Annotated in this window: 92 protein-coding genes, 4 tRNA genes and 3 rRNA genes; 25 read left to right on the top strand and 74 right to left on the bottom strand. The window is 41.6% G+C overall.

Features of this window, described 5'->3' with window-relative positions:
- Positions 1-215: 215 nt before the first annotated feature.
- The 11 genes from bamB to H0262_RS10680 form a co-directional block, all read right to left on the bottom strand.
- Positions 216-1,424 (bottom strand): outer membrane protein assembly factor BamB, encoded by a 1,209-nt coding sequence (gene bamB / locus H0262_RS10730; RefSeq protein ID WP_181210754.1) that lies wholly within the window; start codon positions 1,422-1,424, stop codon positions 216-218.
- A gap of 226 nt (positions 1,425-1,650) precedes the next feature.
- Positions 1,651-2,445, bottom strand: a complete 795-nt coding sequence (locus H0262_RS10725; protein WP_181210753.1) for a tetratricopeptide repeat protein — start codon at positions 2,443-2,445, stop codon at positions 1,651-1,653.
- 50 nt (positions 2,446-2,495) lie between these two features.
- Positions 2,496-3,800 carry a histidine--tRNA ligase gene (gene hisS, locus H0262_RS10720; RefSeq protein ID WP_181210752.1) on the bottom strand — a complete coding sequence of 435 codons (1,305 nt, stop codon included), beginning with the start codon at positions 3,798-3,800 and terminating at the stop codon, positions 2,496-2,498.
- A gap of 64 nt (positions 3,801-3,864) precedes the next feature.
- The gene (gene ispG / locus H0262_RS10715; protein ID WP_011279968.1) at positions 3,865-4,980 is read right to left on the bottom strand and encodes a flavodoxin-dependent (E)-4-hydroxy-3-methylbut-2-enyl-diphosphate synthase; all 1,116 of its coding nucleotides are present in this window, start codon (positions 4,978-4,980) and stop codon (positions 3,865-3,867) included.
- A gap of 91 nt (positions 4,981-5,071) precedes the next feature.
- Positions 5,072-5,887, bottom strand: a complete 816-nt coding sequence (locus tag H0262_RS10710; RefSeq protein ID WP_181210751.1) for a helix-turn-helix domain-containing protein — start codon at positions 5,885-5,887, stop codon at positions 5,072-5,074.
- Positions 5,884-6,837 carry a type IV pilus biogenesis/stability protein PilW gene (gene pilW, locus H0262_RS10705; RefSeq protein ID WP_181210750.1) on the bottom strand — a complete coding sequence of 318 codons (954 nt, stop codon included), beginning with the start codon at positions 6,835-6,837 and terminating at the stop codon, positions 5,884-5,886. The genes H0262_RS10710 and pilW overlap by 4 nt, the downstream gene beginning before the upstream one ends.
- 102 nt (positions 6,838-6,939) lie before the next feature.
- Entirely contained in the window at positions 6,940-8,247 is a 1,308-nt protein-coding gene (locus H0262_RS10700; protein WP_181210749.1) for an RNA-guided endonuclease TnpB family protein, read from the bottom strand.
- A 322-nt stretch (positions 8,248-8,569) separates the two neighbouring features.
- Entirely contained in the window at positions 8,570-9,811 is a 1,242-nt protein-coding gene (rlmN, locus tag H0262_RS10695) for a 23S rRNA (adenine(2503)-C(2))-methyltransferase RlmN (protein ID WP_181210748.1), read from the bottom strand.
- Between the two features lie 406 nt (positions 9,812-10,217).
- Positions 10,218-10,649, bottom strand: coding sequence for a nucleoside-diphosphate kinase (ndk, locus tag H0262_RS10690; protein WP_055124481.1), 432 nt, complete (start codon positions 10,647-10,649; stop codon positions 10,218-10,220).
- 307 nt (positions 10,650-10,956) lie between these two features.
- Positions 10,957-12,246, bottom strand: a complete 1,290-nt coding sequence (locus H0262_RS10685) for an adenylosuccinate synthase (protein WP_011512996.1) — start codon at positions 12,244-12,246, stop codon at positions 10,957-10,959.
- Between the two features lie 184 nt (positions 12,247-12,430).
- The gene (locus H0262_RS10680) at positions 12,431-13,735 is read right to left on the bottom strand and encodes an ATP phosphoribosyltransferase regulatory subunit (RefSeq protein ID WP_181210747.1); all 1,305 of its coding nucleotides are present in this window, start codon (positions 13,733-13,735) and stop codon (positions 12,431-12,433) included.
- A 493-nt stretch (positions 13,736-14,228) separates the two neighbouring features.
- Here H0262_RS10680 and H0262_RS10675 point away from each other — a divergent pair, with 493 nt between their 5' ends.
- Positions 14,229-14,618, top strand: a complete 390-nt coding sequence (locus tag H0262_RS10675) for a DUF2237 family protein (RefSeq protein WP_149492997.1) — start codon at positions 14,229-14,231, stop codon at positions 14,616-14,618.
- A 61-nt stretch (positions 14,619-14,679) separates the two neighbouring features.
- Complete coding sequence (gene corA / locus H0262_RS10670; protein ID WP_181210746.1) at positions 14,680-15,894, top strand: magnesium/cobalt transporter CorA; 1,215 nt, start codon at positions 14,680-14,682, stop codon at positions 15,892-15,894.
- Between the two features lie 130 nt (positions 15,895-16,024).
- Here corA and H0262_RS10665 read toward each other — a convergent pair whose 3' ends face one another.
- From H0262_RS10665 to H0262_RS10550, 24 genes are all read right to left on the bottom strand, one after another.
- Positions 16,025-16,522 carry a phosphate-starvation-inducible PsiE family protein gene (locus H0262_RS10665; protein WP_011512992.1) on the bottom strand — a complete coding sequence of 166 codons (498 nt, stop codon included), beginning with the start codon at positions 16,520-16,522 and terminating at the stop codon, positions 16,025-16,027.
- Positions 16,523-16,634: 112 nt separating this feature from the next.
- On the bottom strand, positions 16,635-17,531 hold the full coding sequence (folD, locus tag H0262_RS10660) for a bifunctional methylenetetrahydrofolate dehydrogenase/methenyltetrahydrofolate cyclohydrolase FolD (protein ID WP_181210745.1): 897 nt from the start codon (positions 17,529-17,531) through the stop codon (positions 16,635-16,637).
- 394 nt (positions 17,532-17,925) lie between these two features.
- Positions 17,926-19,380, bottom strand: coding sequence for a capsule assembly Wzi family protein (locus H0262_RS10655; protein ID WP_181210744.1), 1,455 nt, complete (start codon positions 19,378-19,380; stop codon positions 17,926-17,928).
- Positions 19,381-19,418: 38 nt separating this feature from the next.
- Complete coding sequence (locus H0262_RS10650; RefSeq protein ID WP_181210743.1) at positions 19,419-20,942, bottom strand: hybrid nucleoside-diphosphate sugar epimerase/sugar transferase; 1,524 nt, start codon at positions 20,940-20,942, stop codon at positions 19,419-19,421.
- A gap of 48 nt (positions 20,943-20,990) precedes the next feature.
- Complete coding sequence (locus tag H0262_RS10645) at positions 20,991-22,172, bottom strand: glycosyltransferase family 4 protein (RefSeq protein WP_181210742.1); 1,182 nt, start codon at positions 22,170-22,172, stop codon at positions 20,991-20,993.
- Between the two features lie 8 nt (positions 22,173-22,180).
- A complete protein-coding gene (gene wecB / locus H0262_RS10640; protein ID WP_181210741.1) occupies positions 22,181-23,311 on the bottom strand; it encodes a non-hydrolyzing UDP-N-acetylglucosamine 2-epimerase in 1,131 nt (376 codons plus the stop codon).
- Between the two features lie 10 nt (positions 23,312-23,321).
- Complete coding sequence (gene wbjC, locus H0262_RS10635) at positions 23,322-24,434, bottom strand: UDP-2-acetamido-2,6-beta-L-arabino-hexul-4-ose reductase (RefSeq protein WP_181210740.1); 1,113 nt, start codon at positions 24,432-24,434, stop codon at positions 23,322-23,324.
- A 2-nt stretch (positions 24,435-24,436) separates the two neighbouring features.
- The gene (locus H0262_RS10630; protein WP_181210739.1) at positions 24,437-25,474 is read right to left on the bottom strand and encodes a polysaccharide biosynthesis protein; all 1,038 of its coding nucleotides are present in this window, start codon (positions 25,472-25,474) and stop codon (positions 24,437-24,439) included.
- A 3-nt stretch (positions 25,475-25,477) separates the two neighbouring features.
- Entirely contained in the window at positions 25,478-26,494 is a 1,017-nt protein-coding gene (locus H0262_RS10625) for a glycosyltransferase (RefSeq protein ID WP_181210738.1), read from the bottom strand.
- A complete protein-coding gene (locus H0262_RS10620) occupies positions 26,491-27,597 on the bottom strand; it encodes a glycosyltransferase (protein WP_181210737.1) in 1,107 nt (368 codons plus the stop codon). Before H0262_RS10620 ends, H0262_RS10625 begins: the two co-directional genes overlap by 4 nt.
- 11 nt (positions 27,598-27,608) lie before the next feature.
- Complete coding sequence (locus H0262_RS10615) at positions 27,609-28,631, bottom strand: hypothetical protein (RefSeq protein WP_181210736.1); 1,023 nt, start codon at positions 28,629-28,631, stop codon at positions 27,609-27,611.
- A 236-nt stretch (positions 28,632-28,867) separates the two neighbouring features.
- Entirely contained in the window at positions 28,868-29,779 is a 912-nt protein-coding gene (locus tag H0262_RS10610) for a glycosyltransferase family A protein (protein ID WP_181210735.1), read from the bottom strand.
- Positions 29,766-31,037: an O-antigen translocase gene (locus tag H0262_RS10605; RefSeq protein ID WP_181210734.1), complete on the bottom strand. Its 1,272-nt coding sequence runs from the start codon at positions 31,035-31,037 to the stop codon at positions 29,766-29,768. Before H0262_RS10605 ends, H0262_RS10610 begins: the two co-directional genes overlap by 14 nt.
- Positions 31,038-32,138: a DegT/DnrJ/EryC1/StrS aminotransferase family protein gene (locus H0262_RS10600; RefSeq protein WP_181210733.1), complete on the bottom strand. Its 1,101-nt coding sequence runs from the start codon at positions 32,136-32,138 to the stop codon at positions 31,038-31,040.
- Positions 32,135-33,073, bottom strand: coding sequence for a GNAT family N-acetyltransferase (locus H0262_RS10595; protein WP_181210732.1), 939 nt, complete (start codon positions 33,071-33,073; stop codon positions 32,135-32,137). The genes H0262_RS10600 and H0262_RS10595 overlap by 4 nt, the downstream gene beginning before the upstream one ends.
- Positions 33,070-33,546 (bottom strand): DapH/DapD/GlmU-related protein, encoded by a 477-nt coding sequence (locus tag H0262_RS10590; protein ID WP_181210731.1) that lies wholly within the window; start codon positions 33,544-33,546, stop codon positions 33,070-33,072. Before H0262_RS10590 ends, H0262_RS10595 begins: the two co-directional genes overlap by 4 nt.
- Positions 33,543-34,475, bottom strand: coding sequence for a DegT/DnrJ/EryC1/StrS family aminotransferase (locus H0262_RS10585; protein WP_181210730.1), 933 nt, complete (start codon positions 34,473-34,475; stop codon positions 33,543-33,545). Before H0262_RS10585 ends, H0262_RS10590 begins: the two co-directional genes overlap by 4 nt.
- The gene (locus tag H0262_RS10580) at positions 34,459-34,872 is read right to left on the bottom strand and encodes an FdtA/QdtA family cupin domain-containing protein (protein WP_181210729.1); all 414 of its coding nucleotides are present in this window, start codon (positions 34,870-34,872) and stop codon (positions 34,459-34,461) included. The genes H0262_RS10585 and H0262_RS10580 overlap by 17 nt, the downstream gene beginning before the upstream one ends.
- Positions 34,873-34,874: 2 nt before the next feature.
- Positions 34,875-35,747: a glucose-1-phosphate thymidylyltransferase RfbA gene (rfbA, locus tag H0262_RS10575; protein WP_181210728.1), complete on the bottom strand. Its 873-nt coding sequence runs from the start codon at positions 35,745-35,747 to the stop codon at positions 34,875-34,877.
- Positions 35,747-36,805, bottom strand: a complete 1,059-nt coding sequence (gene rfbB / locus H0262_RS10570) for a dTDP-glucose 4,6-dehydratase (protein WP_181210727.1) — start codon at positions 36,803-36,805, stop codon at positions 35,747-35,749. The genes rfbA and rfbB overlap by 1 nt, the downstream gene beginning before the upstream one ends.
- Positions 36,806-36,906: 101 nt before the next feature.
- A complete protein-coding gene (locus H0262_RS10565; RefSeq protein ID WP_310502990.1) occupies positions 36,907-38,820 on the bottom strand; it encodes a nucleoside-diphosphate sugar epimerase/dehydratase in 1,914 nt (637 codons plus the stop codon).
- 100 nt (positions 38,821-38,920) lie between these two features.
- Entirely contained in the window at positions 38,921-41,182 is a 2,262-nt protein-coding gene (locus tag H0262_RS10560) for a GNVR domain-containing protein (protein WP_181210725.1), read from the bottom strand.
- A gap of 74 nt (positions 41,183-41,256) precedes the next feature.
- A complete protein-coding gene (locus tag H0262_RS10555) occupies positions 41,257-41,688 on the bottom strand; it encodes a low molecular weight protein-tyrosine-phosphatase (protein WP_181210724.1) in 432 nt (143 codons plus the stop codon).
- Positions 41,689-41,707: 19 nt separating this feature from the next.
- Entirely contained in the window at positions 41,708-42,808 is a 1,101-nt protein-coding gene (locus H0262_RS10550) for a polysaccharide biosynthesis/export family protein (protein ID WP_181210723.1), read from the bottom strand.
- A 429-nt stretch (positions 42,809-43,237) separates the two neighbouring features.
- On the opposite strand from H0262_RS10550, the gene rluB reads away from it, so the two are divergent.
- Positions 43,238-44,185: a 23S rRNA pseudouridine(2605) synthase RluB gene (gene rluB, locus H0262_RS10545; protein ID WP_181210722.1), complete on the top strand. Its 948-nt coding sequence runs from the start codon at positions 43,238-43,240 to the stop codon at positions 44,183-44,185.
- 105 nt (positions 44,186-44,290) lie between these two features.
- On the opposite strand, the gene H0262_RS10540 is transcribed toward rluB, so the two are convergent.
- The 3 genes from H0262_RS10540 to H0262_RS10530 all read right to left on the bottom strand — a co-directional run bounded on the left by H0262_RS10540 (position 44,291) and on the right by H0262_RS10530 (position 46,622).
- Complete coding sequence (locus H0262_RS10540) at positions 44,291-44,848, bottom strand: hypothetical protein (protein WP_181210721.1); 558 nt, start codon at positions 44,846-44,848, stop codon at positions 44,291-44,293.
- Between the two features lie 87 nt (positions 44,849-44,935).
- Entirely contained in the window at positions 44,936-45,547 is a 612-nt protein-coding gene (locus H0262_RS10535; RefSeq protein WP_181210720.1) for a hypothetical protein, read from the bottom strand.
- 316 nt (positions 45,548-45,863) lie between these two features.
- Complete coding sequence (locus H0262_RS10530) at positions 45,864-46,622, bottom strand: hypothetical protein (protein WP_181210781.1); 759 nt, start codon at positions 46,620-46,622, stop codon at positions 45,864-45,866.
- A gap of 144 nt (positions 46,623-46,766) precedes the next feature.
- On the opposite strand from H0262_RS10530, the gene H0262_RS10525 reads away from it, so the two are divergent.
- A complete protein-coding gene (locus H0262_RS10525) occupies positions 46,767-47,363 on the top strand; it encodes a LysE/ArgO family amino acid transporter (protein ID WP_181210780.1) in 597 nt (198 codons plus the stop codon).
- A gap of 134 nt (positions 47,364-47,497) precedes the next feature.
- Here H0262_RS10525 and H0262_RS10520 read toward each other — a convergent pair whose 3' ends face one another.
- The 4 genes from H0262_RS10520 to H0262_RS10505 form a co-directional block, all read right to left on the bottom strand.
- A complete protein-coding gene (locus H0262_RS10520; protein ID WP_083759462.1) occupies positions 47,498-48,139 on the bottom strand; it encodes a MarC family protein in 642 nt (213 codons plus the stop codon).
- Between the two features lie 395 nt (positions 48,140-48,534).
- Entirely contained in the window at positions 48,535-49,395 is an 861-nt protein-coding gene (nadC, locus tag H0262_RS10515; RefSeq protein WP_181210719.1) for a carboxylating nicotinate-nucleotide diphosphorylase, read from the bottom strand.
- A gap of 163 nt (positions 49,396-49,558) precedes the next feature.
- A complete protein-coding gene (locus tag H0262_RS10510) occupies positions 49,559-50,650 on the bottom strand; it encodes an NrtR DNA-binding winged helix domain-containing protein (protein ID WP_181210718.1) in 1,092 nt (363 codons plus the stop codon).
- A gap of 132 nt (positions 50,651-50,782) precedes the next feature.
- Positions 50,783-52,087, bottom strand: coding sequence for an RNA-guided endonuclease TnpB family protein (locus tag H0262_RS10505; protein ID WP_181210717.1), 1,305 nt, complete (start codon positions 52,085-52,087; stop codon positions 50,783-50,785).
- Between the two features lie 74 nt (positions 52,088-52,161).
- Between H0262_RS10505 and tnpA the strand changes: the two genes are divergently transcribed.
- The 4 genes from tnpA to H0262_RS10485 all read left to right on the top strand — a co-directional run bounded on the left by tnpA (position 52,162) and on the right by H0262_RS10485 (position 56,974).
- Positions 52,162-52,560, top strand: a complete 399-nt coding sequence (gene tnpA / locus H0262_RS10500; RefSeq protein ID WP_181210716.1) for an IS200/IS605 family transposase — start codon at positions 52,162-52,164, stop codon at positions 52,558-52,560.
- A gap of 258 nt (positions 52,561-52,818) precedes the next feature.
- Positions 52,819-53,958 carry a quinolinate synthase NadA gene (nadA, locus tag H0262_RS10495; protein ID WP_181210715.1) on the top strand — a complete coding sequence of 380 codons (1,140 nt, stop codon included), beginning with the start codon at positions 52,819-52,821 and terminating at the stop codon, positions 53,956-53,958.
- A 1-nt stretch (position 53,959) separates the two neighbouring features.
- Complete coding sequence (gene nadB / locus H0262_RS10490) at positions 53,960-55,855, top strand: L-aspartate oxidase (RefSeq protein ID WP_181210714.1); 1,896 nt, start codon at positions 53,960-53,962, stop codon at positions 55,853-55,855.
- Positions 55,856-56,062: 207 nt separating this feature from the next.
- Positions 56,063-56,974, top strand: coding sequence for a lysine exporter LysO family protein (locus tag H0262_RS10485; protein WP_181210713.1), 912 nt, complete (start codon positions 56,063-56,065; stop codon positions 56,972-56,974).
- A gap of 29 nt (positions 56,975-57,003) precedes the next feature.
- On the opposite strand, the gene H0262_RS10480 is transcribed toward H0262_RS10485, so the two are convergent.
- From H0262_RS10480 to H0262_RS10465, 4 genes are all read right to left on the bottom strand, one after another.
- Positions 57,004-57,651 (bottom strand): OmpA family protein, encoded by a 648-nt coding sequence (locus H0262_RS10480; RefSeq protein ID WP_181210712.1) that lies wholly within the window; start codon positions 57,649-57,651, stop codon positions 57,004-57,006.
- Between the two features lie 74 nt (positions 57,652-57,725).
- Entirely contained in the window at positions 57,726-58,310 is a 585-nt protein-coding gene (locus tag H0262_RS10475) for an OmpA family protein (RefSeq protein ID WP_181210711.1), read from the bottom strand.
- Between the two features lie 27 nt (positions 58,311-58,337).
- The gene (locus tag H0262_RS10470) at positions 58,338-59,615 is read right to left on the bottom strand and encodes an FAD-dependent monooxygenase (protein WP_181210710.1); all 1,278 of its coding nucleotides are present in this window, start codon (positions 59,613-59,615) and stop codon (positions 58,338-58,340) included.
- A 95-nt stretch (positions 59,616-59,710) separates the two neighbouring features.
- Positions 59,711-61,012 carry an FAD-dependent monooxygenase gene (locus tag H0262_RS10465; protein ID WP_259275456.1) on the bottom strand — a complete coding sequence of 434 codons (1,302 nt, stop codon included), beginning with the start codon at positions 61,010-61,012 and terminating at the stop codon, positions 59,711-59,713.
- Positions 61,013-61,692: 680 nt separating this feature from the next.
- On the opposite strand from H0262_RS10465, the gene H0262_RS10460 reads away from it, so the two are divergent.
- Both H0262_RS10460 and ybeY read left to right on the top strand, forming a co-directional pair.
- Complete coding sequence (locus H0262_RS10460) at positions 61,693-62,778, top strand: PhoH family protein (protein WP_181210779.1); 1,086 nt, start codon at positions 61,693-61,695, stop codon at positions 62,776-62,778.
- A 96-nt stretch (positions 62,779-62,874) separates the two neighbouring features.
- On the top strand, positions 62,875-63,483 hold the full coding sequence (gene ybeY / locus H0262_RS10455) for an rRNA maturation RNase YbeY (protein ID WP_181210708.1): 609 nt from the start codon (positions 62,875-62,877) through the stop codon (positions 63,481-63,483).
- Here ybeY and H0262_RS10450 read toward each other — a convergent pair.
- Together H0262_RS10450 and H0262_RS10445 are read right to left on the bottom strand one after the other, a co-directional pair.
- Positions 63,480-64,355, bottom strand: coding sequence for a mechanosensitive ion channel family protein (locus tag H0262_RS10450; RefSeq protein ID WP_181210707.1), 876 nt, complete (start codon positions 64,353-64,355; stop codon positions 63,480-63,482). The genes ybeY and H0262_RS10450 overlap by 4 nt on opposite strands.
- A gap of 84 nt (positions 64,356-64,439) precedes the next feature.
- Complete coding sequence (locus H0262_RS10445; protein ID WP_181210706.1) at positions 64,440-65,411, bottom strand: energy transducer TonB; 972 nt, start codon at positions 65,409-65,411, stop codon at positions 64,440-64,442.
- 227 nt (positions 65,412-65,638) lie between these two features.
- Here H0262_RS10445 and H0262_RS10440 point away from each other — a divergent pair, with 227 nt between their 5' ends.
- Complete coding sequence (locus H0262_RS10440) at positions 65,639-66,448, top strand: hypothetical protein (RefSeq protein WP_181210705.1); 810 nt, start codon at positions 65,639-65,641, stop codon at positions 66,446-66,448.
- 150 nt (positions 66,449-66,598) lie between these two features.
- Here the strand turns inward: H0262_RS10440 and H0262_RS10435 are convergent, their stop codons facing one another.
- The 14 genes from H0262_RS10435 to ndhC form a co-directional block, all read right to left on the bottom strand.
- Positions 66,599-67,429 carry a ferredoxin--NADP reductase gene (locus H0262_RS10435; protein WP_020442877.1) on the bottom strand — a complete coding sequence of 277 codons (831 nt, stop codon included), beginning with the start codon at positions 67,427-67,429 and terminating at the stop codon, positions 66,599-66,601.
- 164 nt (positions 67,430-67,593) lie between these two features.
- Positions 67,594-69,072, bottom strand: coding sequence for an NADH-quinone oxidoreductase subunit N (locus tag H0262_RS10430; protein ID WP_181210704.1), 1,479 nt, complete (start codon positions 69,070-69,072; stop codon positions 67,594-67,596).
- A 3-nt stretch (positions 69,073-69,075) separates the two neighbouring features.
- Entirely contained in the window at positions 69,076-70,701 is a 1,626-nt protein-coding gene (gene nuoM, locus H0262_RS10425; RefSeq protein ID WP_181210703.1) for an NADH-quinone oxidoreductase subunit M, read from the bottom strand.
- A gap of 1 nt (position 70,702) precedes the next feature.
- Positions 70,703-72,577 carry an NADH-quinone oxidoreductase subunit L gene (nuoL, locus tag H0262_RS10420; RefSeq protein ID WP_181210702.1) on the bottom strand — a complete coding sequence of 625 codons (1,875 nt, stop codon included), beginning with the start codon at positions 72,575-72,577 and terminating at the stop codon, positions 70,703-70,705.
- A 4-nt stretch (positions 72,578-72,581) separates the two neighbouring features.
- Positions 72,582-72,890, bottom strand: coding sequence for an NADH-quinone oxidoreductase subunit NuoK (nuoK, locus tag H0262_RS10415; protein WP_041753378.1), 309 nt, complete (start codon positions 72,888-72,890; stop codon positions 72,582-72,584).
- Between the two features lie 98 nt (positions 72,891-72,988).
- A complete protein-coding gene (nuoJ, locus tag H0262_RS10410) occupies positions 72,989-73,732 on the bottom strand; it encodes an NADH-quinone oxidoreductase subunit J (RefSeq protein WP_181210701.1) in 744 nt (247 codons plus the stop codon).
- Positions 73,729-74,277, bottom strand: a complete 549-nt coding sequence (gene nuoI, locus H0262_RS10405; RefSeq protein ID WP_011512931.1) for an NADH-quinone oxidoreductase subunit NuoI — start codon at positions 74,275-74,277, stop codon at positions 73,729-73,731. Before nuoI ends, nuoJ begins: the two co-directional genes overlap by 4 nt.
- Positions 74,278-74,345: 68 nt before the next feature.
- On the bottom strand, positions 74,346-75,341 hold the full coding sequence (gene nuoH / locus H0262_RS10400) for an NADH-quinone oxidoreductase subunit NuoH (protein ID WP_041753375.1): 996 nt from the start codon (positions 75,339-75,341) through the stop codon (positions 74,346-74,348).
- A 49-nt stretch (positions 75,342-75,390) separates the two neighbouring features.
- Complete coding sequence (nuoG, locus tag H0262_RS10395; protein WP_181210700.1) at positions 75,391-78,519, bottom strand: NADH-quinone oxidoreductase subunit NuoG; 3,129 nt, start codon at positions 78,517-78,519, stop codon at positions 75,391-75,393.
- A gap of 10 nt (positions 78,520-78,529) precedes the next feature.
- A complete protein-coding gene (nuoF, locus tag H0262_RS10390; RefSeq protein WP_181210699.1) occupies positions 78,530-79,954 on the bottom strand; it encodes an NADH-quinone oxidoreductase subunit NuoF in 1,425 nt (474 codons plus the stop codon).
- Positions 79,951-80,460 carry an NADH-quinone oxidoreductase subunit NuoE gene (gene nuoE / locus H0262_RS10385; protein ID WP_149493047.1) on the bottom strand — a complete coding sequence of 170 codons (510 nt, stop codon included), beginning with the start codon at positions 80,458-80,460 and terminating at the stop codon, positions 79,951-79,953. The genes nuoF and nuoE overlap by 4 nt, the downstream gene beginning before the upstream one ends.
- 153 nt (positions 80,461-80,613) lie before the next feature.
- Positions 80,614-82,389: an NADH-quinone oxidoreductase subunit C/D gene (gene nuoC, locus H0262_RS10380; protein WP_011512926.1), complete on the bottom strand. Its 1,776-nt coding sequence runs from the start codon at positions 82,387-82,389 to the stop codon at positions 80,614-80,616.
- Positions 82,390-82,519: 130 nt separating this feature from the next.
- Entirely contained in the window at positions 82,520-83,188 is a 669-nt protein-coding gene (locus tag H0262_RS10375) for an NADH-quinone oxidoreductase subunit B family protein (RefSeq protein ID WP_181210698.1), read from the bottom strand.
- A gap of 112 nt (positions 83,189-83,300) precedes the next feature.
- Positions 83,301-83,924 carry an NADH-quinone oxidoreductase subunit A gene (gene ndhC / locus H0262_RS10370; RefSeq protein ID WP_149409784.1) on the bottom strand — a complete coding sequence of 208 codons (624 nt, stop codon included), beginning with the start codon at positions 83,922-83,924 and terminating at the stop codon, positions 83,301-83,303.
- A gap of 995 nt (positions 83,925-84,919) precedes the next feature.
- Between ndhC and H0262_RS10365 the strand changes: the two genes are divergently transcribed.
- The 6 genes from H0262_RS10365 to H0262_RS10340 all read left to right on the top strand — a co-directional run bounded on the left by H0262_RS10365 (position 84,920) and on the right by H0262_RS10340 (position 92,256).
- Positions 84,920-86,953 (top strand): UvrD-helicase domain-containing protein, encoded by a 2,034-nt coding sequence (locus H0262_RS10365; RefSeq protein ID WP_011512923.1) that lies wholly within the window; start codon positions 84,920-84,922, stop codon positions 86,951-86,953.
- Positions 86,954-87,047: 94 nt separating this feature from the next.
- Positions 87,048-88,451, top strand: coding sequence for a magnesium transporter (gene mgtE, locus H0262_RS10360; protein ID WP_181210697.1), 1,404 nt, complete (start codon positions 87,048-87,050; stop codon positions 88,449-88,451).
- Between the two features lie 150 nt (positions 88,452-88,601).
- Positions 88,602-89,066 carry a dUTP diphosphatase gene (gene dut, locus H0262_RS10355; protein ID WP_020442863.1) on the top strand — a complete coding sequence of 155 codons (465 nt, stop codon included), beginning with the start codon at positions 88,602-88,604 and terminating at the stop codon, positions 89,064-89,066.
- 114 nt (positions 89,067-89,180) lie between these two features.
- Positions 89,181-90,995: a phosphomannomutase gene (locus H0262_RS10350; RefSeq protein WP_181210696.1), complete on the top strand. Its 1,815-nt coding sequence runs from the start codon at positions 89,181-89,183 to the stop codon at positions 90,993-90,995.
- Between the two features lie 100 nt (positions 90,996-91,095).
- Positions 91,096-91,995, top strand: a complete 900-nt coding sequence (argB, locus tag H0262_RS10345; RefSeq protein ID WP_181210695.1) for an acetylglutamate kinase — start codon at positions 91,096-91,098, stop codon at positions 91,993-91,995.
- A 27-nt stretch (positions 91,996-92,022) separates the two neighbouring features.
- Complete coding sequence (locus H0262_RS10340; protein WP_181210694.1) at positions 92,023-92,256, top strand: hypothetical protein; 234 nt, start codon at positions 92,023-92,025, stop codon at positions 92,254-92,256.
- Positions 92,257-92,287: 31 nt separating this feature from the next.
- Here H0262_RS10340 and H0262_RS10335 read toward each other — a convergent pair whose 3' ends face one another.
- Positions 92,288-92,659: an arsenate reductase gene (locus H0262_RS10335; RefSeq protein WP_181210693.1), complete on the bottom strand. Its 372-nt coding sequence runs from the start codon at positions 92,657-92,659 to the stop codon at positions 92,288-92,290.
- A gap of 226 nt (positions 92,660-92,885) precedes the next feature.
- On the opposite strand from H0262_RS10335, the gene leuS reads away from it, so the two are divergent.
- The 7 genes from leuS (at position 92,886) to H0262_RS10300 (ending at position 101,877) form a co-directional block, all read left to right on the top strand.
- Positions 92,886-95,594 (top strand): leucine--tRNA ligase, encoded by a 2,709-nt coding sequence (gene leuS / locus H0262_RS10330; RefSeq protein ID WP_181210692.1) that lies wholly within the window; start codon positions 92,886-92,888, stop codon positions 95,592-95,594.
- A 115-nt stretch (positions 95,595-95,709) separates the two neighbouring features.
- Entirely contained in the window at positions 95,710-96,369 is a 660-nt protein-coding gene (lptE, locus tag H0262_RS10325) for an LPS assembly lipoprotein LptE (protein ID WP_181210691.1), read from the top strand.
- Between the two features lie 84 nt (positions 96,370-96,453).
- Complete coding sequence (gene holA / locus H0262_RS10320; protein WP_181210690.1) at positions 96,454-97,530, top strand: DNA polymerase III subunit delta; 1,077 nt, start codon at positions 96,454-96,456, stop codon at positions 97,528-97,530.
- A gap of 235 nt (positions 97,531-97,765) precedes the next feature.
- Positions 97,766-99,142 (top strand): efflux RND transporter periplasmic adaptor subunit, encoded by a 1,377-nt coding sequence (locus H0262_RS10315; protein WP_181210689.1) that lies wholly within the window; start codon positions 97,766-97,768, stop codon positions 99,140-99,142.
- Between the two features lie 93 nt (positions 99,143-99,235).
- Positions 99,236-101,233 carry a MacB family efflux pump subunit gene (locus H0262_RS10310; protein WP_181210688.1) on the top strand — a complete coding sequence of 666 codons (1,998 nt, stop codon included), beginning with the start codon at positions 99,236-99,238 and terminating at the stop codon, positions 101,231-101,233.
- A 336-nt stretch (positions 101,234-101,569) separates the two neighbouring features.
- Positions 101,570-101,645: transfer RNA gene (locus tag H0262_RS10305), tRNA-Lys, on the top strand.
- Positions 101,646-101,801: 156 nt separating this feature from the next.
- Positions 101,802-101,877: transfer RNA gene (locus H0262_RS10300), tRNA-Lys, on the top strand.
- Between the two features lie 55 nt (positions 101,878-101,932).
- Here the strand turns inward: H0262_RS10300 and H0262_RS10295 are convergent.
- Positions 101,933-102,715: an MBL fold metallo-hydrolase gene (locus H0262_RS10295; protein ID WP_181210687.1), complete on the bottom strand. Its 783-nt coding sequence runs from the start codon at positions 102,713-102,715 to the stop codon at positions 101,933-101,935.
- A 423-nt stretch (positions 102,716-103,138) separates the two neighbouring features.
- The gene (locus tag H0262_RS10290) at positions 103,139-105,226 is read right to left on the bottom strand and encodes a catalase (protein WP_181210686.1); all 2,088 of its coding nucleotides are present in this window, start codon (positions 105,224-105,226) and stop codon (positions 103,139-103,141) included.
- 445 nt (positions 105,227-105,671) lie between these two features.
- Between H0262_RS10290 and H0262_RS10285 the strand changes: the two genes are divergently transcribed.
- Positions 105,672-106,469 carry a dienelactone hydrolase family protein gene (locus H0262_RS10285; protein WP_181210685.1) on the top strand — a complete coding sequence of 266 codons (798 nt, stop codon included), beginning with the start codon at positions 105,672-105,674 and terminating at the stop codon, positions 106,467-106,469.
- A gap of 240 nt (positions 106,470-106,709) precedes the next feature.
- Here the strand turns inward: H0262_RS10285 and H0262_RS10280 are convergent, their stop codons facing one another.
- The 9 genes from H0262_RS10280 to H0262_RS10240 form a co-directional block, all read right to left on the bottom strand.
- Positions 106,710-107,363, bottom strand: a complete 654-nt coding sequence (locus H0262_RS10280) for a DUF938 domain-containing protein (RefSeq protein WP_409033827.1) — start codon at positions 107,361-107,363, stop codon at positions 106,710-106,712.
- 74 nt (positions 107,364-107,437) lie between these two features.
- Positions 107,438-107,902: a flavodoxin family protein gene (locus H0262_RS10275; protein WP_181210684.1), complete on the bottom strand. Its 465-nt coding sequence runs from the start codon at positions 107,900-107,902 to the stop codon at positions 107,438-107,440.
- Positions 107,903-107,954: 52 nt separating this feature from the next.
- On the bottom strand, positions 107,955-108,365 hold the full coding sequence (locus H0262_RS10270) for an OsmC family protein (RefSeq protein ID WP_181210683.1): 411 nt from the start codon (positions 108,363-108,365) through the stop codon (positions 107,955-107,957).
- 76 nt (positions 108,366-108,441) lie between these two features.
- A complete protein-coding gene (locus H0262_RS10265; RefSeq protein ID WP_181210682.1) occupies positions 108,442-109,617 on the bottom strand; it encodes a Shedu immune nuclease family protein in 1,176 nt (391 codons plus the stop codon).
- Positions 109,618-109,792: 175 nt separating this feature from the next.
- Positions 109,793-109,906 (bottom strand): 5S ribosomal RNA (gene rrf, locus H0262_RS10260).
- Between the two features lie 182 nt (positions 109,907-110,088).
- Positions 110,089-112,950, bottom strand: a 23S ribosomal RNA gene (locus tag H0262_RS10255).
- Positions 112,951-113,330: 380 nt separating this feature from the next.
- Positions 113,331-113,406: transfer RNA gene (locus H0262_RS10250), tRNA-Ala, on the bottom strand.
- A 6-nt stretch (positions 113,407-113,412) separates the two neighbouring features.
- Positions 113,413-113,489, bottom strand: a tRNA-Ile gene (locus H0262_RS10245).
- A gap of 85 nt (positions 113,490-113,574) precedes the next feature.
- Positions 113,575-115,113, bottom strand: a 16S ribosomal RNA gene (locus H0262_RS10240).
- The 16S, 23S and 5S rRNA genes sit together here with 2 tRNA genes alongside, the layout of an rRNA operon.
- Positions 115,114-115,343: the final 230 nt, after the last annotated feature.

The raw sequence follows: 115,343 nt of genomic DNA, 5'->3' as shown, positions 1-115,343 counted from the left end.
ATCATATATGGATATTATCTGTCGCTATTATATATAGATAACGTCGATAATGCACCGGTCGCATAGCGTACGCGAAAGCCGATATGTAAACAAGCAGTTTTACAAGGCATTAAACACTGACTATGCAGCGTTTTCTATTCATTTTACTATTAGGTGACCTATTTAATGAGCAGTATAGAAAAATGCTCATTAAATAGGACTGCAAGTGACTAAGATTAGCGTGCCAACTGCCAAATCGCTACTTGACCTGAGGTGCTTTGGGTCATTAAGCGGCTGCCTTGCACTTGCAAATTGGTCAATGCGCCTTTGGTCTGTACACGGCTGACAATCTTACCCGTGGCTGGGTCAAATAAATGTACCACTCCATCAAAATCGCCCACTGCGATATAGTTACCAATCATCACAGGATTGGTCAAATGGCGATAGGCCAATTCTTCACTTTCCCATAGAACAGCACCATTACTGCGGTTGTAAGCAACCACTTTACCGTCTAAGCTTGTCGCAACCACTTGCTGATTGTTGACTGCAAGCGCTTTTAAACTGGCAAGCTCATTAACAAACATCACTTGGCGCGATGCCAAATCAATACCGAGTAACTGACCACTATAACTAATGGCAAATAACTGATTGTTATCTACAATTGGCATACCATCAACATCGCTCATGCGTTCAACTTCGCTGCTGCCTATACCCACACCAACGCGTCTTGACCATAGCGGCAAACCATTATCTACCGTGACAGCATGCAAGCGTCCATCGGCAGTCGCTAACAACGCCGTCTTAGCATCTAATAACGTTGGTGCAGCGCTACCGCGTACACTAATCGCTGGAACTTGAGTAGCAAACTGCCAAACTGACTGACCAGTCTGCAGCGATAAGCCATGTAGAAAACCATCATTGGCTGACAAGATAACGCGGTTATTGCTAATGAGCGCTGGCGTTAATACTGAACCAGTAAGCTGTTGCTGCCAGCGTTTTGCACCTGTTACGCTATCAAATGCCATAACCAGACCGCCACGAGTACTAATAATAGCAGTTTGGCTTAGCTCATCTATCGCAACACCACCTGTAATCTGGTCGCCAACATTTACCGACCATAAACGCTGACCAGCTTTGTCAAAACCAACCAGATCACCACCGCGCGAGGCAGTAACGATTTGCGAATTGGCATAGCCGACTTGTAAAGTAAGCGGATCTTTTTTACTGACGTTTTTATTACCAAGGTCGGTACTAAAAACCGGCTGCAATACGCTAACAGGTTGCACGATTTGTACCAATTTTACAGGGTCGTTGACGACTGGCTTGATACCTCGATTACACCCAATGACCGCAGTTGCCATCACTGCAATTACGGCTACATGCATGGCCGTTGAGCGCATGGTCTTGGCTTTGATGGTTTTGTTAAAGCGAATAGCTTGAGTCATTATAGGTCTCACTACAAATAAATTAATCATTAATAAATTAGCATTTAATCAGTGATAAAAAACGATAATAACTTAGTACAAATAAGTATTAGTTACCACCATATTACTTCCGACTGATTAGGCTACTTCCTTTGTAGAACGTTTTGAGGTCTTACCATGTCTATCGAAATTAGTACTCAATTTTTTAATACTAAGTCTTTATTGCCGAATATTTAGTACTACTATTTTATGCACCAGCACCAGTACTGGCTGCTACTGAATCTTCGCTCGCTGGTGCTTGCGATGTGGCCGTAGACTCTTGAATAAGGCCAGTTTGTTCAGCGATAGGCTCAGGGACGATACCCAAACTTTCCATTTTCAATGCCAATACTGCGCGAGTTTCTTGACGCTCACGTAATAAGCTCCAAGCATTATTATAGGATTTAATCGCTGAATCTGAATTGTCTTGTGCCAAATAAATATCACCCAGTAATTCTTGCTGACTGGCTTCAAATGAGCTTGGCATATCACGACTGGCTTCTGTCAATGCTGCTTTTGCATCGCCTGCTGCCAAAAGCGTGGTCGCATAGCGCAAACGGGTAATTGCCTCTAGACCTGCATCACCCAAATCAATCGCCAATGCTTTTTTAAAGGTATCGCCTGCTGCCTTAAAATCATCATTGTCAACTTGCTGACGCGCTTTAATCATTAAAGCCTGCCAAGCATAGACCGATTCTCCATGAGTGCCAACTAAAGTATCGATATTCTTATCTAGCTGAGTACGACTCTTCTCTAACGATGCTTTTGCTTCCGCTTCTAGATCAGGATTTTGCGATGCCAAGCTAACTTCTTCATTAAGACGTTGAATATCCGCATATTGATCGGCTGCAACGGTATCGACACGTGCATGATTATCCTGCCAATAATTCCAGCCAAAATAAGCGGCTAACGCCAATAAAATCGCGGTGACAATATAGCTGCCATACTGCTTTAACGCTTGCATTGAGTTGTCTGCATTCGGCGAATTAGGGGTCAGAGCCATATACTTTTACCTGATCAATTTATGTTAAAGTGCTAATGCTACGCTCACTACTATTTATGGCGAGAAAAGTTATCTTTATCCGACAGCCAATCTTGCGCTGCTGTTTTTTGTTCGCCAGTTTGCATATCTTTGATGCTAATGGTTTTATCATCCAGCTCTTGCTGGGCGATAATAACGGTCAATGCAGCACCTGACTTATCCGCCTTTTTCATTTGTGCTTTTAAGCTGGTGGCACTTGCCATTTTGACGCGCAAATCTGGGCGGCTATAACGCAGGTTTTGCGCATAACTAATACCGGCACTATAAACCTCAGGATGGGCGACCACAAAGACATCACAAGCAGGCATGTCAGCAATAGGCGCGACAACTTCCATAAGAAGTAATAAACGCTCAAGCCCCATGGCAAAACCAACTGCAGGTTCAGATTTAACCGGTTTATTATCGCCTTTACCATCACGGTTATCAGCAGATTTTAGCTGTCCAACCAAGCCATCATAACGACCGCCGGCACAGACAGTTGCTTGACTGCCAAGCTTATCAGTAACCCACTCAAAAACGGTTTTATTATAGTAATCAAGACCACGCACCAGATGCGGGTTGATTTCAAAGTTGATACCAAGCTCTGTTAAATAGGCTTGTACTTGCTCAAAATGCGCCACGCTTTCTTCACCTAAAAAGTCAGCAAGCTTAGGCGCGTCTACTAATAGGGCTTGGGTGCTGGCTTCTTTGCTGTCTAAAATACGTAGCGGATTGGTCGTCAGGCGGCGCTTACTATCCTCATCTAACTGCTCTTGCTTATCGGTCAGATAGGTGACCAACGCTTCACGATAAGCATGACGCTCATCAATTTCGCCCAGACTGTTTAGCTCTAAACGCATCTCATCTTTTAGACCCAGCTCTTGCCACATCAAATGAGTCATCGCAATCAGCTCGGCATCAGCATCTGGTAAGGCACTACCAAAGCTTTCAACACCTATTTGATGAAATTGACGATAGCGACCCTTTTGTGGGCGTTCATAGCGGAACATTGGACCAATATACCAAAGCTTAGGCGTATCACCGCGTAGTAGATTGTGCTCATTTACTGCTCGTACTGCCCCTGCCGTTCCTTCAGGACGCAAGGTAAGCGGCGTTGGTGGATCAGATTTATCGGTAAAACTATACATCTCTTTTTCAACGATATCCGTAGCACCGCCAATCGCGCGAGCAAACAAATCGGTTTGCTCAACGATAGGCAAGCGAATATGCTCATAACCGTATCTGCCTAGCACATTAGCCAATATAGACTCTAGATACAGCCATTTTGCAGACTGTGCAGGCAAAATATCATTAAACCCTTTAATCGCTTTAATCATGGTACGGTTATGTCCTTTAATTTTTAATAAACAGCTCTATAATTTTTATTAATGAAACGCTTTATTATCTAACACGTATAATCTCGTTTTCGCGTTTTTTTGCCAATTCTTCTGCATGGGCGCGTACCATACCTTCTATCTCATCAACCAGATTATCTGTATCAATCAGATGACTTTTTTCGCCCATACGATAAACCAATGATTTTGGTGCGGCGCCAACAATACCGATATCAGCTTCCTTCGCTTCACCTGGACCATTTACCTTACAGCCAATCACTGATAAGTTCATTGGTTCACGAATATCCTCTAAACGCGACTCTAACGCGGTCATCACTCTAATCACGTCGAACTCTTGACGTGAGCAGCTTGGACAAGCAATGAAATTGACACCATTAGAGCGAATATTGAGCGATTTTAAGATATCAAAGCCAATCTTAATTTCTTCTTCTGGCTCTGCAGCTAAGGAGATACGAATCGTATCACCAATACCGTCCAATAATAAACCACCCAGCGCGATAGCAGATTTGACCGAACCAGTACGGTAAACACCAGCTTCAGTCACACCTAAATGCAGAGGATTATCAATTTGTGCTGAAATCAGACGATAGGCATCCATGGTCAAAAATACGTTACTGGCTTTAACCGATACTTTATATTGATCAAAATTAAGACGTTCTAATATATCAATATGACGCATTGCCGATTCGAGCATCGCTGCGCCATTTGGCTCTTTATACTTACGCTGAATGTCTTTTTCTAAAGAGCCAGCATTGACGCCGATACGAATAGGGATATTGTAGTGCTTGGCACAGGCAACTACTTCGCGTACTTTAGCGTCACTACCGATATTGCCCGGGTTAATACGTAAACAATCTGCGCCCGCTGCCGCAACGGCTAAAGCAATTTTGTGGTCAAAATGCACATCTGCTATCAAGGGTACGCTGACCAACTTGCGAATTTCACCAAACGCTTTAACGGTATCCATCGTCGGAGTAGAAACTCTCATCAAATCAGCGCCTGCTTCAACACAGCGCTCAATTTGGGCAACAGTCGCTGCCACATCACAGGTATCGGTATTGGTCATACTTTGCACACTAATCGGCGCATCACCACCAATCGCGACATCACCGACATATATTTTCTTCGTAAGACGACGGTTAATAGGTGCTGACGTTGACATAGACAAACCCTTTCATGAAAGCAGTAAAAACGAGAATAACAATAAAAACAAGGTAATAATATTTACTTTAAAAACTGAACCAATTGATAAATTAAGGTGCCAATTCAAAACTGGCTTGGCTACCATTTGCATAGCTGTTTAAAGCGACAGATTGCTGATTAAGCATCAGGCGCACGTTATTGATATCGTCGATCTGTACGTTAAACGGTGGCATACCTGATAACTGATAATCACCTGCATTCTGAGAGCCCGTGATCAAGCTGCTACCAGTAGCATCCGTAATAGTGACGACAGCAGCATCCGTCAGCTTAACATCCAAAGTGGCAGGAGCAACGTCGCCACCGCCTAAGTTTAGTGCTGAACCTGAAGCGCTAACACCTGTAACATCGGTATTAATAGCTGCGCCTTGTGCTTGTTCTACTGCTGAGATATCTTCAGAGTTAGATATAGGCTGCTCGGTATTTTCCTTGCTGGCATTACTAACCATACGGAATAGGAAAATCGCTAAAATAATGACACCGATCACTGCGATAATTAGTAGCGGATTAAAGCGAATACGATTGTGTGTATCGCGCTGTAGCGTACCCATAGGCTGCAGTGGCGACTGAGTATTATTAGCCGAACGCGATTTTAGCTCATTTGGGTAAGCGGCATCAAAGCTACTGGCTATTCTGACTGGGTCGAGACCCAAATATTTGGCATAGTTGATCGCAAAACCGCGCGCGAACGCCACTTGCGGTAAATCTGCGAAATCTTCATTTTCTAACGCTTGCAGGTGACGTTTTAAAATAAACAATTCATTTGCCGCGTCGTCCAAGCTTACTTGCTTAGCTTTGCGAGCTTGCTGCAACATGGCACCAAATGATCCCTGAGCGTTAAAGTTTGTGTTTGATGATGGGGTGGTCATTTCCATGGTGCCTCTGGATTGTTAAGCCAAGTCTTTAGTTGTTTTGCTTCATCACTTAATGGATAAGCAGATAAAAGTTGCTGTGCCAATTGTTGGCGTGTCTTGATGTTTTTTTGCGCTGCCGCCAATTTGATGCCTTGTAGGAGCAAGCGTGGACTCACACCCTGCCCTTGTACCAATATCAAGGTCTCATCATAGAGCCTTTGTGCCTGCTCAATACGCTGCTGCTCAAGTAATAAATCAACCAGTTCAATATGCGCAATAACACTATTTCGATTGCCATCTAGAGCCCGTAAAAAAGCCTTTGCTGCGGCAGGATGATCATTGAGCTGAAGGTAGGTACGACCTAAGTTCTCTAACGCCCCAATACGACCTTCGTAACCAAGGGCAGCACCAGCGATTTCAAACTGCTCAGCTGCCTCTTTATAACGCTTCATCTGCGATAAATACACGCCATAATTATTGTGAGCTTGGTCAAAATCTTTATCAAGCGCAATGGCTTTTTTGAAATATTGATCCGCTTTTTCAAGATTAAGGCGGCTGCCTTCTTGCTGCAACAAAACACCCATCATATCATAGGCGGGCGCATGACGGCTATCGGCAGCAAAGGCTTTTTCGAGCTGTCTTTGGGCAGCATCAAGCTCGTTTTTGCGGATATATTGTGCAGCAAGTGTCGTTCGAACGCGAGCAATTTCTTGCTGATCCAATTTACGGTTGTCATTGGGTTGCGTTGAGGTTTGATAAGGCGTGCCCGTTATTAGATCGTTGGTTGGCGTACTTTGACAGCCAACCAAGAATCCAGACAACAACATACTAAAGATGCCTACAACGTAAGCACGCTTTTTATTAGCATGAAAGACTGTAGAGCCTAATCGTTTTATCACAGGATAAAAGGGTCTTTTATAGTTGAACTGATAAGAGTTTTTAGAAGTCATCATGGCTACCATCATAAAACTATCATTCAATGCGTTCGATCATCGAGGCATCAGTTTATTGACATACTCACCCCACTTTCGCATTGCTCAAGTGGAGGATTCTAAGAGCAAAAGCTCTTAGGCGACTTCCTCACGGCTGTCACAATTTTTCTGTATCATCGGGCGACCTTTACCGCATCCTCCCTCCGCAGACAAAACGGCATGTCCTGCCGATAATATGTTACATGCCGCATTGAAGTCGGCATTTGCAACATACATGCATTTAACACACTCAAATTTTGCCTGAGTCCGTCTATTTTCTTTGGCAACATGTTTGCAGTTAAAACAGGTTTGACTGGTGTAGTTTGGATTAACCTTAATCACTAATCCACCGCGCCAATGTTGCTTATATCCAAGCATATCAATCATCATGCCCCAACCTTGATCTAGGATTGATTTATTTAATCCTGATTTAGCTCTGACATTACGACCTTTATTCTCCATCGTACCGCTTGCCGACCTTGACATATTGGCTATTTTTAAGTCCTCAACGACAATCATGGCGTGGTTTTTGCTGATCGTGGTGGTTACTTTATGTAAGTAGTCATGGCGAATATTGGCAATATGGCTGTGGAGCTTTTGGATTTTGTGGTTGTGCTTTTTCCAGTTTTGACTAAATAGAACTTTTCTACTTAATTGACGCTGTAATTTTGCCAATTTGACTTGATTGGCCTTAAAGCTGTTTTTGGGCTTGATGGTTTTATTTTCTGAGGTGGTAATAAGTTTAGTAATGCCTAAATCAACGCCTAGTGAGCTTTTAGAGGGGTGAATTGGGTTTTGTAGTAATTCTCGCTCAGTACCAAATGACACATACCATTGCCCTGATTTCTTGCTGATGGTAACGTTTTTAATGATACCGACAATCTCTTGGGATTTTCTAAATTTCACAAACCCAACCCCGTTAGGCAGCTTTACTCGATTGCCCTCAACACGGCAGTATTTATCAAATTGCACCAAGCGCATTGAGTCGCAGCGATCTGCTTTACGCTTAAACTGCGGCATTAAAGGTCGGTGCTGAATTTCTGTTCCATCAAGCAATTTAACAAACTTAGGCTTTCTAGGCTTCTTTTTACTTTCTTTAAATCTGGCATGTACTTTGGGGTCAAAGAATCGTGACCAAGCTGACGCGAGATCACGAACTTTTTGTTGTAGAGATACGGCGTTAGATCGGGATTTCAAAAAGGCAAACTCAGGATTGTTCTTCAGTCCAACAATCTTGTTAACCAAATTGATGGCATTAATAAATTCGTTTTTAGCAAACATCTCAAGCGAAAGTGCCAACATTTCATTCCAAACAAAACGCGCAGAGTCAACAAGACTGGTTAATATGACCACTTGTTCTGCATTAGGGCTAAGCCTAAATTTGTACGCCTTGTTGATTTTCATCAAATACTCTTTACCAATAAACGAATATTCTAATGTTTAACACTATACAGATACGTCATTTATTTTGGTATACTTTTAATGAGTGAGCTGTGTGAAAAAGACTAAAAACTATGTGAAATTTACCTACGACCTAGCTCGGGTGGAGCCCTCTTTAGTGCTTAGATAGACTGATAGTAACACGACACGCTACCACAATAAATTATTGATTAGTACTGCCTGCATAGTAGAGGCTACAAAAAATACTATAGTAGGATTCTCTTTAATACATCAATTCGTCTATAGCTACGTTAGATAGCTATAGCAGTCATTTTTATTAACCTAATTAACTATTCTCGCGATCTTTAATGCTTTGCTGCCATGCGGCTGAACGACGCGTTCTATCAGCAACTTGCCCAACCAATTGACCACATGCCGCATCAATATCATCACCACGAGTTTGACGTATGGTACAAACAAAACCGGCTTCACTTAATATATTACTAAAGGCATGAATACGATTATTACTCGACTTGTCATAGTTTGCATGTGGGAACGGGTTAAACGGTATCAAGTTAATCTTACTTGGTAAATCGCCCAATAATGCGACCAATTGCTCAGCATGCACATTACTATCATTGACGCCATCTAACATCACATATTCGATAGTCACGTGTTTCTTGTGGCGCGGGTTCACGTCAAAAACGTAATTTCTCGCTGCCGCCATTAACTGCTCTAATGGATATTTTTTATTAATCGGCACTAATTCATTACGTAGCTCGTCATTTGGCGCATGTAATGAAATCGCTAAAGCCACGTCAAGCTCCTGTGCCAACTCATACATTTTTGGCACCACACCTGAAGTCGACAAAGTAACACGGCGCTTTGATAAACCATAAGCATGGTCACTGAGCATCAATTCCATCGAGCTGACAACAGGACGATAGTTTAATAACGGCTCACCCATGCCCATCATCACCACGTTGGTGACGTTGTTTTCCCATAAACTATGGTCAACATTTTCTAAACTATCATTTTCATCGGTCATATAAGAAGCATTTGCCACCCATAATTGTCCAAGAATCTCAGACGCCGTCAAATCGCGCTCAAAGCCCTGCTTACCCGTACTACAAAAGCTACAGTCGAGCGCACAGCCCACTTGCGAAGAGACACACAAAGTTTTACGACCGTTTAATTTACTATCATCTGCGGGAATCAGTACCGTCTCAACCAACGAGCCACCCGTGACTTCAAAGACCCATTTACGCGTGCCATCATCACTATATTGACGATGAATCACTTTTGGCGGAATGACGCAGGCATTGGCTGATAATTTATCACGCAAAGATTTACTTAGATTGGTCATTTGCTCAAAATCAGTGACACCCTGCTGATATATCCACTTGATGACTTGCGTCGAGCGAAACGGCTTTTCGCCAATACTCTTAAAGTATTCCGCCAGCTGCGCTTGTGTCATACCTAGTAGATTGGTTTTCGCCTGCGCCTCGTCTACTAATTTTATACTCTTAGTAGTCTTAGCAGGTACGTGTTGGACGTCAGTTTGAATAGGAGTTTGAGCAGTTGACATAATAAATAACCTTTTTGCATCTACTGGTATGAGCGATGCAATTGTTGAGATGGGTGTTGCTAAACGTACTCAATATATGAGTGCATGAGCAATCCGTTATGAGCGCATTTTTTACCAAAAACTGAAAGTAATATGCTGATAAAGGATTGATAACGCTATATAAAAATAATAATGAGGGAGAAAAGTTAAAATTTCAATGCATAGCCAGACTATTATAATAGCTAAAACGGCTTATACCAAAAGATATAAGCCGTCTTGCCACACTAATAATTTATAGTCAATTTTATAAGCTATTAGTGCATAGTGAATCAAATATAGAGCTGGTACAAGGAAGACAAGCGCCAATTGTACATTGAGTACATTAAGCGAGTCTGACACCGTAACAGACTATATTTGGTTTACTATATTAACGCGTACGTGCACAAACTTCTTCTTCATTGAAGAAGTAGCTGATTTCACGTGCTGCTGATTCAGCTGAATCTGAACCATGAACCGCGTTTTCGTCGATGCTGCTAGCGAAGTCAGCACGAATAGTGCCTTCAGCGGCGTCTTTTGGGTTAGTAGCGCCCATGATGTCGCGATGCTTAGCGATCGCATTTTCGCCTTCTAATACAGATACCAATACTGGACCTGAAGTCATAAATGACACTAGATCGTTGTAGAATGGACGCTCAGCGTGCTCAGCGTAAAAACCGCCCGCTTTTTTATCATCAAGTTGCATCATTTTAGCGGCAACAATTTTTAGACCTGATTTTTCAAAACGATCGTAGATAGCGCCGATGTTGTTGCCAGCGACTGCGTCAGGTTTGATGATAGATAAAGTACGTTCGTTAGCCATGAAAAGCTCCTAATAAATAAGTGAGAAGTTAAATAATTTACGTTGTCTGTGATCACTGCGCTGAGCGAATTCATTTATGCATGTCCAATGCGGATACGCAATACGAAAATACAGTGCTCAGCGAATGATTGCTGCCTATTATAATGATTAAGACTGTAAATGATAGGATTAATTTACGGTTGTAACTTGCACAAAAGTAAATTGGATAAGCTTTTACTGCTCATCAATCTTTGATTTATCAAAAACAAAACCCCAATGTTTGGCATCAGGGTTTTGTGAATTAAACATACAATAGCGTTATAACCAATTAAGCGTCATACGGATCGCGTAATACGATAGTCTCTTCACGATCAGGACCGGTTGAGATGATATCAACTGGGCAACCAATCAATGCTTCGATACGTTTGATGTATATTTTGGCGTTTTCAGGCAGCTCATCGTAGTTAGTGATACCGACCGTTGATTCGCTCCAGCCTTGTAGCGTTTCATACTTTGGCGTTACCGCTTCGTAGAACTCTGCATCGTGCGCGCCTGCACACTCAGTCTCAGGTAAGTTATAACCCACACCGATTAGTAATTCTTCTAGACCATCTAATACGTCAAGCTTGGTTAGGCAGATACCTGACATAGAATTCAGTACAACAGCACGGCGTAATGCTTCAGCATCAAACCAACCACAGCGACGCGCGCGACCAGTCGTGGCGCCAAACTCATGACCGACTTTGGCTAAATGTGCACCAACATCATCAAATAATTCAGTTGGGAATGGACCGCTACCAACACGGGTGGTATAGGCTTTCGTGATACCAAGGACATAATCCAAATATAATGGACCGATACCCGTACCTGTAGATACACCACCAGCAGTCACGCTTGAGCTGGTTACAAACGGATAAGTACCGTGGTCGATATCAAGTAATGTGCCTTGTGCACCTTCAAACATTAGGTTCTTGCCAGCAAGGCGCAATTGGTTCAAATCTTCAGTGACATCAGTTACCATGCCTCTGATTTCTTCTTTCCACTCTTTACAAAGCTTAAGCGTCTCATCAAAATCAATCGCTTCAACTTTATAATACTGAGTCAGTTGGAAGTTATGATATTCGATTAAGTTACGTAGTTTTTCTTCTAAGTCATCACGGAACAAATCAGCAAGCTTGATGGCACGGCGCGCAACTTTATCTTCATAAGCTGGTCCAATACCACGACCAGTCGTACCGATTTTACCACTACCGCGCTTGGCTTCACGCGCTTGATCAAGGGCAACATGATATGGCATGATTAATGGGCAGTTAGGAGAAATACGTAGACGCTCACGAACTGGAACGCCATTCTCTTCTAAACCTTTCATCTCTTTAAGTAGTGCATCAGGTGCTAATACCACACCATTACCGATGAAGCAGGTAACGCCTTCACGCAAAATACCAGATGGGATTAGGTGTAAGACGGTGGTTTTACCATCTACAACTAACGTATGTCCAGCGTTATGTCCGCCTTGGAAGCGTGCAACTGCTGAGGCTTTTTCGGTTAGTAAATCGACGATTTTACCTTTACCTTCATCGCCCCATTGGCTACCTAAAACTACGACATTCTTACCCATGATAAATCCTTACCTTAATATATTGAGGTGTGTGCAATAAGTGTTTAAAACTACCTATCAAAACGAAAGTAATGCTAAAAACGATACTTTAAGCAAAGTATGTTTTTAACGACTTAATCACTAAATATCTTTTTATAGCAAACGCTTTTTTTATAGCATTTATAAATGTTAAATATTTTCAAATTTAAACTGCGTGTAGCTGCCATTGGTTATCGACAAGGCTTAAACGATGAGTCATACCCACTGGCATATCTTTTGCCGTTAATGGCATGGTCACGCGATAGTCTTGCTGACGTAAGCTTGCCACTTGCTGTAATAATAGCTGCAGCTGCTCATTTTCTAAATCCTTGAAAGCGTCATAATCAACCAGCACAATAACAGGTGCATCAAGCTGAGTATGCGCGAGCAAACGGCTGACATCCATACTAAAGCCGGTCGCTTGACGTGGCTGATTCGTGGCTAATTGATTACTTTTCATACCATCAAAGCGCCCGCCACGTACCAGCGGCTGAGTTTCACTATTGATATAACCATTGAACACAATGCCCGTATGATAATGATAGCCTGATAGCTCGGTCACATCGATACTGACCGCACACTGCCACTGTACTTGCAAGTGCGCTTTTAGACGTTGCAGCTCATCAATAGCTGTGACAATTTGAGTGTCTTGTTGCGCATTCTCTGACAATCTGCCAAGCAGATTTGCAATGTCATGACCAAAGCGCGCCAAGGTATAAAAATCGCTACCCAGCGGTAGCGCTTGGCAAACCTGCTTCAGCTCTGGCAAGTTCTTATTGGCATAAAGCTGCATCAATTGCTCAGTATCACTTTCTGATAATACTGCCAATTCCGCCAAGCGCTTAAATATCGCTACATGACCCAAATCAATGTGTAATGCTGCGCTCATCTCTAGGCTATTGAGCATGCTAAATAAAACATCAATCAGCTCAATATCTGCTGCAATGGACTCACAACCAAATATCTCAGCGCCGAGCTGTAGTGGTGTACGAGAGCCAAAAAGGCCCGATGGCAAGGTATGAATGACATCGCCTGCATAGCAATAACGCGCGATTCCATCACCGCCATGATGTGCATCAATACGCAAAATCTGCGGCGTAATATCCGCGCGTATACCCATCAATCGACCTGTTAGCTGATCGATAATCTTAAAGGTTTGACGCTTTAGATCTTCTGAGGCACCGCTCAGTAGCGATTCGGTAAACTCAATCATTGGCGGATTGACCAACTGATAGCCATGGCTGATAAGTTGCTGGATCAATTGATGTCTAAGCACTTCTTGCTTATGGGCGTCTTCAAACAACACATCAACCACCCCATCAGGCAGCAACCAGCTATTAGCAACATCGCTGGCAAGATTGCTTAAATAAGGTAAACGATTAGGTGCGGCGGTATTATCAGCGGGCTGAGTAGCCGCTTGCTTGAGGGTATTTTGCAGGGCATGTTTTGCAGAATCAGAACTGGCAGACACAATAAATCCTTGTTTGGCGTATCGCTTACCAAAAGCGCGGTAGAGATGCGGTACTTAAAGGTTATATTTCCAATTGCATAGATATCAGGCGTTTTTTATTTTTCACGCGCAACATCACTGACCCAATTATTGATAAGCAAACTAGGTAACCGCAAAAGGGTGAGTAATAGTATAAGTTGGAATGATAAGACGAGTATCTTTATGCGCTAAAAAATTATGATAAATAATCAAGGCACTTTATGCTTTAGTTTAGCATAGCAGCCACGCTTCGCCTAGTGACAATTAACGGCAATCGCCATCTAATTTATTCTAATAACCTTAAAAACCGTCTTTTTTATGACAGATTTATCATCATTAATACCGTATTTTTATAGAGAAAATATAGCGTTAACGGCGCAATATTTTGTCTAACTATCTGCTGCATCTATCGTTGAATAACGTCTTAGATCTATACTCATGTTACACTAGCCTATACTTTTACTTTGGAAGCCTTATGTCATCTGATTATCATCCAAATCCTGCTACTAACCAAGCAAATGTGCTTGGCACTGCCCTAGCCAGCTGTTGTTTTGATCCGCTTACCGGTTATTATCGCAATGGTTTTTGTCATACGGGCAACCATGATGTTGGTCAACATACTGTTTGCGCCAAAATGACCAGCGAGTTTTTAAACTTTTCAGCCAGTCGCGGTAACGATTTGATTACGCCATTGCCCGAGTATGGTTTCGCCGGTCTGCAACCAGGTGACTACTGGTGTATTTGTGCGTTACGTTGGGTTGAAGCACTCGATTTAGGCATGGCACCACAAATCAAGCTTGAAGCATGTCATGAAAGCTTATTAAACTTGGTCGATATTGATACGTTAAAACGCTTTGCCTTGTAATCCGCATCAGTTGCAGAAGTTATTTTATATTTATTTTTATACTTAGACAGAAGGAGTAGGTATGAACCAAGATGATGACCTGCTTGTCAAAACGGCAACGCGTATCACACCTGAGTCTAATGTCAGTCTTATTGACGCCACTATCATAGACGAGCACTCCTATTTAGACAATTATGACAGCTATATCTATGGCGATTCTGATGCGACGGTCGAGGACACTATTGAGACCATGACCGTCTATGATCCAGACTCTGAGCGCTATGAGGATATTGAGCCACTCAGTGCTAATGAAGTGGTCAATTGTTATGCTTATTCCCGTAAAACCGGTGAGCAGCTGAACAAAATAGCGCTCAGGGATGTCAGTCGAGCCTTGAGCAATAGCGGCCAGTTTATCTGGTTAGGTCTTTATGAGCCTAGCTTGCAGACAATATCCGAGGTAAAAGAAGCTTTTGATCTACATGAGCTTTCAATCGAAGATGCTTTTGCCGATCATCAGCGCGCCAAAGTTGAAAGTTATGATAATGATACGATATTTGTGGTATTACGTACCGCTAAGCTTGAAGGTAATGTCATCCGCTACGGTACTACCGCGATATTTATGGGTAAGAACTATCTGATTACGATTCGTAATGGTCCGTCTAACTCCTATGCGCCAGTACGTGAGCACTGCAATCGCCGCCCTGAAAAACTGCGTATGGGACCTATATTTGTCTTGCACGCTGTTATTGATTTTATCGTCGATAACTATATGCCAGTGACCGACCGCTTAGGCAGCTATTTACGTGAGCAAGAGCGTAATATTTTTACTTATGAATTTAATAAAGAAACGCTTAGAAATCTATATGAATTAAAATCACAATTGGTGCATATGCGTGCAGTTATTTTACCAGTGCAAGATATCTGTAGCTTTTTTATAAACCATCAAAAAAGCGATTTAGTCTCACCATTTTCGCATGCTGCAAAACCCTACTTTCGAGATGTGAATGACCATTTACTGCATTCTTTAGATGCCATCAATGGTTTAAATGAGATGCTAAGTGTGGTGATGAACACCTATCTTGCGATGGTAAATATGGGACAGAATGAGGTGGTTCGCAAGCTTGCGGCTTGGGCAGGTATTTTGGCAGTACCGACAGCGATTGCGGGTATCTATGGGATGAACTTCGACTTTATGCCTGAGCTACACTGGCAATATTCTTACTTTATCATTATGGCAGTTATCATTTCACTATGTAGCTTTTTATACCTTAACTTTAAGCGCTTGGGCTGGTTATAAACCCGCTTTTTAGATAAAAAAAAGGGCTTCCATATATATGGAAGCCTTTTTTTTATTAACAGATATTAACTATCGTTAGTAACTCATCGACACCTATCATCCCTTTATTCATGATATTTATCGAAAATAATTATTTAAGAGACTGTTCATTATCAACACAAGGCAAGTGATGCTCAGTACTGGTCACTTGATGGTCTTTCAAATAATCTTCTGGTCGCCCAAACATCTTAGCTGTCCAAGTTAATATAACAATTGACGCACTCAGCACCATAATGGCAAAGGAAATCGTTGCTAGCAGCCATAAGTGAAAGTTATCTGATACCGCCTGTACATCGACGACTAAATGTCGCGATAACGCCGTAATCGCAATAAATATCAAGAACTGCACTGGCAAACGATGAGTCTTAAAATAGATCCCAATCATCGCTAACAGCTCTAGATAAATAAAGAGTAATAAGATGTCTTTCAAATCTGCTGAACCTTTTTGAAAGATCACAAAGAATTCTTTGCCCGCTGTCCAAACTACTACTACACTGATTAAAAATAAGATTATGTAATGAGAGACATCGACGAACTCTCTACCAATACCTTGTAATCGCTCATGAATACCCACGTTATTTTTAGCCATGTTAGATCCTATCAACGGTAAAGGGGTTGATTTAGCCTGAGTCTTTGTGCTGTCTACTGTGAAGTCTCAGGCTCCTTATCTATCGGCAATCCGTGCTCTTATGATTAACTCATTAACTATTGTCTAAACCGGCAGCTTTTTCAGCAGCATCAACGGTCTGGCGAATAAGCGTATTAATCGTCATAGGACCAACGCCACCTGGTACTGGCGTATAAGCACTGGCAATATTTTCTACACCTTGCAGCTCGATATCACCGACACCGCCATTATCAGTTGGATGGAAACCTGCATCGATAACCACAGCCCCTGCTTTAATCCACTCTGCTTTAATCAATTCAGGCACGCCCACTGCCCCAACCACGATATCAGCACGCTTAATATGAGACTCTAAATCTTGCGTTCTTGAATGGCAGATTGTTACTGTACAGTTGGCATTTAATAGCATCATAGCCATTGGTTTACCTAAAATTGCACTACGACCTACAACTACGGCCTCCAAACCAGCCAGCTCAATATTATGATGCTCTAGTAAATGCATGATACCTTGCGGGGTACATGAGCCATAAGCGGACTGTTGCATTGCCATACGACCAAAGCCCAGACAGGTCACACCATCGACATCTTTTGCCAAGTCAATCTCCTCAAAGCAAGCTCGCTCATCGATATGAGCCGGTACTGGATGCTGCAGCAAAATACCATGAACGTCTGGATTGCTATTCAGCTCGTCTATTTTTGCCATCAGCTCTTCAGTCGTCGTTACACTTGGCATTTCAACCCGAATAGAATCCATACCGACACGCTTACAAGCATTGCCCTTCATACGCACATAAGTCGCAGACGCAGGATCGTCACCAACCAATATCGTCGCTAGGCTTGGTGTACGTCCTGTCTTAGCTTTAATAGCGTCTACACGCGTACTCAGTTGCTGTTCTATTTGTTTGGCAAGTGCTTTACCGTCCAAAACGGTAGCAGATCCTTGGGCAGTTGACGTAATAGACGCAATTGACATAGTAACTCCAATAGAGGGTGCGATAAAAAAAGTAAAGACAGCGCCGCAATTGCTTGCATGCCTGTCTTATCCTTGATCAAGGTATGATTGATACTCATATTGTACCTGCCTGAGCCAAAAAATCCTAGCACCCTATATTCGATTCAATTTAAAAAGAACACCGTACTGCTGGGATAAATTTTACGAAGCCTCTGGAGTGCGAAGCGCACAGCAAGCGAGAGAAATTTATCCCAGCATAATGCTATTCTAAGCATAAATCCTTTATATTGAACTCACTATATTAAAAAGCCATAAGTAAAAAACAATAACGTGACCATAAAAAAGTCGATCTATTAAATATTAATAGACCGACTTTTTGTTTTCAAGTACTGTCGTGCATTGATTAAGCAAGCATTTAATAAGTCTGCAGCTCAATACCTACACCTACGCCGACATCAGTCGACTGGATATCTGAATCTACGGCCCAAATTCGGCTAGAAATAAGCGTTTGAGGGTTGTATTGATGCTCCCAAGCCACATCGATACCAGTCAACTTATCAGTCGTTGGGAATGCTTGATTAATGGCCTCATTCGCTTGATTGACTTCTGCATGCTGTAGTTTTGCATTAATAAAATTACGATTGTCTAGCCATAAGCGACCACCAAGTGCGATACTTTCTGCATCGCCACCTAATGCATAGCCTAATGGGAAGCCTTGCTGATAATAGCCATCCGTATAAACAAAGTGGTCATAGGAAATACCTCGAACTTCACCACTAGAGCGAGTATCTGTATACTCCGCATAAAGCTGGTAAGGTTTGCCATAAGCGGCAGATGCATAATCAACACCAGCTAAATACATACTTTTAGCTGGTAAACCGCCTGCTTCATCTTCACCGACATACTGTGCATAAACGCTAGCAGGCATATTCACCAATGGTGCCAATTTTAAGCGAGCATCGAAACCACCAAGCTGATTGGCTGGATCATTGGCTGCCTCAATACTATTAGTTGCTTCGTTATCTTTGGTTCCTAAGAGAGCATCAGTAAAGGAACTAAAACTCTGTGGACGACCTTCACCGCCCCACATAAAGGTACGAGAAGCACCGACTTCTAACCATTCCCGTGGACTAGCAGTCAGCCTCGCACCAAATAGCTTAGCATCAGGAATGGCTTCATAATCCTCTAGCTGACCGGCAAATAGCTGATACTGCCAAGGCCCGACCCACGATAAATATGGGAATGTCGGAGCAGTTTGCTGATCGCGCTGCATGGTAAAACCTGCGACCGGCAAGCTTGCATCGCCTCGAATAAGGCTACCATCATGACCAGGTCCCCACCACGTTGGAATTTTACCCGCGATTAACCACTGATTGGCAGCAGTACCAGCAAGGTATGAGCCCTCAAAGCTAACATCTGAGCTGTCATCGATAAGTTTGTCATTTTTTAAATTGGCTTGTAAATTAAATTCCCACTCCGCTTCGCTAAGCGACACGCCAACGCTTGCTTGTTGACCGGCAACTTGATCATCAGCAAACTTTTGTGGTAGCTGATCTCTGTCGGTTTGTATATGCAGTGCTGCCGACCCTTTTACCACTGAGTTGCGGTTCTGATTCAATCGTGCTTGTACCGAATGCAGGATCTGCTGCTGCGCTGGCGTCTGGGCATTGGCCGTATACAAAGCGCGCTTGATCTCATTGGCAGTCAGCGGCCAAGTACTGGTGCTAATCTGCACGACCCCTTGAGTATTCAGCCAGTCAAGATCTGCCTTAAGCTTTAAATCGTTCATATACAGGTTTTGTGCAGATGCCAACATCGACACTGTTGATAAGACACTCAAACTTAGGACCAGACTTAGCTTTTTATACATGATAGGTTACTTCCAAATAACTAAAATTATATTCATTTTCATTTAACTGCATCGCCACTACCTTTACCTAAAGCAGTACTCAGTATATAAGAAAAATAGTTTTTAAGATTGAGATTATCAATCATTTCTTTGTCTTTTTTAGCTAAGCGTTCAGGTGTGGACATATCGATACCACTCAATTGAGCCAGACCCGTAATACCTGGTAAGACCTCATAAACTCCCATCTTATCTCTAGCCGCGATAAGCTCTTTTTGATTAAACAAGTTGGGTCTTGGACCTACCAAGCTCATCTCACCTTTTAATACGTTAATAAGCTGTGGTAGCTCATCTAGCTTTGTTTTACGTAGTACTTTGCCTAATTTTGTTATCGAGGTATTGTCAACAAGGTGACTGGCAACAGACTCCGTACTCACCTTCATCGTACGGAATTTGATCAGTTTGAATGGTTTCTGATCTTTTCCCACTCGCTCTTGGATAAACAAAGGCGAGCCTGTATCTAAATAACCAATAGCGGTCGCACTAATTAACAATGGTGAGGCTACTACTAGACCGGTCGCTGAAAAAACGATATCTAAGGGTCTCTGTAAAACCATAGACTTAGGAGCCATTAAGTTTGATTTATAAGATTTAGCAGTCTTTTGGATCGACTCACTAGTAGAATATTTAGGATGCCAACCTAACAAGGTTTTAGCCTTACTAATATCTACTTGTAATGAGCCTGATAGCCTTTGCGCCACACCTGACTTGCCAATTGCACTCGCTGCCGTGTTAATAAATTCAACAGGTATATTTAACGCTTTATTTTTGACACCCAAACCTTGAGATATCCCTTCTAACAGATCAGCAGTAGATATATCATCATCGTCAGATATAAAAAACACTTCATTTTTAGCATTTTTATGTTCTATACAGTTAACAATAAAATCGACCAAGTTGTCTACTGATACTAAGCTACGCAAGTTATGCTTGATTCCACCTATTGGTAGAGGAATACCTTTATAAGTCCATTTCATTAAAGAATGAAAGTTACCTTTTACATTTTCACCATATACTAAAGTAGGGCGAATAATCACAACTTCTAATGATGTCGTCTCTGCTAATGCAAGCAGACCCTGCTCGGCTTCATATTTTGAGATACCATAAGGGTCGATAGGATTAGGTTTAGAGTCTTCTGTATATGGTTTACCAAGCTCCGTACCTTCGCCATTAACTTTTATGGAGCTAATAAATATAAATCGCTTTACACCTGCTTTGATAGCTTGTTGAGCTAGATTTAAGGTCCCTTCTACATTTATTTTACGAAATTCCATTAAAGGGTCAACAGACTTGTCATCCATCACATGCACGCGAGCAGCTGTATGAATAACTACGTCTATATCTTTAAAAACATTAGTCAATGTCGGCTTATCTTCTAGATTGTTTATGATCCTATATTCACAGCTAAGCTTCCTTGAAGGAATCTTACGAACACTAGCTACAACTTTATGTTTAGTGTTATTCAGCAAGTTGTTAACTAATGACTGACCTACGAAACCGTTAGCACCAGTTACTAATATATTCATTGATTAACCTTAATCGTATTTATATGGTATCCGTGTATTAAAATAGACCTAAAGTGAGCGAATAATATCTAAAATTTTATTCATCGCAAGCTCAGATGAGTACTTATCTACTAAAACTTTCCGTGGAGAATTGAATTCTTTAATACGAATATCGGCTACTGCCTTATCTAACATTTCAGCTATTGCTACAATATCATCAGTTTCTACAGCCCATCCTATATTGTTTTCTTGTACCATCCGATAAGTTTCAGAGCTTTTATCCATAATGGTAAATATTAGCTTGTCTGCTGCCATCGAATAATAAGCTTTACTCGGCACACCTAAACCAAGCATCCCATCCGCCAAAGTAACAATAGATATATCACAAGCATTTAAGCCAAGAGACTTCTTGTCTTGAGATACTGGCCCGTAATATACGATATTCTGATTATTTGACTCCCTGATCAACGATTTCAATTCATCGACATACACACCATCCCCAATGAAAATAAATTGAGCCTCATCTATCCTTTTCATTAGTTTAATAGCTTGCATCAGCTTAGAGATACCCTGCACTCTTCCAATATTGCCGAAAAACTGAAATACTACTTTTCGATTACTCTGCCAATCTAGTTCATTTAAAATAGAGTTATCACTTTTCGATTGTAAGGCAATATCACTTTCATCAATCCAGCTAGGTATGACAGTTATATGATTATGATTGGTTTTTCTATAAACCAGACTTTCCATATCTCTGCCAATAACAATAATTCTGTCAGCACCAGCATATACATCATCAAAAACACGTTTTAATAATTTGTATCCAAGATTATTATTTTTTATTATCTTTGCGGGAATTAAGTTTTCTGGAAACACATCGTGAACTAAGAGCACCCACTTAAATCCTATTAGCTTTTTTAAAAGATGGATGATAATAAGTAGTAAAATAGGAGTTGTACTAGTAAATACTATATCGTCTTTTTTAATATGTTTGGCACAGTTTTTAAAAAAACTAAATCCTATGAGTAATTCATAAGACGATCTACTTACCAGTCTTTTCTTATCAAAATTTATTCCCTTGACATACAAAGCTTCAGGTTGATTAAGTACCTTCTCATCAATTTTAGTTAATAAGGTTAGGTCTATATCTTTTTGTTTACTAAGAAATTCATATAGCTTACCAAATAGATAACCCGTTGTATTTTGAGAGGAGTCATAAAAATCTGTAATCAGATATAATTTGTTAGACACATTCATTCCTAATATTTTTTCCAAATAACACGATTAATATAATCAGTATAACTCAAAATAATTCTGACTACTTTCTCACTGACATTTGGCATACTATAATCATCTACCAAGCGTAATGAACGCTCCTCACCCCGTGATTGTGACTCTAAAATATCTAGACCCTGTAAAATGCGTTTAGCAGTCAACCCTACCATCATCACAGCAGCTTCTTCCATGCCTTCGGGACGCTCATGGGCTTGGCGTAGATTTAGCGCCGGAAAGTTTAAGATAGAAGACTCTTCATTAATCGTGCCGCTGTCTGATAAAGCTGCTTTAGCGGCAAGTTGAAGCTTATTATAATCACTAAATCCTAGTGGCTTAAGTAATTGAACAAGTGGATGAAATTTGATATTCAGCTCTTCAATACGGTTACGAGTACGGGGATGCGTAGAAACGATCACTGGAAATTGATATTTCTCTGCGACTGCATTGAGCATATCCACCAAATCTAAAAAATTCTGCTCAGAATTGATATTTTCTTCGCGATGAGCACTGACGATAAAATATTGCTGCTCTTTAAGCCCTAACGTTTCTAAAATATCAGACGCTTCAATTTTAGCTTTATAGTGATTTAGCACCTCAAACATGGGGCTGCCCGTTTTAATAACTAAGTCTGCAGGTAATCCTTCTGCGAGCAAATAGTCACGAGCAATAGTACTATAGGTTAAATTAATATCTGCTGTATGATCGACGATACGGCGATTAATCTCCTCTGGTACGCGCATGTCAAAACAGCGATTACCCGCTTCCATATGGAAAGTAGGAATTTTACGGCGTTTAGCAGGAATGACAGCCATACAACTATTTGTATCGCCGAGTACCAGTAAAGCTTCCGGCTTCACTTCTTCTAAAACTTTATCGACGCCTATAATGACGTTACCGATAGTTTCAGCACCCGTTGCGCCTGCCGCATTTAAAAAGTGATCAGGCTTACGAATCCCTAAATCAGTAAAAAATATTTCATTGAGTTCATAGTCATAGTTTTGACCCGTATGAACAATTATGTGATCAAAATATTTGTCACATGCTTGCATGACTCGAGACAGTCTAATAATCTCCGGACGTGTCCCTACGACCGTCATTAGCTTTAACTTATTCATAATACAACTCTTATTCTGTTATTGGCATGGCATATGTATCAGGTTTTTCACGGTCAAAAATCTCGTTGGCCCATAGCATAACGATCATTTCATCCTCACCTATGTTAGTAATATCGTGAGTCCAACCTGGTACAGTCTCGACAATTCGTGCTTCATCACCGTTCGTTTCTAATTCATAGTATTCGCCAGTAACGATATGCTTAAATTTAAATAACGCATTGCCTTTAATGACTAAAAACTTTTCAGTCTTACTATGATGATAATGTCCACCGCGAGTTATGCCTGGATGCGCAGTGAAATAGGAGAACTGACCAGCATCCGGTGTTTTAAGCATTTCTACAAAGACACCGCGCTCATCACCATGCCTAGCTACCATATAGTCAAATTGACTGGGCTGCAAAAAACTTAAATAAGTAGAGTACAAAGCTCGAGTTAAACTAGTACCTACTGGCAGCGTTATCAATGTATCACGCGACTGTTTAAACTCTCGCAGAGTGTCCGCTAAATCACCAACCGTAATTTTATATTCTGGCTCAATGACAAAGTATTGCTCTGGTGAATAATGACCTGCAATCATCTGCCAAAATGTCTCTACCACATCGTCTATATAAACTAAGCGAATAACCGCATCAGGATTATTGATTTGAATGGGTAAATTATTAGCAATATTATGGCAAAAAGTTGCTACCGCCGAATTATAGTTAGGGCGTGACCATTTACCAAATACATTAGCCAAACGACAGATATATACTGGATTACCTTGATTCTTATTTAAATCAATTAATACCTGCTCTCCGCCGAGTTTACTTTGGCCATAAGCATTGTCTTGCTCTGCTTGAATAGATGAAGATAAGATGAACGGAGTCTTTTTATTATGCTCGCTCAATAGATCAGCAATTTTCTGCGTCAAGGTAATATTACCCTCTACAAACTCTTGCTCATTTAATGGACGATTAACCCCCGCTAAATGTATGATCCAATCTGCTTTGATAACCGCATCTTTTAACTCATCTTCACTAGAACGACGGTTAAAACATAAGATACTAATATCGTCTTGTTCGGATAAAAACTGAATAAGATTTTTAGCAATAAATCCATTAGAGCCAGTCACTAAAATATTCACAATTACGCCTCCGGATCAATATGTCTGCCTTCAGTTAAAGCACGGACAAATTCAAGCTTAAGGAGCAGTTGCTTCATACCTTCCACATCTAATCGCTCTGTATTATGGGAGTTGTAATCCTCAATTTCGGTGATATGCAGATCACCTTCTTCGACATATTTGCCATAGTTAAGGTCTCGCTGATCTGCTGGCACTCTATAGTAATATCCTTGATCGATAGCCACAGCCATTTCTTCGCGGCTTAACAGAGCTTCATAAGCTTTTTCACCATGACGTGTACCCATAATAACAATAGGATGCTCATCAAGATTCATCAGCTCTTTTAACGCTTTAGCGAGCACTTCGATAGTGGCAGCAGGTGCTTTTTGAACGAAAATATCACCATTCTCACCGTGTTCAAAAGCATATAGCACTAAATCTACCGCATCTTCTAACGTCATCATAAAACGTGTCATGTTAGGATCGGTAATGGTTAAAGGCTTACCCTTTAATATTTGATCGACAAATAGTGGAATAACTGAACCACGAGAAGCCATTACGTTGCCATAGCGCGTACCACAAATCACCGTGTCTAAGCCTTCTAAATTACGTGATTTGGCCACCATTACTTTTTCCATCATGGCTTTGGAAATACCCATAGCATTGATAGGATAAACGGCTTTATCAGTACTTAAGCAAACCACACGCTTCACTTTATTTTGAATAGCCGCTTCTAAGACGTTTTCTGTACCAAGCACATTGGTCTTTACTGCTTGCATTGGATGGAATTCACATGATGGCACTTGTTTAAGTGCTGCAGCGTGATAAATATAATCTACACCGCGTGTCGCACTAAGCAAACTATAATAATCTCTGACATCGCCAATATAAAATTTGAGCTTAGAATTGGCGTAGGCGATACGCATGTCTTCTTGCTTCTTTTCATCTCGGCTAAAGATACGAATCTCAGCGATATCTGTATCTAGAAAGCGTTTCAATACGGCGTTACCGAATGAGCCGGTGCCACCGGTGATAAGAAGGGTTTTATTTTTAAAACTCATAGTTTAATCCGATAGAAGTGAAATTAGTTGATTTATATCATTCGAAATAATTTTTTCTGATTCAGGAAGATCTTTTTCAGTAGCTTTAATAATCGCATTTTTAATTGATTCTTTTATATTAGGATTGAAGGTCAATGAAGGCTTACAAACCTGATAAGCATAAGGTAAGTCTGAAACTATTACTTTGCATCCTCCATCAATAGCTTCAACCAAACCAAGGCCAAAACTTTCAGCTAGCGATGGAAAAATCAAGTATTGATGACTTAAATAAAGCTCTATTAATTCTTTTCTATCAACAAATCCTACGTTAACAATTGGATAGCCATCTGCTATTTTTTGTTTAATTTTATCACATAACATATATGAAGAAGTAGGTATTGTAACTGTAAGCAACCCTTTTCTATTAATATCATATGCGTCACAGAAAGCATCTAATAACAAATCGTGGTTTTTATGAAGTGCACTATTGCTAACATATAAGAAATTTTTATCCCTTCTTATATGTATATCATTTTTAATAAAATTTAAGGGAGGGTAAAAAGGAATAACCTTAACCTTAGAGTCATCTTCAGATAGATATTTCTTTGCCAATCTAAACTTAATCAAATTACTTTGAACAATCCAAAGAGAGGTATTTTTTTTATAATAACCCAGTATTTCTTGTTTTAATCTATAAATAATCTTGTTTCTTAAAGAAAAAGACGGTGGAATACTTAAAAATAAAGGCTGATGAAAATAAACAGAGACTGACACATCTAATTTAATTGGAGGAGGAATATTTCCGAAACACAGCACTGATGTGAATTTTCTTTTATTTTTAGTATAAAAAACTAATCTCTTATAAAATGAGCTAGACATAAACTTACATCGACTTTCATTTAAATTACTAAATAACTGCTCTGTTCTATCATCTAATAGGTAAAAAATATCTAACTTAGACTTCTCTAATTCTTTTATCAAATACTGTAGAAGCACTAAGCCTCCTGAATTATTAATATATATCGCATCGATAAGGATCATTTTTTTAACAACACTCCTATTTCTCTAACAAAATCTCTATGTAATTTTTTTACGCTATCAGTAGGACTCACACTATAATCTATATTTTTTATAGCATTGGCAAACTCGGAAGGTGTACTATCTTTAGAAAAAGAAACTAGGTTAGCCACTGAAGAATATTTTATACAGTCAATAGGAGTACTAACTACTAATAAACCTGTACAAAGATAAGATAAGACTTTTGAAGGAAAAGTATAATTTGATAGTTCATTTAATAGCATTCTAGGATTTAAAGCTATATCACAGTTACTGAGATATGCAGTGTAGTCATCTCCGGTTAAAAACCCTTCATAATGAACTTTTTGCGACAGACTTTCACTACTTATATATGCATTCAAATTATCTATAGCTCTATCTGTTCCATAACCTAAGACATGAAGCTTATAACCGTTATCTAAAAAAGACATTGCATTAATAGCTAAATAAATATCACTGCCTTTCTCTTCTGAAATTAATCCTGCATATACTAAGTTCTTTAAAGAATTTTTTTCATTTCTAGAAAGAAAGTTTTTTTTACTAACATTGTAACCACCATAACAAATCACATAAGGATGGTTTTTTTCTATTAAATTTGGAAGTATGTCATTAACATATATATAACCATAAGCACCTCTTAGAAGCATTAGCTCAATATTAATTAATAATTTACTTTTACCCCAAGCAGCATAGTAACTTTCTTCAACCTCGATAATTAACCTGAATCCTTTTATTGCTTTAGCAATTTTAAAAACAGGCAACATATAAAGGCTATGATAAAATATAACAGTATCTTCTTTTTTTATTTTAAATAACAGATAATAAGAAACCTGACCCCATAAATTTATCTTTGATAAAACTCTGTTAGATACAGTAGAAACGAAGGTATTTACCTCTAAATCATCTATTTTCATGTATTTTTTTGTTGCTTTTTTAAATGATTCTCCAAGACAGATGACATCTATTGGAATGTCGTTTTCTTTTATTGCATCAATAATATAGCTCATTTTAGTATTGCAACCAGGAAAAGTTACAAAGTCATTTGGATTAATATTCTTTGTGTAAAATCCAAAATAGAATACTTTCATTTAGCTTTTCCTTAAATTACATCTCTAGATAAAGTCTTATTATAAAATATACAGAAAACCAATAATATAAAAAACAGATTCATAACTTCATTAGAAGAAAAAACCAAACCCTTGAAGTAAAAAGCAAAAAAGGAAAGAACAAAGGAGAATAAAAAAATATAACCAAAGTATTTTTTAAATGTTTTAAGTAAGGGGGTACTAGAGTAAAGCAAAACAGCAGTAACAATTAGAACATTAAGAAAACCATACATATAAATACCACGTACTAAACCAATATCGGAACCTTTCGAGTTAGAACCGAAAACCTTCAATCCCTGTCCAAATATAAAATCAGTCTTGCTATCTGGAAAAAACCACATGTCTAACAGAGCCTCAAAAGTACCAGTAGCTTTTCCGCCTAGCAAACTATCTATTTCATCTAATCCAGCCATAAACCTTGTTAGATAATCACTAGTTAAAAGTGTAGAGAAAGATAAGGAGAAAGACACCAAAACAGATAATATTAGAAAAACTAAAGTTTTAGCTTTTTTCCTCAAATTAAAAACAAAGAAAAAGGGTAAAGTTATCAAGCAAATAGAGATAGGAACCAATCCGATTCTCGCATTTAAAACCACACTAATCAAAAAAGAAAAAGTTACAAAAAAATAAAACAACTTGCTTTTAATGTTTTCTTTTACTATAAAAAAATAAAAACTTAACAAAGAACAAACACCCATAAACATAGGAAGTGTCGATGTATATCCTAGAGACAAACCAAAAGATCTTAATCCGTTAAACTCACTATTTGATATACTTTCTAAATCTTCTTGTCTAGAGGTATTTAATACCCACTCTCTAAACTCTGGATAAAAAACTGATAATGCTACGAAAAAAAACTGAATTAGACCAACTCTAATTATGAATTCAATGAATTTTAAAAAATTAAAACCATATATTTTTCTAAATATATCTACTATAACTAGTCCACATAGAATAGCCATAATTACGATTAATATTACATAAGATTCATATAATGCATCTTCAGAGCCCGACATATATAGCGCTAACATATAAACACATAAATAAACACATATGAATAAAAGAGAAAAAACTTTTTTATTTTTAAAATACTTAAAAAAAACTTTTCTATTGAAAATAAAATATAATATTGAGAAAAAGCTAAGCAAATATATTAGGTTAAAACTGGAGAAATTACTGGGGTTAAATATGAATAAAAAAGTATACAAATATAGAAATACTTTAAAGAAGTTATTTTTACTAAATATCATATCTATTTCCAATAAAAAATAATTCTAAACAAAGCTTTAAAATAATATATATTTTTCATTTTTTTATAAGACTTAATCATACCTTTAAATGAATATAACTTAGTATCTTTATATGCTGAATAATAAATAAACCTTCTAAAATTCCATTCCATTAATGCCTTCTTATATTCGGGGTAGTTTTTATATTTATTTATTGTCTTAAGGTGTGATTCTGAAACATCTACACGCATTGGCATTCTAACTCGATTCATCCCTAATGCCACGGGTGAACGATAATAATATAGTTTTTTTGAAATAACCCCTATGTCTGTTTGGCTAGCAATCCTAAGGTTAATATCATAATCTTCAGCTGATAAAGAAGAATCAAACCCACCTAAATCGCCCTGTAAAAAATCTCTAACATACATACCAGTAACAGGTAAATGAACTTTGAATAGGAATACATCACTGAAGGTGATATGTTTTTCTAAATTAACATTATAAAGATTCGTCTCTTTAATTATTTCCTTATCTAAATCATTGATAACAAATGATTCTGTTACACAAAACTTACATTCTTTATTTTCTGAAAGATAATGTACTTGAGATAATATTTTATCCTTATGATAAAAATCATCTGAAGAACAAGCTGTCCAGTATTTACCTTTGCTCCATTCTATCCCTTCATTTAAAGTGGAACTAACTCCAATATTTGCTCTACTTCTAAATTCAAATCTAACAAACCTTTCCTTACAAGACTCAATCATTTCTTTTATTTTCAATACAGAGCTATCCTGGGATCCATCATCTATAATGATTAATTCTATACTCATATAAGTTTGATCTATTACACTTTGAATAGACTGCTTTATAAATTGTTCATGATTGTAGCAGGGTATTACTACTGAAACTAAAGGTTGTTCACTCTGTTGCATCATTAAACCCTTTATCTTTTAATTGTTTAAATACCAATAAACTCATTGTTATCCAATATAGCGCATAATTTAATAAATAGGCGATAGACACACCTTCAAAACCAAATATCTTAGTACAGATATAGGTTAATCCTACCAATGTAGAGGCAAATGTTAGTTCTGTAATGATAAATAACTTTGTCATTGCCTTACTTAACATCAGATAAGCTAATATCCAACTACCAATCTTTAAAGAGTCCCCAATCATTTGCCATAAGAATAAATCACGCATAGGTAAGAATGATTCTGTGAAAAGTATTGCAATTATCCAGTCTCTTAAAAAATAAACCGATAATGCACCAAAGAGTGCTAACGGGAATATAAACTTATATCCTAAATAGACTTCTTTTTTTATATCACTAATAACAGATAACTCTGAAAGTCTTGGTAAGTAGTAAACACCTAATGTAGTAGTAACTAGCATTAAATATCCACCGCTTAATCGAATCATCGCTTCCCAGTAGCCAGCATAGCTCAAACCGTACTCATCTGTAATATATGAACGGATAAGAATCTGAGATAAAGGCACGCATATTGCGCCAGTTAATGCCATTAAGGCGAATGCACCGAATTTCTTAGCTATTACAGGGTCTATACTGCCAAATAAATAACGTAATCTAAACCAATTAGATTTATAACATAATATCAAGGTAACGAAAAAAGCAATTGATTGATTGATTGAAACAGCAACTAGTGCCCCATATAACTGATATTTTACTGCTAATGTGCTAGTTATCGCTAATGAAAATAAGCTACCAATGATATTTGCGATAACTAACTTTAGTATCTCTTTTTTACCATTTAAAATAGCTAAAAATAAGGCATTTAAGTTGAAAAACAGTAAAAAAATAGCAAACCATACAAATATGGACTGATATTTATAGGTTTGAAAAATATAAAATGAAAGTTCTTTTTGAAAAATTAATATTAAGATAGCAATAAATATACTAAATATCAGAATTATGCTACCTGCAGCTTTCCAAACTACTTGCTGTTTGCTCTCGTTCTCATGATACTCAGCAGTATATTTTATCACCGCTGTATTGATTGCTCCACCTGCAAAGGTAGTCACTATCTGAATAAAATTCTGAAACTGCCCTATCACTGCATAGCCAGATGGTCCTACATATACCGCTAGTATTTTATTGAGTATAAACAAAGTAGCGGTCTTAATAAGGACGGCTATACCATTGAGGGCACTAGTTTTAAGTAAATTCATTTATAACTGGAACTCATTACATATATGAATAACTGTATTGACATCTGCAATAGTCATAGTAGGTCCTATGGGAAGACTCAACACCTCTTCATGAATCTTCTCAGCAATAGGGTAACTTAGCTCATTCCATTCTTTATACGCAGGCTGCTGATGCGGTGGCACTGGATAATGGATGAGCGTCTGAACGCCGTTATCCGCTAAGTATTTTCGCAACTCATCTCTACGCTCACAGCGAACCACAAAGACATGCCAAACATGAGAGTCGCCTTCGTGAGTAGGTAAGGTAATAGATGAATTATTAATACCTTGCAGATAACTATTAGCTACTTTACGACGAAGGGCAATTTCGTTATCTAAATAGCTTAGCTTTACATTAAGCATTGCAGCTTGGATTTCATCCAAACGACTATTAACGCCTTGAAATAAATTTTTATATTTTTCATGTGAGCCATAATTACGCAATGCACGTAATATATGAGCCAGCTCTTTATCACTAGTAGTAATTGCTCCAGCATCGCCTAGCGCCCCAAGGTTTTTACCGGGATAAAAACTAAAACCCGATGCATCGCCCCAACTCCCTGCTCTCTTACCATCAAGGGAAGCGCCATGTGCTTGCGCAGAGTCCTCTAACACTAACAACTCATGACGTTGAGCAATATCCATAATAGCGGGCATATCCGATAATTGTCCATATAAATGTACTGGAAGTATGGCTTTAGTTCTGCTAGTAATAGCAGCTTCAACTTTTTTAGGATCAATATTGAAGCTATCTACACACGGTTCAACCAAAACAGGTGTTAAATTATTAGCACTAATTGCTAATATACTGGCTATATAAGTATTAGACGGTACGATAACTTCATCACCATCTTTGAGCTTACCTAATTCTTTCCATGCTCGCAGTGTCAAGATAAGAGCATCTAAGCCGTTAGCTACACCAATTGCATATTTCGTCCCGCAGTAGTTAGCAAATTGCTTCTCAAATTGTTCGAGCTCGCTGCCGCCGATATACCAGCCTGAGTCAATAACACGAGTACAAGCATCTACAAGTTCATCACGATATTGAGCATTAATTGCTTTTAGATCAAGAAAATTTATCATAATATATTCATCTCATAGAAATCATGGACTACAGCTCTAGCACCAAAACCTTCTTTTTGAGCAATTAGTCCTGTATTCAGTATCTGTCCTTCTTGTTCATTAGATATACCAAAATCGAAATAACTCTTAGTCTTATACTTTTCATTGATTAGATAGTCTATTAGAAAGTCTAAGGCACCAATATCTCTACCCTTTGTACTATTAGCAAGATACTGTGTATGTACAATTTTAAGGTTTTCGTAAATAATAGCTCCACATAAAATATCTTCATCCTTGAGAACTAGATATAGTTTTATATTTTTAGGAAAATAACTTGCTAGAATCTTTATTTCCTCAACTGTATGTATAGGTTTCGATCCATGCTGTGCTTCTAAAACAGCTTCTAGTAAATTCCAAAAAACCTCATAACTATCAGTTTCTACAATTTGCAAATTTTCTTTTTTTGCCTTATTAACACTCCATTTTCTTCCCTTTGAATACCTTATGTTCTCATATAAATTTATAGTAGAGGATACATCTCTTCTAATTAAATTAGCGTTATTTATAAATAAAGCATATCTGTCTTCTTCAGCAGGTTTTAAATGGTAGGGATATGGAATACATTTATAAATCAACTTACTAATACTATTTTCTTTTAAAAATATATTTAAGGCTTCAAAAACGCTTAGCATGATTGCGGCTGTCATTTTGTCATTAACTATAAACCCCCCAAACGTCAAACCTTGATGAGAGAATAGAGTGTCATTATTTTTATTGGCTGGAAGCAAAGTAATAAGCTTATCTTTCTCGTCATAAAACATTAACGAATAATCTTGAAACCTATCAGCATGATAATCCATATAATCACGCTTAAAAAAGAAATGTGAATTTTTAGCAGAAGCTACAAAATCATTCCAAGTATTTTTATGTTCTAAGTTATATTTTATAATTTTCATAATTTAAGCTTTTTAATTAGTTTTGCGGGATTTCCGCCTATTACAGAATAAGGACCAAAACTCTGATTAACGAAACTATTAGCAGCAACTACACAGAACTCTCCTAGTTCTACTTGTGGCATAATCACACTATTGGTACCAATCCAACAATGATCTCCAATCTTTATATCTCCTTGCAATAATGGGAAAAACTCCTGCATCTCTTTACTCGCATTAGGTCCAGAATCTCCCATAATATTCACAGACTGAGCAATGCTTACGTGGGCACCTATAGTGACCTTTCCTCTAAATCCGTTTATTATCGTATTCATACCAACATAAGAGTCTTTACCTATTTCCAAAATATTATGTTTCGAGCCAAATAAAGAGCACCTTTTCGCGACTTTGACTCCTGCGGCTATCTTTATGTTATTAATTGAACTTGTAGGGTCTATATAAACATTTTCGCCCAAATTAATATTGCTCAAAATCATAAGTTAGCCTCTAAAAAATATTTAACAACATTATAAATATATTCAATATCGCATTCTTCTAGGTTCTGATGGCAAGGTAAGAAATAGGCATTCTCACCATAGAATATGCTTGATTCAATACCATTTGAATTTATAAATATTTTCATTTTAACTAAATCAATTTCCTTTGGTACTTCAAAGCAAAAAACACCAGGACAGTCATTTTTGTACATTATAAAATATGGTGCTAAATCTATCTTTGAAAATAATTTTGTATAATAGTTATAGTTTTTCAGTCTTTTAAGTTTTATATTAGATATAGATTCTATGTGATTTGAAATAACGTTACTAATGTAAGAATTTATATATTTTTTTTCATAAAAAGGGATTTGGTAATTTTGATTATATAAGAGGGCTCCGCCTATCTGTATAGGAAAGTATTTTGAAAAGCTAAATATCAAAAAATCAGCATAATATCCCGCGTCACCATTTTCCGAATCCGATATGAATGAATGGGCAAAATCTTCAATGATAGGAAACCCTAAAGAAGCATACTCCTTCATTTTTTGACTACTAAATCCGAACTCGTGATTAACTAATATGGCTTTCGTATTGCTCTCTATTTTTCTTGACCATTGACAATATTTTTCAATTTCACTAGTCACACATCCGCTAATATAAAAATTATTTGTTGTTGTAAAAATTGTTACAACATCATCTCTATTTAGTTCAAGAATACTTAAGGATGTACCTAACGCACTTCTTCCATTATCTGTTATAAGTGCCTTTTTTCCTAGAAATCTGCTTAGTAAATATTCTTCAGGATACGTATTGTTTACTTTCCCAATGTTCTTATTTTTGCAAATATCCGTCGTACGGAAAGGACTTATCCTATAAGAGGGTGATAAATATGCTGGCGCATTAATAACAAAATCATTTTGTAGTATCATCGTAAGCGAACCTTATAAACTCATCGTAATCACGAATATAATCAGCTTCATCATAATGCTCACTGGCCAATACTAAGAGCACACAATCATCACTAAAATCATGCATTTCTCGCCATACCAAATCACCAATCAACAACCCTTTATTCGGTGTATCGAGCCAAACTTGCTCTCGATTCTGCCCATCATCTAGGATCATACGACAGCTACCTTTGACACAGACCGCAATCTGTTTTAGGCTGTGATGCGCATGGAAACCACGCGAGACTCCTGACTGAGTGCCAAATATATAGTACAAACGCTTTATTTGAAATGGGATAGACTGGTCAGACTCAATCGCGATCAAGCCACCTCTTTCATCACCAAAACTTGGTAAATTAACTAGCTTTATTAAACTCATGACTATTCACTTGTTAAAGACATTAAATACTGACCATACGCATTTTTGCTCATCGACTGACCAATCTCAGCTACCTTCTGTTTAGTCAACCAACCGTTATTGAGGGCAATTTCTTCTAAGCAAGCCACTTTGTAGCCTTGACGCTTTTCAATGGTCTCTACAAACTGCGCTGCTTCTAATAAGCTCTCATGTGTACCAGTATCTAGCCAAGCAAATCCACGACCTAATAGCTCGACATTGAGATCACCACGTTCCATATACATCTGATTTACAGTGGTAATCTCGACTTCGCCTCGATGAGAAGGCTTTACCTTCTTCGCAATCTCTATGACATCATTATCATAGAAATATAAGCCAGTTACCGCATAGTTTGATTTAGGTTTGACAGGCTTTTCTTCGATCGAGATGGCACGCTTATCTTCATCAAATGCCACGACACCAAAACGCTCTGGATCTTTGACTTGATAGCCAAAGACAGTTGCACCTTTTTGACGATTGACTGCTTGACGGAGCAATGGAGTAAAGCCTTGACCATAAAAGATATTATCCCCAAGTACTAAGCAGACATTACTATCGCCAATAAACTCTTCACCGATAATAAAAGCTTGCGCTAAACCGTCTGGACTAGGCTGAACCGTATAACTGATATCGATACCAAGTTCTTTACCATCAGCGAGTAAGCGCTTAAAACCGTCTATATCATCTGGTGTGCTAATTATAAGCACCTCACGGATACCTGCGAGCATCAATACAGATAACGGATAATAAATCATTGGTTTATCATAGATAGGGAGCAGCTGCTTGGAGACGCCTTTGGTAATGGGATAAAGACGTGTACCTGAACCGCCTGCTAAAATAATACCTTTAGTATTCATTACTCACCTGCTCCTAGTCTTTCACGTTGATAGCTGCCATCTTGAACGCGGCTGCACCACTCCATATTATTCAAATACCATACGACTGTTTTTCTAATACCGCTATCAAACGTCTCGGTCGGCGTCCAATTTAATTCATTGGCAATCTTGCTTGCGTCGATTGCATAGCGCAAATCATGCCCTGGGCGGTCTTTTACAAAGGTAATTAATGATTCGTACGGCTGATCATTTGCCTGTGGTTTTAGCTCATCTAAGATGCGACAAATTGTTTTGACCACTTCAATATTCTGCTTTTCGTTATGTCCGCCAATATTATAAGTTTCACCCACTTTGCCTTCAGTGACTACCTTGTATAAAGCACGAGCATGATCCTCTACATACAGCCAATCCCGTATTTGATTTCCTTTACCATAGATAGGCAAAGCTTTGCCATCTAAAGCATTTAATATAACCAATGGAATAAGCTTTTCAGGGAAATGGTAAGGACCATAGTTGTTAGAGCAGTTAGTCACTAAAATAGGGAAGCCATAGGTACGATGCCATGCACGGACTAAATGGTCAGAGCTGGCTTTAGAGGCGGAATAAGGTGAGCTTGGTGCATAAGGGGTAGTTTCAGTAAATAAATCAGTTGTGCCTTCTAAATCACCATACACCTCATCAGTTGATATATGATGAAAGCGAAAAGCTTGTTTGCGAGTTTCTGGAAGTGTATTCCAGTAATCACGGGCGACTTCTAATAAATTATAAGTACCAACTATATTGGTTTGGATAAATTCATCAGGTCCGTCGATAGAACGATCGACATGTGATTCAGCAGCAAGGTGCATCACTGCATCAGGCTGATGTTCATCGAAAACTTTCTTAAGATCATTTGCGTGACAGATATCAACTTGCTCAAAAGTATAACGCTCATTGTCGCTTACACTTTTGAGCGACTCAAGGTTACCAGCGTAAGTGAGCTTATCAAGATTGATGATACTATCTTGAGTCTTGTTAATAATATGACGTATCACTGCAGAACCAATAAAGCCTGCGCCGCCTGTAACGAGTATCTTCATAAAAAACCTATTGCTTTTATATCCAAAAATGCAGTAACTGCTTTTACACGTTTACTGCTTAATATTTAAAATCATTTCCCTAAATGGCTTTATCTTATTTACTATGTATTTTCTTTATAACCATCTACAAACTGTTTAAACTGCTGCTTTAGCCAAACAACATCAAATTGTTTTTGCTTTTCAGTCAGCTCAAATAGTACTGCTTCAATATCAGCTAATGGGAAGCTATGCTCTATCGCTTGCATGATAAGAGGATGATCAGTAGATTCGACATTATCTTCACCGATGATCAGCTCTTCATAGAGCTTTTCACCATCTCTAAGGCCAGTAAAAATTACCTCTATATCACCATTTGGATGTGCGGCATCCTTAACATCAAAACCACTTAAATGTATCATTCTATGCGCAAGATCAACAATCTTGACGGGCTCTCCCATATCTAGCACAAACACTTCACCGCCGGATGCCATTGCGCCTGCTTGAATCACTAAATTTGCCGCCTCTGGAATGGTCATAAAGTAGCGAGTAACATCAGGATGGGTCACGGTGATAGGCAGACCTTTTTGGATTTGTTTGGTAAACACTGGTACGACAGAACCAGATGAACCTAATACATTGCCAAAACGCACCATACTGATACAGGTTTGGCTATTTGTCTGACTTAGCGCTTGACAGACTAACTCTGCCAAGCGCTTAGAAGCACCCATGACATTGGTCGGGCGCACCGCTTTATCGGTTGAGATAAGTACAAATGTTTCAACATTTGCTTTGATGGCAGCGCGGGCACAATGATAGGTACCTTTGGTATTATTGATAACACCCTCAAAAGGATTATGCTCTACCATAGGAACGTGTTTATAAGCAGCCGCATGATAGACTGTCTGTATGCTGTATAGCTTACATATTCTTAGCAAATTGTCTTCATTTGTCACACTACCGATGACAGCGACAATTTCAATGTTTTGATAAATGGGATCATTAGCTTGTTTCGCTATTAGCTCCTGATGAATACTATATAATGCAAATTCAGATAGCTCATAAAGTACGATACATTTTGGCTGGTTCTTGATTACTTGCCGACATAATTCGCTACCGATAGAGCCACCAGCGCCCGTCACTAGTATGCACTTATCTTTAATATTCATCTGCAGCAATTCTGCATCAGGTTCAACAGTTTGCCTATCTAATACATCTAAGATATCGACTTTACGCATGCTGCTGACAGTGACTTTTTCATCAGCGATTTCTTCTAAGCTTGGTAGCTCCTTGATTTTTATAGCAATACCAGATAATTTATCGATAATCTGCCTTTTTTGCCCACGGCTTATAGAAGGAATCGCCAAAAAAACCTGCGCAATATCAAGCTCATCGACCAAACTGACCAACCTATCAGCAGGATAAATCTTTTTACCAAGTAAATAAGCACCGGTGAGCTGCGGATCATCGTCAATATAGGCCACGACATTATACTTATGGGAGTTTTTCAAACCCTCTAACAGCTCTTTACCTGCCTCCCCTGCTCCATAAATAACGACGTTATCATAGTCATCATACTTATGCTGTAGTCTTTGACCTTGCCATCTTGCTAGCAACTCTCTAATCGTTAAGCGGCTATTCCATAGCCATATAAAAAACAGAAACAAATATAAGATAGGTACTGCACGAGGGATGCCAGGTAGCAATTTAAAATATAAAACGGTTTGGGCAATGATGATGAGCACAAAGAAAAGCTGTAAGACGCTACCCATCATTGCATCAAAGAAGCCTCGTGCCACGCCATTGTAAAACCCAATAGCATATAGGCATAATACGGGAACTAATGCACTGATACTTAATAACCACAAACTCACATTATGGTCTAGATATCCGTAGCGCGCAGCAACGGCAAAGAACAGACAAACCACTGACATAATAAAATCAGCTGTCATCAGTATACTACGCTTGATACTTCGGGGTAGACCCAACAATATACTAGCAGTAAGCTCGGCAAGATTATCAGACTGTACAGAAGCCACTTTATTTCTTTTCGTGATAGTTTTTGAATCTATTGGCATAACAGGCAACTATTTTGTTTAAATGCTAATAAGCACAGTAATATAATTTGATCTAAATACATTAGTTATTATTGCCATAAGCATAGCTATAGTGATAACTATATTTGCTCAAAATGCCTTGTTGTACATCATTTAAGACAATACCATCTACTTTAATATTGGCTTTATTCATCTGATTGACAGCGTAAACCAATTGTCCCTCTATAGAATCATCGTATCGTGTCACCATCAGCACTTTATCAGCATGCTGCGCTAATATCATGGCGTCAGAGGCTGCTAATATCGGTGGTGAGTCGATAACGATATAATCATAATGAAGATTTAACTCTTTCATTAAGTGATCGAAGCTACCATTGGCTAATAGCGACGCTGGATTGCGAGGATGTTCACCCCGAGGCATAAAGTCAATATTATCAATACCTGTTGCATGGATAAAGCTTGCTAGATGACCAGACTCTTGGACAGCATCGACTTTTACTAGCTGAGTAGTGCCTTTCGATAGATGAGTCGTATCTTGTGTTAGATAATCGGCCAAACCATTATATTGGTCCATATTAAATACTTTATGCAACTCGCCCAAGCGCATATCTGCATCTATAATAAGCACTTTTTTATCTAACTGGGCAAATACCTCAGTTAAGTTAGACGAAATAAATGATTTACCAACACCAGGGCTTTCACCAGTAATCAAGATAACTTTGGCACGCTGACCGGCTCGCCCTTGGCTTGGCATCCCAAACATCAGATTGGTTCTTAAGCTCTTAATGGCCTCATAACTTAAGCTATTATTGTCCGCGTAAGTGAGTAGCCGATTGGGTAATTTTTTCTTACCAAACCTTGTGAGCACTGGAGAACGAGGAATGGTTGCAATAACAGGTACGCCTGTCTTAGCCTCAAGTCGCTCAGGGTCTTTGACTACATTTCGAAGCATATTTTTAATAAGCACTAGCATCGTACCAAGCATCATGCCTAATAAAGTAGCCAATACCCAAATCAGCAGTTTTTTTGGCGCAATCGCTTTAAAGTTGTTGATAGGAAGGTCAACAATACGGGCAAAGCCAATCTGGCCAGCTTTAACAATTTTTAACTGTTCATAGTTTTTCAGTAAAGTTAGATATATTTCTCTATTAATAGCACTATCAGCAGATAACTGTAAAAATTCTCTTTGTATTTCTGGCAATCCTAAAATAGTATCATCTATATCTTGCTTTCTATCGTTAAGCACTTTGAGCTGTTCATTGATTTGAACGACTAAGGGGTGCTCTTCGGTATAGTACGTAGTCAAATCAGCTTTCTTAAGCTTAAGCTCATTAAGCTGGACATCGATTTGCGAGTTTTCTGTTAATAACAGCTCAGCTTCTTTACTAACGTCAATCGTGCCATATTTCTTACGAAAGTTGTTAAATATAGTTTCAGAATCTTCTAACTTTTTCTTTAGCACTGGAATCTGTGTTTCCATAAAACTAATAGTTTTTGTCGTTTCTTCAGAACCACGCGAATCATTTTGATCGATATAAGATAAGACGATTTGTTTTAATATCAAACTGGTCTGCTGCTGATTAGCACCAGTCATAGATAGTTGAATAATACCAGTCTGTTTACCCTTTTCAACCACAGACAATTCTGTATTTATCTGCTCTGTCGTTGTTTGAAGAGACTGTTTAGTAATATTAATCGGATAGCCGTCAGCAGGAAGATCGTTGACCTTGATTTGAATCTGACCATCTGTACCTCTGAATTGATGTGTCTGGCCAATCTGACCTTTAAAATCATCAAAGCCATTACTTAAGACAAACCCTGTCGCAGAGCGCGTTAGAGTAAATGTTTGATTGAGATAATCTTGTGAAACATCAAACTGACTGACTTGTATTTTGCCGTCTTCTGTTTTAAGAGACACCCCTTCAGGTTTATTGATCTGGGTAGGATTACTACCACTAGTTACCCGATCCACAAACCCTATATTAGGATCTATAAGCTTAATACCCAGATGCAGTAAATTGACAACAGGCTCCAAGATCATACGAGATCTTATCAGCTCCGCCTCCGCTTCCGCTTTACTCGCTTGCGAGCCAATTAGCTCAGAGATATCAGCGCCTAAAGCAGCCACTCCTTTAGAGTTCTCTTCAATTTGAATAAGTGCATCTGATCTAAAAGTAGGATTTACATACCGACTATACAAGACACCAACTATCAAACCCAAAACAGCAAAAAAGATGATTGTTTTCCAGCCACGCAAAATGGCAAAAAGTAGTGCCATTAAATCGATTTCATCATTGTCTTCTTTAGCGGCAGAGTTTGATACATTCTTTGAATCTGTATTCATAACGGTAGGTTCATCACTTAAAGTAATCGTTTAGTATTAATCTTTTATAATAATTATTTATTTTCAGCAGTCATTTAGCTAACTTTATCAGCCCATTGTTTTATACCTTCAACAATGTCTTGATGTGCAGTCTCGAATGCACTTAACTCATGCTGGTAAGGATCCGCAATGTCTTTACTCATCCAATGACCAAGCTTAAATGTTTTACCGCGGCAAAAAGGCCAGCGCTCTTCAATCCACTTGGTCTGCCCATCTGACATAGTAAAAATCAGATCCACTTTTTTCGCCAGTTGCTCATCAATTTGCTTAGCAACATGACTGGTAATATCAATCTGCTGTTTTGCCATGATTTCTATGGCTGCAGGATCAGCAGCATGCCCAACCAAAGCACCTACCCCTGCAGAATCAATCATTTTATTAGGAAAACGCTGCTTTAGAAGGGCTTCTGCCATTGGACTACGACAAATATTACCCACACATACAACAAGAATATGATCAAATGCCATGATAACTATTACCTATTATTTATAGACCAGAAAGAACGCTGATTGCTGAGGTAGATGGTAGTAGTGCACTAATGACACGATTCCAACGCGTTAAGCCAGTAGGATCGACGTATACGATATCATTGGCACGCATCTCAAAACGATTGGCAAGCGCAAAACTGGTAATTGTCTGCATATCAACATAATAAATATCTGTCGTTTTTGTATTAAGGTTGTCGCGGACGACATATATCTTAGCAGCATTAGCAGTATTAGAATCAAGACCTTTTGATTCGCCCAATACCTGTGCCAAACTAATGCCCTGCTCGCGGATGGGTACCGGCTCTACCTTGCCAAACTCTCCTAGAACATAGACTTTATTACGGTCTTGACTATTAACGTGGATTGAATCGCCATCTTGAAGATATATTTGGTTGGCAGAACTGCCCAGTTGACGTAAAGATTGTAAGCCCAGATTATAGCTTACACCTCTGCGGTTAAACACGATATTATTTGAATCAGCGGTCGGCGTTGCACCACCAGCCATAGAAATCGCACTGTATAGCGAGACTGGTGCATCATTAATTGCAAATTCACCCGGCTGCTTAACTTCACCATCAATAAAAAACTTTTTACCACGGTAGTTAACAATCTTAACTTGTGGATCTGAATATTTAAGATAACGCTGTAACTGTTTTTGTAAATTGGCGGTAAATTGCGGCACACTTATACCACTGGCTTTAATACGCCCAACCAATGGAAATTGAACAAACCCCTGCTGATCAACAGGAAAGCCTGATGCATAAGGATTGGTAACATCTCCAACTGGTAAAGGAGTTATATTAGGATAGCCAGTAAGTACAATACTTAAGATATCCCCTTCAGAGATACGATATTCTGCTCGACTAGAGTTCCTTATTAGCTGATTTAAATTGCTACTTGGCAGCACTGCTTGTTTTGGAGGTAACGTCGCTAGGTTGAGCGGTTGAATATTAAAATGCAGACCGTTTTCAGCGATAAATGCGCCACTTGGTGGCAGCTCACCTGCTTGAAGACCTGCATTGATACTAGAGCACCCTGAAACCATACCAACTATCAATAGACACGTTATACCTAGTAACTTTGATGGATTAAAAAACATAAAAAGACCTTTATAAATCATAGATATAAGGAGTGTCTAGCATTACAGAATCAGACAGCCATACTAAAACGATACATCATGTATAAAAAAACAAAACCATAATAGCATAGGTGGTTAAATTTTGAACCAAAATGATGTGTTTTCCATAAAAATTTCGTTTATCTAAAAAATAGTATATATAGCAAAACCCTTATACTCATTAGGAGTTACAACATATTTATTGGCCATATAGATTATAAAAAAACATCTTATCAATTATTTGAATAAGCGATTTGGGTCGACAAATAATATGGAAATTATTCAACTTATATAGATATAAAATTAAGAATAATCGTAACATAATCTCTATCACTGTTATAAATAGCGTATAATATGCAGTCCAATTTTATACATTGAGAAATGTAAAGCCACCGATTCAAGGAAATCGTTATGAAAGATGAAAAATTACAGAAAGCACTGGCCCGTATGGGACTTGGTTCACGTCGTCAGATGGAAGAAGTGATTAAGGCAGGTCGTGTCACGGTCAATAATGGTCCAGCGACTATCGGCGATCGTGTTGAGCAAGGTGATGAGATTCGCGTTGATGGTCGCCAGATCAAATATACCGCTGAAAATGAAAAACGTCGCCGTGTCTTGGCTTATTATAAGCCTGAAGGTGAAGTCTGCTCAGCGAATGATCCAGAAGGTCGTCCGACTGTATTTGAGCGTTTACCAAAATTGACTCATGACCGCTGGGTAATGGTTGGACGTTTGGATATTAACTCGACAGGTCTATTATTATTTACCAACGATGGCGAGATGGCGCATCGCTTGATGCATCCATCTAGCGAAGTGACTCGTGAATATGCGGTACGTGTATTGGGTGAAGTTACCCCAGATATGGCACGCGCGATGACCACAGGCGTCATGTTAGAAGATGGCTTAGCCAAATTTGATGATATCAAAGAAGGCGGCGGCGAAGGGGTGAACAAGTGGCATCATGTGCAGCTTAAAGAAGGTCGTAACCGAGAAGTTCGTCGTTTATTTGAATCTCAAGGTCTTAAAGTCAGCCGCCTGTTACGTACGAGCTATGGCAATATTGCACTACCAAAAGAGCTACGTACAGGTCGCTTTTTAGAGCTTGATAGAAAAGATATTAACACCTTAACAGACCTAGTGAACTTGCGCCCGCGTTATGGTACAGGTCTACATGGCGCTGCTAAAGAAAAGCAAGAGCGTATCAAAAACAAGCCGCTTAAAGCACGTCGTACTACTGACAGTCGTAGCGATAACCGCAGTGGTAGCGACAATCGTAACAGTAGTGCCAAACCAAAAACCAGTGGTAGTCCTGCTAGTCGCGGCACCCGTAATACTCGTGACCGCAATGATAAGCGCTAATCTGTTTTAGATTTAGCGTTATCAATAAAAAGCTGCCAATGATATATAATCATTGGCAGCTTTTTATTGACTGGTATTAGTTCATATTTTCTAATGACTGACATCTTAGCGATTTTGACTATTCATATAGCGCTTCATTACCCGCATATCTTGTAGTTGCTGCTGCTCTAGTTGCTCTGACAAACTGTTTAAACGTTGTTCAATACTATCTAATACCTCTTGCAGCAACTTGCCAGCCTCCTCTCGTGATTGATTATTAACGCTTTTAGTATTTGATTTGATAATTGTCAGTTGATGATAACTACTGAGTAGTTCAGGTAAACGTGTATGCAGCATCTTATGCAATATGAACTGTGCTTCGGTGATTTCAGGCATCTTTTCTTGTGACTTTAGCTCTATCTGATAGTCATAATAACTGGCTACCTTTTCATCAATATGTTGTAGCTGGCGTAGCTGATCATCTGCTAAAGCTTTAAGATGCTTTTTATTAAGATTTAATTGTTGCCAGCTTATATTAGATAACGATAATGGTGCATTAGCATTTTGATAAATAAGTACACCTGGCGTAATACCAACCGCTTTATGAAAAGCATGCCAGCCTTTTCTACTTAGATAGAAGATGCTCATTGTCGTTATGACACCAACGCCTATTAATACACTCATAGCAATTTACTCTTAATCGTTCAACCGTCATTGATTCTCTTAACTATTTACTACTCTCTATCTCATATCCTTACTAACAGTGTCATCTTATAGCTTTTCAATCTGCTCTATTTTAGTAGTATTAAGCAATTGTGTATCTGTATCTACATTAGGATTATCAAAACGCTGTTGTAAATATCGATTGGTTACTAGCAGTTTTTGTCCATCTTGATGATAAGATGCATTAAGCAGTTCATCAAACTGGGTGTTAATAGTTCCCAATATATCCAACAGCGCTTCTTTACCAGTGACATCAGAATGCTTAATTTTAGTATTATCAGCAAGTGCGCCATCCCCGACATCTAAGTCATGCAAACGGCGATAATCTGCTACTGCTTGTGGTACATGTTTCTCCATCAGATTTTGAATGGTAATATAAGTTTCGTTAACTGCATCTTTATCATCTATCTTGCCATCATTATTGGTATCACCATAAACAAGTCTCAGCTTTTCACCTTTTTCATTAATTTGGGTCAATGCAGCTTTGACATCAACTGGTAAGCTTTTTTCAGGAATATAACCCAATTGCGGCATCGCTTTATACTCTAGCATTTTGGGTGCTGTCACCTTTTTGATACCACGATAGCCTAAATACAGACCTGCTGCGGGTAGCACTCCATATAAAACAAACATGACAAGTATCGCAGTGATTTGAGTCATAAAATTATCCTTATTATTTAATAGTATTAATTGGCAAATTTATTATTATTCTTGATATGGTTGCTCCACTTTTGCAAGAACACAGCGCTACTAGGATCAATTTTCTTGCTTACTGTGCCTACGCAGACAGAGGCTGCGAATAATTAACCCCAGTAGCACTTTATAATATTCATATTTCTCTTATTTAAGACTGAATATAGTATTTAATGATTTTATTAAACAAAAAAATAAGGCTCTATTAAAGCCCTATATTGTTATGCATTGAGTTGTTTGTGTTTGCTGATGCTTATTTTTTAGCAGAATAGAAAAATGGCGCCTAATTTTGCGTACGGCTTTTAACATAACGATGGGTTGAAGCCAGACGATTCATCACCGTTTGATGCAGCTCATCTAACAATTCATCAAGCTCGTAGTCAATCTCTAAAAACAAATCCGTCAGCATATCGCCTGCAGTCATTTTACCCTGTACCACATTACTTTTCGTACGATGTGGACTAAAACGTTGCAGCTGCTCGTAATGATGCAAGGCTTCTGGAATACTTTCAGATATCAGCTTATCAATGACAAACTGCCGCTCATTATGTTGCTGCTTTTGCTCATCATTAAGCTCGCTACTCCATTCACGATAGCGTTTTAATTTGCCATTGATTCTATCTAAAATAGCAACTGCTTCAATTGGCATCGCATTTAGCGTGGCTGCATCGACCACATTCACAAGCTCAGTCATAATCGGACAGCGTCCATGTTTAAGAAACCATAAGGTATCTGGGTCAAAAGGTGGTCTATTACTCGGTCGCATTTGGGCCCGATTGGACAAATAACGATCGGTCAATGGCGTCGGTGCGCGAATATCAGACACTTGCGCTAAAGCATCGCAAATACGTTCGGTACGCTGCGGCTCAGTAAGCGGTGAAGCATTAGACGGTGAATTATTGCCATCTTCTTGCTTATCAACAATATTACGATGGGCAGTATCATTTCTATTATTAGTAAGTTTATTGGCAGCCGCTTGCTGAGCATTTTTAGCAGCGGCGGTTGGCAGGTCATCTTGTGCTTGCCCAAATGACTGTAGCATTCTTGTCAAACTTATGACCATAACTTACCCTGCTCCTCGCCCATTTACTGATTGCATTTGACCATTCAATCCCTTATCTTAACAGCTTTTTGCCATACTACCAGTAAGCAAACGTCAGCATTTTTAAAGGATAAGACAGCCATCATGAATATCACCGATTACAGTTCTGGTTTTTTGCTTGGCTTATCCCTGATTATCGCTATTGGTTCACAAAATGCCTTTGTTCTAAAACAAGGACTGAAACGCGAGCACATATTTTTTGTCTGTCTGTTCTGCGCCGTCAGTGATGCGTTGTTGATTTCAGCTGGCGTTGGCGGTTTTGGCGCGGTAACGGCACGCTACCCGCAAGTGGTCAATATTGCCAAGGTCGCGGGCGTCATATTCTTACTAGGTTACGGACTGCAAAGCTTGTATGCCAGTATGCGCTTATCACACGCACTTACCGTCGATGTACAAGTTGTCACTAGCCTAAAAAAGGCATTATTACTATGCTTTGGTTTTACATGGCTTAATCCACACGTCTATTTAGATACCTTGGTGCTGGTCGGTATGGTTTCAACGGGTGCCAGTAGTAAGCTTGCCTTTGCAGTAGGAGCGGTCAGCGCTTCATTCTGCTTCTTCTTTGCACTCGGCTATGGCGCACGGTTGCTTAAACCTTTATTTGCCAAACCAAAAGCATGGAATATCCTTGATGCCTTGGTCGGTATATTGATGCTTTATTTGGCTTGGCATTTATACTAAAGCTAGAACAGAGCTTTCTACTCAAGAGCCTTTATCTAAAAAATAATATACTGCTTAAAAAACAGAAAAACCAAATACTGTTAAAAAAGTAGTTGGTTTTTTGAGCGATTAAATCGCTTCTATAGATTAAAAAATTAGATCAAATCAGGAAATAGCGTACGTAGCCCATTAACGATAATTTCGATAGCAACTGCCGCCAACAGCATACCCATGATTCGACTCATAATATTAAGCCCTGTATCACCCAATAAGCGACTGATACGACCGGCTGCCATCAATGCCAAATAACAAAATAAACTGATAAACAAACCCGCAATCAAAATGGCAGATATTTGCAAGATGCCGGAAACTTGTGATGAGTAGATAATAACGGTTGAAATACCACCCGGTCCAATCATCATAGGAATAGCAATCGGCACAACCGCGGCTGCCATCGTTGGCGGCGCACCTTGCAGATGGTCAACATCGAAGTTTTCTTGATCAGGCTTAACCGGATTACCATCGCCATTCATCATATTGAGAGCGATTAGAAATACTAAGATACCACCTGCTAACTGAAACGAGCCGATTGAAATACCCAAGACTTTGAGGAGCGTTTCGCCTGCTAAGGTGAAAAAACTGATAGTAATAAAAATGGTCAGACAAGCAACGCGCGCTACTTTACGTCGATTATTCATTGAATAACCACGCGTTGAATCTAAAAACAATGTCAATGCGCTAAAGGGGTTAATCAATACCATAAAGGCTAGGATTATCTTAATAATTTCAGTATTCACTGAGCGCTCGCTTGTCTATTAGTCAAATCGGGCAAAAAAACAAGGCCATTGGGCAAGTGCATCAATGACCTAATAGTCGGTAGCAGCGGCATTGTAGCATAGGCAGATAAGCCTATTAAATCATTAACTTCGCTTAATTCCTAGACCTTACCAAATCCATAGGATATCGATACAAATCTGCCCTTTCAATAGAGGGTTAATCCTCTATTAAACTTCATTAAAACAAGTCTATATAGTTGATCCATTTTTAAAAGAGTACAGCACTGCTGGGGTTAATTATTCGCAGCCTCTGTCTGCGCAGGCACAGCAAGCAAGAAAAATTAACCCCAGCAGTGCTTTATAACATTTGTACTTCTTTTATTTGGGACTCACTATATTTAGACCAAGCGTGAAAGCTAAGCGCTAAAATCCAAACCAATATCTAATGCAGTCGTGCTGTGGGTCAAATAACCCATCGCGATAAAATCAACACCCGTTTTTGCGACGGCTTGCACTGTTTCAGGGGTGATACCACCTGATGCTTCGGTTTTAGCGCGACCTTTACACATAGCGACTGCCTGCGACAATATCTCAGGCGCCATATTATCTAATAGCACTAAGCTCACACCAGCATCTAGTGCTTGCTCTAACTGTGCTAATGTATCGACTTCCACTTCGATTGGAATCAGATGCCCAGCAAATTCTTGCGCTTGCTCAATCGCTGTTTTAATATCACCTGCGATGGCAATATGGTTGTCTTTAATTAAAATCGCATCGTCCAATCCTAAACGATGATTGCGCCCGCCGCCGCAGCGTACCGCATATTTTTGTACAATACGTAAACCTGGAATGGTTTTACGCGTACAAGTAATTTGCGCTGGATATGCTGCCACGCTATCAACAATCTTCTTAGTATCTGTCGCAATACCGCTAAGATGAGTCATAAAGTTAAGTGCCGTACGCTCTGCTGTCAGCAAATTACGCGCATTGCCGCGCACATTTGCTAATACCGCGCCAGCTTCGACCGTTTTACCATCATGGACTTGAGCAACGAATTCTATCTGCTCATCAATCAAAGCAAAAGATAAGCGTGCTAAATCCATACCACATATTATGCCTGCTTGCCTTGCCTTAATCTGTAATTGCGCTTGCATGTCGGCTGGAATGGTCGCTTGTGAAGTGACATCACCACGTCTGCCCAAATCTTCTGTTAATGCCGCTTCAACCAACGGTTTAAGTAATACTTCAGCCAGTGCTGGCTCTCGTTTAACTGTCATTTTTAGCCCTTATTATGCTTATATTCTGAAATATATTATATAAACTCAAAATGAGCATAAATATAACGTAAAGTTTATTGTCTCGCAAGAAAATATCATAAATTAAAATTTTCAATAAATTTATTGGGTTTGGCAATGATAGAGGCTGATAGCGATTGGGCGGCTATTTACGTTTTGGCAATTTGCTGTCCATTAGCAAACTTTGCAATTCAATATCATGGCGAAAACGATAAAGTTTAGCGGGACGACCACGTTGAGCACTACTGCTCTGCCCTGTTTCTAGCACAAGATTTTGTGACTCTAGCAGCCGGCGGAAGTTTTGCTTATGTAAGCGAACACCCGATAGTGCTTCGACACTCTGCTGCAACTGCGACAAGGTGAATTTATCTGGCATCAAGCCAAAAATGAGCGGTCGATATTCAATTTTTGCACGTAGTCTTGAAATAGCCGTCGCAATCACTCGGCGATGGTCATAGTACATCGGTGACCCTATAAGCTGTGACCAGTTACTAGGCAATTTAAAAGCCTTGTTAGATTCAGCACTGTCAAGTTGAACATTAGCCAAATAGCTGGGTGGATAAGTTGGTGCTTCTGCAATAAGACCTGCTTCATACAACATCTCATAGCGCAAAAGGACATGTTCTGCAATCCATTCCCTATTCTCGTATTCTTTGTCATTTATCAGCTGATCGTTGCTCTCTGCATTTGAATGCGCGCTTTTATTTTTAGAGCAATTATTTAGAATCGTCTCACTGACGCTCCAACACAGACCAATACGCTGACGCCGGCGCTGCTGAATATCAGGCTCTTTTGTAGCATCTGCCCAACGTAATAATGCCGGTACGATATAGTCCATCATGATAGCTGGCATACCATCTAAATGATTTTCCCATGGGAAGTAATCATACCAATCACGCCATAATGCTTGGCTTTGTAGCTGTGTTTGCGCCTCTTGCACCAAACCCAAGTAGCTGACGTAAACCAGCGCATGACCATCATCATTGCGTCTATTGGTATCAACAAAGGTATATAGCTGTTCCAAATAACCAAGTGGCTGCTGCGTTTGCTCTTCAACCCATTGGCGCACACCTGCTTGCAACGAGCGATGCAATGGCATAAGCGGACCATTGGGCAACAGCTTACCTTGGTCAACGGTTAAAACACGCGCCGTGTGCTCAGTAATCGCAACCAGTACTGCGACGACCTCAGTCGTACCGCTACCTTGTTGATGGGCATGTGAATAAGACAACGTCATGACGTTAATGATTACCTTTTATTTTAATTATGAAATATAGCTCAACTGCTAAGCCATTGACCATATGCTCAGTTTGACATACTCCCGCCACTTTCGAAAAGCTCAAGTGTGGAATTCTAAAAGCGTTAGCTCTTAGGTGACTTTCTCACGAGTGTCACAAGTTTTCTGTTTCATTGGGCGACCTTTACTGCATCCTCCCTCCACAGACAAAGCGGCATGTCCTGCCGCTAATATATTACGCGCAGCATTGAAATCTGCGTTCGCAATATAACCACATTTGACGCACTCAAATTTTGACTGAGTTTGTCTGTTTTCTTTAGCAACATGTTGGCACTCAAAGCAGGTTTGGCTGGTAAATCTTGGGTTTACTTTGATCAGCAACCCACCGCGCCAGTGCTGTTTATACTCAAGCATATCAATAGCCATGCCCCAACCTTGATCCAGAATTGATTTATTCAATCCCGACTTGGCTTTGACATTACGTCCTTTGTTTTCCATCGACCCGCTGGCTGATTTCGACATATTACTGACTTTTAAATCTTCAACGACAATCATGGCGTGGCTTTTGCTGAGTGTGGTTGTGATTTTATGCAAATAGTCATGGCGAACATTGCCGATATGATGATGCAATTTTTGAATCTTACCGTTTTGCTTTTTCCAGTTTTCACTGAATTTTACTTTCTTTGCCAGCTGGCGCTGCAATCTAGCAAGTTTCACTTGATTGGCTTTAAAGCTATTCTTTGGTTTGATGGTCGCACCGTTTGAGGTGGTGATCAACTTTGTGATGCCCAAATCCAAACCTAGTGCGCTGGTAGCAGGGTGTCGTGGGTTTTCAACCTCATGCTCAGTACCAAACGATACGTACCAGTGCCCCGATTTCTTGCTAATGGTAACGTTTTTGATGGTGCCGATAATATCTTGCGACTTTCTAAATTTCACCAAACCAATGCCATTAGGCAGTTTGATACGATTGCCCTTAATGCGGCAGTATTTATCAAACTGAACCAATCTGATTGAATCTCGGCCATCGGATTTGCGCTTAAATCTTGGCATCAACGGGCGTAGCTGAATTTCTGTGCCATCAGCTAATTTAAAGAACTTGGCTTTTTTAGGCATCTTCTTATTTTCTTTTAACCTGATATGAACTTTAGGATCAAAGAAACGCGACCAAGCCGATGCTAGATCACGAATCTTTTGCTGTAAGGACACCGCATTTGAGTGGGTTTTTAAGAACTCAAAATCAGGATTATTCTTAACCTCCATGATTTTATTAACGAGATTGGTCGCATTAATAAACTCATTTTTAGCAAACATCTCAAGCGAGATTGCCAGCATTTGATTCCAAACAAAACGCGCAGAGCCAACAAAGTTATTTAGAATAACCTGTTGCTCCGCATTAGGCTCAAGCCTAAATTTGTACGCCTTGTTGATCTTCATAAATACTCTCTTTATTAATGAGTATGTATTTGATATTATCACTATAATGCTAGCATTTAAGAGTTTTTATTGCAATGAGTGAGATATACAAAAATCGCCATGCTGCCTTCAATCTTCATGTTCACTTAATTTTTATTACCAAGTATCGAAAGAAGGTGCTTGGCGAGGTACATTGCAATTATTTCCATGAGTGTGTCACCGAGATATGCAAAAAATTCGATGCCGAACTAAAGGAGTGTAATGGCGAGGCTGATCATATTCACATGCTTATTCAGTACCCACCAACCGTGCAATTGAGCAGGTTGGTTAATAACCTGAAGTCAGTCACAAGTAGACGAATGAGGGGTGAATTTTTGGATTTAAGAGGAGCTTATTCCAAGCCTGTACTTTGGTCTCGCTCATATTTTGCAGGGTCTTGTGGTGGGGCGTCATTGGAAGTTATTAAGCAGTATATTCAAAATCAACAAGGCTAAAAACAAATACGAAATTCATCTCCACACTATCTCGGTTGGAGTCCTCTTTCGTTTTTTGACAGCTTGAATCAATGCTTATCATAGCTTGTGGTTGTAATTATACAAAATGAGTCCTGCATAAATAATAAACGTATAAAAAATTTCTTGTATTTATGCTCAAAATGAGCATAATTAAAACAGTTTATTTTTTAGCGCTATTTACTTGACCCACTTTTAACGGCAATTAACGTGTCGTTATTGCATGAAAGGTTTGCACTTATGAAAACGTATCCGTATGACGCACCGATTATGAGTGCCGATAATCGCATTGCCACGCAAATGAATATCGAATATGCCAAAGCAAAAATGCCCGCAGACTTGCCGCGTAGTGAGCGACTGCAAGTTGAAGAAAATATTAAGCAGTTGTTAAAAGCGCATAACGCCGTCTTAGTGGCGCATTATTATGTCGACCCTTTTATTCAGGATTTGGCATTGGCAACCGGCGGTTGTGTTGGTGATTCGCTTGAAATGGCGCGCTTTGGTCAGGCGCATAGTGCACAAACACTGATAGTTGCAGGTGTACGCTTTATGGGTGAGTCGGCAAAGATACTCAGTATGGAAAAAACAGTACTGATGCCAGACTTAGAAGCAGAATGCTCGCTTGATTTGGGCTGTCCTGCCGATGAGTTTTCTGCCTTTTGTGATGCTCATCCTGAGCGTACGGTTGTCGTTTATGCCAATACTAGCGCTGCGGTGAAAGCACGTGCTGACTGGGTAGTAACTTCGTCAGTTGGTATCGATATCATTCGACATTTGCAAGAACGAGGTGAGCCTATCATTTGGGGTCCTGACCGTCATTTGGGTAAATACATCGCTCGTGAGACTGGGGCAGATATGCTGCTCTGGCAAGGCTCTTGTATGGTACATAACGAATTTAAAGCCACTGAGCTTGAACAATTAAAAGCTGAACATCCGACAGCAAAAGTCTTGGTACATCCTGAATCTCCAGATAGTGTCGTGGCGCTTGCCGATGTAGTTGGCTCGACCAGTAAGCTGTTGCAATCGACTTATGAGATGGATGCCGATACCTTTATCGTCGCAACTGACTTGGGTATCTTGCATGAGATGCAAAAGCGCTCGCCAAACAAGCGCTTCTTGGCTGCACCGACTGCGGGCGAAAGTGCAAGCTGCAAAAGCTGTGCGTTTTGTCCATGGATGGCGATGAATGGTCTACAAGGTATCGAGCAATGCTTGATTAATAATAGCGGTGAAGTATTAATGACGGCTGAGCTGGCAGCCGCAGCTAGAATGCCATTACAACGTATGCTTGATTTTGCTGAGTCACAAAAACAGCGGGTAGCAGCAAGCGGCGATATCGTCCAAGACCGTGCATTGTTTGCGAATGTTGGAGCAGCATAATATGAGCGCGAACTGGTTAAATGGCAAAGATAACTGTAATGTGCATCAGAAATCTGATTCTGTCGTAGAGACAGAGGTACTTATTATTGGGGCTGGGCTTGCAGGATTAAGCACCGCGCTTGCTTTACCAGAGTCGCTGAGCATTACCATATTAAGTAAAGCTGCATTGGAAGTTAGCTCAAGCCATTACGCCCAAGGCGGTATCGCCGCAAGCTTGGACAAAAATGACTCAGTCGCTGACCATATTGCTGATACACTAATCGCTGGTGCAGGATTATGTGCAGCGGATAATACTGCCAGTATTCTAAACGCTGGACAACAAGGGGTTCAATGGCTATGTGAGCAAGGCGTACCCTTTACTCAAATTCCCCAGCAAGAATCAGAAAATTATATAAAGGCGGGTTTTGACCTCTCTCACTTACATCTGACCAAAGAAGGTGGTCATGGTTGTAGACGCGTTGCCCATGCTGACGATGCAACGGGTCGACATATCATGGAGGCCTTGACTATAAAAGTGCAAGCCGCTTCCAATATCACTATATTGCCCTACCATGAAGCACTGTATTTATTAACTGACAACAGTGATAACCGTTGCCAAGGTGCACAAGTTTTTGATCATATTAACCAGTGCAAACTTACCTTTCATAGTCGCGCGGTTGTACTGGCTAGTGGCGGTTTAGGCCAATTATTTCAACGAGCCAGCGCGCCCAACGTCTGTGTCGGTGATGGCGTTATGATGGCATGGCAAGCAGGCTGCCGTTTGGCAAATTTAGAATTCATCCAATTTCATCCGACTGGTCTAGCACTAGGAGATAGCAGTTTTTTGATTTCTGAAGCTTTACGCGGTGAAGGTGGACGCTTATATTGTCCAAAAACTGGCACACGCTTTATGCTAGAGATTGACGCACGTGCAGAGTTAGCACCGCGAGATATCGTCGCCCGTGCCATCGCTGAGCAGATTAATAAGAATGGACTTGGCTACGTTCATCTTGACGTCAGTCACTTACCAGCGGAATTTTTGCAAGAGCATTTCCCTCAGATTTATCAGACACTATTAGCACTTGATATTGATATAACTAAAGAGCCAATTCCGGTTGCCCCAACCGCCCATTATAGCTGTGGCGGCGTGATCACTGATGCTAATGGCGTAACCGATGTAGAAGGTCTTTATGCCGCTGGTGAAGTCGCTTATACAGGCTTACATGGGGCAAATCGCTTGGCAAGTAATTCATTATTGGAATGCGTGGTGGTTGGGCGTAATATCGCCGCTGACTTGCCTCGCTATTTAAAAACATTAGAGAATTTAGATACTGCTGCCATTTATGAGCGCTCATATTTACCAACATCTACCATTTGGACACCACCAACACTCAAAGATATTCAAGCCATTACGCTCTCTTCTTTTATTACACGTCCATTGACTTCAGCTGATTACGAGGACACTGATAGCAATATAGATACTAATAATCAGGCTAGCAAAATCATTACAGAATTAAAATTTTTAATGACCTCATATATGGGTATTACTCGCACTGCCGAATCATTAGAGCAAATATTGATACAGATACAGCAATGGCAACAGTGGCTTGAAAAATCTGAGTTAAGTCAGCCCAATATAAATGCTTCAGACGACGCTATGACCACTGATAAACTTGCACACTTTCAATTAGCAAGACAGTTACAATTAGCGACTTTAATCGTTCAGTCTGCTTGGCAGCGCCTTGAAAGTCGTGGCGGACACTATCGTAAAGACTATCCCAACCTAGCAGCCACTGCTCGCATTAGTGTGATTGAGCCATTATCAAATCAAGCTATTCGCCCAATAATTGGTATCAATAATCCCATTTCAGAAATTCAGAAACATCATAAATCTGTCCAATCCGAACAAGCAGTATAGTGGCTTTATATTCAATCAATGCGGCACTGCTGGTCTAGCATATAGAGAAGCTCATAAAAAAAGCTTTGACCAGCAGCAATTCAATGAATTTTGTCTGCTCATGTCAGTATTATTATACTAATATGTTACAATCCTTGCCTTATTAAAAAACCCTTCCTAAAAACAATTTGTTAAAACACCTTTTAAAAATGCCGCGAGCCCTTTACCATGCAAAGCTTAGTTACCCTTGTCTTGGTTTTAATGCCAATGTTTATTGGCTTTGCCATTCCATCCAATCCAACCTTGACCAAAATTGCCGATAAAGGCTTGTCTTATCTGGTCTTTATTATTTTAGGCTTGATTGGTATTGAACTGGCACAAGTCCAGGGACTTGGCAGTCAGGTAGGTGAAATCGCACTGTATGTCACGATATTATCAATATTGACAATTGGAACTGGATTATTTGGGCTAATGCTGTTTGACCGTTTGCGCCCGTGGCATGCCAAAAAACCCAGTGTTAAATCTAAAGAGCATCGCGTCAGTATTCGCGGTAGCCTTACCCAAGTCATCTGTGTAGTAATAGGTTTTGTGATCGGTTATTTCTTGCCAGCCAACTATATACCGCCTGAAAACACCATGACGGTCATGCTAATGATATTAATCTTGCTGGTTGGTATTGGACTAAAAGGCTCGGGTATTACTCTAAAAGAAGTGCTGCTTAATAAACGCGGTGTCGAGATGAGTATTATTTTTACATTATCGGTATTAGTTGGCGGGCTTATCTTTGCACTGATGTTTAGCGATGTCTCTTGGACGAAGGGCTTAGCACTAGCGTCAGGATTTGGCTGGTATTCGCTATCTGCGATTGTGATGACGGATGCTTATGGGGCGATTTGGGGCAGTGTTGCGCTATTTAACGACTTGATACGTGAGTTCTTTGCGTTGATATTTATCCCCGTTTTTATGCGTAAATATCCGTCTGCATCGGTTGGACTTGGCGGTGCGACCAGTTTAGACTTTACTTTGCCAATCATTCAGCAATCGGGCGGTCTAAAAGTGGTGCCATTGGCGATTAGCTTTGGTTTTATTATTAATATTGTCGCGCCCGTGCTAATGGTATTGTTTTCGTCTTTGGGGTGATTGCTTACAACTTTCATAAGTCACTACATTCAAAATAACTGACAGCTTTCTCCATTACTATTATTGAAGTTTTCAACATTATTTTTGGTGTCAATGAACACTGCATATAGGCGACGATTGTATCGGTCAGTTTCTTCAATATCAGAAGAAGCAACAGGTTGCTCTGCCCCATAACCATGAGTTTTAATGCGATTACAATTGACTCGATATTTAGAAATCAAAAAGTTTTTAAATCTTTCGGCACGATTGCTGGCGAGGGTTTGATAACCTCTCTTTTCTTCACGTGCACTTATATGAGCCTCAATAACTATCACTATATCTAAGCGCTTTTGCATTAGCGCACCTACTCTATCTAACTCTTCAAAATACTCACTTTTTATCTCACTGCTATTTTCATCATAATAGGCTCTAACTTCTCCTTTTATGAAATTCTTGTCAGTAATTTCTAATGAAGGTGGGCAGCCGTTTTCATCTATCATAACGTTTGGAGGTGTGTTTGGGCAATAATCCAATTTGTCCGAAACACCGTCGCCATCTGAATCAATCTCTGCTTGCATCGTCCTGATATTTTCATATTGATGTGTGGTTTTTGACGGTACAATTTCGGTAGTCTGACAGCCAGCTAGCGTTATAGATAATGCTAATAGCAATAAATTTCTGTAGTTTCTATTTGTCATTGTTATTCTCTTCATTAAGAATCACTTACAGCTTTATTTGCCATCATTTTCGATTTTTTGAAACGCTCAATATATTACTCAACATTGCTAATAAGCGCATAAATACGCTGGTTAAGCCAACTATTTTCGGCATTATTTGTCGCAATTGGACGCTCTGATCCATAGTAAAAGGTATTAATACGATCAGGATCAATATTATATGTCATGGTCATATAATTTTTAATCCCTTCCACACGGTATCTTGATAATGTTTGATTGGCATTATTGTCTTCACGCTCCGATATATGCCCTTCGATATGCATAACAGCGTCCAAATGATCTTGCATTTTTTTGCCTGCGTTATCTAGCTGCTCATAATACTCACTTTTTATCTCACTACTATTTTCATCATAATAGGCTCTAGCTTCCATCCTAAATTCGTTTTCACCAAAAAGTAAGGAATGCGGACAGCCCCTTTTATCTATAACTATGTTATATGGTGTGCCTGGACATTCATCTAACTCATCAAGCACACCATCGCTGTCGCTATCCAAATTAACCGAAACCGTTGGCATATTGATAGTTTGACTTGTTTGCTTAGGCAAATCAGCCGTTTGACAACCTGTCAGAGCTAAAGAGCCTATCATCATCGGCGCTATTGTCCATAATTTAACGTTCATACTCTACTCTTCCTTAAGTCTAAAACCCTAAACCCCACTCGCCTGCTTAGCAAACAGCCGCATCAATGGCTTGATTTTACTAACCCGATACATACCTTCATTACGAAGTTGTTGGATAGGATGCAATTGAGCCAGCGAGCCAGCGAACAGCCAGTTAAGCGCCGAAAAGCTGTGCATCATCAGACTGTTATGCGGACGACGCAAGCGCTCATAGCTACGCAAGGTTTGATTGGTACCCCAAAGCGTCCCGCCACTACGGTTATAATCATGCGCCAATTGTTTGCTTAATGCTTTTACATCGAGCATCCCAAGATTGAGCCCTTGCCCAGCAAGTGGATGCACCCCATGCGCCGCATCACCAATCAATACTAAATTATCCGAGACATAAGTCTTTGCTTGCTGCGCCGCTAGCGGAAAACTGGCGATTGATTCAATTTTATGGATAGCGCCAAGCTCATAATGACTGGCAGCAGCCAATTTATCAGCGATGTAGCGTGGGTGTTCGTCTACCAGTGCCAATGCTTGATTACGTGGTAATGTCCACACGATAGACTGCCAATGTTGTGGGTTGGCTTTGTCTTCATCGGTGATATCAGCGAGCGGCAATAATGCCAATGTACCAGTCGGCAGCATGGCTTGACGAGCAGTTGCTTGATGTGGCTTTTCAGTTTGAATCGCACAACAGATCGCGGTTTGATTATAATCAAGAATATCAAGCTCAATACCTGCTTGCTTGCGCACGAATGAGCCACGACCGTCAGCACCGACCAATAAACGCGCGTCAATCACGGTATCGTTATCCAAAGTCACGCGGTAGCCTTGCGTTGCACCTAGCCAATCCATATCGACAACCTTTTGTCCGTCGATAACGGTTAGGTATTGACTGACATCAGAGGCAGATAAACGCTGCCATAAGGCATATTCGATAACTGCAGGCTCAACCATACTACCGAGCATTTTTGGCTCAGAATTTTGATTACTGTCATCACTATTATTACCACTATCGCCGAACAGTAGCTCGCCTCTACCGTTTAGTTGCCAGACTTGCATTTGTGAGTAATCGGCTGTGCGACTTGACGCTGCTATTTTTTGCCAAGCGCCAACCTCTTTTAATAATTCGATACTGGTAAGGCTCAATGCATAAACACGGGCATCGCGTTGACCCAGTACTTGCTGCCAATCTTCCTCGTTACGCTTTGGGCGCGCATCAATGAGTGTCACCGGCTTATTTTCTTGTGCCAGTTTGAGAGCAAGCGTTGCACCGACGATACCGCCGCCGATAATCAGCGTATGGTTATTTTTCATAAAATATCCTTTGTTTCGCTACTTGAATTATCCGCTGATATTTTTAATAATTAGCAGCAGTTAGATTTTTGAATTCTTTTAATGGCTTATCAATACTAAGACTTTAGACCCATCGCATAATTGGCAATTAATGGTTTAATATTTGGTAATTTATCAAAGGCAATCAAAGCGACATTACGTGCCAGCTTCACGGCTGCATTTGGATGCGTAAAGCCATGTACCACTGCATCACAAAAGCGTATGACACGTTTTTGGTCAGTTTGACGGGCTTTCTCATAACGCTTTAGTAATGTAGGATTACCGATGTCCTCGCCTTTTAGTACTTGCGCGTGCATCATTTGTGCCAGTACATGAGCGTCACGCATACATAGGTTAAACCCTTGTCCTGCTACTGGATGCAGGGTGTGCGCTGCATTACCCATGATAACGCAGCGACCATCCACTTGTTTATCTGCCAGCACCCGTGTCAATGGATATGCACCACGGCGACCAGCAGTTTTAAACGTGCCTGCACGCTGACCAAAAGCTTGCTGCAAAGTCGCTAAGAAATGCGCGTCATCCTCTAAGTATTGCGTCTCTTCTCCGGTTCGGCAGACCCAAACGACTGAACGTCTATAGCCAGTCTGATATTCGTCATTACCGTCGCCTTCTGGATCCGTTAATGGCAACACTGCCAGTGGTCCGGCAGGACTAAAACGCTCAATCGCATTATGCTCATGTGGTTTGTCCGTTTCTACCACGCCGACGATAGCCGTTTGCTTATAATCATAAGTAGTCGTACCGATATCTAATAACTGACGCACGGTAGAGTCGCGCCCATCACAGGCGACCAACACACTACCCTGCAATTGCTGCTCATGCTCTTCTTCACCATAGTAGCTAAAACTTAGGGTTACGCTGTCACTTTTCTGGTCAACGGCTATTACATTTGCATTATCAATGAGCGTAATCAGTGGCTCTTGCTGGGCAGCAAGGAGCAACTTACGCCCAAGCCACGCATTTTCCATCACTTGTCCAAACGACTCAACTTGTTCATCGGCTTTATTTAACTGCGCGCGCCCAAAGCTACCTTGTTCACTAATCTGTACGGCATCGATACGGCAGGCATGGCTTTGTAGTTCATCCCACAGCCCGATCTCTTGATAAATCTGTACTGTACGCCGTGACAATGCCGTATTACGGCTGTCTAAATAGTGGCTGCGATTGCTATCATCATTTGGACTGATGGTCGGATAGCTGTTTTTCTCTAGCAACGTACTGGCGATACCATGGTTTGCTAGTAGCAACGCAAAAGATAAGCCGACATGACCGCCACCAGCGATAAGTACCTGCTGCTCAGTCATCGCAGCATGTTTAATATTGTTAGATTTTGACAGATTTTCTTCAGTAGTTTGCATCATTATTATTCCTATCATTGCCGATTTAGCACGCATTTATACGTGATTATTATTCACTCAAAATTTTATTTTATTGAAAAACCTATTGTTCTTTGAACATATTAAAAAATTTCTAATATAGTAGATGCACCTTTAAAAGAATACAGTGCTACTGGAATTAATTATTCGCAGCTTCTGTCTGCCTAGGCACAGCAAGCAAGAAAAATTAATTCTAGTAGCACGTTATAATGTTTGTATTTCTTTCATATAAAACTGACTATAGCGTTATCGCCTAAACAATAGATTACCACAAATTGCCTATTATTCTGTGGTCTTGACGGTATCAGTAGCAGCTATAAAAAATTCTTTCAGTGTGACTGCTGAATGCTTTTATCTATCGTTGCAATCGCCATACAAAAACAAAGCCATGCATACATCTATATAGCTTGAAATTTAAATTCTATCTACCATAATGAAGACAGGAAATTTATTTATTATTCATCAAACTTACTATTCATTAAACTAACAGCTACTTTGCCGTCATTTTCTATTATCTAAAAGCCGTACGCTAAAAGCTATCAACCAAAGAACATAAAGCACGACTAACTATTTTATCTCTGAAGTTCGTCTGACTATGCAGCATAGAAGCAATAATCATAGCAGCGGGCAACCAACACAAGGATAATCGCTTGACTGACTCCATGAGCCGCCGTATAAAATTTGAATCCTTGACCCCAGCACAGCTCAAAACCGTGCTTGGTGAATACAACAATCACATGAAATACATTCAACAACGCCTCGATATTAAAATCAGCCAACGCCAAGGCGACTTCTGTCTAAGTGGCGACATATTGGGTGTTGAGCGCGGCGAACGTATTATTTATAAAATGGTCGATGAAGCGCAAAACACTAAAGACATCAGCGCCGAAGAATTGCATCTCATCATTCAATCAAGCCTCGCGCGCGATGAAGATATTGAAGAAGATGCAGCACAGCTAGAGGATAATGATGAAGACTTAGACGCCCCAAGCGAATTTACGCCTATCAGCTTGCGTACCCGTAATGGCAAAATCATTCCACGCGGTGGCAATCAGCAGCGTTATGTCAGAGATATTTTATCGTCTGATGTGTCCTTTGGTATTGGACCTGCCGGTACTGGTAAAACCTATCTCGCGGTTGCTTGTGCAGTTGATATGATTGAGCGCAATGAGATTGAACGAATTTTGCTCGTACGTCCTGCGGTAGAGGCTGGCGAAAAACTGGGCTTTTTGCCGGGTGATTTGACGCAAAAAATCGATCCATACTTGCGTCCTTTATACGATGCGCTATATGAGATGATTGGGTTTGAGAAAGTCGGTAAGATGATTGAAAAGCAAATCATTGAAATTGCCCCACTTGCCTATATGCGTGGTCGTACTTTAAATAACTCGTTTGTGATCTTGGATGAGGCGCAGAACACCACACCTGAGCAAATGAAGATGTTTTTGACGCGCTTAGGTTTTGGTTCGCGCGCGGTCATTACCGGTGACATCACACAGGTAGATTTGCCACGTGGCAGCAAGTCAGGCTTGGCACAAGCGATGGAAATCTTAAGTGGTATTGAAGAGATTCATATCACTAAGTTTGATTCAAAAGACGTCGTACGCCATCAATTGGTACAGAAAATCGTTGAAGCTTATGATGTCTATGATGACGAGCAGTTTGCCTTGCAGGAAAAGCGCAAGTTTGAACGTATCAAAGAGCAAGAGCGCAAACAGATAGTTGCTGATGCAGCAGCCAAATTCTAATCTATCTTGATAAGCCTATATTAGAAAGACACCGGATTTTATATCCGGTTTTTTACTGTTAGATATTTTTTAATTGATATAAAAAAGGATTAGGGTATGAGCCAAGACAGCAATAGTGATGATAGCAACAACATTAATGATAATTCTAATGAGAACAATAGCTTAGACGCGCTTGATATTAGTGCCAGTGAGCTTATCGATGACAAGACACTTGATAGTTTTTACAGTCGGGAGCAGCTGCTGTCTGTAATAGCGGCGACACTTAACTATATCGATGAGCAGGTAAAAGGTGGTCTGATACTGCCATACTTTGACGATATCGATGCTGAGCAGTGGCAAGAGAAGATTAAGGTGCTCGATATTTATATTACGGATGAAGATGAAGGTCGCGAGCTGAATTTAGAAGCCCGTCAAAAGGATTATGCAACCAATATCCTCTCTTATCCAAGCGACCTGCCAGCAGCAATTATTGGACTGATGCCAACACTACCGCTTGGAGAGCTAATCATTTGCCATGCGGTGATGATACGTGAAGCAGCAGAGCAAAACAAAGAAGTTGTGCAGCATATTAGCCACTTATTAATTCATGGCATACTGCATTTGCTCGGTTTCGATCATGAGCTCGGCCAAGCCGAGCAAGATGAGATGGAGCGCTTTGAGATTGAAATTTTGGCAGGGCTCAATATCCCAAACCCTTATAACTAATCTTTTTTCGTTAGTAGTTTTTGTGCTTGGTCCATCTGATTAATCATCTGGTCAAGCCCTTTAACATGGACATTACGCTGCGGGAACGGAATATCAATTTTATTATCATCCAGCGCGTATTTAAACTGTTCCAATAGATCGCACTGCATTGACCACCAGTCGTCATTAGTCGTCCAAACGTTTAAAGTTAAATCAACGGAGTTATCGCCCAAGTTAGTGACGCGGATAACCGGTGCAGGATCAGTAAACGCCTTCGGATTACTGATTGCCAAATTTAGCATAACATCTTTGGCAGTTTTGATATCAGCATCATAACCAATACCAACAGTGATATCGACGCGGCGATTGGGCAATGCGGTGTAATTAACAACCGCTGAAGTGGTGATATCGCTATTAGGAATAATGACATCATGATTGTTAATCGTCGTTAGATGGGTATTTACCAAAGTGATTTCTGTCACAGTACCCGTATAGCTGCTTATTTGCACATAATCGCCGCGTACAAAGGGGCGAAAGGTGACAATCATAATGCCCGCTGCAAAATTAGACAGCTGATCTTTCAGTGATAAACCAATCGCAACCGCTGCACCGCCCAAGATAGCCACGACTGAAGTGGTCTGCACGCCAACTTTACTCAAAGCAGCCAAAACGACCACAACCAATAGCACACCGTAAATCAAACGACCTAAAAAGCTAGCGACTGTCTCATCTAAACGACTACGCAACATTATGCCGTGAGCAAATGTGACGGCTTTTTTGGCAAGCCAGCGCCCTATCATAAATATTAGCAGCGCTAATGCCACTTTGGCAGCAATGCTCAAAGCGTTATTGGTTAAGGTAGCAACATCAAGGGTAAAACCTAAAAATTCCATATAAACTCTTTACTCTATATCTGGGTGTTATCTATTTACTGTTTTAGTTAATACGTTAAAAATACAAGGCTGCTGTTAACTCTTCTAGTACGTCACTTCTACGATATCACTATAACGGTAGGTACGTATCAGACGCAACTCAACGATGTCTTTCATATCTGCGGTAAATTTACCAAATGGCGCGGCTTGCCTGACTGATTGTTTAGCCGCTTCATCTAAGATAGTTGAATTTGAACTCTCAAGCAAACGGATGGCTTTGGTATTACCGTCGTTAGCAATAATCACCATTAAACGCACTTCGCCCGTAATATTTTGCGCTCGTGCTTGAGCAGGATATTGAAGGTTGCCAACGCGCTCAACATGCTCACGAAAGGTATTGATATAATCGGCCGCCGCGCCATGGGTCGTTGAATTACTGTCCATGGTCACTACTTTTGATTTGGTGGCATAAGTTTGCTGACGCTGAGACAGTTGCGCCTCCAAGGTAGCTATCTGCTTACGCAGGCGCTCTTCTTGCACCCTCATATCATCTTGCGCTTGCTTACTATCATTGTCAGACTCTACGCTTGCATGACGCCAGCTTAGGGTGGTGCGCAGGTAGCTTTCTTGATAATGCTGCTGGCGTACTTGGCGCTGTAAGCGAATCACATCTTGCGTCTCACTCATTTGCTCAGCAGATAACGGGCTGCTTTGGTCGGTTTCTTGACGCAATTGCTCTTGCACGGTACCGCCGCCTTGTTGCGAGGCATCAGCAATAAATTGCGCATCTTCATTTGGCTGCATATTATCCGTTAGGGCTTTAGCAACGTCTTGCATCAATCCGGCAGGGTCTTGCCCCATCGAAAAACTGATACCGAAAATAATCAACGCATGCAGGCTAATGGCAATAACAATCGCCATCGGCAAGCTGATATCACGTTTTGGTGCTTGCGCTGAAAAATGGTAGCTTTGTGAGTCTTTAATATACACCGCAGTCAGTCTCAGCTTATGAATATAAAGGCGGTCATCAATAAACGTGGTAATATCCATATCTATTGCCCATGCCGGCGCCATCATAACATGACATAGAATTGTCTCGCTAGCACAACCGTATACCGTAAATTCACAGTAACTTCTCAACAATTTATCATTGCTTACAGTGAGAGGTATGCTCTAAATTGCACTCATCGCATAAGCCCAGCGCATTTGATATAGAAAATAAAGGTATGCTGATGAGTAATAGACGTTCATTTTGCCCGCCTCGTTTTTGATATATACTGTTTGGTATCGGTCACGCTTTTATAATGATAAGGATAATAAGTTTGAGTAGCTTTAATAATATGAGTGATAATGTCGATCATTCAGACAACTTTGATGACTTTTTTGAGAATCTCGGCTACCGCTTTGATGAATCATTCAGCGATGGTTGGGATCGCCTGACCCAATCTATTAAAGACTTATACAACCGTACAACCGATAAGCTAGAAGATGAGCTGGCGCTACCGCTGACACAAGCCTACGTCAATGATGCGCTAAAAACTTATGTCACGGATAATGTCAAAGCCATCTTAGAGCTGCGTGTTGAGATACATGAAGACTGGTTCCGCTTATACTGCACGGTCGATGCCGGTGGCATTTATGCAGAGGTCGCGAGTAACTTTCGTCTGGTACATGCGCAGCTCGATCGCAATGTACAGCGCTTTGTTTTTGGGCAACTGACCTATACCGATATCCTAAATCTGCGCTGTGAGTCCTATCTTAAACGTCAAGGTATCAAACTGTTTATTTGGTTTTACCACCGTATCCTGAAAAAAGACCCGTTGGGCTTTATCCTATCTTATATCGATATTGCACGCGCCAAAAACGAGATTATTTATATTGATATTAATCGTTGGCTGAAGAGTAATAAGAAAATTATCGGCATGTTACATAAGGCACAAGTTAACTATGGTGAGCTTGAAGAAGAACAATTGATTTTGAAAGCGCAGATTAATTATCGCGATTTATTATCCTCAAGTAGCAATGAAGATATTATCAGCGAAAAAGACGAACCAGTACAAGTACAAGGTCCTGTCCATCCACTAGATACAGAAAATGTAGCAAGCCAAGTTTAGAACATCATAAACTCTCAGCTATTATTACTTTGCTATCTTATAACTGTCAACTATTATAAAAAATGCTGTATCTTGCCAGACGAGAGTCTTCAAGATACAGCATTTTTCCTTTGCTAAAAGCTTTAGATTAGATGATAAGAAATAACAGTTTTACCAGTAATTTTCTACCGCAATATTGCCTTCTCCGCGGCGATTCATCACCAGTCCTAAGCTCTTTAACGTCTCTTTGGTATCTTCTACCATATCTGGGTTGCCGCAGAGCATAACGTGCGTGCTATCGACATCTAAAGCAATGCCTGCGCGCTCTTGTAGCGTTCCATCTAGTAGCAATTTTGGCAGGCGCTCTGTCAGTGCATCTTCGATAGGCTCACGAGTAACAACCGGTATAAAGATTAATTTTGCAGGATTATCAACCAAGGAGCCAAAGTCTTCTTGCAGACTTTTTATCTTATCAACGTACGCCAACTCTTCTATCGAGCGCGCGCTATATGCGAGGATAATATGCTCGTAATCTTCCCAAGTCTTTAAATCTTGCAGCATTGATAAGAAAGGCGCAAGACCAGTGCCCGTAGCCAGCAACCATAAATCCTTTGGTAATGGCTTTTGATAACGCGCCAATGTTAAAAATCCAAAAGGCATCGTATTAAGCAGCAGCTCATCGCCTACTTCTAAGTGCTGCAACTGTGAGGTAAATGCACCATTAGGAATGACAATAGAGAAAAACTCTAATACTTCATCAAAGGGTGAAGATACAATCGAATAAGCGCGAAAAATATCTTCGTTTAGTGCGTCATTAGCGACATCATTGCCTGCTTCGCCTTGCTGCTTATAGTAGTTTAAATGACTGGGATTAACACCCAAACGTACAAATTGCCCAGCCGTAAATTTAAAGCTATCCGGACGGCTGACGGTAAAGCTAAATAAATTTGGCGTCCAAGTGGTTTTGCTTAGCACTGTTACGGTTTGAATATTGTCGCTCATAGTCATAAATCACTTATATTTTATTAACATTTATTTTTATAAAATTTAAACAACACAAAAAAAAGATGCGCCAAGCTTATCATAAAGCGGGCGCATCTTGGGTTTCTGACCGTAATAACAGATAAGCAGCGGTATCAGCATACCCCTACTTACCCTTTTGCTATTTACCAAATACGTGCCAAACTTGCCCATTCAATCATACTGTTTGGTAATACGCCAAAGAACAAGATGATCGCCGTGACTGCAATGACCATGATACCACCAGTACGTAGACCCCACTGTTTCGAGACGTCAAATTCAATAAATTGTTTTGGACGTTTAAATAGCGTGAGCAAGACGCGCAAGTAATAGAACAAGCCAATCGCACTACCGAGGATAATCATCGCTGCCAAGAACCAATTGGTCCCTTGTACTGCAGCAAGAATCGCAAACAGCTTCGTGATAAAGCCTGCGGTTAATGGAATGCCCGCTAGAGATAGCATCATGATAGTCATAACACCAGTCAATACCGGACGTCTCCAGAACAATCCTTGATAATGAATCAATTGATCGGCTTCACCAGATAAACGATAAGGGCTAGACATCAAGGTCACGACACCAAAGGCACCGATAGAGGTAAAGGCATAAATTGCCATATACATACTAGAGATACTATCAGCAGCAGAACCAATGCTCACGATTACGATTAGCACATAGCCCATATGGGCAATCGATGAATAACCAAGCAAGCGTTTGAGACTGGTTTGGCGTACGGCGAGTAAGTTACCTAGCAAAATAGACAAGGTTGCCATCACCATCAATAGCATCTGTACCGATGGCAATGCCAATAATGAGGTATCAATTAAAAATCGTACTGCCAATGCCATCATCGCTACTTTTGATACCGAGGCCAGATAAGTGGCGATAGGAGCAGGTGCACCTTCATAGACATCAGGTGTCCAGATATGAAAGGGTGCGGCAGAGAGTTTAAAGGCGATACCAAACATCATCATCGCTGCACCTAAGATTAACAGTGGCGATTCAAACGTATCAGCCAAAGTTAAACTAATAGGCTTAAAGGCGAGCGAACCGACTTCTGCATAAATAAATGCCATACCCATCAGCAGCGTTGCCGATGCTGTTGCTGATAGCACTAAGTATTTCAGCCCTGACTCAAGCGAACGGGTGCGCATATAGGTATAGGACAACATGCCATATAGAGGTATCGATAGCATCTCAAGGCTCATAAAGAATGATGCCAAATGCTGGGCGCAAACCATAAGCAGTGCACCAATCGTCGATAGCAACATGAGCAAATACAGCTCTTCTTTATTATCCTTGAGGTTTGCTAAATACGCATAAGACAACGTACAACAAGCCAATGCACAGATAAAAATAATCACCATGTTAAACTGAGCAAAATTATCAATCACAAATAACTGCTCAGCCGCTGGCACCAGTGTGCCACTATCGATTATACCTGCCATTTGCCCAAGCAAAATAAACAGACCGATATTGAGACCGATGACCGAAATCGTACCGGTCACCATATGTGAGCGCTTCATCGTGATGGCAATCATCACCACCAATACTGTAATAACTACCGCAATGATTGGTGCATAAGGCAGTAGCCCCATCAAATCATTCATCGTAAAATCGTTCATGACTTAACGTGCCTCCATTGCATCAAGCAGCTGCGAGGCATCTACTTGGGTTACTTGACTATATAAATAAGCGTTATTGATCCACTGCATCGCATGACTTGAGGTATCAAGGAATGGCTGTGGATACAGTCCAAGCCAGACCAAGCCTGCCGCTAGCATCAATAGTAATGACAGCTCACGCTTGCCCAAATCCTTTAATGGACGCGTCGGCAGACCATGAGACTTGGTTTCTTTTAATGCCACTTCTTTAATGTTGTTGATACCAAATAGCGCTTTATGAATTAAGATAAGCGAGTATAAACCTGCCAATACCAAGCTAAAGGTAGCTAAGACTACAAACACTGGATAATCAGCAAAAGCGCCAAATAAGATTAAAAATTCACCAATAAAGTTACCCGTGCCCGGAATACCAAGTAAGGCGGCACAGAAGAACATTAGTATTGGTGCGTAATAACGGAACTGACCCCACATACCGCCCATCAGGGTCAAATCACGTGTGTGCAGACGCTCATATAACTGCCCTGCCATAATAAACAGCGCTGCTGAGCTTAGACCATGTGCCAGCATTTGAATCATCAAACCTTGTAAGCTAAGTAAGGTTCCGGCATAAATTGCCAAAACTACAAAGCCCATGTGCGAGATACTGGTATAAGCAAGCAGACGCTTCATATCGGTTTGCATAAAGGCAAGCCATGCGCCATAGAAGATACCAATAGTACCCAAGGTCATGGCAATCGGGGCAAAATCTTGTGACGCTGCTGGAAATAATGGTAAGACGAAACGAATCAAACCATAAGCGGCAGTTTTAATCAAAACCCCTGCCAAATCCACCGAACCTGCGGTTGGTGCTTGCGCATGCGCGTCAGGTAACCAGCCATGAAATGGAATAATTGGCAGCTTAACCGCAAAGCCAATAAAGAAGCACAGCATGATCGGATATTCCCAGCCGCCAAGTGACGTACCGAGTAAATCATTATAATTAAAGCTGACCACGCCTTTTTGGGCGTAGCTGATAATGACCAATATCAAAATACCTACGAGCATGATTAGCCCAGACGCTTGAGTATAGATAAAGAATTTCGTTGCTGCATACTCTTTGGTTTTGCCAACAACGTCATGACCCCAAATCGCGATCAAGAAGTAGATTGGAACCAGCATCATCTCCCAAAAGAAGAAGAATAAGAACATATCAATGGCTAAGAAAACACCAATGACGCCGCCCAAGCTCCACAGCAAGTTCAGATGGAAAAAACCAACACGGCGCTGAATCTCATTCCACGAACAGGCAACCGCGGCAACACCGAGTAACCCTGTCAAAGCTACCATCATCAGCGATAAACCATCTAACGCCAAATGAAAGCTAATACCAAAGCTAGGTATCCAAGGCACACTGAATTCAGCAACCCAAGGCACATTTGCATCTGGCGCAATGACTTGCTGACTCATGCCAGAAAAATCACCGTATTGCCACAGTACCATTGACAACACAAAGGTCAACGTCATACCAATTAAGGCAATCCAGCGCGGCAAGCGTTTATTAAAGCGTTCAACCAGCCAGCATAGCAATCCTGCAATAAAAGGAATGGCGATTAATGCTGGTAGCATCCACGTTTGTTGTAACTCAATCATTTTATACCACCGTCATCATTACCAGCACGAGTAACACAGCCATACCCAAGCCAAAGCTTGCAGCATAACCTCGAAGTGACCCTGTTTGCGTCGCAGACAATACCTTATTACCCGCTGATGCCAGCTTAGGTAATAACAGCCACGTTTTATCGATAGGGTCGGCTTTAAATAAGCGGCCGATGAACAAAAAGGGTTTTACAAAAACTATATCGTATAGCGCGTCAAAGCCCATACCGTGATAGCACCAATGATATAGCGCCCCACCGATACGCGTGCGCTTAAAGCTGGTCAGCAGTCGACCTTTATTAACGACATATAATAGCGCCGCCAATATCAAGCCTGCTGCCATCGCACCCATCGCGATAAACTCAGCCGTATGCTTACCATGTGCTTGACCAGCAACTTCTAATAAATGCCCAACACTTTCTGGCAATACGCCTTGCAATGGCGGGGTAATAAATGCACCCACTGCCGTAGATAATACGAGCAATACACTAAGCGGCAGCCAATATGACACACCAGATAGTTTATGGGCATGCGTTTTCTCTTCACCAAAGAAGATAATCCAAATCATACGGAAGGTATAAAGCGCGGTTAAGAAAGCACCGAATACGCCCATATAGAATAAAACCATATGACCGGTTGCATAACTTTCCCAAAGAATGGCTTCTTTAGAGTAAAAACCAACGGTGACCCAAGGTATCGCGGCAAGTGCACCGCCACCGACGATATAGCACCAGAATACTAACGGAATCTTTTTACGTAAGCCGCCCATCTTAAAGATGTTTTGCTCATGATGCACCGAAAGAATGACCGCACCTGATGATAAGAATAACAACGCTTTAAAGAAAGCATGGGTCATCAAATGGAAGATAGCACCTTGCCATGCACCAACGCCGAGTGCTAAGAACATATAGCCAATTTGGCTCATAGTCGAATAAGCAAGGATACGCTTGATGTCAGTTTGTGCCAACGCACAGAATCCTGCAATAACCAGCGTTAATGCGCCCACTGCCCCAACCCAGTACAATAATACGCCCGGCGTCAGGATAAACAATGGATGTAAACGGGCAATCAGATAAACACCAGCGGTAACCATCGTCGCTGCGTGAATCAATGCTGATACTGGCGTTGGACCTGCCATCGCATCTGCAAGCCATGTATGTAACGGCAGCTGGGCTGATTTACCCATCGCCCCACCAACCAACATCATGGTAGTTAGAATCATGGTTGGATTATTAATATCAAATACTTCCGGGGCACGGGTAATAATCTCTTGAATATTAAGCGTACCAAATTCGCGGAATAGTAAAAACAAACCAAAGGCTAAGAACACATCACCAACACGGGTAACAGTAAAGGCTTTTATCGCCGCACGACCATTCGCACGGTCATGGTAGTAAAAACCAATCAGCAAGTAAGAACAGATACCGACGCCTTCCCAACCAAGATATAGCAAGAACAAGTTATCCGCCAATACCAGCAATAACATGCTAGCGACGAATAAGTTCATATAGCTAAAGAAGCGCGCAAAGCCTGTTTCACCTTTCATATACCAAGCGGCAAACAGATGAATCAAAAAGCCAATACCAGTAATGACACCCGTCATCGTTAATGCTAATCCATCAAAGCTTAAGCCAAAATTTGGCGCAAAATCACCGACTTGGAACCATGTCCAGAGTGGAATCTCTACAACAGTTCCGGCTGGATACGTCGTTAAAAAGGTATAGCTGACGATCAGTGTACATAGCGCTGATAGCAGCATACTACCGACACCGACAATCGCTGCCACCTGCTCGCTTAATTTATCGCGCATAAAGGCTAGAATCAAAAAGCCAACGAGCGGGAATATAAAGGTTAATGGTAATAAACTCATGACATCATCCTTTCATCTCATTGGCGCTGTCGACATCGAGATGCCCACGCTGATGATAAAAACGCAATAATATTGCTAAACCAATAGCGGCCTCTGCTGCTGCTAAGGTCAAGATAAAGATAAACATAATCTGTCCATCTGGATCGACCCAACGACTACCTGCTACCACAAATGCTAGTGCCGCCGCATTCATCATGATCTCAAGGCTCATCAGCATAAATAGAAAATTACGCCGTACCATAACACCGCACAGACCAATCGCAAATAAAATACCCGCCAAGATTAGTCCATGGCTCATGGGTATCAGACCCAGTACATTTTGCGCCTCAGCAACCGGCTGCACTAAGCCTGCTACTTCATGGGCAAACGGCACATTGGCAATATCTTGTGCCACGCTTGCTGCTAGTACCATCAGTCTGACTCCTTGCGCGTGACTTTCTTCATACCGTTCTGCGTACCTGCTTTCATGCCAACCTTCATGCCCACGTAGTCATGCGGGTCGACATCTTTATATTCGTATGGTTTTGCCATCTTTACTACATCGTTATTGGTGTGCATGCTGTCGTTTTCATACAGCTCAATACTACCGATATTTGGACTGGCTACTAGACTATCATTACCGATAATCTCGTCATCGATAGCTTCTTTACCTAAATGATAAGCTGCAACTAGAGCAGCAAGTAGTAGCAATGCGGCTACTTCTATCAACATAATGTATTTGGTAAATAAGACTGTACCCACTGCTTTGGCTGAAATAGTCGTACCGCCAATCAAGGCAGCTTCGTTATGATTAAGACCAATCATTGCATACAGCACAACTGCGATAATAATCGTCAAGCCCGTCGGTATCGCCCAAGTGCCAGCATCAAGCCAACGCTCTTCCCGCTCATCATTACGCATGCCTAAATTCAGCATCATAATCACGAAGACGAACAGCACCATAATGGCACCCGCGTAAACGACAATTTCAAGTGCTCCAGCAAACGGCGCACCTATCACAAAAAATATGCCAGCGATTGCCAGCAATGACACAATCATCGATAAAATAGCATGCACTGGATTGGCTTGGGTTACCACGCGCAAACTGGCAAATATTGCTACCGCTGCTAATGAGTAAAACCCTGCCAATTCAGGATTATTTAAAATATTCATCATGGTAGCAAGCTCCTTAGATCAATCGGTGCCGCTTCATTTTGCGCCGCGCCTTTTGGTTTATCTGCTACCGCCATACCCGTCACGCGATAATAGTTATAATCGGGATATTTACCCGGTCCTGAAATCAGCAAATGCTCTTTTTCATAGACCAAGTCTTGACGGACGTATTCGCCCATCTCAAAATCAGGGGTCATCTGAATAGCTGTCGTAGGACAAGCTTCTTCACACAAGCCACAAAAAATACAACGTGAAAAGTTAATACGAAAGAACTCTGGATACCAGCGACCATCTTCACGTTCCGCTTTTTGCAGTGAGATACAACCAACCGGACATGCCACAGCGCACAAGTTACAAGCAACGCAGCGCTCATCGCCGTCAGGGTCACGCGACAGTATAATACGTCCACGAAAACGTGGCGGCACTGGTACTGGCACCTCAGGATAAAGAATGGTGTCGCGTGGTCTGAGCGCATGACTATTGACCATCCACATGCTGCGGACAATGGTAAATAGTCCAATGACGGTCTTTTTTATCGTAGTAAACATGGGATTATTATCCTTCTCAGCTTTACCCTAGTTCATCAGTGATGGCTAGTGATGGCTACTAGTAATGACTATAACGTTGGGGAAAAAATCAAAATGACTGCAGCAGTAACCAATAGATTAATCAAGGTTACGGGCAGGCAGACTTTCCAGCCAAAGTTCATCACCTGATCATAGCGCGGACGCATGAGTGAGCCTCGAGCCAAAACAAACATAGTCATAAAGAAAAGCGTCTTAATCATGAACCAAAAAGCTGGTGGAATAAACGGAATATCTAAATTAAAAGGTGCCAACCAACCACCAAAGAATAAGCAGGTCATCAAAGCAGAAATTAATACAACATTGACGTATTCGCCAATAAAGAACATACCGAACTTCATGCCGGAATATTCAACGTGATACCCTTCAGCAAGCTCTTGCTCAGCTTCTGGTTGGTCAAATGGATGTCTATGCGTGACCGCGACACCGGCAACGACAAAGGTTAAAAAGCCAAAGAACTGCGGGATGATATACCAACCATCAGCCTGCGCTTCAACAATCGCACGTAAGTTAAATGAGCCAGTCAATGCAACAACACCCATCAACGACAAACCTAAGAACACTTCATAACTGATGGTTTGCGCGGCTGAACGTAAGCCGCCAAGTAATGAGAATTTATTGGCTGATGCCCAACCACCGAATAGCACTGCATAGACTGCAATACCAGCCATGGCAAAAAAGAATAAAATACCAATATCCCAATCAGCAACGCCAAGCGTTGGTGAGATAGGAATAATGGCAAATGAAGCCAGAGCGGTAAACATGGCAACTGCAGGCGCCAAAGTAAACATAAACTTATCGGTAAAATTTGGCGTCCAATCTTCTTTAAAGAAGATTTTGAGCATATCCGCGACTAGCTGTAGTGAACCAAACGGTCCAACACGGTTTGGACCATAACGGTCTTGCCAAAGTGCTAACATCCGGCGCTCATAGATAATCATCATTGCCGCGACAATGACAACGACTAAAAAGATAACCAGCGATTGTACGACCATAAAAAGTATGGACCAAGTATCAAAGGTCATCATACTTGCCAAAAAACTTGGCACATCAGGGATAATACGAGTGACTTGCATATTACACCTCCTGTGTGGTGGTCGGCGCTGTGCTTACGGGTACGGCGCGGTTATTGTTATCTTCAAAGCTGTTTAAAGCACTGCCATTTTCAGAATTGCCACTAGCGTCATTAGCCATGCTACCCATCATCGTAATAGGTGCATCGACTTTACGTACTGACGCTGGCATTGATGGATGAATAATGCTCACCTGACCGACAGGGTAACCAATACAACCTTCGGCTAAATAACCAACAAGCTCTACTGGCAGTGTGATTTGCTGTTTATCAATCTCAATCGCTAGATAATCACCAGCCACGATATTCCAATCTTTTGCGTCATCAATCCCTATACGCCATGAGGCGACAGGTAATTGCTCAGCTACCACTGGGCTACGCGATGCCATCATTGAGCTGGCATAAATATTATAAATAGGCACCAATTTAGCTTGTCCTTGATGCATATCCGTCGTAGCTACTGAGCTAACTTCTGGCGCAACATATTGGCGCGTAGCTAAACGCTCTAATTGGTCGAACAAACGCACACCCGGATCACCATTTCTAAGACTACCACCCACTTTATCTTGGTATTTGTTCCAAGCTTGCGGTGAGTTCCAACCGGCAGATTGCGCAAAAGGAATCATCGCGCTTGGGGTTTGCTTACCGCTATAGCCTTCCATTGAAAAGGTTAAACCGGTATCCAAATCTTTTGGCTGCATTGGTTCATGGACAGAGACAGGCGCGCGCATAGAAGTACGACCTGAGTAACGACGTGGCTGACGGGCAATTTTTAGACCCGTCATCCGGTAATCAGCATCGGGTGCAGCTTCTTTGATACCGGCAAGCTTGGGATGAGTCGCTATCAAAGCATTGATGACATCGTCAAGCTGCGTCCAGTCGACATCACGACCTTCTAAGCTGCTGTGCACAGCATGCAACCAGCGCCAACCTTCTTTGATACTACTAAGCGGATGATAATAGTCATTATCATAAACTTGGAAGAAGCGCTGCGCACGACCTTCGGCAGAAATAAGCGTGCCGTCTGCTTCAGCAAAGGTGGCTGCTGGCAATACAATATCGACGTCTTTGTGCCAATCAAGCAATTGATGATCTAACGCAATGACGGTTTTATCAGTCAATAGCTGTGTTAATTTATTCGCATCAATAGCATCAGTCAGCTGATTTTCAGCGACTATCACCACATCAAAATCAGTCGCCAGCAATTCTTCAACTGAATGACCACCGAGTAAACAAACGCCGATACTATTAGCATCTGTCACTGCTAAATAGATACCCGCTTGGGCATGATACTTTTTATTGACTTCTTTTAGCTCAAGTTTGGTTGCAGGCTGACGTTCAACATCGTCTTGCGCTTCGGTATTAACACCCGTTTCAGGCTTATTTGGCTTGGCAGACAGATCTTTATCTTCTGTTTGCTGCGCCGTTGTTGTTTGTGCTCGCGCTTCAGCTGCTGCAACTTTGGCATTATGTGTCTCAACTTCATACTGCTCAGTTGCTTTGATCGCTGCACGCTTTTGGCTTAATGCTTGCGTGATTTGCGCAGCTGCTTCTATCAAGGCAATAGACGATAAGCTGCTACCAGAGACAACCAATGGCTTGTCCGCTTGGATCAAGTCATAAGCGATTTGCTGTGCCAGCGCTTGCATAGGATCAACATTGATATTGGCATTAGCATCTTCCTCATTGCTTTGCGGATCGACTATTTTTGATAAGTTATCAGCAAATTTAGCAATTTCATCCGCAACTTTAAAACCAAGTTTAGTGATGTCTTCAGGAGTCGCTACGACGCTAACCTTACTGATATCTTCAAGTTTGGTTTGAGTCACATCGATGACATATACTGGGCTTTGTGCACCTTGAGCAATACGTTTGACTGGCTCAGCCAACCACGATTGCGTTTTGGTAGCAGCCGCCATTTTTATGGCTTCATTTTTCGCCGCTTGACGGATAGAGAGTGCCACACGTGATGACGTTTGAGTGATATCTTCACCCAAAATCAGTACCGCATCGTGGCTTTCAATATCGGTCATACCTGGGTTATAAATACCCTCAGTACTCAAGACTTCAATACATTTATTGACCAGTGCTTGCTGCTGATGATTAAGACCCGTTGAGAAATTATCAAAACCAACGAGGTTTTTTAGCGCAAAGTTGGTCTCTAAGCTGGCACGTGGCGAACCAATACCAATGACTTTTTTATCTTTAATACGCTTAATGGTTTCATCAAGAGCATAGTCAATATTGATTTTAACGTGTTTATCATTGATACGTTCAAGCGCTTGAGTCGGGCGATCTCCACGATTGACATAGCCATAGCCAAAACGACCACGGTCACATAAGAAATAGCGATTTACTTCACCGTTATAGCGGTTTTCGATACGGCGCAATTCACCATAGCGCTCACCGGCAGAGATATTGCAACCCGCTGAGCAGCCATGACAGATGCTTGGTGCATACTGCATATCCCACTTACGGTTATAACGATCCGAATGCGTCTTATCGGTAAATACACCCGTTGGACAAACTTCGGTCAAGTTACCTGAAAACTCACTTTCAAACTGACCATCTTTATCACGACCAAAATAAACACGCTCATTTGAGCCATAAACGCCCAAATCTTCGCCGCCCGCATAGTCTTTATAAAAACGGACGCAGCGATAGCAAGCGATACAACGATTCATCTCATGCGCGATAAACGGACCAAGCTCTTGATTGTGATGGGTACGTTTGGTAAAGCGGTAGCGACGACGATGATGACCTGACATATAGGTCATATCTTGCAAATGACAATGTCCACCTTCTTCACAGGTTGGGCAGTCATGCGGATGGTTAATCATCAACAGCTCAACCATCGACTTACGGAACGCCTTTGCTTCATCATCAGTCACTGAGATGTACATATCATCGCCTGGGGCGACCATACAGGACATCACAAGGCGACCGCGACCCGCTTCCATATCTTCTTTGGTCATATATTGCTTAACCGCGCACTGACGGCAAGAGCCTACTGAACCAAGGGCTGGGTGATAACAAAAATACGGCACATCAATGCCGAGTGACAAACATGCTTGTAGCAAGTTGTCCGCGCTATCTACTTCGACAGTGGTTCCATCAATATGTATGACTGCCATGCCGCTCTCCTTATTTCACATCTAGCTGTTGATTGGCTGCAGCCTCAATGACATCTTCACCAACCGCCTGCGCAATCTTTTGATCAAACTCAGGACGGAAATATTTAATTGCACTCATCAGTGGTTCCATCGCACCGGGGGCGTGTGCGCAAAAGGTTTTACCGATCCATAAGTCACGGGTTAAACCTTCTAGCTTTTCAACATCGCCAATCTGCCCTTCGCCATCATTGATAGCGGTAAGGATTTTGACGCCCCACGGCAAACCATCGCGGCATGGCGTACACCAACCGCACGATTCGCGCTGAAAGAAAATCTCAAGATTACGTACCAATGGCACCATATCTTGTTCTTCGTCAACGACCATAAGCAGACCCGTACCCATACGGCTACCCGCTTTTTGGATAGTGTCAAAATCAACGACAGTATCTAAATGCTCAGCGGTTAAAAAATCCGTTGATGCGCCGCCTGGTAACCAAGCCTTAAGTGTGCGACCTTCCTGCATACCACCTGCGAAATCTTCAATAATCTCACGCGCCGTATAACCAAATGGTAATTCCCAAAGACCGGGGTCATTGACCAAACCAGAACAGCCAAATAGCTTCGTGCCTGGCGTTTCGACCACACCTTTGGCTTTTGGCAGGTCTTGATACCACTTACTACCATGCAGGATAATCGCTGAAACGTTATGTAAAGTTTCAACGTTATTGACCACGGTTGGTCGACCCCATGCACCAGCTACCTGTGGAAATGGTGGTTTGGTACGCGGATTGGCACGACGACCTTCTAAGCAGTTAATTAATGCCGTTTCTTCACCGCAGATATAACGACCAGCACCCGTATGCACATGTAAATCAAAACTAAAATCTGAGCCTAAAATATTATCGCCGACTAGATTATTGGCTTTTAACTCTTCAATCGCTGTACTTAACCGCTCCGCAGCTAAGATGTATTCACCACGGATAAAGATATAACCGGCTGTTGCACCAATCGCATAGGCAGAAATAAGCATGCCTTCAATAAGCTGAAGCGGCAAACGCTCCATGAGCAAACGGTCTTTAAACGTACCCGGCTCCATCTCGTCAGCATTACAGACTAGATAGCGTGGACCGCCATCAGGTGGTGCCATTAGTGACCATTTAATACCTGCTGGAAAACCTGCACCGCCGCGACCTTTTACCACCGCTTCTTTAATAGTATTTAACGTATCATCTGGCGATTGGTTTAACGCTATCTTTAACGCTTCAAAACCACGTAATGATTCATAAGTGGCCAAATCAAGCACCGCATCATGATGCGCTAAGCGCCAGGTCAGCGGTTTGGTTTCACTGGTAGCAGTCGATCTATCGCCATAGATAGGAATACGCTGTTCATTAAGTTGGCTTGGCGCTTTGCCTTGATTACGAAGAGCAATCTGCTCTGAAACAGTTAATCTCATGCGTATAGCTCCAACAATTGGGCGACTTCTTCAGGCTGGACAGGACCATAGGTATCTTCATCAATCAATACCGCAGGACCTTTGTCACAGTTACCTAAACAGCAAATCGGCAATAGCGTAAAACGACCATCATCAGTGGTTTGACCATAGTTGATGCCCAGCTGCGACTTTAATTCAGCTGCTAGTGCTTCATAGCCTGTTAAATAACAAGCCACCGAATCACAAACAAGGATGACATGACGACCAACTGGCTGACGATAGATACGGTTAAAGAAGGTTGCTACCCCATCCATATCCGTCATCGGAACATTTAAAATATTAGCAATCGCATTCACTTGTGCATCATCGACCCAGCCGTTACGCTTTTGCACGATTTTCAGCGAATCTAAAGACGCTGCTCGTGGGTGTGGATAATGATGCATAAACTCATGGATAGCCGCAATTTCTTCTGCAGTTAAGATACTTGCCACATCTACTTTTGGCATTTTATCGGAAACAATTTTCATAATCTTTTTCTTTCCTCACTCAGCCCACTGTTTGTATTACGCTCACGGCGCAATGACAGCGTTTTGGTGTGCCAGTTTGGCGATAATATGTTAATGAACGCGTCGTACTTTTAATATATAAACGATAATGATAAACGTATAACCACAGACGCTCTAACGGTCACAATCCGCCATCACAATATCAATTGACGCCAGATACATAATGGCATCGGATACCAATGAACCATTAATGACTGATGGCATCTGCTGCAAATGCGCGAATGTCGGCGTACGAATACGGGTACGATAGCTCATCGTCGCTTTATCCGAGGTGATGTAATAGCTGTTTAGACCTTTAGTCGCTTCCACAATCGTGGTGCACTCACCCGCTGGCATCACAGGACCCCAAGAAACAGAGATAAAGTGATTAATCAAGGTTTCAATATCATTCAAGGTACGATCTTTTGGCGGTGGTACTGCCAATGGATGATCCGCCTTATAAGGACCTTGTGGCATATTATCCATACATTGACGGATAATACGTAGCGACTGGCGCATCTCTTCGACTTTCACCATACAGCGATCATAAGCATCGCCGTTATAGCCGACTGGTACTTCGAAATCGTAATTCTCATAGCCCATGTACGGACGCGCTTTACGCAAATCAAAATCCAAACCTGTTGCACGCAAACCTGCGCCAGTAACGCCCCACGCCAATGCTTGCTTGGTATTATATTGGGCAACGCCTTGAGTACGACCTTTAAGCACACTGTTTTGCAATGCTGCTTTAACATACTCATCCAAGCGTTTTGGCATCCAATCTAAGAACTCACGTACCAAACGCTGCCAGCCGCGCGGCAAATCATGCGCTGTACCGCCGATACGGAACCACGCAGGATGCATACGGTAACCGGTTACCGCTTCGATAACGTCATAAGCTTTTTGGCGATCGGTAAACATATAGAATACCGGCGTCATACCACCGGCATCTTGGATAAAGGTACCGACAAACAGCAAGTTATTAGTAATACGGAAAAACTCACTCATCATCACGCGGATGGTTTCAGCGCGCGGCGGAATAGTAATACCGGCAAGCTTTTCAACCGACATGATGTACGGTAGCTCATTCATTACGCCGCCAAGATAATCAATACGGTCGGTATAAGGAATAAATGAGTGCCACGTTTGACGCTCAGCCATCTTTTCTGCGCCGCGATGGTGATAACCAATATCAGGGATACAATCGACAACTTCTTCGCCATCAAGCTGTAGTACCAAACGGAATGCACCGTGAGCGGATGGATGGTTAGGACCAATGTTCAAGAACATAAAGTCTTCATCACGACCCGAGCGTTTCATGCCCCATTCTTCTGGGACAAAGCGCAGGTTTTCTTGCTCGTATTGTTGTTTGGCGGTATTCAAGAAATACGGAGTAAACTCAGTTGCCCGCGCATGATATTCTTTGCGCAGTGGATGACCTTCCCAGTATTTTGGTAATAAAATACGGGTCAAATGCGGATGACCAGTGAAGACAATACCGAACATGTCCCAGACTTCACGCTCATACCAGTTGGCATTGGGCCAAATCTGTGTCGCACTTGGGACGTTTAAATCTTCTTCACTGAGCGCTACTTTGATACGCACATCACTATTACGCTCAAGCGACATCAAGTGATAAAATACCGTGAAATCACTGTCAGGTAAACCTTGACGATGCTGACGTAGACGCTCATCTATCGCTGACAAGTCAAATAACATGACATAAGGTTTTGGCAATTTGCGTAAGAATAAGAGAACGTCTAATAAATCAGCGCGTGCCACCCAAACCGTTGGAATGTCGTCAACCGTGTGCTGCACAACGAACTTACCAGCATATTTTTCTTCCAGCTCTTTGATAACCGCTGGGACAGGCTTGATCTTAGGATCTGTGTTTTCGACTACCGTGACCATGAATGATGTCTTCCTTCATTAATCATAACTGAACCATGACAACCATAATAAAAGATGATAATCATAACCAAACTATGATGAGCGTACGCGCACTTCTAACAATTATTAATAACTACGCCAAACTGCTTAACTAAATGCTATCTGGGCTACGTAAGTTTTTCACAGCGATACGATCTGCTTGCTTACGGTCACGCTCAGGCGTCATCTGCGGCTGATAGACACCCTGATCATTAACATGAATACCTAGCGGACGACGTTCTTTAGTAATAGATTCTTGTAATAACATCAAGCCTTGAATCAATGCTTCTGGACGTGGCGGACAACCGGGCACATAGACGTCGACAGGGATAATTTTATCCACGCCTTGCACGACCGAATAGATATCATACATACCACCCGAGTTGGCACAAGCACCCATCGAGATGACCCATTTTGGCTCGAGCATTTGCTCGTATAGACGTTGAATAACGGGTGCCATTTTAACAAAGCAAGTACCAGCAACAATCATCACATCCGCCTGACGTGGCGAGGCGCGAATAACTTCGGCACCAAAGCGTGATAAGTCATGAACTGCGGTTAAGGTAGTCGCATATTCGACATAACAGCATGAGGTACCAAAGTTAAATGGCCACAGTGAGTGCTTGCGCCCCCAGTTTGCTGTTGAATGGACAAGGTCTTCTAGACGACCCATAAAGACGTTTTTATTGACTTCATCTTCCATTGGATCGTTGACAGTTTGGCTTGTCTGAGCAGGATAAGTATCTGCATCAGGGTTGGCTTTTGTTAATGTGTATTTCATAACATACAACCTTTATATTAAACAAAGTGCGGCAATGATTTGCCCTCACTACTGCCTTAACTTCATTATTAAATAATTTTGTTATTCACTAATTAACACGCACTGTTATTCATTAACGCGTCATTTTATCTGTTTGTGCAGACGTCGCAAAGTCCACAGAAGTGACATTACCCGTGGTATTAATATGATCAATGTTTTGTAAGTGACGACGATTGGTCTCAATATTGTTTGAGACGTTAATCTGACCAGAGGACTGCGCAGGTATCTTGCCCGTAGGATCGACCATAAGTTCATCAACACCATCGAACTTGGTGATATCAGCTAAACTAAAGCCTGCGGGTGCAGCATATAGGCGCGCTTTTTTGCGTAGCTTATCAGCCGGTGCCCAGTTCATCGCACCCAGACTCAACTCGTATACCAAGCCAATGATCAAGATGGTGATAAATATAGCGGCAGCAGCAAAACCAAGCCAGCCAGCTTCACGAACTGAGACTGCATAAGCATATAAGTAGAGGGCTTCTAGATCAAAAATAACAAAGAAGATCGCCACCAAATAGAATTTGGCAGACAAACGAATACGGGCGTTGCCAGATCCGACAACACCCGCTTCAAATATCTCTTCTTTTTGTGAGCCATGTGAGCGACCGCCAAGTAGACGCGGGACAACCAACATAAACACAACTAGCCCAATGGCGGCTAAAATAAAAGCAATGGCTGACCAATTAAAAGCAGACATGATAATACGTGCTCCTCACCCAATCGAGTGTTACACGCCGCGCAAGCACCGACCTACATATTAAGGTCGTCAAGCGACAGGCATAACGCAGACGAAAACACAAAGCAACTGTCACTGTATTTAAGTAACTGTCATTGAGTCACATGTTAGGTTCTGTACTGGTAACAACCAATTATCAAGCTTATTGACGACGATGTCAGATCTGACCAACTGTAGAGTGTCCGCTCTATATGCGGATAAAGGCTGGTCGCCCAACGCATCTTCTAACAACGTAAGATCAACGTATTAAATCAATGTCATATTCGATAGTTTATTTAATTGATTTAATAGCTCATTACACGTGGTCAACAATGACGTGACAACTGGCATAAATTATTTACGTACTATACGCATATCGGTAATCAAAAGCTAGTTTTTAACTGCATTGAGCGGTCACTTTATCAGCAAAAAAAATAGGTTTTTTTATCCGCAAACTATGCTATAGATTATTCATCATCCTGCTCTAAAAACCTTCTAAAAGTTTAAAGAATGTATTATTAATTGACTGCTAACTAAGATGAAAAATCTATATAAAACGCGCAGTTAGTCACAGCTTGTAATTATTTCACTTTCACTTCCATAATGGATAATACTTAAGTCTGACTCCTTATTTTTATTCATGGGAAATGAGCTTGTATTGGCCAAATTTTCGACGGTTTTCATTGAAACAAAATGTTTCTCTATGTCATTTTTCAAGACGTACCTTATATATACCTCATAATCTTATATATTCCACGCTACTAACTCCTGCCCAAAAGCCTTAGTTTTGCTTTATAATAACTCACCTAATTTTGCTCGCAGATTGCCTAAAACCTTAAAACTATTCTGTGAGTTACTCTATTTAAAATGCCAATATGCCCTCTATTTTAACGAATGTATTTTTCGCTTGATGGCAGCTAGTGGCATTTTACGATTTACTGCTACCCTCTTTTTGCTTTTGTCTTACAGGTCACGTTATGAGTCAACTTAATCCCAAACAACAAGAAGCCATGCTCTACGTATCTGGTCCGCTACTGGTGTTAGCAGGTGCCGGCTCCGGTAAGACGTCAGTGATTACCCGCAAGATTGCTTATTTGATCGAAGAATGCAACATGCCTGCTGAGCGTATCACGGCGGTGACCTTTACTAATAAAGCGGCGCGTGAAATGAAAGCTCGAGTCAGTAAGCTACTACCGAGTGAAAAGACCCGTGGTCTAACGGTTTCAACCTTTCACCAATTTGGTCTCCAGTTTCTACGATATGAGCTGCTTCATACGCCATTGAAAGGCAATTTCTCCATTATGGATAGTGACGATAGCAAGCGTTTGCTAATGGAGCTTATGATGCGTGATAACTTAAGCGGCGCTGAGAGTCGTGAGTTGGTTGGCAAAGCAATCAAGATGATTTCTGATTGGAAAAATGATTTGATTGAGCCGGATAAGGCGATGGAAACCTTAGACGATCCAGAAGATATGATTTTTGCGACGCTTTATGCTTTATATGAGCGCAATCTACGGGCTTATAACGCAGTTGATTTTGATGATTTGATTGTATTACCGACCAAAATACTGCGTGAAAATCGAGAGCTACGTGATAAATGGCAAAACCGTATTCGCTATCTATTGGTCGATGAATACCAAGATACCAATACCGCTCAGTATGAGATGATTAAGTATCTAGTCGGACCACAAGGGCGCTTTACGGTCGTTGGTGATGATGACCAATCTATTTATGCATGGCGCGGTGCTAAACCTGAAAACATGGGTCTACTTAAAGAGGATTTCCCAAAATTAAAAATCGTCATGCTTGAGCAAAACTATCGCTCAACCACGCGTATTTTGACCTCTGCTAATGCGGTTATTACCAACAATGAGCATTTATTTGAAAAGAAACTCTGGTCAGATAAAGGTCAAGGCGAAAAAATTCGCATTATTAACTGTCGTAATGATGACGATGAATCTGAGCGCGTCGCCAAAGAAATCGTCACGCATAAATTGCGCTTTGGCAATGAGTGGGAACAATATGCCGTTCTCTATCGCAGTAACTTCCAAGCGCGGATGCTAGAGGCGCAGTTGCGTCAACTGCAAGTGCCTTATAAATTATCGGGTGGTCAGTCATTCTTTGCTCGTAGTGAAATTAAAGACGTTATGAGCTACTTACGTCTGATTTTAAACCCAGAAGACGACAGTGCTTTTTTGCGCGTGATTAATACGCCCAAGCGTGGCATGGGACCAGCAACGCTTGAGAAGCTTGGCTTATTTTCACAAGAACATAGTATCTCGCTACTGGCTTCTTGTACGCATGCCGGTCTGGCCCACGTTTTACCGTCGAAATCTTATAGTACGTTAAAGGAGTTTGGCGACTTTATTGAGCACTATACTCGCGAGCTTGATCAACATCCTGACCCTGTGCCAATCGTACGCCAGATGATTGATGAGACCGGTTATATTGATTTTGTGCGTAGTGACTCTAAAACACCGCAGCAAGAAAAAAACCGCATTGATAATATCGACATGCTTTATACCAGTATTCAATCGCTGATTAATCGCGCCGAAGAAGACGAAGACCGTACCATTGATACCATTATTCGCAAGCTGGTATTGCTTGATATGCTGGAGCAGCAGCAAGAAGAAGAAAACACCAATAAAGTGAATCTAATGACCTTACATGCGGCAAAAGGCTTGGAGTTTGATTTTGTTTATATCATGGGGCTTGAGGAAGAGATGCTACCTCATCGCAACTCTATCCTAAGCGAGACGGTCGAAGAGGAACGGCGCTTGATGTATGTGGGCATTACTCGCGCGCGTCGCGAGCTAACTTTGACACTAGCCACTCAGCGCCGTGCTGGTGGTCAAATGCGCGTCACGTCTGAATCACGATTTTTAGATGAGTTGCCAGAAGATCATATCGATTGGCCTGCCAAAGCAAAAAAACAAAAAGCCACCAAAGATCCTGCAGCAGTTGCTGATGAATACTTGGCTAATATTCGGGCTTTATTGGGCAATCGATAATGTTTAACCATTAAAAAGCCAACAAATATAACTCATTCATTAAGCTTAGCTCTTAGTCATTATTATTTACATATTTTGAAAACTTGGAACTTTTATGCCCGCTCCTACGCCGAATTCTGCACGACCATCGACACGACAGGGAGATTATAATCCGGCTGAATCTAACGCTGAATATAAACTACTCTATTTGCAAGAGTTGGTTGCGGACAAGGCATATGAGGCGATTACTGAGTTTTTAGAGAAGCAGTCAGAATATGAGATTGCCAACTTACTAGAGTCGTTCCCGACTCAGAGCCGACTACTGATTTGGGCACAAGTACCAGAAAACATCAAAGGTGAAGTGCTAGCTGAGCTAGAGTTTGATACACGCCAGCCATTGATGGAAAACATCTCGTCAAAAGAGATATCGCTGTTTACCCAAGATCTTGATGCACAAGACATCTCAGAAATTTTAGACACCGTTACCGAAAGCGTGCGTACTTCAGTGATGGCGACATTGGATGAAGAAATACGCATTCAGGTCAATAAACTCGATACCTATGCCGACTGGGAAGTTGGCAGCTATATGGATCCTGAGCTTATTCAGGTGCGAGAAGATATGACACTGGCTGATGTTCAAAACTGGCTGCGAGAAGATATTGAGCTGCTTGATGATGAAAGCCAAGAGCTATTGGTTGTCGATCAAAGTCAGCAACTGCTTGGTTTATTAAGTCTCGCTGATTTGATTAAGCATGACCAAAGCACCTTAGTTGCTGATTTAATCGATAGCGCTATTACCATTAATGATCGCTTGGACATTCAAGATGCGGCGGCGATTTTTCGCTCAGAAGACATTCGTTTTGCCCCAGTGATTAACAGTCATGGCGAGCTAGTCGGTCAATTAAACGGTGAGGACATCATGGAAATTATCCAAGATGATGTCGACAGTACCATGAAAAACCTTGCTGGTGTCAGTCAAGACGAAGAGCTGTTCGCACCTATTTTGACCAGTGCAAAAAGCCGTAGTATTTGGCTTGGTATCAATTTATGTACGGCACTATTAGCTGCAGCTGTAATTGGACAGTTTGAAGCCGTATTAGCAAAAGTGGTGGCTCTGGCGATTCTTATGCCCGTAGTTGCCAGTATGGGCGGTATTGCAGGCTCGCAGACGCTTACTGTCGTCATTCGCGGTATGGCAATGGGGCAAATCGGTGGCTCTAACCGCGTATGGTTATTAAATAAAGAGCTGTGGGTTGGGGCGATAAACGGTATCATATGGGCGATAATTATGGCGTTTATTGCGCAATTGTGGTTTCATAACATTAAAATCAGCGCGGTTATCGGTCTAGCGATTGCGATTAATATGACCGCTGCTAATGTCTCGGGCATTAGTATTCCACTGATGCTAAAGCGCATGAATATTGATCCGGCATTATCTGCCTCTGTTATCCTAACCACGGTAACGGATATTGTTGGTTTTATGTCGTTTTTGGGCTTGGCAAGTATACTGATTCTTTAATCAATCGCTTATTAAAATTTAGAAACCAAAAGTTAAAAATCATCAGCTATTTATAGAAATAGTTGTTGTTAAGCAATTAAATTTAAAAATTAGGGCACGCCCTAAATTCATTCTGTTTATAAAACCATTAAATCGTTAAGTGAGTGCGTTATGCAAGCTGTACAAGTTAAAGTCTTAAACCCTAAAATCACTGAAGATAAAGCGTTTTCTTTGCCTACTCGTGCCACTGACGGCAGCGCAGGTATTGATTTGCGCGCTTGTATTGATGAGCCTTTAACGATTAAAGCGGGTGCTACCCATTTGATTGGTACTGGTTTGGCGGTTTATATACAAGATCCTAACTTTGCAGGTATGATTTTACCGCGTTCAGGTCTTGGACATAAGCATGGTATTGTTTTGGGTAACTTGGTTGGACTTATCGATGCTGATTATCAAGGTGAGCTGATGGTCAGTATTTGGAATCGTAGTCAGGAAGACTTTGTATTAAGTCCTGCAGAACGCATGGCACAATATGTGGTTGTCCCTGTTGCCCGTCCTGAATTTGAAGTCGTGACAGAATTTAGTGATACCAGCGCACGTGGTGCTGGTGGTTTTGGACACTCCGGTCGTCAGTAGTCATTATCATTTGCTCTAAATTATATAGTCTAAATCGCATAACCTAAGCTGTATAAAAAACTATCAGCGATTTATTTATTATTCATATTTATCACGATAATAAGGAAGTAAAAGATGCCGTTTTTTGCTGCGCAACACTCCTTATTTCGTGCCTATGATATTCGCGGTTCGCGCCAGCACTTTACTGATGACTTTGTTCACGCCTTAGGATATGCCTTGGCGCATCTTTATCACGTTCAACAAGACAGTGATAACAAAAAAAATATCGTCGTGATCGGCTATGATGTACGCCATGATAGTGACGTTATTGCTCAAAACCTTGCCACTATATTGATCCAATGCGGTCTACAAGTTATCCAATTGGGACTGATTACCACGCCTATGATGGTATTTTGGGCTGAGCAATATCAAGGTCACGGTATCATCGTGACTGCCAGTCATTCTGCCAAAGATATTTTGGGTATTAAGTGGTTGGTCAACCATCAATCTCCTAGCGTTGAAGAGATTCAGGCGCTTTACCAGCAAGTGACTCAGCAGCAACTAACTCTACGTTCTTTAGGCAACAGCATGCTTGAAAAAAGTAACTTCTATAAAGGCTGCTTGCAAGAAAACGGTTTTAAAACTACTGATTTTCAAAAAGTGATTGTTAAAAAATACAATCAAAAAGGCTATAAAGCTTCAAGCACTCTACGACATGTAGTGGATAACCCTATTAGCAATCAGCAAATGTCTTTATCGTCTGAGCAAATAGCAGCGCATTATATTGATGCTATTGTGCAAGTGTTCAAAGCACTCTATCCGCATGATAATCAATCATTTCTTACCAAGCTAGATTTGGTGGTTGTTATCGATTGTATGCATGGTGCGACCAGTCATATCGCTCAGCAATTATTTGAGCGATATTGCCAAAGTGTCATCATGCTTAATAACGTCCCAAACGGAGATTTTCCTGCTGGCAATCCCGATCCTACTGAACCACATCGGCTCAAACAGTTGCAGCAAAGCGTAATTAATCATCAGGCAGATATAGGTATCGCCTTTGACGGTGATGGCGACCGACTAATGATCGTCGATAATACAGGCAAGGTAGTCACACCCGATCACTTGCTCTACTTATTAGCAAAGGTGATATTGACTGAGCGTCCAGTCGCTTGTACCCAGTTGCAATCTCCGCCGCAAATTCTCTTTGATATTAAATGTTCGCATCATTTGCCGAAGCTACTGACTGAGCTTGGCGCAGAACCTATCATCAGCAAAACTGGCAGTAGCCTAATGCGCCAACAGATGCAGGACTCTGCTGGGCAAATCGTATTTGCTGGAGAGTTATCGGGGCATTTTATCTTTAACGACAGTCGCTTTATTGTCTATGATGATGCCATATATGCAGCTTTAAGACTGTTGCATTGGCTGGCAGCTGATAACTCAAATAGTCTAAATCCTACAACAAATCTTGCTAATATCATCTATCAATTACCAAACATTGTCAGTACTGCCGATCATTATTTACCGCTGCCAGTAAATGCGTCAACCGATTGCTCAATCATTGAGCAGCTAACTCGACTATGCGTGTACTTACAACAACTCATAAAAGTAACCGCTCCACTGCCTACTCAGGCTGAATATCAAGTACTTAGTACTTGTCAGCGGACGCTTTGTAGTTGCTCTATAAAAAGCCTCCCTATTAACATAGAGCAAGCCAAAGACTTATTGCCAATAGGTACAACTCTGAGCTGTATTGATGGCGTGCGTCTAGATTTCGCCCATGGTTTTGGCATACTGCGTCAATCAAATACCAGTCACAATTTAACCGCGCGCTTTGCAGGAGACAGCATGGCACATCTACAAGATATTCAAGCAAAATTTGCCGCGCTATGTTTTCCTTTTGATGAAAATCTAGCTGCGCAGATTGTAGCTATCTCCCCTCAGTAGTCAGTTATCAAAACTATTTTTTATCACAAATGCAACTTTGTTATTTATGACTTTTTATAACAACAACCAATCGCTTAACACCGTATTTTAGGAGTTTATAATGACCTTGAATTTAGATGAAGCCAAAATTACTGCTGAAGTCTTGACCACCGCCCTGCCCTATATTCAACGCTTCGTCGATAAAATCATTGTGGTCAAATACGGCGGCAATGCCATGACCGATCCTGCGCTTGAAAGCTCATTTGCCCGAGATATCGTCCTACTCAAAACCGTTGGTATGCATCCTGTGGTCGTACATGGTGGCGGTCCACAAGTGGATAATTTATTAAAAGAGCTTGGGCGGCACTCAGACCGTATCGATGGGATGCGCGTTACTGACAAGGACACCATGGATATCGTCGAGATGGTACTTGGCGGCAATGTTAATAAATCGATTGTGAGCTTAATTAACAAGCACGGCGGCTGCGCTATCGGTTTAACGGGTAAAGATGCCAACTTAATCTTGGCTAAAAAATTGATGATGGAAAAAATCGGCACAGATGGTGTTGCTGTACCGGTAGATTTGGGTTTTGTAGGGGACGTGGTCAGCGTCAATAAAGACGTGATTAATATGCTGATTGCCTCTGATTTTATCCCTGTTATCGCCCCTCTTGGCGTCGATGAAGAAGGCAATACTTATAATATCAACGCCGATTTGGTCGCTGGTAAAGTCGCCGAATTCTTGCAGGCAGAGAAACTTATGCTACTAACCAATATCAAAGGTGTGTTGGGGCGTGATGGCGAAGTCGTGACTGGTTTGACGCCTAAGACTGTAGATAGCCTAATTGAAGATGGTACGATTTCAGGCGGCATGATTCCTAAAATTCAATGTGCGCTTGATGCGGTTCGTAGCGGCGTAAAAAGTGCCGTTATCGTCGATGGTCGCGTACCGCATGCCACGCTGTTAGAGATTTTCACTAACGAAGGTGTTGGTACACTAATCAGTCGAGATCTAGGCTAATCATTGGCCAAATAGTAGGAGTAAATCATGGCATTGTGGCTTTGGTGTCTACTTTTTATCTTAGAAAGCTCGTACTGCTGGTGGATTATTGGCTATGGTGGCGCAAAATGGATAGAAGGGTGGAAGTCATTTTTCCTCATTGAGTGGTTTGCACTAGATTGGAATGCCGAACAAATTCGCTTTTACGTCTTGCTTATATGGCTCGCAAGTGTGATTTGGTTTATTTTAGCTGTTATAAAGCCCGAGCTAAGAGGTTCTTAGCTCGGGCTTTATTGATGGTAACAGTAGGCTTTTACGAAAAAATTTTATCAAACTCGGCTTCACTAAAGCCACATAATAATATTGGCTGATTTTTATCTACCCGCTCACCTTCAACGATCGGACGCTTAATCATACTGGTATTTTCTAGGAGCAAGTCAATGGCTTTATTCATATCGCTATCCGCCGCTTGCTTTTGAGCATCTTCTAGCTTACGCCATGTCGTTCCGCGCTTGTTTAATACTTTATCAATACCTAGGTTATCCACCCAGCGCTGTATCGTTTCTTTATCAATACCTTGTTTTTTATAATCATGAAAGTTATAGCTAACGCCCAACTCATCAAGCTTGATAAAGGCTTTTTTCATGGTGCTACAAGATTTGATACCGTAAATAGTGATGGTCATAATATCTCCTTGTCAATGAACGTTACTGTTTATTATACTCAAATAATGCTTGAAGCTGGCACATAGCAAATGTAGATATCGGCAAGCGGCGAATGCAAGCCGAAAAGCCACTAGGTAATCAATGAAAGGCGACATCCTATCGTCGCAATTTTCGCCAAATTACGCTATGCTATAGCATTATAAAATTTCACCCCATTTATCTGTAATAACCGATTCCGAGCCAACTATGACCAACGCCGTAACAGCAGAAACTGCTAATACTAATAATACTTCTAGCGACAAGACCCAATATCAGCCGCAACTTATCGAAGCGCAGCAGCAAGCCAAATGGGCAACTGACAAGCGCTTTGAAGTCAGCAATGAGCCAAGTGATAAACCAAGCCGTTATATGCTGTCTATGTTTCCGTACCCAAGCGGCAAACTGCACATGGGTCACGTGCGCAACTATACTATCTCTGATGTGTTAAGCCGTTATTATCGCCTAAAAGGTTATGAAGTCATGCAGCCAATGGGCTGGGATGGTTTTGGCTTGCCAGCAGAAAACGCCGCGATTGCCAATCAGACGCCGCCTGCCAAGTGGACGTTTGAGAATATCGACAGTATGCGCGCCCAGCTAAAATTGCTTGGCTTGTCTATTGACTGGTCACGTGAATTTGCCACTTGTAGCCCTGAATATTATCAGTGGGAGCAGTGGTTGTTTTTGCAGTTATATAAAAAAGGCTTGGTCTATAAAAAGCTTGCAACCGTCAACTGGGATCCAATTGACAATACTGTATTAGCCAACGAGCAAGTCATCGATGGTAAAGGCTGGCGTAGTGGCGCTATGGTCGAAAAGCGTGATATTCCGATGTATTATTTTAATATCACTGATTATGCTGATGAATTGCTTGATGATTTGGATCAGCTAGAGGGTCACTGGCCATCTGAAGTCATCACCATGCAGCGCAATTGGATTGGTCGTAGCTCAGGTATGGAAGTGCATTTCCCTTATGAGCTGGCTGGTCAAAGCAATAGCTTAGATGTCTTTACCACTCGCCCTGATACCTTGATGGGTGTCACTTATGTTGCCGTTGCTGCAGAACATCCGCTAGCCCAATATGCCTCCGAGAATAATAAAGCGATTGCAGATTTTTGCGCCCTTTGTAAAAAAGGCTCAGTCGCTGAAGCTGATTTGGCTAAAGCTGAAAAAATCGGTATGGATACGGGTCTAACCGTGACCCATCCATTGACTGGCGAAGAAGTACCTGTTTGGGTTGCCAATTATGTACTTATGAGCTATGGCTCAGGTGCGGTAATGGCAGTACCTGCTCACGATGAGCGCGACTATGAGTTTGCAACCAAATACAACTTACCGATTAAACAAGTCATTGACATTCCTGCAGGGTATTTTGATAAGGTAGAAGCTGACGCCAAAGCGAATAATACTGAGAGCAATCGTGCTTATACCGAGCGCAATAGCTTAGTCAATTCAGGCGAATTTGATGGCATGGATTTTGAGCAAGCGTTTGAAGCCATGCTTGCTAAGCTTGAGCCGCAATCTCTTGCTAAGAAAAAAATTCAATACCGTCTCCGTGATTGGGGTGTTTCACGCCAACGTTATTGGGGCTGCCCTATCCCAATGGTCAACTGTGAGCATTGCGGCACCGTACCTGTCGAAGAGCAAGATTTGCCCGTTGTCTTACCGACTGATGTCGTTCCTGATGGTCGCGGAAATCCGTTAAAAAATATTCCAGAGTTTGTCAATACGACGTGTCCTAAATGCGGTAATCCTGCTGAGCGCGAAACCGATACCTTTGACACCTTTGTGGAGTCAAGCTGGTACTATGCACGCTTTGCAAGCCCAAATGATGCGCAAAGCATGGTCAACAAATCTGCCGCCAATAAGTGGCTGCCTGTCGATCAATACATCGGCGGTGTTGAGCACGCGGTGATGCATCTACTTTATGCACGCTTCTTCCATAAACTGATGCGTGATGAAGACTTGGTGTCAGGAAATGAGCCGTTTGCTAATTTGATGACGCAAGGTATGGTATTGGCAGGGACATTCTATCGCCTAAATGCGGATGGCAGTACCACCTACTACTTTGCAGAAGACATTGATATCGACTATGACGAACGTGGTCAACCGATTAAAGCCATCTTAAAATCTGATGGGCAGCCCGTGACCATTGGCAAAATCGAAAAAATGTCAAAGTCAAAAAATAATGGTGTCGACCCGCAGCTTACCATTGATAAATATGGCGCGGATACCGTTCGTCTTTACACCTTATTTACCGCCCCTGCCGACCAAACACTTGAATGGTCAGATGATGCACTAAAAGGTCCTTATAACTTTGTTAAGAAAGTATGGCGTATTGCTTCTGAGCATATCCAAGCGTTAACTGATGCTAATTTAGATATTGACGCATTCCACGGGTCAGTTTTAAATCCTAATGACTTAAGCAAAGAAGCTAAAACCTTGCGCCGTAAGACGCATGAAACTATTGGCAAGATTGATAGTGACTTGGGTAAACGTCTAGCACTCAATACGCCAGTTTCTAGCCTAATGGAGCTTGCTAATGAGCTGAGTAACTTTAAAGCTAATAGCGAACAAGATCTGCAAGTCCAGCACGAAGCCTTGACTGATTTATTGATTATGCTGTCGGTATATGCGCCACACATTGGTGAGCATTTACTTGAGCAATTAGGGCTTGATACCGTCACCTTAAATTACCCTATGGTCGATGAAAGTGCATTGGTACAAGATATGATTACCATGGTAATTCAGGTCAATGGAAAAATGCGCGGTAAGATGGATGTGGCACCAAATAGCGACCCTGAGCAGCTAAAAGCACAGGCACGCGCGATTGAAGGTGTGGCAAAATTCCTGACCGGTGATATCAAAAAAGAGATCGTCGTACCTAATAAACTGGTTAATATCGTGGTTACTGGCTAAGGATAATTCAACGCGGATGTTTTAGGTTTTCTTATCACAAGCGAAGAATAGCAATTATGACGGATAAGCACCATGCTATGCCGTCATATCAAACAACATGTAAGGGAAAAAGTACATGCCTAATAAGTCGAATAGACAGAAACTAGCGACCGTATTACTTGCATCTCTGCCAATGCTTGCCATCGTTGGGGCGACTGCCAGTCTTAGTGGCTGCGGCTTTCAACTACGCGGTTATGATGCGCCCATGCTGTTTGATGTGGCGAAGACCGCGGTAATTATCGAAGATAATCGCACTGCATTCCCACTGAAGCTGCCGCTCACAAAGCGCCTTGAGGCATTGGGCGTTGATGTCATTAATAACATGACATTGACGGATGTCGCTAGTAACAATCAAAATGTAGGCGCTGAAACCATCGCTGCGATTACTGTCAATAACGTACGTTTTAAGCGCTATGAATTGGTCGGCGTATTAACAGAAATTCGCTTGGTGATATCAGCCGATGTTAGCTATCAAAGCATAGATAATGGTAAGCCTGTAACGCTCAGTAATCCGATTCAAGTTGAACGTAGCTATCAGTATAACGAAGCGTCAGTGAGCACCGACGATCAGCAAGGTGATCAAATTCGTGAATGGCTCTATGACAGTTTAGCAAGACGTATCACCGATCAATATGTCGCGATTGCATTGCCAAAGGTGACACCTGCCAGCGCCACTACTTCTGCGCAAATCGGTAAAGGTACAGGCGCTACGGCGATTCTTGTACCCAAACCTTAATATGGCTCAAATGTAGCTCAAATGTAGCTTAGCAATTTTTTGGCTTTGCTTTTTTATTCACAACTTTGTATGCATCAGCCTTTTATGCAAGATACTTTTATACAAGCTTATCCAAAACTACAGCGACCCTCAGTTGCTGTAGCAGGCTTGTGGCTAGCACATGGTGATGAGCCATTATTAAGTCAATGGCTCATTGATGCGCTGCGTCCACATTGGCGCGCGCAGAATTACGCCATTAAGCGTATTGAGCTGGTATCAGTTAAGAGCTGGCAAGAAGTATTGTCAGAGCTTGGCAGCCAGTCTTTATTTGATGATGCCAGTGCTTTGATCGTCACAGGCAACTATAAACCTGATAAGGCAGTCATTACAGAACTTGAACGCTTTGCACAGGACGCTCAAGCAGGCAGCCACAGTCATAGCTTATTATGGTTGACCCCAAAACAAGACAAACGCGCTCAGAGCAGCAAGTGGTTTACGCCATTTGCGCAATATGGTCACGTCATCGACTGTAATTTGTATAATGAGCAGCAGCGTCAGCAGTTATTGCAGATACAAGCGCAACAGTTTGGCTTAAAGCTATCGCAAGAAGCGTGGCAGCTACTCATGTCACATACTGAGCATCATTTGCTCAGTGCCTATCAAACCTTATGGCGTTTATCCTATTTGTTTGCCCCACAACTCATGGCAAATAATGATGCTGCCATTCAAGAAAATACAAACTCTAGCCCGCACCTATCACAGGTCGCACTAGATATTAATGACTTACAAGCGGCATTGGTCAGCGATGCGCAGTTTAGCGTGTTTGATTTGTCCGATGCGATGCTTGCTGGCAATAGTGCCCAAGTCGCTAAAATCATATTTCAGCTCAAAGCCACGGATGAGCCAACGACCTTGGTGTTATGGGCAATCAGTAAAGACATGCGGCAAATCATGCAATTAATGGACGGACAAGATCCGCAAGCGCTAGGTATTTGGCGCAGTAAACAAGGCTTATATCAACAAGCCTGTCGTCGTCAGTCAAAAGCGCAAACAGCCGCGTGGCCTGCTCTGCTTTATCGCTGTGATCAGGCAATCAAAGGTCTTATCATTCAGCCAGCATGGGAGCTATTACTACAAGCTGCGTTAGAATTATCAGGAAAACGTTTGTTCCCTACTAAATGACCAGAGTGATGAATTCTTAGTTATTTATCAGTCAGTAACCAATAATACCTCTAAGAACGATATTATTTCTTAACCTGCTTTTTCAACGATAAACTTACTGCTTAAATCCAAATCTCCTCTGCAAAACCTGCCTCAATATTTCTTCTTAACCTTTCGCAAACTAACTCCCATTCCCTTTTGTCCGTCGAGCCTCTATTATAGTTACATTTGATTTTCTTGTTATTGGATTGTCGTCATGCGCAAAATTAGCAAAAACTCTGCTATTAAATGGGGCATTATTGCCCTCGTCATTATCGCTTTAGGGGTTTTAGCCTACAAAACCTTAAAACCAAAAGAAGTAACACCCAACTATCTAACGGCGACTGCTGAGATTGGCGATATCGAAAATAACGTTATGGCATCGGGTAAAGTTAAGGCTTTAAATACCGTCGATGTTGGTGCGCAAGTATCTGGTGAAGTGACGCGACTATTCGTTGAAGTCGGTGATGAAGTGCAAAAAGGCGATTTGATTGCGCAGATTGACCAAGTAACGCAGAAGAACAGCCTGAGCAATGAGCAAGCAAGCCTTGAGCAAAGTGAAGCGGCGCTACAAAGTGCACGAGCTGAATCATTAAGTCGTCAAGCAGGTTTAAAAAGTGCGCAGGCAGATCTTGCCAGCCGCCAAGCTGAGTTAAGACAAGCGCAAGCAGATTTTTCACGCTTGCAAGGCTTACTCGCTATCGACGCGATATCACAGCAGGATTATGATACTCAAGGGACAAAGGTACAAACTGCGCAGGCAGCAGTCGCCAATGCGCGTGCCTCTATCGATACTGCTAAAGCCGCTATTGCCACTACTGCAGCGAATATTAACAGCCAGCAGGCGGCGTTACGTAAATCTCAAACCAACGTCAGCACCGCGCAAGAAGATTTAAGCTACACCACCATTCGCGCGCCGATGTCAGGTACTGTAGTATCGGTAACGACTGAGCAAGGGACGACGGTCAATGCCAATCAAAGTGCACCGACCATTGTGACCTTAGCTGATTTATCTACCGTACGCATCAATGCCCAAATCTCTGAAGCTGATGTCATTAATGTCAAAGCGGGCTTGCCTGTTTATTTTAATATCATCGGTAATCCCGACCAAAAATATGATTCGATCCTTAAAGCGATTGAACCGGCTCCTGAGAAAATCAGTGATACCAGCTCGACCGATGCCGCCATTTATTACGTTGGTTATATCGAAGTGCCCAATACCGAGCGCCGCTTTCGTATCGATATGACCGCGCAAGTTTATATTGTCATTAACCAAGCAAAAGACGCGCTGCTTATCCCTTCTGCCGCACTGCAACCTGCCAGTAAAACTGGAAAATCTAAAAATTCAAAAAATCTGACTACTAAGAATACTACGGCGAATGCTGACAGTGATTCTACGGCGACTATGGCAAATGTACGCGTTCTTAAAGCTGATGGCACAGTGGTTGAACAAACTGTCAAAGTCGGTATCAATAACCGCGTCAATGCGGAGATATTGAGCGGTCTTAAGAAGGGTGACGAGGTTATCTTAAGCGAAGAGGGACCAGATAGTGGCAGCAAAGGCAGTGGTGGCAGAGGCGGCCGACCATTTTAGCCCTAACTCCAGAATCAGATAGAACAAGATTTAAATGAATTTAAATTAGCGACAAATCAGCTTTGATATTGATTAAGATAAGCAGGATAGTAAATGAGCAGCCAAGATCTTTATGCTAACGCCGTTACTGATAAGCCTTTGATGCAAGTCAAAGGCTTGATTAGAGAGTTTAAAGCCGGCGAGCAGACCATTCGTGTATTGCACGATATCAATCTAACCATCCATCAAGGCGAGATGGTGGCTATTATTGGACAATCAGGCTCAGGCAAATCAACCTTGATGAATATTTTGGGCTGCTTGGATCAAGCGACTGCCGGCGATTATCAAGTATTTGGTCAATCCGTGAATCGTTTAGTCCCTGATGAGCTGGCAAAACTGCGCCGTGAACATTTTGGTTTTATTTTTCAGCGTTACCATCTATTGGGTGACATCAGTGCCCGTGACAATGTCTCTGTGCCTGCTGTCTATGCAGGGATGGATGGTCAAGCGCGCAATGAGCGTGCCGAAAAGCTCTTATCAGACTTGGGACTGGCGGACAAAGTCAATAATCGCCCAAGCCAGTTATCGGGTGGTCAGCAGCAGCGTGTGTCCATCGCAAGGGCATTGATGAACGGCGGTGATATTATCTTAGCGGATGAGCCGACAGGCGCGCTAGATAGCAATTCAGGCAAAGATGTCGTACAAATTTTAAAAGACTTAAATGCGCAAGGTCATACCATTATTATGGTAACGCATGACCCCAGTCTTGCTGCTCAAGCTGAACGCGTGATTGAAATCAAAGACGGTTATATCATTGCCGATTATAAAAACGAAGACTATCAGCGTCCAGCAGCACAACCTGCGTCGATAATAGACAAACACCGTAAAAGTGCTTTTGGCAGCTTTATCGACCGCTTGCTTGAATCGTTTAAAATGTCTTTACTTGCTATGCGTGCGCACAAAATGCGTACTCTGCTGACAATGCTAGGTATCATCATTGGTATCGCCTCTGTGGTGTCGGTTGTCGGGCTCGGTAAAGGCTCACAAGAGCAGATATTATCCAATATCAGCTCACTAGGTACCAATACCATCACAGTCACCGACGGCTACCCTTACGGCGATCCTAGACGTCAGTATAATGATGATAACTTGACCCCACAGGATGCCCAAGCGGTTGCAGATCAGCCTTATGTACTTAGTGTCAGTCCACAGCTGAATAGCAATATGAGCGTCCGCTATCGTAATGTCCAAGAAGCCGCCAGTATCAGCGGAGTAGGTAAAGATTATCTCGATGTCAGTGGTGAAACATTGGCAATGGGTCAAGGCTTTGATGAACAAAGCATCTTACGCCGCACCCAAGATATTATTATCGACAGCAATGCACATAAAACCTTCTTTCCTACTATAGCAAACCCTATCGGTGAGGTACTATTAATAGGGAGTGTTCCTGGACGCGTGATCGGGGTACTGAAGCCAAACGAAGGCGGGTTTAGTAGAAGCGTCGACACCCCTACTTTATATATGCCCTATACCACTATGATGTCACGGCTCATAGGCAGCGCCTATATCGAGAGTTTTATTGCGCTGATTGATAATAACATCTCCTCTTCTGCCGCTGAGTCTGCCATCTCAGATCTGATGACAAGCCGTCACGGTACCGATGATTTTCGCATACGCAACTCCGACTCTATCCGTCAAACCATTGAGTCTACAACGGCAGCATTGACCTTGCTAATATCCTCTATCGCCATTATCTCGCTGATTGTCGGCGGTATTGGCGTTATGAATATCATGTTGGTATCCGTGACCGAGCGCACCAATGAGATTGGCGTACGTATGGCAGTCGGTGCTCGTCAAAGCGATATCATGCAGCAGTTTTTGATTGAAGCCATTTTGGTCTGTATATTAGGTGGTCTATTAGGTATTGGTATGGCGTTTGCTATTGGCGAGCTGATTAACCGTGTTGGTGGTGATAGTTTTAAAGTCATTTATTCTTCGACCTCCATTATTGCCGCCTTTGTTTGTTCGACACTTATTGGCGTGGTATTTGGATTCTTGCCTGCCCGTAATGCCGCCAAATTGGATCCAGTAGAAGCACTCTCTAGAGATTAGTAAGATATTAAGCAAAAATTTTCAAACATCATTTTTAAAATAACAAACTATCCGCGATAATAGGTGACTCGATAGCCAAATAAGGGTCAAAGTTAAAAATTATGCATTATTATCTAAGATTTTTAACTTTTTTGCTGATTCGGGGTTGTATTTGTCTTAATTATATATATAATGTGCTCTCACGTTTAGAGATACAAATTATCTAAATGTGAAACGAGTTTGATGCCTTTTTTGATATTGAGTAGTCAATAAAGAAAGACTTTAAGCTTACCGAAAATTTCCTTAAAAGAATTTTCTCTTGTAGAGTTAAAAAGCAGTGCTTTTTTATACTCTTCAGGGCCGATAGCTCAGTTGGTAGAGCAGTTGACTTTTAATCAATTGGTCCCGCGTTCGAGTCGCGGTCGGCCCACCATCTTTAGTATTACCCTTATTATATATGCTACTCTATCCGGTAGTAGTGTAATAAGTTTAAAGACATCCTTTTTGATGTCTAGTTTTAATAAATTTCTCTTTAAGGAAATTTATCTTGCGAAGCTAAAATTGTCATACAATTTTTTAACGCTTCTCAGGGCCGATAGCTCAGTTGGTAGAGCAGTTGACTTTTAATCAATTGGTCCCGCGTTCGAGTCGCGGTCGGCCCACCATATTCGAAAAGCCCAATCATTTAATGATTGGGCTTTTTTTGTTTGTATTATTTGATTAAGGGGTATCTACTCTTTTACGAGCAAATTTAACTTGTGCAAGCATGAGCTTAAAACCATTTTGTAGGGTTGTTTTGCGTGGTGCGTTCGGTGCCCGTTCTATCAATTTTTCGAAGTCTTTATCGCTAAGCTTAACTCTTTTATCATGTGCCAGTAATAAAGTATCTGGTTGCAGTGCTTTTACCTTGTCCAATGACGCGCGATAAGCGTCAGGTAAGGTAATTAAATAAGGCGAGACAAATCTATTTTTGATGATTAATATGAGATCGGCGGTATACGCCTGCTTGCTTTGCGGATGCCATAAAGACAAGTCCCGATCGGTATGCCCTGGCGTCTCCAAGACGATCCAATCGTCAAAACTTGGCACACTGTCACCATCTTGAACAGTGACATCCGCTTTTAAAATGGGGTGGTACCAGACGTTGGTCATAGACTTATTTTGGCGACTGGCGACATAATAAGTCAATCCCAAATCATTTAGATGGGCAATTCTACCCAAAACACCATGGTACCAAGGCTTTTCGGACATTGCGGTAACTATCTGACAGCCGGTTTTTTGCTGCAACAGCTTAGCGCCGCCCGCATGATCGGGATGCATATGTGTGACCATGACTGTCTTAAGTTGCTCAACTGGACGTTTCAGAGTGTCGGTAATATACGCTAAAATCTTATCGACATCACATCGACACCCTGAATCTAACAATAATAACTTGTCAGGATAAACCGCCATATACGTTGTCTGAATATATCCCTCTATCGCAACGATATCTACTAAACTCATAATATCCCTTTATCTAATATAACGCTTATATTAGCCATTTAAATATCCATATCTAGTTAATTCTAAATAAAACAGATTCGTTATATTCCAAGGCAGTACTGGTATAAATTTTTCTGGCTTGCTGTGCCTAAGCCGACAGAGGCTGCGTAAAATTTATCCCAGTACTACTGTATCGTTTTAATACTGAATTCATTATATGAAAGCAAAGGCTGCATTTAACCTGCTTATTCACGCCTTATTACTGATTTTATTAAACAATATGATTGATGATTATAACGTTCAATAAAGGTTTAGAAGTAATATTCAGTGAACGCTTGTGACTAAAAACTATTTAGGCTGAAGAATAAAAAATTCTCATAAAAAAACCCAGCACAGTGGCTGAGTTCATTGTTGGAGATTTAAATACGAATATATTAAGCCAAATTAAGCTAAGTCACGAACCTTTGGCTCACGTTCCCATAAGCGCGATTTGGCATTTTCAATAAAGACGTCTATATCAGATAGTGGCGTGACGAACGCATCTTTTTCAATCGGTAGTTTACTTAAGATAAACTCGTCCGTTGCCCCGCAATAAGAAATCGCTTTACAGTGTACATAAGCATCCGTGAACCAATCTAACGTAGCACTGTCTTTAGCCAACTTCTTAGCTTGGTCAGGCATGATGATACTAACCACGGCATCAAACATCACGGATGGCCCCCCTGCTACACGCTCATCAGCTTGTATGATGGTATCATCGTCCAATTTGACTTCTTTATTCGGTGCAATAATTTTGACACTAGCACCTTGCGCTTGCGCTGCTTTCTCATACTTCTCTATTTCACTATGCTTTGAGCCTTCCGCTACCAAAATACCAATCATGCGACCCTTTAAGCTCTTAGGTGACAGACCAATCGTTCTTACGGCTGGAGAGATTTCCATATCTTGAATAGGTGCGGCAGATTCAGCAGCTTCCGGCAGCTCCATACCCAACGCTTTTGCTACGCGACTTGCCAAATCTTCATCGATATTACGTAGATGACTAAGCGTACGACTACGGACATGCGCTGTATCTACTTTACCTAGCTCAAAAGCATAGGCTGAGGCAATGTGTGCTTGTTCAACTGTCGTTTGGCTGCGATAGAACATACGTGGCTGACTATAATGATCCGCGAAGCTCTCAGCGCGCACGCGACCTTTAACACCATCATCTAGCGTCTCAGCAAAAGACGCAAAGCCTTTCTTCACACTCTCACGTGGTCTGGTAGGATCAAGACTTTGTGGCTCATAAAGCACGCGCGTTTTTGGCACTTGCATCTGCATATGACCATCTTGCTGATTATTAGCAAATGGACATTTTGGTGCATTGATTGGAATTTGTGCAAAATTTGGTGAGCCTAAGCGCGATAACTGAGTGTCCAAGTAGCTGAACAGACGACCTTGTAATAAGGGATCATTACTAAAATCGATACCCGGCGGTACATGCGATGGACAGAAAGCCACTTGCTCTGTTTCAGCAAAGAAATTATCAGGATAACGATTTAGTACCATTTTACCAACGATTTTAACGGGCACCATTTCTTCTGGAATCAGCTTAGTCGCATCTAAATGGTCGAACGGAAAGTCATTGGCTTCTTCTTCCGTGAATAATTGCACGCCAAATTCCCATTCAGGGAAATCACCGTTATTAATCGATTCAAACAAATCGCGGCGATGATAATCAGGATCGGCACCAGAGATTTTTACCGCTTCATCCCATGTCGTTGATTGTACGCCAAGCACTGGTTTCCAGTGGAAACGCATAAAGGTACTTTTGCCTTCTTTATTAATTAGGCGATAACTATGAATACCAAAACCTTCAATCATGCGTAAGCTACGTGGTATCCCGCGATCACTCATCAACCAAATGACGTTGTGCATGGTTTCAGGACTTAATGAGACAAAATCCCAAAACGTATCATGAGCGGACGCCGCTTGCGGAAAACCACGATCCGGCTCAGGTTTAACTGCATGGACAAGATCTGGGAATTTCATTGCATCTTGGATAAAGAAAATCGGCATGTCATTACCGACCAAATCCCAGTTGCCTTCTTCGGTATAAACTTTTACTGAAAAGCCACGTACATCACGCGGTGTATCTTTTGAGCCTTTGCTACCTGCAACAGTTGAAAAACGCGTAAATAGTGGCGTTTGTTTGCCAGTCTCAGTCAAAATTTTAGCGGTGGTATATTCTTCTAATGATTCGGTCAGCTCAAAATAACCGTGTGCGGCACTACCACGCGCATGCACAATGCGCTCAGGAATACGCTCATGGTCAAAGTGATGGATCTTTTCACGTAAGACAAAATCCTCTAATAGCGTTGGACCGCGCGGTCCTGCTTTGAGTGAGTTTTGATTGTCCGAGATTGGCACACCTTGCTGGGTGGTGAGTACTTTGGTGTCATCACCTGCACGTTGATGGGTTTCACCACCATTGCCACGTTCCATATTCATGTCTTTAGCGGGGTCGGTATGATCAATATTCTTATTCATAAAATATCCTAGCTAGCTGATGAGTAAAAATGGACTATAACTAGACCATTTAATAAGCGCTAACACAGTTTTTATATCCGTAGCGATAGTGGCGACTTCAAATGTCCGTTTATTTTCTGTGTTGTAGCACGGTTAAAGATAAAAACTGATTCAAGCACTCTTAAGATAGCAATGCTGAGCTCAACAATTATCTTACTCAAAAATTTTGCTCAGGTATGTCAACTATATGGTTAAGCGTGTTGATATTTGGTTAAGAAAAACAGGCATTAGTTAAAACTATAAACGATAGAAACACTTATTATTTTTAACAATATAGCGTTGTTATGTCGTTATTCTTTACGCTATCCTGTAAAAGGTGTCTGCTCATTAGGGTTAAAAGGGTGGATCGGTTTTGAAATAGGCTATTTTTCACTGACATTTTTTAACTAATATAATGAGGCTACCCATGAGATTCACATTCACTTCTATTAAATCATCTAAGCGCTACGGCGAAAAATTATTGTACAGCGCCTCTGTAGGCTTAACAGCACTACTACTTAGCCAAACAGCGGCAGCGATTACCACTAAAAATGTCACTTATACGGTAGATAATCAACCCTATGAGGGCTATTACGCCAAAGCCGATAAACCCAATGCGCCATTTATATTACTGATTCATGATTGGGATGGGCTCACCGATTATGAGCGCAAGCGCGCTGATATGTTGGCAAGTGAGGGCTATAACGTACTGGCTGCTGATATGTTTGGGCAAGGTATCCGCCCGACAACTATTGAAGACAATAAACGCTTAACCGGTGTACTATATGACGATCGCAGCAAAATGCGCCGCTTACTTCAAGGCGCATTGAACGCCGGTCAAGCGCAAGGCAATGATGCACGCACAGGTATAACGATGGGCTATTGTTTTGGTGGTACAGTTGCTTTAGAGTTAGCACGCTCAGGATTCCCACAAAAAGCGTTTGTCCCTTTCCATGGTGCCTTTGATACCCCAATAGGTCAAAGTTATGATAAGACGACTGGCGAGATATTGGTATTTCATGGTTCTGCGGATGAATCCGTCTCCCTTGAAAGCTTTGCCACTTTGGGTAAGACGTTAGAAGCGGCAAAAGTGCGACATGAGATGCTAACCTATAGTGGTGCGCCACATGCCTTTAGTGTGTTTGGCAGTGATAGATATGATGCCCGTGCTGATGAGCGTTCTTGGAAACGTTATTTAGATTTTTTAGCAGAAGCCTATAAATAATTTGACTGTATATAATTTAAATACAGTAAATTCAGTATTAAAACGATACAGCGGAATGGGAATAAATTTTTCGTAGGCTCTATCGGCGTAGGCACAGCACGCCAGAAATCTTTGTACCTGTTCCGCGTTGCAATATAACGCATCTTTTTTATTTGGGATCAATTATAGATATAAAAAAAAGACTTCTCAATCAAGATCTTATAACGATCGATTAAGAGGTCTTTTTATGCCAAAGCTTCATTATCTAATTTTTTGAAATACCAATAGCTGGTTATTAGCGGGCATCGCATATTTATCAGATAGGTTTAGATGATATGTCTTTGCCAAAGCTATTATGTCTTCTAAATGACGAATGCCGCTCTTTGGATCGCGTTGTCTGAGACTACTATCAAACTGCTGATTACCCGCGCTGGTATAATGTCCGTTTTCATTAAATGGTCCATATACGATTAACTTTCCATTAATAGGTAAAGCCTCACCTACTAACTTAAACAACTTTTCCACCAACAACCATGAAATGATATGCAGGGTGTTGGCGGTAAATACCGCATCATAGGGCTGATTGCTAGCAAGACTCATCGGTAATGAATCCACTGGCAAATCAAAAGCCAGTGGTGCATATAAATTGGGCACAGGATAAGCGGTATGCCAAGCACTGATAGTGGCATGATGCGCTGACACATCACTGGTCTGCCATGTTAAACGCGCTAATCTCGGTGCGAAATATACACTATGCTGACCTGTCCCTGAACCGACTTCTAATACATGAGTAAAGTTTTGCAACTCTTGCTGTAAAATTTCCAAAATCGGCTGCTTATTGTTTTCACACGCTTGAGAAAACGGCATACCAACAGGAGCAATAGATTGGCTATTATCTAAATCATTATTAAACACTGCTAATATCCTTATATACCTTAGTTATCACAGCTTTGATAGGAATAATGGCGACAAGCAAAGCATTAAAAAAACTAGTAAATACCCGCCTCTACTCCAGCTGCCAGCGTCATCGCAAGCTCTTTAACTTGCTCAGTAAATGCCTCTTGCCAATCGCCTTGTAAAATCAGCGCTTCTTGAATCCATTCCCAACGCAGTCCAGTGGTAATCGTCTTCATCGCAAGTTTGGTGCCCGTACCATCATGTCCTGCACGAATATATAACGCAAATGGCATACCCTGTTTCTTCTCTAACACCGGATAATAACAGCGATCAAAAAAGTCTTTGGTCAGCCCTGCCATATAAGCCAAGTTCTCAGTCGTCCCTAGTAGTAGCGCATCTGCCGCCAGCACATCTTCAGGCTGGGTATCTTGTGGTGACTTCAATATGACATTGATATCTATATCGGGATGATTGGCACCATCATAAGCCGCTTGTGCCAATTTTTTGGTATTAGGCGATGGCGCATGAGCGACGATAAGCAAGGTTTTGCTAGCCATATTAATCACCATTATAGAGGTTACTAGGTTTTTGAATTAGTAGTTCTTGGAATCAATAGCTCTTAGAATTAATAGTCACCTTTTGCATAATATCAGGATGAATACTTTTCGCAACCGGACAAGTCAGCGCAGTGTTATAGAATATCTTTTGCGTCTTATCATCCAACTCTTTATTAAAAGTAATAGCGATATGTACTTCACTGACACGTCTTGGGTCAGCTACCATTACTTTCATTACTTCAGCGGTCGTCCCTACAATATCGATTTCCATATCACGAGCTTTGATACCAATAATAGTGAGCATACAACTGGCTAAGCTGGTCGCCAATAAATCAGTCGGTGAAAAAGCTTCGCCCTTACCTTGATTGTCAGTCGGTGCATCGGTAATGATTTGATTATTCGACTGTGGATGGATGGCTTGGGTGCGTAAATCGCCTTGATAAGTTACTTTTGAAGTTGTCATAGGGTTCTCTTTGATGGTTATTGTAGCGATAAGTTCATACGAAAAAAATTCACTTACATCAGAATTAAAAAAAAGGTTATTCGCTTGCAGCACCCTGCTGATTTTGATTATGAAGCACAATGAATCTAGCACGTTCATATAACTCATCAAAAGTAATTATTTCTGGGCTTGATATATTTTTTCTAAAAAGCTCGAATGATCTAAGTTTATCTTTATTTATTCCATTCTCAGTCAAGAACTCTCCCATATTTCCAATCACGAGATAAGCTTTCGGCTGATAATTATATATATCTTCACCTTTTGGATTACCTAACTTATCGTTTAGACTAACCTTGTTAGTGAGACTATCGACAGCAGAAGCTACCGTTCCTTGTACTTGAGCGATTGCACCAGCCAACTCTTTTGAAGGTGCCCAACAACCAGTTCTATATGGCTTAGAGTCAAGCAATTGAGTTGTATGCGTTTTTATCTCTACAAAGCAAAGGTTTGATATAATACCTTTGGTCTTCATAAGAGCATCAACACGCTTACCATGACTATTTACGTTGTGACCTTGCACTACCTGTTCTAGTTTTTTGTCGTCTAGTCCTTCTATGAAAATATAGCCAAGGCCATAACCGAATATCCAAGGATTTTTCTCGAAGTAATACTGCCAAAGTCCTTCATTGGTTGTTTTTTTTCTGTCTTTAATTTCTTCAAACCATTTTGAGTCATTTAATAATTTTTCATACCACTCAAGTTGCTTCTTTCGAAATCCTACTGAAATAATATCTTCTTTTGTGACTTCCGAACGAAGTACCTCAGTAAACAATTCATGATTTTCTTGAATTATCTTCTTAGCTTGACTATCTGATAATATAATTTTTTTCAACTCTTCATCTTTGATGTTCATTGGTGATGAGCGGTCTAAATTAACTGATTGTATATTATGTATAAACTCAAGAAGCTTGCCAATTTCTTCATTCACAAACGAAAAGCTTAGACTATGCGGATTGTCCGTTCCAACAGTATACTTCTGTATATTTAGTACAAAAACATCTCTTGAATCTTCAATAAACTTCGCTGTTATATACGACTTTGCATTCTCTTTGTGGCGAAGTACGACTTCATCTTTAACCTTCACGAAAGTATAAGCATCTGGCGATTCAATTAGTTTTGAAGCAATACGTACTTTTTTAGTAGAATCTCGAAAGGCATCTAGTTTTGGGCTTATATATGTTTTTCCAGCTTGAGGGTTTTTATAGTCATCCATTTTGAATACACTCTAAATATTTAATATTATTAAAAGCTAGAAATCCAATGTAACAAGAAAACCTATTTTATGCACTTTATTAAAATCCAAAAGCAAAATTAACTTTTTTTCCAAAACGTCAGGCAAAGAAAAACCCCCGCCTAGATAACTAGTCGGGGGATATTTCAGAATAGAGAGCTGACGATGACCTACTCTCACATGGGCGAACCACACTACCATTGGCGCGACGATGTTTCACTTCTGAGTTCGGGAAGGGATCAGGTGGTTCCATCGTGCTATTGTCGTCAGCAAAGGGGGTTAGATATGAGTCTGTTATTATTGTTTTGACGTCAAGATATTATCTATTGGTCGACCAACTTGTAACCTAACTGAATCAAGGTTAAAGGTGATATCGAAATTATATATATTCTATAGCCTAGGCTATACAAGATAGATTAATTAGAGCTTTCATACAAACCACTTGGGTGTTGTATGGTCAAGCCAAACGAGCAATTAGTACAGGTTAGCTACACACATCGCTGTGCTTCCACACCCTGCCTATCAACGTCGTAGTCTTCAACGGCTCTTTAGGGAAATCTAATCTTGAGGTGGGCTTCTCGCTTAGATGCTTTCAGCGATTATCCCATCCGAACGTAGCTACCGGGCAATGCCACTGGCGTGACAACCCGAACACCAGAGGTTCGTCCACTCTGGTCCTCTCGTACTAGGAGCAGATCCTCTCAAATTTCCAACGCCCACGGTAGATAGGGACCGAACTGTCTCACGACGTTCTAAACCCAGCTCGCGTACCTCTTTAAATGGCGAACAGCCATACCCTTAGGACCTGCTTCAGCCCTAGGATGAGATGAGCCGACATCGAGGTGCCAAACACCGCCGTCGATATGAACTCTTGGGCGGTATCAGCCTGTTATCCCCAGAGTACCTTTTATCCGTTGAGCGATGGCCCTTCCATACAGAACCACCGGATCACTAAGACCTACTTTCGTACCTGCTCGACTTGTGGGTCTCGCAGTTAAGCGCGCTTTTGCCTTTATACTCTACGACCGATTTCCGACCGGTCTGAGCGCACCTTCGTACTCCTCCGTTACTCTTTAGGAGGAGACCGCCCCAGTCAAACTACCCACCATACATTGTCCTCGGTATTGTTATACCTGAGTTAGAACCCCAACATGACCAGGGTGGTATTTCAAGATTGGCTCCACAAACACTAGCGTGTCTGCTTCAAAGCCTCCCACCTATCCTGCACAAGTCAGGTCAAAGTTCAATGTAAAGCTGTAGTAAAGGTTCACGGGGTCTTTCCGTCTAGCCGCGGGTACACAGCATCTTCACTGCGATTTCGATTTCACTGAGTCTCTGCTGGAGACAGCGCTGCCATCATTATGTCATTCGTGCAGGTCGGAACTTACCCGACAAGGAATTTCGCTACCTTAGGACCGTTATAGTTACGGCCGCCGTTTACTGGGGCTTCGATCAAGAGCTTCGCTTACGCTAACCCCATCAATTAACCTTCCAGCACCGGGCAGACATCACACCCTATACGTCCACTTTCGTGTTTGCAGAGTGCTGTGTTTTTAATAAACAGTTGCAGCAGCCTGGTATCTGCGACTGCCAACAGCTCAAGGAGCAAGTCCTATCACCATCGGCAGCGTACCTTCTCCCGAAGTTACGGTACCATTTTGCCTAGTTCCTTCAGCAGAGTTCTCTCAAGCGCCTTGGTATTCTCTACCTGATCACCTGTGTCGGTTTAGGGTACGATTCGTTTATAACTATTGCTTAGAAGCTTTTCCTGGAAGCATGGTATTTGCCACTTCGCTGTACAAGTACAGCTTGCTATCAGATCTCAGCATAATGACAGTCCGGATTTGCCTAAACTGTCTGCCTACATCCTTTCACCTGGACAACCAACGCCAGGCTGACATAACCTACTCCGTCCCTCCATCGCATTATAAACAAGTATCGGAATATTAACCGATTTCCCATCGACTACGCCTTTCGGCCTCGCCTTAGGGGTCGACTCACCCAGCCCCGATTAACGTTGGACTGGAACCCTTGATCTTCCGGCGTGCGAGCTTTTCACTCGCATTATCGTTACTCACGTCAGCATTCGCTCTTGTGATACCTCCAGCATGCCTTACGACACACCTTCACAGGCTTACACAACGCTCCCCTACCACTTGAAAACAAATTCAAATCCGCAGCTTCGGCTCCTAGTTTGAGCCCCGTTACATCTTCCGCGCGGGCCGACTCGACTAGTGAGCTATTACGCTTTCTTTAAAGGATGGCTGCTTCTAAGCCAACCTCCTAGCTGTCTATGCCTTCCCACCTCGTTTCCCACTTAACTAGGAATTTGGGGCCTTAGCTGGCGGTCTGGGTTGTTTCCCTCTCCACAATGGACGTTAGCACCCACTGTGTGTCTCCCGGATATCACTCATCGGTATTCGGAGTTTGCATCGGTTTGGTAAGTCGGTATGACCCCCTAGCCGAAACAGTGCTCTACCCCCAATGGTGTTCGTCCGAGGCGCTACCTAAATAGCTTTCGGGGAGAACCAGCTATCACCGAGTTTGATTAGCCTTTCACCCCTATCCACAAGTCATCCCCTAGCTTTTCAACGATAGTGGGTTCGGTCCTCCGGTGCCTGTTACGGCACTTTCAACCTGCTCATGGATAGATCACTCGGTTTCGGGTCTATGCCCTGCAACTAAACGCCCTATTAAGACTCGGTTTCCCTACGGCTCCCCTAAACGGTTAACCTTGCTACAGAACATAAGTCGCTGACCCATTATACAAAAGGTACGCGGTCACCCTAATAAATTAAGGCTCCCACTGCTTGTACGCACACGGTTTCAGGTTCTATTTCACTCCCCTCACAGGGGTTCTTTTCGCCTTTCCCTCACGGTACTGGTTCACTATCGGTCAGTCAGGAGTATTTAGCCTTGGAGGATGGTCCCCCCATCTTCAAACAGGATTTCTCGTGTCCCGCCCTACTTAATATGTTAACGCTAATGTTTCGAATACAGGACTATCACCTACTACGGTCAGCTTTCCCACGCTGTTCTTCTACATTAGCATTAATCGGCTTCTCCCCGTTCGCTCGCCGCTACTTGGGGAATCTCATTTGATGTCTTTTCCTAAGGGTACTGAGATGTTTCACTTCCCCTCGTTTGCCTCTTGTACAAGTACAAGATACCTACCTTATGGTAGGTGGGTTTCCCCATTCAGAAATCTCCGGATCACAGGATATTGCCGCCTCCCCGAAGCTTATCGCAGGCTGTCACGTCTTTCATCGCCTCTGACTGCCAAGGCATCCACCATGTGCGCTTCATTACTTGACCATACAACCCCAAGTAGTCTTTCTCTAACCTTTATTACTAAAGATAGGAGTTAGATTTCTAAGTGCTATATAAGTCTAATTATGATAACGATATCACCTAATTTTATACGCTTGATTCAGTTCTCTTTACTTTTTTAATAACTCACCACTGGGATAACAACTGATGTCGTTAAGTAGTGAGTTATTAAGGTTAGAAACAACGCGTGAACACGTGTTCCTAACCCAGACTCATATCTATGTTTTTAAATAGTCTCTATGCTCTCGTCGAGTCACAGATTCTGTATAAAACAGAAAGAAGTAATCTTGTCTTTGTTAAGACGAATCACTTGTTTCTATTTGATACCTATTTATTTATTAGCATCTAAAGAATAGTTTATTATGTGGTGGAGCCAAACGGAGTCGAACCGTTGACCTCCTGCGTGCAAGGCAGGCGCTCTACCAACTGAGCTATGGCCCCTAATAATGGTAGGCCTGGGCAGACTTGAACTGCCGACCCCCGCGTTATCAACACGGTGCTCTAACCAGCTGAGCTACAGGCCTGTGCGAGGCATATACCTCTAGCTAATAAACTAGCTTAAACTAAAGAACAACTTGTTGTGAATTCTTGCTGACCGAATGCCATCTATAAGGAGGTGATCCAGCCGCAGGTTCCCCTACGGCTACCTTGTTACGACTTCACCCCAGTCATCAACCACACCGTGGTGAACGCTCCCCCGAAGGTTAAGCTATCCACTTCTGGTGCAATCAACTCCCATGGTGTGACGGGCGGTGTGTACAAGGCCCGGGAACGTATTCACCGCGGCATTCTGATCCGCGATTACTAGCGATTCCTACTTCATGGAGTCGAGTTGCAGACTCCAATCTGGACTACGATAGGCTTTTTGAGATTCGCATCACATCGCTGTGTAGCTGCCCTCTGTACCTACCATTGTAGCACGTGTGTAGCCCTGGTCGTAAGGGCCATGATGACTTGACGTCGTCCCCGCCTTCCTCCAGTTTGTCACTGGCAGTATCCTTAGAGTTCCCGGCTTAACCCGCTGGTAACTAAGGACAAGGGTTGCGCTCGTTGCGGGACTTAACCCAACATCTCACGACACGAGCTGACGACAGCCATGCAGCACCTGTATTCTAATTCCCGAAGGCACTCCCGCATCTCTGCAGGATTCTAGATATGTCAAGACCAGGTAAGGTTCTTCGCGTTGCATCGAATTAAACCACATGCTCCACCGCTTGTGCGGGCCCCCGTCAATTCATTTGAGTTTTAACCTTGCGGCCGTACTCCCCAGGCGGTCTACTTATTGCGTTAGCTGCGTCACTAAGTCCTCAAGGGACCCAACGACTAGTAGACATCGTTTACGGCGTGGACTACCAGGGTATCTAATCCTGTTTGCTACCCACGCTTTCGAGCCTCAGTGTCAGTATTATGCCAGAAGGCTGCCTTCGCCATCGGTATTCCTCCAGATCTCTACGCATTTCACCGCTACACCTGGAATTCTACCTTCCTCTCACATACTCTAGCTCAACAGTATCAGATGCAGTTCCCAGGTTGAGCCCGGGGATTTCACATCTGACTTATCGAGCCACCTACGCTCCCTTTACGCCCAGTAATTCCGATTAACGCTTGCACCCTCTGTATTACCGCGGCTGCTGGCACAGAGTTAGCCGGTGCTTATTCTGCAGCTAATGTCATCGTCTCCGGGTATTAACCGAAGAGTCTTCTTCACTGCTTAAAGTGCTTTACAACCAAAAGGCCTTCTTCACACACGCGGCATGGCTGGATCAGGGTTTCCCCCATTGTCCAATATTCCCCACTGCTGCCTCCCGTAGGAGTCCGGGCCGTGTCTCAGTCCCGGTGTGGCTGATCATCCTCTCAGACCAGCTACAGATCGTCGCCATGGTAGGCCTTTACCCCACCATCTAGCTAATCCGACTTAGGCTCATCTAATAGCGAGAGCAGTAAACTGCCCCCTTTCTCCCGTAGGTCGTATGCGGTATTAATACGAGTTTCCCCGTGCTATCCCCCACTACTAGGTAGATTCCTAAGTATTACTCACCCGTCCGCCGCTCGACGCCTGATAGCAAGCTATCATCGTTTCCGCTCGACTTGCATGTGTTAAGCCTGCCGCCAGCGTTCAATCTGAGCCATGATCAAACTCTTCAGTTTAATCTTGCTATGAAGTCCTTTAAAGAGACTTCTAAACTTGGCTCATCTAATCTGGCAAAATCGCTAAAAATTATGTTCGTAATGAATTAACTTTGAGTTTTTTTACTGTCTTAAATGATAATTTTTATAGTTAGAATCCTATCGAAAAGATAGTCAACCAACTTTATTTTTTAGCATTCTGAATCAGCAAAAATCCACACAAGTTGTTCTTTAGTTATGCTTTTAAATAA

The sequence above is a fragment of the Psychrobacter sp. D2 genome, assembly GCF_013608135.1.
Lineage (GTDB): Bacteria > Pseudomonadota > Gammaproteobacteria > Pseudomonadales > Moraxellaceae > Psychrobacter > Psychrobacter cryohalolentis.
The sequence above is the reverse complement of the archived record's forward strand: the minus strand, read 5'-3'. Positions and strand labels throughout refer to the sequence as shown.

Excerpts from the sequence above, each read along its gene's own strand:
- H0262_RS10595 (WP_181210732.1), bottom strand. The coding sequence starts at position 33,073 with ATGAAAATTATAAAATATAACTTAGAACATAAAAATACTTGGAATGAT.
- H0262_RS10535 (WP_181210720.1), bottom strand. The coding sequence starts at position 45,547 with ATGACTCAAATCACTGCGATACTTGTCATGTTTGTTTTATATGGAGTG.
- H0262_RS10600 (WP_181210733.1), bottom strand. The coding sequence starts at position 32,138 with ATGATAAATTTTCTTGATCTAAAAGCAATTAATGCTCAATATCGTGAT.
- bamB (WP_181210754.1), bottom strand. The coding sequence starts at position 1,424 with ATGACTCAAGCTATTCGCTTTAACAAAACCATCAAAGCCAAGACCATG.
- H0262_RS10620 (WP_181210737.1), bottom strand. The coding sequence starts at position 27,597 with ATGAAAGTATTCTATTTTGGATTTTACACAAAGAATATTAATCCAAAT.
- H0262_RS10700 (WP_181210749.1), bottom strand. The coding sequence starts at position 8,247 with ATGAAAATCAACAAGGCGTACAAATTTAGGCTTAGCCCTAATGCAGAA.
- H0262_RS10285 (WP_181210685.1), top strand. The coding sequence starts at position 105,672 with ATGAGATTCACATTCACTTCTATTAAATCATCTAAGCGCTACGGCGAA.
- H0262_RS10265 (WP_181210682.1), bottom strand. The coding sequence starts at position 109,617 with ATGGATGACTATAAAAACCCTCAAGCTGGAAAAACATATATAAGCCCA.
- nuoE (WP_149493047.1), bottom strand. The coding sequence starts at position 80,460 with ATGAAAATTGTTTCCGATAAAATGCCAAAAGTAGATGTGGCAAGTATC.
- rfbB (WP_181210727.1), bottom strand. The coding sequence starts at position 36,805 with ATGAAGATACTCGTTACAGGCGGCGCAGGCTTTATTGGTTCTGCAGTG.
- H0262_RS10675 (WP_149492997.1), top strand. The coding sequence starts at position 14,229 with ATGTCATCTGATTATCATCCAAATCCTGCTACTAACCAAGCAAATGTG.
- H0262_RS10340 (WP_181210694.1), top strand. The coding sequence starts at position 92,023 with ATGGCATTGTGGCTTTGGTGTCTACTTTTTATCTTAGAAAGCTCGTAC.
- H0262_RS10460 (WP_181210779.1), top strand. The coding sequence starts at position 61,693 with ATGAGCCGCCGTATAAAATTTGAATCCTTGACCCCAGCACAGCTCAAA.
- folD (WP_181210745.1), bottom strand. The coding sequence starts at position 17,531 with ATGTCAATTGCGTCTATTACGTCAACTGCCCAAGGATCTGCTACCGTT.
- nuoL (WP_181210702.1), bottom strand. The coding sequence starts at position 72,577 with ATGAGTTTATTACCATTAACCTTTATATTCCCGCTCGTTGGCTTTTTG.
- H0262_RS10630 (WP_181210739.1), bottom strand. The coding sequence starts at position 25,474 with ATGAGTTTTAAAAATAAAACCCTTCTTATCACCGGTGGCACCGGCTCA.
- mgtE (WP_181210697.1), top strand. The coding sequence starts at position 87,048 with ATGCCCGCTCCTACGCCGAATTCTGCACGACCATCGACACGACAGGGA.
- H0262_RS10550 (WP_181210723.1), bottom strand. The coding sequence starts at position 42,808 with ATGTTTTTTAATCCATCAAAGTTACTAGGTATAACGTGTCTATTGATA.
- H0262_RS10365 (WP_011512923.1), top strand. The coding sequence starts at position 84,920 with ATGAGTCAACTTAATCCCAAACAACAAGAAGCCATGCTCTACGTATCT.
- H0262_RS10590 (WP_181210731.1), bottom strand. The coding sequence starts at position 33,546 with ATGATTTTGAGCAATATTAATTTGGGCGAAAATGTTTATATAGACCCT.
- nadA (WP_181210715.1), top strand. The coding sequence starts at position 52,819 with ATGAAAACGTATCCGTATGACGCACCGATTATGAGTGCCGATAATCGC.
- nuoI (WP_011512931.1), bottom strand. The coding sequence starts at position 74,277 with ATGTTTACTACGATAAAAAAGACCGTCATTGGACTATTTACCATTGTC.
- H0262_RS10655 (WP_181210744.1), bottom strand. The coding sequence starts at position 19,380 with ATGTATAAAAAGCTAAGTCTGGTCCTAAGTTTGAGTGTCTTATCAACA.
- ybeY (WP_181210708.1), top strand. The coding sequence starts at position 62,875 with ATGAGCCAAGACAGCAATAGTGATGATAGCAACAACATTAATGATAAT.
- H0262_RS10450 (WP_181210707.1), bottom strand. The coding sequence starts at position 64,355 with ATGGAATTTTTAGGTTTTACCCTTGATGTTGCTACCTTAACCAATAAC.
- pilW (WP_181210750.1), bottom strand. The coding sequence starts at position 6,837 with ATGATGGTAGCCATGATGACTTCTAAAAACTCTTATCAGTTCAACTAT.
- nuoC (WP_011512926.1), bottom strand. The coding sequence starts at position 82,389 with ATGGTCACGGTAGTCGAAAACACAGATCCTAAGATCAAGCCTGTCCCA.
- H0262_RS10605 (WP_181210734.1), bottom strand. The coding sequence starts at position 31,037 with ATGAATTTACTTAAAACTAGTGCCCTCAATGGTATAGCCGTCCTTATT.
- nuoJ (WP_181210701.1), bottom strand. The coding sequence starts at position 73,732 with ATGATGAATATTTTAAATAATCCTGAATTGGCAGGGTTTTACTCATTA.
- H0262_RS10435 (WP_020442877.1), bottom strand. The coding sequence starts at position 67,429 with ATGAGCGACAATATTCAAACCGTAACAGTGCTAAGCAAAACCACTTGG.
- H0262_RS10525 (WP_181210780.1), top strand. The coding sequence starts at position 46,767 with ATGAATATCACCGATTACAGTTCTGGTTTTTTGCTTGGCTTATCCCTG.
- ndk (WP_055124481.1), bottom strand. The coding sequence starts at position 10,649 with ATGGCTAACGAACGTACTTTATCTATCATCAAACCTGACGCAGTCGCT.
- nadB (WP_181210714.1), top strand. The coding sequence starts at position 53,960 with ATGAGCGCGAACTGGTTAAATGGCAAAGATAACTGTAATGTGCATCAG.
- argB (WP_181210695.1), top strand. The coding sequence starts at position 91,096 with ATGACCTTGAATTTAGATGAAGCCAAAATTACTGCTGAAGTCTTGACC.
- wecB (WP_181210741.1), bottom strand. The coding sequence starts at position 23,311 with ATGAATAAGTTAAAGCTAATGACGGTCGTAGGGACACGTCCGGAGATT.
- H0262_RS10610 (WP_181210735.1), bottom strand. The coding sequence starts at position 29,779 with ATGCAACAGAGTGAACAACCTTTAGTTTCAGTAGTAATACCCTGCTAC.
- H0262_RS10710 (WP_181210751.1), bottom strand. The coding sequence starts at position 5,887 with ATGACCACCCCATCATCAAACACAAACTTTAACGCTCAGGGATCATTT.
- H0262_RS10560 (WP_181210725.1), bottom strand. The coding sequence starts at position 41,182 with ATGAATACAGATTCAAAGAATGTATCAAACTCTGCCGCTAAAGAAGAC.
- H0262_RS10555 (WP_181210724.1), bottom strand. The coding sequence starts at position 41,688 with ATGGCATTTGATCATATTCTTGTTGTATGTGTGGGTAATATTTGTCGT.
- H0262_RS10290 (WP_181210686.1), bottom strand. The coding sequence starts at position 105,226 with ATGAATAAGAATATTGATCATACCGACCCCGCTAAAGACATGAATATG.
- H0262_RS10585 (WP_181210730.1), bottom strand. The coding sequence starts at position 34,475 with ATGATACTACAAAATGATTTTGTTATTAATGCGCCAGCATATTTATCA.
- nadC (WP_181210719.1), bottom strand. The coding sequence starts at position 49,395 with ATGACAGTTAAACGAGAGCCAGCACTGGCTGAAGTATTACTTAAACCG.
- ndhC (WP_149409784.1), bottom strand. The coding sequence starts at position 83,924 with ATGTCTGCTTTTAATTGGTCAGCCATTGCTTTTATTTTAGCCGCCATT.
- leuS (WP_181210692.1), top strand. The coding sequence starts at position 92,886 with ATGACCAACGCCGTAACAGCAGAAACTGCTAATACTAATAATACTTCT.
- H0262_RS10295 (WP_181210687.1), bottom strand. The coding sequence starts at position 102,715 with ATGAGTTTAGTAGATATCGTTGCGATAGAGGGATATATTCAGACAACG.
- H0262_RS10725 (WP_181210753.1), bottom strand. The coding sequence starts at position 2,445 with ATGGCTCTGACCCCTAATTCGCCGAATGCAGACAACTCAATGCAAGCG.
- H0262_RS10505 (WP_181210717.1), bottom strand. The coding sequence starts at position 52,087 with ATGAAGATCAACAAGGCGTACAAATTTAGGCTTGAGCCTAATGCGGAG.
- H0262_RS10430 (WP_181210704.1), bottom strand. The coding sequence starts at position 69,072 with ATGAACGATTTTACGATGAATGATTTGATGGGGCTACTGCCTTATGCA.
- H0262_RS10650 (WP_181210743.1), bottom strand. The coding sequence starts at position 20,942 with ATGAATATATTAGTAACTGGTGCTAACGGTTTCGTAGGTCAGTCATTA.
- rfbA (WP_181210728.1), bottom strand. The coding sequence starts at position 35,747 with ATGAATACTAAAGGTATTATTTTAGCAGGCGGTTCAGGTACACGTCTT.
- H0262_RS10665 (WP_011512992.1), bottom strand. The coding sequence starts at position 16,522 with ATGGCTAAAAATAACGTGGGTATTCATGAGCGATTACAAGGTATTGGT.
- H0262_RS10685 (WP_011512996.1), bottom strand. The coding sequence starts at position 12,246 with ATGGGTAAGAATGTCGTAGTTTTAGGTAGCCAATGGGGCGATGAAGGT.
- H0262_RS10445 (WP_181210706.1), bottom strand. The coding sequence starts at position 65,411 with ATGATGGCGCCGGCATGGGCAATAGATATGGATATTACCACGTTTATT.
- H0262_RS10580 (WP_181210729.1), bottom strand. The coding sequence starts at position 34,872 with ATGAGTTTAATAAAGCTAGTTAATTTACCAAGTTTTGGTGATGAAAGA.
- H0262_RS10480 (WP_181210712.1), bottom strand. The coding sequence starts at position 57,651 with ATGACAAATAGAAACTACAGAAATTTATTGCTATTAGCATTATCTATA.
- H0262_RS10470 (WP_181210710.1), bottom strand. The coding sequence starts at position 59,615 with ATGAAAAATAACCATACGCTGATTATCGGCGGCGGTATCGTCGGTGCA.
- H0262_RS10530 (WP_181210781.1), bottom strand. The coding sequence starts at position 46,622 with ATGCTACAGTCATTTGGGCAAGCACAAGATGACCTGCCAACCGCCGCT.
- tnpA (WP_181210716.1), top strand. The coding sequence starts at position 52,162 with ATGAGTGAGATATACAAAAATCGCCATGCTGCCTTCAATCTTCATGTT.
- H0262_RS10615 (WP_181210736.1), bottom strand. The coding sequence starts at position 28,631 with ATGTCGGGCTCTGAAGATGCATTATATGAATCTTATGTAATATTAATC.
- H0262_RS10540 (WP_181210721.1), bottom strand. The coding sequence starts at position 44,848 with ATGAGTGTATTAATAGGCGTTGGTGTCATAACGACAATGAGCATCTTC.
- nuoH (WP_041753375.1), bottom strand. The coding sequence starts at position 75,341 with ATGATGACCTTTGATACTTGGTCCATACTTTTTATGGTCGTACAATCG.
- hisS (WP_181210752.1), bottom strand. The coding sequence starts at position 3,800 with ATGATTAAAGCGATTAAAGGGTTTAATGATATTTTGCCTGCACAGTCT.
- H0262_RS10475 (WP_181210711.1), bottom strand. The coding sequence starts at position 58,310 with ATGAACGTTAAATTATGGACAATAGCGCCGATGATGATAGGCTCTTTA.
- H0262_RS10510 (WP_181210718.1), bottom strand. The coding sequence starts at position 50,650 with ATGACGTTGTCTTATTCACATGCCCATCAACAAGGTAGCGGTACGACT.
- H0262_RS10440 (WP_181210705.1), top strand. The coding sequence starts at position 65,639 with ATGATAAGGATAATAAGTTTGAGTAGCTTTAATAATATGAGTGATAAT.
- corA (WP_181210746.1), top strand. The coding sequence starts at position 14,680 with ATGAACCAAGATGATGACCTGCTTGTCAAAACGGCAACGCGTATCACA.
- rlmN (WP_181210748.1), bottom strand. The coding sequence starts at position 9,811 with ATGTCAACTGCTCAAACTCCTATTCAAACTGACGTCCAACACGTACCT.
- rluB (WP_181210722.1), top strand. The coding sequence starts at position 43,238 with ATGAAAGATGAAAAATTACAGAAAGCACTGGCCCGTATGGGACTTGGT.
- lptE (WP_181210691.1), top strand. The coding sequence starts at position 95,710 with ATGCCTAATAAGTCGAATAGACAGAAACTAGCGACCGTATTACTTGCA.
- H0262_RS10485 (WP_181210713.1), top strand. The coding sequence starts at position 56,063 with ATGCAAAGCTTAGTTACCCTTGTCTTGGTTTTAATGCCAATGTTTATT.
- dut (WP_020442863.1), top strand. The coding sequence starts at position 88,602 with ATGCAAGCTGTACAAGTTAAAGTCTTAAACCCTAAAATCACTGAAGAT.
- H0262_RS10465 (WP_259275456.1), bottom strand. The coding sequence starts at position 61,012 with ATGCAAACTACTGAAGAAAATCTGTCAAAATCTAACAATATTAAACAT.
- H0262_RS10315 (WP_181210689.1), top strand. The coding sequence starts at position 97,766 with ATGCGCAAAATTAGCAAAAACTCTGCTATTAAATGGGGCATTATTGCC.
- nuoF (WP_181210699.1), bottom strand. The coding sequence starts at position 79,954 with ATGAGATTAACTGTTTCAGAGCAGATTGCTCTTCGTAATCAAGGCAAA.
- H0262_RS10350 (WP_181210696.1), top strand. The coding sequence starts at position 89,181 with ATGCCGTTTTTTGCTGCGCAACACTCCTTATTTCGTGCCTATGATATT.
- holA (WP_181210690.1), top strand. The coding sequence starts at position 96,454 with ATGCAAGATACTTTTATACAAGCTTATCCAAAACTACAGCGACCCTCA.
- H0262_RS10625 (WP_181210738.1), bottom strand. The coding sequence starts at position 26,494 with ATGATCCTTATCGATGCGATATATATTAATAATTCAGGAGGCTTAGTG.
- nuoM (WP_181210703.1), bottom strand. The coding sequence starts at position 70,701 with ATGATTGAGTTACAACAAACGTGGATGCTACCAGCATTAATCGCCATT.
- H0262_RS10335 (WP_181210693.1), bottom strand. The coding sequence starts at position 92,659 with ATGACCATCACTATTTACGGTATCAAATCTTGTAGCACCATGAAAAAA.
- H0262_RS10270 (WP_181210683.1), bottom strand. The coding sequence starts at position 108,365 with ATGACAACTTCAAAAGTAACTTATCAAGGCGATTTACGCACCCAAGCC.
- nuoG (WP_181210700.1), bottom strand. The coding sequence starts at position 78,519 with ATGGCAGTCATACATATTGATGGAACCACTGTCGAAGTAGATAGCGCG.
- H0262_RS10310 (WP_181210688.1), top strand. The coding sequence starts at position 99,236 with ATGAGCAGCCAAGATCTTTATGCTAACGCCGTTACTGATAAGCCTTTG.
- ispG (WP_011279968.1), bottom strand. The coding sequence starts at position 4,980 with ATGTCAACGTCAGCACCTATTAACCGTCGTCTTACGAAGAAAATATAT.
- H0262_RS10275 (WP_181210684.1), bottom strand. The coding sequence starts at position 107,902 with ATGGCTAGCAAAACCTTGCTTATCGTCGCTCATGCGCCATCGCCTAAT.
- H0262_RS10375 (WP_181210698.1), bottom strand. The coding sequence starts at position 83,188 with ATGAAATACACATTAACAAAAGCCAACCCTGATGCAGATACTTATCCT.